General features: G+C 39.0%; 106 protein-coding genes and 4 pseudogenes (2 of these 110 cut by a window edge). 93 read left to right on the forward strand and 17 right to left on the reverse strand.

Annotated elements, in window-relative coordinates; translation table 11 throughout:
* Both trxA and JNUCC41_RS19085 read left to right on the forward strand, forming a co-directional pair.
* Positions 1-26: the 3' end of a thioredoxin gene (gene trxA, locus JNUCC41_RS19080; RefSeq protein WP_098372925.1), read on the forward strand. The gene continues 289 nt to the left of window position 1, outside the view; 26 of the gene's 315 nt are visible here — the last part of the coding sequence; the start codon falls outside the window, past its left edge; its stop codon occupies positions 24-26.
* Positions 27-117: 91 nt separating this feature from the next.
* The gene (locus tag JNUCC41_RS19085) at positions 118-1,239 is read left to right on the forward strand and encodes an NADH-dependent flavin oxidoreductase (RefSeq protein ID WP_192204351.1); all 1,122 of its coding nucleotides are present in this window, start codon (positions 118-120) and stop codon (positions 1,237-1,239) included.
* Between the two features lie 869 nt (positions 1,240-2,108).
* Here JNUCC41_RS19085 and JNUCC41_RS19090 read toward each other — a convergent pair.
* From JNUCC41_RS19090 to JNUCC41_RS19100, 3 genes are all read right to left on the reverse strand, one after another.
* Positions 2,109-2,507 (reverse strand): DoxX family protein, encoded by a 399-nt coding sequence (locus JNUCC41_RS19090; RefSeq protein WP_192204352.1) that lies wholly within the window; start codon positions 2,505-2,507, stop codon positions 2,109-2,111.
* Positions 2,508-2,661: 154 nt separating this feature from the next.
* Complete coding sequence (locus tag JNUCC41_RS19095; RefSeq protein ID WP_192208229.1) at positions 2,662-3,402, reverse strand: polysaccharide deacetylase family protein; 741 nt, start codon at positions 3,400-3,402, stop codon at positions 2,662-2,664.
* 705 nt (positions 3,403-4,107) lie between these two features.
* A complete protein-coding gene (locus tag JNUCC41_RS19100; RefSeq protein ID WP_192204353.1) occupies positions 4,108-4,281 on the reverse strand; it encodes an aspartyl-phosphate phosphatase Spo0E family protein in 174 nt (57 codons plus the stop codon).
* A 245-nt stretch (positions 4,282-4,526) separates the two neighbouring features.
* Here JNUCC41_RS19100 and JNUCC41_RS19105 point away from each other — a divergent pair, with 245 nt between their 5' ends.
* From JNUCC41_RS19105 to JNUCC41_RS19140, 9 genes are all read left to right on the forward strand, one after another.
* The gene (locus JNUCC41_RS19105) at positions 4,527-5,234 is read left to right on the forward strand and encodes a cytochrome c biogenesis CcdA family protein (RefSeq protein WP_192204354.1); all 708 of its coding nucleotides are present in this window, start codon (positions 4,527-4,529) and stop codon (positions 5,232-5,234) included.
* A gap of 110 nt (positions 5,235-5,344) precedes the next feature.
* Positions 5,345-5,479, forward strand: coding sequence for a response regulator (locus JNUCC41_RS27135; protein WP_286182153.1), 135 nt, complete (start codon positions 5,345-5,347; stop codon positions 5,477-5,479).
* A 254-nt stretch (positions 5,480-5,733) separates the two neighbouring features.
* Positions 5,734-6,210: a CcdC family protein gene (locus JNUCC41_RS19110; protein ID WP_192204355.1), complete on the forward strand. Its 477-nt coding sequence runs from the start codon at positions 5,734-5,736 to the stop codon at positions 6,208-6,210.
* Between the two features lie 181 nt (positions 6,211-6,391).
* Positions 6,392-7,447 (forward strand): YeeE/YedE family protein, encoded by a 1,056-nt coding sequence (locus tag JNUCC41_RS19115; protein WP_192204356.1) that lies wholly within the window; start codon positions 6,392-6,394, stop codon positions 7,445-7,447.
* Between the two features lie 41 nt (positions 7,448-7,488).
* A complete protein-coding gene (locus JNUCC41_RS19120; RefSeq protein ID WP_192204357.1) occupies positions 7,489-7,716 on the forward strand; it encodes a sulfurtransferase TusA family protein in 228 nt (75 codons plus the stop codon).
* Between the two features lie 130 nt (positions 7,717-7,846).
* Positions 7,847-8,152, forward strand: coding sequence for a DUF3219 family protein (locus JNUCC41_RS19125; protein WP_192204358.1), 306 nt, complete (start codon positions 7,847-7,849; stop codon positions 8,150-8,152).
* An 80-nt stretch (positions 8,153-8,232) separates the two neighbouring features.
* Positions 8,233-8,661 (forward strand): DUF2621 domain-containing protein, encoded by a 429-nt coding sequence (locus tag JNUCC41_RS19130; RefSeq protein ID WP_137018029.1) that lies wholly within the window; start codon positions 8,233-8,235, stop codon positions 8,659-8,661.
* Between the two features lie 162 nt (positions 8,662-8,823).
* Positions 8,824-9,969, forward strand: a complete 1,146-nt coding sequence (locus tag JNUCC41_RS19135; protein ID WP_192204359.1) for an exonuclease SbcCD subunit D — start codon at positions 8,824-8,826, stop codon at positions 9,967-9,969.
* Positions 9,966-13,097, forward strand: a complete 3,132-nt coding sequence (locus tag JNUCC41_RS19140) for an SbcC/MukB-like Walker B domain-containing protein (protein WP_192204360.1) — start codon at positions 9,966-9,968, stop codon at positions 13,095-13,097. The genes JNUCC41_RS19135 and JNUCC41_RS19140 overlap by 4 nt, the downstream gene beginning before the upstream one ends.
* A 67-nt stretch (positions 13,098-13,164) precedes the next feature.
* Here JNUCC41_RS19140 and JNUCC41_RS19145 read toward each other — a convergent pair whose 3' ends face one another.
* Positions 13,165-13,572 (reverse strand): Hsp20/alpha crystallin family protein, encoded by a 408-nt coding sequence (locus JNUCC41_RS19145; protein ID WP_192204361.1) that lies wholly within the window; start codon positions 13,570-13,572, stop codon positions 13,165-13,167.
* 645 nt (positions 13,573-14,217) lie between these two features.
* On the opposite strand from JNUCC41_RS19145, the gene JNUCC41_RS19150 reads away from it, so the two are divergent.
* The 19 genes and pseudogenes from JNUCC41_RS19150 to JNUCC41_RS19230 all read left to right on the forward strand — a co-directional run bounded on the left by JNUCC41_RS19150 (position 14,218) and on the right by JNUCC41_RS19230 (position 33,687).
* Positions 14,218-15,021 carry an enoyl-CoA hydratase/isomerase family protein gene (locus JNUCC41_RS19150; RefSeq protein WP_192204362.1) on the forward strand — a complete coding sequence of 268 codons (804 nt, stop codon included), beginning with the start codon at positions 14,218-14,220 and terminating at the stop codon, positions 15,019-15,021.
* Between the two features lie 95 nt (positions 15,022-15,116).
* A complete protein-coding gene (locus JNUCC41_RS19155) occupies positions 15,117-15,545 on the forward strand; it encodes an acyl-CoA thioesterase (RefSeq protein WP_192204363.1) in 429 nt (142 codons plus the stop codon).
* Between the two features lie 104 nt (positions 15,546-15,649).
* Positions 15,650-16,531: a PaaX family transcriptional regulator gene (locus tag JNUCC41_RS19160; protein ID WP_192204364.1), complete on the forward strand. Its 882-nt coding sequence runs from the start codon at positions 15,650-15,652 to the stop codon at positions 16,529-16,531.
* 215 nt (positions 16,532-16,746) lie between these two features.
* Positions 16,747-17,733, forward strand: a complete 987-nt coding sequence (locus JNUCC41_RS19165; protein WP_192204365.1) for an MBL fold metallo-hydrolase — start codon at positions 16,747-16,749, stop codon at positions 17,731-17,733.
* A gap of 149 nt (positions 17,734-17,882) precedes the next feature.
* Positions 17,883-18,821, forward strand: coding sequence for a Phenylacetic acid catabolic protein (locus tag JNUCC41_RS19170; RefSeq protein WP_192204366.1), 939 nt, complete (start codon positions 17,883-17,885; stop codon positions 18,819-18,821).
* Complete coding sequence (locus tag JNUCC41_RS19175) at positions 18,822-19,148, forward strand: metal-sulfur cluster assembly factor (RefSeq protein ID WP_192204367.1); 327 nt, start codon at positions 18,822-18,824, stop codon at positions 19,146-19,148.
* Complete coding sequence (locus JNUCC41_RS19180) at positions 19,145-19,375, forward strand: hypothetical protein (RefSeq protein WP_076368864.1); 231 nt, start codon at positions 19,145-19,147, stop codon at positions 19,373-19,375. Before JNUCC41_RS19175 ends, JNUCC41_RS19180 begins: the two co-directional genes overlap by 4 nt.
* A 1-nt stretch (position 19,376) precedes the next feature.
* The gene (locus tag JNUCC41_RS19185; RefSeq protein ID WP_192204368.1) at positions 19,377-20,027 is read left to right on the forward strand and encodes a Phenylacetic acid catabolic protein; all 651 of its coding nucleotides are present in this window, start codon (positions 19,377-19,379) and stop codon (positions 20,025-20,027) included.
* Positions 20,017-20,211 (forward strand): PaaD-like zinc ribbon domain-containing protein, encoded by a 195-nt coding sequence (locus tag JNUCC41_RS27470; protein ID WP_427562410.1) that lies wholly within the window; start codon positions 20,017-20,019, stop codon positions 20,209-20,211. Before JNUCC41_RS19185 ends, JNUCC41_RS27470 begins: the two co-directional genes overlap by 11 nt.
* A 356-nt stretch (positions 20,212-20,567) precedes the next feature.
* Positions 20,568-21,641 carry an AMP-binding protein gene (locus JNUCC41_RS27385; protein ID WP_353618273.1) on the forward strand — a complete coding sequence of 358 codons (1,074 nt, stop codon included), beginning with the start codon at positions 20,568-20,570 and terminating at the stop codon, positions 21,639-21,641.
* Positions 21,642-21,651: 10 nt separating this feature from the next.
* Positions 21,652-22,167: an AMP-binding enzyme gene (locus JNUCC41_RS27390; RefSeq protein WP_353618274.1), complete on the forward strand. Its 516-nt coding sequence runs from the start codon at positions 21,652-21,654 to the stop codon at positions 22,165-22,167.
* Positions 22,168-22,280: 113 nt separating this feature from the next.
* A pseudogene (locus JNUCC41_RS19195) lies at positions 22,281-24,068 on the forward strand (adenine deaminase C-terminal domain-containing protein).
* 687 nt (positions 24,069-24,755) lie between these two features.
* Entirely contained in the window at positions 24,756-26,354 is a 1,599-nt protein-coding gene (locus tag JNUCC41_RS19200) for a long-chain-fatty-acid--CoA ligase (RefSeq protein WP_228467373.1), read from the forward strand.
* Positions 26,355-26,440: 86 nt separating this feature from the next.
* Complete coding sequence (locus tag JNUCC41_RS19205; RefSeq protein WP_192204369.1) at positions 26,441-27,718, forward strand: MFS transporter; 1,278 nt, start codon at positions 26,441-26,443, stop codon at positions 27,716-27,718.
* A 93-nt stretch (positions 27,719-27,811) separates the two neighbouring features.
* The gene (locus JNUCC41_RS19210) at positions 27,812-28,984 is read left to right on the forward strand and encodes a thiolase family protein (protein WP_192208231.1); all 1,173 of its coding nucleotides are present in this window, start codon (positions 27,812-27,814) and stop codon (positions 28,982-28,984) included.
* A gap of 137 nt (positions 28,985-29,121) precedes the next feature.
* Positions 29,122-30,270 carry an acyl-CoA dehydrogenase family protein gene (locus JNUCC41_RS19215; protein WP_192204370.1) on the forward strand — a complete coding sequence of 383 codons (1,149 nt, stop codon included), beginning with the start codon at positions 29,122-29,124 and terminating at the stop codon, positions 30,268-30,270.
* Positions 30,271-30,339: 69 nt separating this feature from the next.
* A complete protein-coding gene (locus JNUCC41_RS19220; RefSeq protein WP_192204371.1) occupies positions 30,340-31,524 on the forward strand; it encodes a thiolase family protein in 1,185 nt (394 codons plus the stop codon).
* Positions 31,525-31,610: 86 nt separating this feature from the next.
* Positions 31,611-32,015, forward strand: coding sequence for a PaaI family thioesterase (locus JNUCC41_RS19225; protein ID WP_192204372.1), 405 nt, complete (start codon positions 31,611-31,613; stop codon positions 32,013-32,015).
* Between the two features lie 73 nt (positions 32,016-32,088).
* Positions 32,089-33,687: a long-chain-fatty-acid--CoA ligase gene (locus JNUCC41_RS19230; protein ID WP_192204373.1), complete on the forward strand. Its 1,599-nt coding sequence runs from the start codon at positions 32,089-32,091 to the stop codon at positions 33,685-33,687.
* 107 nt (positions 33,688-33,794) lie between these two features.
* On the opposite strand, the gene JNUCC41_RS19235 is transcribed toward JNUCC41_RS19230, so the two are convergent.
* Complete coding sequence (locus JNUCC41_RS19235) at positions 33,795-34,547, reverse strand: hypothetical protein (protein ID WP_192204374.1); 753 nt, start codon at positions 34,545-34,547, stop codon at positions 33,795-33,797.
* A 503-nt stretch (positions 34,548-35,050) separates the two neighbouring features.
* Between JNUCC41_RS19235 and JNUCC41_RS19240 the strand changes: the two genes are divergently transcribed.
* The 13 genes from JNUCC41_RS19240 (at position 35,051) to JNUCC41_RS19295 (ending at position 45,539) form a co-directional block, all read left to right on the forward strand.
* Positions 35,051-36,163, forward strand: a complete 1,113-nt coding sequence (locus JNUCC41_RS19240; protein ID WP_192204375.1) for an ABC transporter substrate-binding protein — start codon at positions 35,051-35,053, stop codon at positions 36,161-36,163.
* Positions 36,153-36,986 carry an alkaline phosphatase family protein gene (locus JNUCC41_RS19245; protein ID WP_192204376.1) on the forward strand — a complete coding sequence of 278 codons (834 nt, stop codon included), beginning with the start codon at positions 36,153-36,155 and terminating at the stop codon, positions 36,984-36,986. Before JNUCC41_RS19240 ends, JNUCC41_RS19245 begins: the two co-directional genes overlap by 11 nt.
* A gap of 115 nt (positions 36,987-37,101) precedes the next feature.
* The gene (locus JNUCC41_RS19250; protein ID WP_192204377.1) at positions 37,102-37,956 is read left to right on the forward strand and encodes an ABC transporter permease; all 855 of its coding nucleotides are present in this window, start codon (positions 37,102-37,104) and stop codon (positions 37,954-37,956) included.
* Positions 37,953-38,825 (forward strand): ABC transporter permease, encoded by an 873-nt coding sequence (locus JNUCC41_RS19255; RefSeq protein ID WP_192204378.1) that lies wholly within the window; start codon positions 37,953-37,955, stop codon positions 38,823-38,825. The genes JNUCC41_RS19250 and JNUCC41_RS19255 overlap by 4 nt, the downstream gene beginning before the upstream one ends.
* Complete coding sequence (locus JNUCC41_RS19260; RefSeq protein ID WP_192204379.1) at positions 38,825-39,838, forward strand: ABC transporter ATP-binding protein; 1,014 nt, start codon at positions 38,825-38,827, stop codon at positions 39,836-39,838. Before JNUCC41_RS19255 ends, JNUCC41_RS19260 begins: the two co-directional genes overlap by 1 nt.
* Positions 39,839-39,865: 27 nt before the next feature.
* Entirely contained in the window at positions 39,866-40,648 is a 783-nt protein-coding gene (locus tag JNUCC41_RS19265; RefSeq protein WP_192204380.1) for a DeoR/GlpR family DNA-binding transcription regulator, read from the forward strand.
* A gap of 125 nt (positions 40,649-40,773) precedes the next feature.
* A complete protein-coding gene (locus JNUCC41_RS19270; RefSeq protein WP_192204381.1) occupies positions 40,774-41,646 on the forward strand; it encodes a Cof-type HAD-IIB family hydrolase in 873 nt (290 codons plus the stop codon).
* Between the two features lie 29 nt (positions 41,647-41,675).
* The gene (locus tag JNUCC41_RS27140) at positions 41,676-41,798 is read left to right on the forward strand and encodes an SMR family transporter (protein ID WP_286182154.1); all 123 of its coding nucleotides are present in this window, start codon (positions 41,676-41,678) and stop codon (positions 41,796-41,798) included.
* A gap of 31 nt (positions 41,799-41,829) precedes the next feature.
* The gene (locus JNUCC41_RS27145) at positions 41,830-42,003 is read left to right on the forward strand and encodes a DMT family transporter (protein WP_286182423.1); all 174 of its coding nucleotides are present in this window, start codon (positions 41,830-41,832) and stop codon (positions 42,001-42,003) included.
* A gap of 40 nt (positions 42,004-42,043) precedes the next feature.
* Positions 42,044-42,364, forward strand: a complete 321-nt coding sequence (locus JNUCC41_RS19280; protein WP_192204382.1) for a DMT family transporter — start codon at positions 42,044-42,046, stop codon at positions 42,362-42,364.
* 586 nt (positions 42,365-42,950) lie between these two features.
* The gene (locus JNUCC41_RS19285) at positions 42,951-44,171 is read left to right on the forward strand and encodes a M20 metallopeptidase family protein (protein ID WP_228467374.1); all 1,221 of its coding nucleotides are present in this window, start codon (positions 42,951-42,953) and stop codon (positions 44,169-44,171) included.
* A 78-nt stretch (positions 44,172-44,249) separates the two neighbouring features.
* Positions 44,250-45,074: a DUF3100 domain-containing protein gene (locus JNUCC41_RS19290; RefSeq protein ID WP_192204383.1), complete on the forward strand. Its 825-nt coding sequence runs from the start codon at positions 44,250-44,252 to the stop codon at positions 45,072-45,074.
* A 21-nt stretch (positions 45,075-45,095) separates the two neighbouring features.
* The gene (locus tag JNUCC41_RS19295; protein WP_192204384.1) at positions 45,096-45,539 is read left to right on the forward strand and encodes a hypothetical protein; all 444 of its coding nucleotides are present in this window, start codon (positions 45,096-45,098) and stop codon (positions 45,537-45,539) included.
* 738 nt (positions 45,540-46,277) lie between these two features.
* Here JNUCC41_RS19295 and JNUCC41_RS26845 read toward each other — a convergent pair.
* The 4 genes and pseudogenes from JNUCC41_RS26845 to JNUCC41_RS19310 all read right to left on the reverse strand — a co-directional run.
* Positions 46,278-46,518: pseudogene (locus JNUCC41_RS26845) on the reverse strand (LysE family translocator); the annotation flags it as partial.
* Positions 46,509-47,384: a DMT family transporter gene (locus JNUCC41_RS19300; RefSeq protein WP_192204385.1), complete on the reverse strand. Its 876-nt coding sequence runs from the start codon at positions 47,382-47,384 to the stop codon at positions 46,509-46,511. The pseudogene JNUCC41_RS26845 and the gene JNUCC41_RS19300, both read right to left, overlap by 10 nt.
* 260 nt (positions 47,385-47,644) lie before the next feature.
* Entirely contained in the window at positions 47,645-48,853 is a 1,209-nt protein-coding gene (locus JNUCC41_RS19305) for an aminotransferase-like domain-containing protein (protein ID WP_192204386.1), read from the reverse strand.
* Positions 48,854-49,012: 159 nt separating this feature from the next.
* Entirely contained in the window at positions 49,013-50,386 is a 1,374-nt protein-coding gene (locus JNUCC41_RS19310; protein WP_228467375.1) for an aminotransferase-like domain-containing protein, read from the reverse strand.
* Between the two features lie 457 nt (positions 50,387-50,843).
* Between JNUCC41_RS19310 and JNUCC41_RS19315 the strand changes: the two genes are divergently transcribed.
* From JNUCC41_RS19315 to JNUCC41_RS19335, 5 genes are all read left to right on the forward strand, one after another.
* Positions 50,844-52,163, forward strand: a complete 1,320-nt coding sequence (locus JNUCC41_RS19315) for a helix-turn-helix domain-containing protein (protein WP_192204388.1) — start codon at positions 50,844-50,846, stop codon at positions 52,161-52,163.
* 37 nt (positions 52,164-52,200) lie between these two features.
* Complete coding sequence (locus JNUCC41_RS19320) at positions 52,201-53,679, forward strand: M81 family metallopeptidase (protein ID WP_192204389.1); 1,479 nt, start codon at positions 52,201-52,203, stop codon at positions 53,677-53,679.
* Positions 53,680-53,703: 24 nt separating this feature from the next.
* Entirely contained in the window at positions 53,704-55,326 is a 1,623-nt protein-coding gene (locus tag JNUCC41_RS19325; RefSeq protein WP_192204390.1) for an N-acyl-D-amino-acid deacylase family protein, read from the forward strand.
* A gap of 65 nt (positions 55,327-55,391) precedes the next feature.
* Complete coding sequence (locus tag JNUCC41_RS19330; RefSeq protein ID WP_192204391.1) at positions 55,392-56,612, forward strand: MFS transporter; 1,221 nt, start codon at positions 55,392-55,394, stop codon at positions 56,610-56,612.
* Between the two features lie 339 nt (positions 56,613-56,951).
* Positions 56,952-57,524, forward strand: coding sequence for a hypothetical protein (locus JNUCC41_RS19335; protein ID WP_192204392.1), 573 nt, complete (start codon positions 56,952-56,954; stop codon positions 57,522-57,524).
* A gap of 145 nt (positions 57,525-57,669) precedes the next feature.
* Here the strand turns inward: JNUCC41_RS19335 and JNUCC41_RS19340 are convergent, their stop codons facing one another.
* Positions 57,670-58,086 carry a PaaI family thioesterase gene (locus JNUCC41_RS19340; protein WP_192204393.1) on the reverse strand — a complete coding sequence of 139 codons (417 nt, stop codon included), beginning with the start codon at positions 58,084-58,086 and terminating at the stop codon, positions 57,670-57,672.
* A 599-nt stretch (positions 58,087-58,685) separates the two neighbouring features.
* On the opposite strand from JNUCC41_RS19340, the gene JNUCC41_RS19345 reads away from it, so the two are divergent.
* The 19 genes and pseudogenes from JNUCC41_RS19345 (at position 58,686) to JNUCC41_RS19435 (ending at position 81,378) form a co-directional block, all read left to right on the forward strand.
* A complete protein-coding gene (locus JNUCC41_RS19345) occupies positions 58,686-59,540 on the forward strand; it encodes a MurR/RpiR family transcriptional regulator (RefSeq protein WP_192204394.1) in 855 nt (284 codons plus the stop codon).
* A 46-nt stretch (positions 59,541-59,586) separates the two neighbouring features.
* Positions 59,587-60,717, forward strand: coding sequence for an amidohydrolase (locus JNUCC41_RS19350; RefSeq protein WP_192204395.1), 1,131 nt, complete (start codon positions 59,587-59,589; stop codon positions 60,715-60,717).
* A 36-nt stretch (positions 60,718-60,753) separates the two neighbouring features.
* Positions 60,754-62,238, forward strand: a complete 1,485-nt coding sequence (locus JNUCC41_RS19355) for an amino acid permease (RefSeq protein ID WP_228467376.1) — start codon at positions 60,754-60,756, stop codon at positions 62,236-62,238.
* A 149-nt stretch (positions 62,239-62,387) separates the two neighbouring features.
* Positions 62,388-63,218, forward strand: coding sequence for a GNAT family N-acetyltransferase (locus JNUCC41_RS19360; RefSeq protein ID WP_192204397.1), 831 nt, complete (start codon positions 62,388-62,390; stop codon positions 63,216-63,218).
* A gap of 107 nt (positions 63,219-63,325) precedes the next feature.
* Positions 63,326-64,441 carry an o-succinylbenzoate synthase gene (gene menC, locus JNUCC41_RS19365; protein ID WP_192204398.1) on the forward strand — a complete coding sequence of 372 codons (1,116 nt, stop codon included), beginning with the start codon at positions 63,326-63,328 and terminating at the stop codon, positions 64,439-64,441.
* Positions 64,442-65,144: 703 nt separating this feature from the next.
* Positions 65,145-65,267, forward strand: a complete 123-nt coding sequence (locus JNUCC41_RS27150) for a hypothetical protein (protein WP_286182157.1) — start codon at positions 65,145-65,147, stop codon at positions 65,265-65,267.
* Between the two features lie 91 nt (positions 65,268-65,358).
* Complete coding sequence (locus tag JNUCC41_RS19375) at positions 65,359-65,757, forward strand: DoxX family protein (protein WP_192204399.1); 399 nt, start codon at positions 65,359-65,361, stop codon at positions 65,755-65,757.
* 262 nt (positions 65,758-66,019) lie between these two features.
* Positions 66,020-66,982, forward strand: a pseudogene (locus JNUCC41_RS19380) (ring-cleaving dioxygenase); the annotation flags it as partial.
* Between the two features lie 18 nt (positions 66,983-67,000).
* Positions 67,001-67,978, forward strand: a complete 978-nt coding sequence (locus tag JNUCC41_RS19385; RefSeq protein ID WP_192204400.1) for a ring-cleaving dioxygenase — start codon at positions 67,001-67,003, stop codon at positions 67,976-67,978.
* 477 nt (positions 67,979-68,455) lie between these two features.
* Positions 68,456-69,067, forward strand: coding sequence for an NAD(P)H:quinone oxidoreductase (wrbA, locus tag JNUCC41_RS19390; RefSeq protein WP_192208234.1), 612 nt, complete (start codon positions 68,456-68,458; stop codon positions 69,065-69,067).
* 676 nt (positions 69,068-69,743) lie between these two features.
* Positions 69,744-71,717, forward strand: a complete 1,974-nt coding sequence (locus JNUCC41_RS19395; RefSeq protein ID WP_192204401.1) for a transporter substrate-binding domain-containing protein — start codon at positions 69,744-69,746, stop codon at positions 71,715-71,717.
* Between the two features lie 19 nt (positions 71,718-71,736).
* Entirely contained in the window at positions 71,737-73,092 is a 1,356-nt protein-coding gene (locus JNUCC41_RS19400; RefSeq protein WP_192204402.1) for a sigma-54-dependent transcriptional regulator, read from the forward strand.
* Between the two features lie 300 nt (positions 73,093-73,392).
* Positions 73,393-74,337: a formimidoylglutamase gene (gene hutG, locus JNUCC41_RS19405; RefSeq protein WP_192204403.1), complete on the forward strand. Its 945-nt coding sequence runs from the start codon at positions 73,393-73,395 to the stop codon at positions 74,335-74,337.
* 5 nt (positions 74,338-74,342) lie between these two features.
* Entirely contained in the window at positions 74,343-75,536 is a 1,194-nt protein-coding gene (gene gltS / locus JNUCC41_RS19410) for a sodium/glutamate symporter (protein WP_192204404.1), read from the forward strand.
* A 393-nt stretch (positions 75,537-75,929) separates the two neighbouring features.
* Positions 75,930-76,538 (forward strand): HutD/Ves family protein, encoded by a 609-nt coding sequence (locus tag JNUCC41_RS19415; RefSeq protein WP_192204405.1) that lies wholly within the window; start codon positions 75,930-75,932, stop codon positions 76,536-76,538.
* Between the two features lie 382 nt (positions 76,539-76,920).
* Complete coding sequence (locus tag JNUCC41_RS19420) at positions 76,921-78,108, forward strand: hypothetical protein (protein ID WP_192204406.1); 1,188 nt, start codon at positions 76,921-76,923, stop codon at positions 78,106-78,108.
* Between the two features lie 17 nt (positions 78,109-78,125).
* Positions 78,126-79,352 (forward strand): Zn-dependent hydrolase, encoded by a 1,227-nt coding sequence (locus JNUCC41_RS19425; protein ID WP_228467377.1) that lies wholly within the window; start codon positions 78,126-78,128, stop codon positions 79,350-79,352.
* A gap of 2 nt (positions 79,353-79,354) precedes the next feature.
* Positions 79,355-80,530 (forward strand): M20 family metallopeptidase, encoded by a 1,176-nt coding sequence (locus JNUCC41_RS19430; RefSeq protein WP_192204407.1) that lies wholly within the window; start codon positions 79,355-79,357, stop codon positions 80,528-80,530.
* A 443-nt stretch (positions 80,531-80,973) separates the two neighbouring features.
* Complete coding sequence (locus JNUCC41_RS19435) at positions 80,974-81,378, forward strand: YybH family protein (RefSeq protein ID WP_192204408.1); 405 nt, start codon at positions 80,974-80,976, stop codon at positions 81,376-81,378.
* 169 nt (positions 81,379-81,547) lie between these two features.
* On the opposite strand, the gene JNUCC41_RS19440 is transcribed toward JNUCC41_RS19435, so the two are convergent.
* Both JNUCC41_RS19440 and JNUCC41_RS19445 read right to left on the reverse strand, forming a co-directional pair.
* On the reverse strand, positions 81,548-82,981 hold the full coding sequence (locus JNUCC41_RS19440; RefSeq protein ID WP_192204409.1) for an aldehyde dehydrogenase family protein: 1,434 nt from the start codon (positions 82,979-82,981) through the stop codon (positions 81,548-81,550).
* 27 nt (positions 82,982-83,008) lie between these two features.
* Complete coding sequence (locus tag JNUCC41_RS19445) at positions 83,009-84,643, reverse strand: acetolactate synthase large subunit (RefSeq protein ID WP_228467378.1); 1,635 nt, start codon at positions 84,641-84,643, stop codon at positions 83,009-83,011.
* Positions 84,644-84,978: 335 nt separating this feature from the next.
* On the opposite strand from JNUCC41_RS19445, the gene JNUCC41_RS19450 reads away from it, so the two are divergent.
* The 15 genes from JNUCC41_RS19450 (at position 84,979) to JNUCC41_RS19520 (ending at position 97,198) form a co-directional block, all read left to right on the forward strand.
* Positions 84,979-85,464: a peptidoglycan-binding domain-containing protein gene (locus JNUCC41_RS19450; RefSeq protein WP_192204411.1), complete on the forward strand. Its 486-nt coding sequence runs from the start codon at positions 84,979-84,981 to the stop codon at positions 85,462-85,464.
* Positions 85,465-86,319: 855 nt separating this feature from the next.
* Positions 86,320-86,580: a metal-sensitive transcriptional regulator gene (locus tag JNUCC41_RS19455; RefSeq protein ID WP_098373111.1), complete on the forward strand. Its 261-nt coding sequence runs from the start codon at positions 86,320-86,322 to the stop codon at positions 86,578-86,580.
* Positions 86,581-86,619: 39 nt separating this feature from the next.
* A complete protein-coding gene (locus tag JNUCC41_RS19460; RefSeq protein WP_192204412.1) occupies positions 86,620-86,925 on the forward strand; it encodes a monooxygenase in 306 nt (101 codons plus the stop codon).
* A 119-nt stretch (positions 86,926-87,044) separates the two neighbouring features.
* Positions 87,045-87,524 carry a DsrE/DsrF/DrsH-like family protein gene (locus JNUCC41_RS19465; RefSeq protein WP_192204413.1) on the forward strand — a complete coding sequence of 160 codons (480 nt, stop codon included), beginning with the start codon at positions 87,045-87,047 and terminating at the stop codon, positions 87,522-87,524.
* Positions 87,525-87,577: 53 nt separating this feature from the next.
* A complete protein-coding gene (locus JNUCC41_RS19470; RefSeq protein WP_192204414.1) occupies positions 87,578-87,943 on the forward strand; it encodes a rhodanese-like domain-containing protein in 366 nt (121 codons plus the stop codon).
* A 20-nt stretch (positions 87,944-87,963) separates the two neighbouring features.
* Positions 87,964-88,260: a rhodanese-like domain-containing protein gene (locus tag JNUCC41_RS19475; RefSeq protein ID WP_192204415.1), complete on the forward strand. Its 297-nt coding sequence runs from the start codon at positions 87,964-87,966 to the stop codon at positions 88,258-88,260.
* Positions 88,261-88,312: 52 nt separating this feature from the next.
* The gene (locus tag JNUCC41_RS19480; RefSeq protein ID WP_192204416.1) at positions 88,313-88,885 is read left to right on the forward strand and encodes a sulfurtransferase TusA family protein; all 573 of its coding nucleotides are present in this window, start codon (positions 88,313-88,315) and stop codon (positions 88,883-88,885) included.
* Positions 88,886-88,913: 28 nt separating this feature from the next.
* Positions 88,914-89,309, forward strand: coding sequence for a DsrE/DsrF/DrsH-like family protein (locus tag JNUCC41_RS19485; protein ID WP_192204417.1), 396 nt, complete (start codon positions 88,914-88,916; stop codon positions 89,307-89,309).
* Between the two features lie 48 nt (positions 89,310-89,357).
* Positions 89,358-90,485 (forward strand): MBL fold metallo-hydrolase, encoded by a 1,128-nt coding sequence (locus tag JNUCC41_RS19490; RefSeq protein WP_192204418.1) that lies wholly within the window; start codon positions 89,358-89,360, stop codon positions 90,483-90,485.
* Positions 90,486-90,529: 44 nt separating this feature from the next.
* Positions 90,530-90,757 (forward strand): sulfurtransferase TusA family protein, encoded by a 228-nt coding sequence (locus tag JNUCC41_RS19495; protein WP_192204419.1) that lies wholly within the window; start codon positions 90,530-90,532, stop codon positions 90,755-90,757.
* Between the two features lie 51 nt (positions 90,758-90,808).
* Positions 90,809-91,588 (forward strand): sulfite exporter TauE/SafE family protein, encoded by a 780-nt coding sequence (locus tag JNUCC41_RS19500; protein ID WP_192204420.1) that lies wholly within the window; start codon positions 90,809-90,811, stop codon positions 91,586-91,588.
* A gap of 1,106 nt (positions 91,589-92,694) precedes the next feature.
* Positions 92,695-93,594, forward strand: coding sequence for an ABC transporter ATP-binding protein (locus JNUCC41_RS19505; RefSeq protein WP_192204421.1), 900 nt, complete (start codon positions 92,695-92,697; stop codon positions 93,592-93,594).
* The gene (locus JNUCC41_RS19510; RefSeq protein WP_192204422.1) at positions 93,587-94,837 is read left to right on the forward strand and encodes an ABC transporter permease; all 1,251 of its coding nucleotides are present in this window, start codon (positions 93,587-93,589) and stop codon (positions 94,835-94,837) included. Before JNUCC41_RS19505 ends, JNUCC41_RS19510 begins: the two co-directional genes overlap by 8 nt.
* Positions 94,838-94,990: 153 nt before the next feature.
* The gene (locus JNUCC41_RS19515) at positions 94,991-95,293 is read left to right on the forward strand and encodes a hypothetical protein (RefSeq protein WP_192204423.1); all 303 of its coding nucleotides are present in this window, start codon (positions 94,991-94,993) and stop codon (positions 95,291-95,293) included.
* A 939-nt stretch (positions 95,294-96,232) separates the two neighbouring features.
* Complete coding sequence (locus JNUCC41_RS19520) at positions 96,233-97,198, forward strand: S8 family peptidase (RefSeq protein WP_228467379.1); 966 nt, start codon at positions 96,233-96,235, stop codon at positions 97,196-97,198.
* Positions 97,199-97,765: 567 nt separating this feature from the next.
* On the opposite strand, the gene JNUCC41_RS19525 is transcribed toward JNUCC41_RS19520, so the two are convergent.
* On the reverse strand, positions 97,766-97,960 hold the full coding sequence (locus JNUCC41_RS19525; protein ID WP_192204424.1) for a hypothetical protein: 195 nt from the start codon (positions 97,958-97,960) through the stop codon (positions 97,766-97,768).
* Between JNUCC41_RS19525 and JNUCC41_RS19530 the strand changes: the two are divergent.
* From JNUCC41_RS19530 to JNUCC41_RS19545, 4 genes and pseudogenes are all read left to right on the forward strand, one after another.
* A pseudogene (locus JNUCC41_RS19530) lies at positions 97,896-98,098 on the forward strand (nucleoside transporter C-terminal domain-containing protein); the annotation flags it as partial. The gene JNUCC41_RS19525 and the pseudogene JNUCC41_RS19530 sit on opposite strands and share 65 nt — an antisense overlap.
* Positions 98,099-98,374: 276 nt before the next feature.
* The gene (locus JNUCC41_RS19535; protein ID WP_192208237.1) at positions 98,375-98,716 is read left to right on the forward strand and encodes a metal-sensitive transcriptional regulator; all 342 of its coding nucleotides are present in this window, start codon (positions 98,375-98,377) and stop codon (positions 98,714-98,716) included.
* 16 nt (positions 98,717-98,732) lie between these two features.
* Positions 98,733-98,939: a copper chaperone CopZ gene (copZ, locus tag JNUCC41_RS19540; protein ID WP_192204425.1), complete on the forward strand. Its 207-nt coding sequence runs from the start codon at positions 98,733-98,735 to the stop codon at positions 98,937-98,939.
* Between the two features lie 74 nt (positions 98,940-99,013).
* On the forward strand, positions 99,014-101,428 hold the full coding sequence (locus tag JNUCC41_RS19545; protein WP_192204426.1) for a heavy metal translocating P-type ATPase: 2,415 nt from the start codon (positions 99,014-99,016) through the stop codon (positions 101,426-101,428).
* Positions 101,429-101,617: 189 nt separating this feature from the next.
* On the opposite strand, the gene JNUCC41_RS19550 is transcribed toward JNUCC41_RS19545, so the two are convergent.
* Positions 101,618-102,115, reverse strand: coding sequence for a DinB family protein (locus JNUCC41_RS19550; protein ID WP_228467676.1), 498 nt, complete (start codon positions 102,113-102,115; stop codon positions 101,618-101,620).
* A gap of 744 nt (positions 102,116-102,859) precedes the next feature.
* Between JNUCC41_RS19550 and JNUCC41_RS19555 the strand changes: the two genes are divergently transcribed.
* From JNUCC41_RS19555 to JNUCC41_RS19565, 3 genes are all read left to right on the forward strand, one after another.
* Positions 102,860-103,780, forward strand: a complete 921-nt coding sequence (locus JNUCC41_RS19555) for a patatin-like phospholipase family protein (protein ID WP_192204428.1) — start codon at positions 102,860-102,862, stop codon at positions 103,778-103,780.
* Positions 103,781-104,676: 896 nt separating this feature from the next.
* On the forward strand, positions 104,677-105,975 hold the full coding sequence (locus JNUCC41_RS19560; RefSeq protein ID WP_192204429.1) for an MFS transporter: 1,299 nt from the start codon (positions 104,677-104,679) through the stop codon (positions 105,973-105,975).
* A gap of 21 nt (positions 105,976-105,996) precedes the next feature.
* On the forward strand, positions 105,997-107,013 hold the full coding sequence (locus JNUCC41_RS19565) for a 2-hydroxyacid dehydrogenase (RefSeq protein ID WP_192204430.1): 1,017 nt from the start codon (positions 105,997-105,999) through the stop codon (positions 107,011-107,013).
* 479 nt (positions 107,014-107,492) lie between these two features.
* Here the strand turns inward: JNUCC41_RS19565 and JNUCC41_RS19570 are convergent, their stop codons facing one another.
* Positions 107,493-107,630 (reverse strand): aspartyl-phosphate phosphatase Spo0E family protein, encoded by a 138-nt coding sequence (locus JNUCC41_RS19570; RefSeq protein WP_192204431.1) that lies wholly within the window; start codon positions 107,628-107,630, stop codon positions 107,493-107,495.
* Positions 107,631-108,111: 481 nt separating this feature from the next.
* On the opposite strand from JNUCC41_RS19570, the gene JNUCC41_RS19575 reads away from it, so the two are divergent.
* From JNUCC41_RS19575 to tatC, 3 genes are all read left to right on the forward strand, one after another.
* On the forward strand, positions 108,112-109,854 hold the full coding sequence (locus JNUCC41_RS19575) for an alkaline phosphatase D family protein (protein ID WP_192204432.1): 1,743 nt from the start codon (positions 108,112-108,114) through the stop codon (positions 109,852-109,854).
* 70 nt (positions 109,855-109,924) lie between these two features.
* Entirely contained in the window at positions 109,925-110,137 is a 213-nt protein-coding gene (locus tag JNUCC41_RS19580) for a twin-arginine translocase TatA/TatE family subunit (RefSeq protein ID WP_063233420.1), read from the forward strand.
* A 146-nt stretch (positions 110,138-110,283) separates the two neighbouring features.
* Positions 110,284-110,985: a twin-arginine translocase subunit TatC gene (gene tatC, locus JNUCC41_RS19585; protein ID WP_370662584.1), complete on the forward strand. Its 702-nt coding sequence runs from the start codon at positions 110,284-110,286 to the stop codon at positions 110,983-110,985.
* 122 nt (positions 110,986-111,107) lie between these two features.
* On the opposite strand, the gene JNUCC41_RS19590 is transcribed toward tatC, so the two are convergent.
* Entirely contained in the window at positions 111,108-112,436 is a 1,329-nt protein-coding gene (locus JNUCC41_RS19590; RefSeq protein WP_192204434.1) for an MFS transporter, read from the reverse strand.
* 293 nt (positions 112,437-112,729) lie between these two features.
* Entirely contained in the window at positions 112,730-113,935 is a 1,206-nt protein-coding gene (locus JNUCC41_RS19595) for an iron-containing alcohol dehydrogenase (RefSeq protein ID WP_192204435.1), read from the reverse strand.
* A 177-nt stretch (positions 113,936-114,112) separates the two neighbouring features.
* Between JNUCC41_RS19595 and JNUCC41_RS19600 the strand changes: the two genes are divergently transcribed.
* On the forward strand, positions 114,113-115,343 hold the 5' portion of the coding sequence (locus tag JNUCC41_RS19600; protein WP_192204436.1) for a sigma-54 interaction domain-containing protein. It continues 182 nt past the right edge of the window; only the first 1,231 of its 1,413 coding nucleotides appear in the window; the start codon lies at positions 114,113-114,115; its stop codon lies beyond the right edge, outside the window.

The following is a 115,343-nucleotide window of genomic DNA, read 5'->3' on the forward strand; positions in this document are numbered from 1 at the left end:
CGGCATTAATCACCAAACATGCATGATCCTAATAATTATCATAATATGCGGATGTGTATTGTGAATTAAGGACTTATACCAGCCAATATGGTGGGTAACTAAATGGAGGATGACTAAATGAATTCTAAATATACACCATTATTTGAATCGTACAATTTAGGAAAGAAAATAGAAGTGAAAAATCGTTTGGTGATGGCGCCTATGACAAATTTCTCTTCTAATCCTGACGGGACTGTAACCGACGCCGAAGTAAACTATTATGAACGTAGGTCAAGCGGGGTCGGCATGGTTATAACGGCATGTACCTACGTAACTGCTAATGGCAAAGGCTTTCATGGGGAATTTGGCGGAGATCAGGATGAATTGATACCTAGTCTAAGTCGTTTGGCATCAGCGATTAAAGCGAAAGGTGCAAAGGCAATTCTTCAGATTTTTCATGGCGGACGCGAGGTGCCACCGGAATTAGTAAATGGCGATGTTGTCAGTGCAAGCAATATCCCATCGGAAGGCGAAGGGAAAGCAGTTCCGCGTCCACTATCTGCAAAGGAAATAGAATCGATCATTCTCGATTTTGGTGAAACTACCCGACGTGCCATAAAAGCGGGATTTGATGGTGTCGAGATTCACGGTGCAAATGGTTACTTGCTACAGCAATTTTTTTCGCCTCATTCAAACCGTCGTGAAGACAAGTGGGGTGGTTCCCTTGATAAACGTCTGACTTTTCCATTAGCGGTAGTGGATGAAGTGATAAAGGCTGTTGCTGAACATGCCAAGGATCCGTTCATCGTAGGATATCGTTTTTCACCGGAGGAGCCGGAAACACCAGGAATCACCATGGATGATACTCTTGCATTAATTGATGGACTTGTAACAAAAGATCTTGATTATCTTCATGTTTCATTAATGGATTTCTGGTCGAAAGCAAGACGGGGAGCCGAGATTGACAGACCTCGGATAGAAATTATAAAAGAACGTATAGGAGATCAAGTACCGATCATTGGTGTTGGTTCCATCTATACAGCGGATGATGCCATCAAAGCACTGCAATCGGGGGTTCCGTTAATCGCATTAGGCCGTGAAATTATTATCGATCCTGAATGGGTACAAAAAGTGGAACAAGGCAGGGAAGCAGAGATCGTGACAAAAATAAACAAGGATAATCAGCAGCAACTTGATATTCCAGACCCATTATGGCAAGCGATCATCAACTCTCCAGGATGGTTTCCAGGGATTGAATAAATAGACGCACATATATTACTGAAATGAAAAATGCATAATGGATTTCCAAAACCATTTTGGAATGAATATACTTGGAAAAATAAACCCTGGCAACGGACACACATATAAAAGTGTTCCTTAGTCCGGGGTTTTTATGTTTATGGAGGATCATTTATAGAAGTTTTTCATATTCAATCCTTTAAAGGCCAAGTTTTTTCGGAAAATCAAATAGGGGAAAGACTTACGGATTTTCATTGAACAGCCATTAGGTCTCAACGGCACATACATTCAGAAATTTTGGCGGGGAAAGGGGCTTTCTTTACGGAACGCTAGGAAAAGGAAGGAGGACACCACCCTTCCTGAATCAAAGCTTTAATAGAGTGAAGATTGAATACAAAATGGGAACCATAGTAGAAGTATATTAAAAAAATAATGTATACTGCCATTCAGAAAACACTACATGGAATCTAATAAAAAAATATACTAATCTAAATGATTAATTTTAATAACTTAATACAATGAAAAGTTTATCCTTCCATTTTTAGGTTTATAATCGATTGCGATAGCCTTTTCAGTTTAATGAAGGATCTGGTATAGCCATCAGGCCCATTTTCAAGAGGGGTTCCACTATGTTGGGAATGTTGTAAAATATTCGGTAGATCTTCATTTTTCCAATTCGGATAAATTTCAATAATATATAGAGGACAAAAAAACTGTAAGAGACGAAAATCACTTGTTGGAAGTCTGACCCTTATACATTCGTACGTACCAAAGATTAGGATCTGGAGAAAATATGTCCTGGATGTTCTAAAGAAAAAGAAAAAACACGGAGTGGTTTTATCCAACACTGTGTTTTTCATAATGTAAAGAGTATAAAACCGAAGCCTTCCTTAAAACAGGAAGGAGTCAAGTGAGTATGGGCCAGCTCCGGTTAACGCAATGCCAATCGCCACTGCAAGAACGGCAAGATTATATTCATAACCATTTTGAGTTGCCCAGTAGCCATTTGCTCCATGGACTTTAACGATTGCAACGAGCATTGTAAGTGCAATTAATATACCTGCAAAGGGTGTAAGGAGACCTAAAGCAAATAAGGCCCCGCCAATAAGCTCTGATAGACCTGCAAATAGGGCCATGGTAATTCCTGGCCTCATGCCAATCGAATCAAACCAGTCTCCAGTGCCTTTCAGGCCATGTCCGCCAAACCATCCAAATAATTTTTGAGCTCCATGTCCAACAAACGATAATCCGATTACCACACGTATAACTAATAAACCTATACCAATCATTTATGATTTCTCCTGGAATTTATTTTTTATTTAGATATCTTTAATTCGAGATTTTTATTTAAAAAAATAAAGGGATTACCTCGAATTAATTTATCTTTAATTAAAGATAATGCTTTTTGAGCGATTTGTCAAACATAAATTTAAGTTTTAAGGCTCATTCAACAGGGAAGGTTCTGAAAAAATCGGGTGAGCTCCCATTGGAACGAAACAATAAATCAGACACCGTAACGCATTCATAGCCGTTTTTATATAAATAATCCAATGTCGATTCTAACGCCTTTACCGTTTGGGGACGGTCGCTCCAATCGTGCAGGAGAATGATATCGCCAGCGCGTAACGACTTAATGATATGAGTGGAAATTTTATTTGGAGCAGGTCTTTTCCAGTCTTGGGGATCTTGATGCCAGGACCACAGTACAACCTTATAACCTTTTTTTACAGCTGTATTGATGATTATATCGTTATAAAGTCCACCTACAGGACGATATAGCGTAGGTTTGTATTTGGCAATATCCCAAATCACTTTATCTGTTTTATCTAATTCAGCAGATAATAACTCAGCGGTCATATTTTTATCATAATAATGATGATAGGTGTGATTAGCAATTTCATGACCTTCCTTTATTTCTCTTATTAAAATGCCAGGGTTTCTTTTCACTTTATTACCAGAGACAAAAAAGGTAGCTTTGGCATTATATTTAGCCAATATATCGAGGATTTGAGGTGTATACGAAGGATGTGGTCCGTCGTCGAAAGTTATGGCTACGATTTTTTCTTTTGTATTGCCCTCCCAAACAACATAACCTGTTTTTTCATATACCTCTCGACTTGAAGTAAAGGCATGAATAACTGGAGTGTCAAATGATAAAAAAAGGATGAAAACGGCTAAAGTCATAATTAAATTCTTCAAGCGAATGCCCTCCTGTACAAGTATATAGGACATAGTATATGGAGTTCGTTAATATTTATTAAAGTTCGACCAAGAATAACAGACTGTTTAATTGTTGACTATAGGCGGAATTTGAAAAGGTTTAAAACTGCTTATTACGTAAAGATATTTAAATAATGAACATTTGCAATTTGATTGTGCCCTTTTTTGGTGGATATTTAATTTAAGCTCTCCAAAATAAATTTCATATAGGATACCTTGGGATCCAGTGTTACCTGATTATCTATTTGCCATGATTCTTTTTGCAATCCACGTGCGAACCTGTATTAATTAATGAAAATAGTTCATATGAGGTGTTTATGGTATGCAGCCAAATGGAGGTTATATCCACATACACACCAGGTGCCTTTGGGGTAGGGAGTCTTGTGATTACTGTACCGGACGCTTCTTCTTTTCTTAGCTGGATCTCCTATTGTTCTTGTTGTGACAAACTATGCACCGGCATCCGATGTTGATATTGAACATGATTCATATGCATAATTTTAAATGATAAAACAGGAAAACAGGCAGCACACAAAGCGCTTGCCTGTTTTTTATATAGCAATGGTCATGCCTAAGTATTCAAATTGAGAATGAATGTAAAAAAGGGGAGATTGACAGCAAAATAATTCATATAATAATATTTGTGGTTATCACTGGAGATGAACTGAGTTAAAAATCTGTACCTGTTTTATAAAAAAGTTCATTATATTTATTTAATAATTGATCAAGTTGCTGGCTATATTCAACGGCAACATGCGAGTTTAAACCATCTTTAGCGACAATCTTGATAAGTTCATTTCTCTTTAATTCAATTTGTTCGAGAAATTCATTCTTTTTAGCCATTATCTTTCCTTTCTGGCCCCAACATTTTTTCAAGGTACCCTTAATTTATGTGTTCGTTGTAAAATATGTATGAATATAACAATTATATCGGCTTGGATTAATGAATTCAAATAAGTTAACTTATCCCGAGCCCCATCCAGTTATAAGGATTTGGTTGTCATGAAATATTCACAGTTCCATAAATGTATTTTTTTATCTTATTTGTTACAATGTTTATAGGTTGCCATACATAGGAGTGAGCTTATTTGGATGATATTAATATTTTTTTAGCTTTCGGGGCGGGATTTCTGAGTTTTATTTCGCCATGCTGCTTACCGCTATATCCGGCCTTTTTATCTTATATCACTGGTATGAGTGTTGGTGAAATCAAATCCGAGAACGCCATGCTCCAAAGAAGAAGCATGCTGCATACTTTATTCTTCCTCCTGGGGTTCTCCCTGGTTTTTATTGCAATAGGGTTTAGCACATCATACCTAGGTTCCTTTTTCTCGAATTATAAAGAATTAATTCGTCAGATTGGGGCCATCCTGATTATCATTTTTGGTTTATTCATTGTAGGAATCTTTCAACCGAAATCTTTGATGAAAGACAATCGTTTTGAATTTAAGAACCGACCTAGCGGATATATAGGTTCCATTCTTATCGGACTTGCCTTTGCGGCTGGATGGACCCCTTGTGCAGGTCCGCTATTAGGTGCTGTCATTTCACTGGGTGCAACTAATCCTAGTGCGGCCATGAGCTATATGACTGCCTATATTTTAGGATTTGCCATCCCGTTTTTCATATTATCCTTCTTTGTCGGAAAATTGACATGGATCAAAAAGTACAGCCAATACATCATGAAGATTGGCGGATATTTAATGATTGTAATGGGTGTGGTTTTGTTTTTTGATTGGATGACCAAAATAATCGCAGTCCTGTCTAGACTATTCGGTGGCTTTACTGGATTTTAGTCCATAATAAGTTATTTTTTCAATAAAATTCAAAAATGGATTGTCTTTAATTAGGTTTTATGAATTGATTTTTTAATTTTTTTCTGTCTAAACAATCAGGAAGAACGGCTATGGCCCGAATATTATTCGTTGAAGATGCAAAGTTTATGAGAATGATACTTTCAAACATTTTACCTAAAGCAGGACATGCAGTGGTCAGTGAGGCGGGAATGGACGAGAAGCCATTGAATTATATCGAACCCTGACCTTATAATGATGGATATTCCCATGCCAATCTTGAGCGGGGCTTGGGTGCCGTTAAAGAAATTAAGAAGGAATTTCAGGCTAATGTGCTCTGCCATAGTATTGGATGACATTAAAACGGTGCTTGATTAATAACAATTAATAACACTCTCCTTGTTTATCTCAAATAGGTAATATATACTTTGTTTATAAATTGAAGTCATATATAATTTTAAATGGCACTTACCTATTTTTAGTTTAAAGGGATGGTTAAGAGATGATATATATATCAACAGGTATAGCGATTGTGATGGCAATAGGTGTTTTCATGTTACGGATGAAGGAAACGAAAAAACCAGTTAATGAAAAGAAAATCATTTTACCGCCGCTTTTTATGAGTACGGGTGCGTTGATGTTTATTTTCCCGATGTTCCGGGTGACTCGATACGAATTGTTGGAGGCTCTTGTTGCAGGGATGTTATTTTCCATCTTATTGATAAAAACATCTAAATTTGAAGTTAGAGATGAAAAAATTTATATTCTGCGATCTAAAGCTTTCATATTCATATTGATTGGTCTCATGGTGGTTCGACTGGTGGCAAAACTGATGTTGGGAAGCACGATTGAAATCGGTGTATTGAGTGGAATGTTTTTCTTACTTGCTTTTGCGATGATCGTTCCGTGGAGAATTGCCATGCTTTACCAATATAAGAAGGTTAAAGCAGCTAGTTTCGGCAGAAGTAGCATGGTGTAATACATGTACTGTAGGATTCAATCAAAGGAACATTCAAAAAACCTGAGTCGATAATGACTCAGGTTTTTCATTTACCTGGAAACTTTTTATGAAGGTAAAAAAATCACCTGAAAACCTAGTAATTTTATCCGAATTATATTATATTAGTATTATAATATTTTACTTAAGGAGGAAACGGTTCATGTTACAAATGATTATCTTCGGGATTATTTGTGGTTTACTGCTGGGATTTGTGCTTCAAAGAGGCCGTTTCTGTGTTGTTGGTGCATATCGTGATTTGATTTTAGCTAAAGATGGACGGATGTTCTTAGCTACATTTATTGTAATAGCAATACAAAGTATTGGTGTTTATGCATTGAATGATACAGGGGTCATTCAGTTTGGAAATGATGGTTTTCCATGGTTGGGAACAATCGTGGGTGGCTTTATTTTTGGCATTGGTATGGTTCTGGCAGGAGGTTGCGCCACTGGAACATGGTATCGTGCCGGAGAGGGTATGATCGGAAGTTGGGTTGCTCTTTTTGGATACATGCTAGGGGCAGCAATGACGAAATATGGTGTATGGAAATTGGCTGGAGATAATCTTTTATCTTATCGTACAAGTGATACGTATATTCATGAAACATTAAATGTTTCGCCATGGGTGCTTGTTATTATTGTGACACTTTTGGTTGGCCTATTGGTGATTCGTGAAATGAGAAAGCCGAAACTTCCTATCTTTAAAATGAAACCGAAAAAAACGGGATTGGCCCACATCTTATTCGAGAAACGGTGGCATCCCTTTGTTACGGCATTATTGGTCGGTCTTATTGCAATCATGGCATGGCCGCTAAGTGCAATGACAGGCAGGATGTTCGGACTAGGAATTACAGCGCCTTCCGCGAACATTCTAACATTCCTTATAACAGGAGACGATGCGTTAATCGATTGGGGTACGTTTTTAGTATTGGGTATTTTCCTTGGTGCTTTCATTGCTGCCAAAGGAAGCGGGGAATTCCGTTGGCGTTTGCCTGATATGAAAACGTTACGTAACAATGCAATTGGCGGTGTGATCATGGGGTTCGGTGCAAGTGTTGCCGGGGGATGCACAATCGGTAATGGTCTGGTGAACTCGGCGCTATTTGCTTGGCAGGGGTGGATCGCGATTGTCTTTTTCCTGCTGGGTACATGGGTAGCAACTTATTTCACGATTATCCGAAAGCAAAAGCAGACAGCTGCTGCATCCAAAGCGGCATAAGGTACGAATCAAAAAAATTTAAGTTGAGGAGTGGAATATAAATGGCAAAAGTATTGGAAACGAATGGAATGGTATGTCCATTCCCTTTAGTGGAAGCAAAAGAAGCGATAGTGGACATGGCAATAGGAGAGGAATTAATCATTAATTTCGATTGCACACAAGCAACGGAGAGCATTCCGCGTTGGGCTGCTACCGAAGGTCATGAAATCACGGAGTTTGAGCAAATCGATGACGCTAAATGGCGTATAATCGTGAAAAAGGGGAAATAAACTGGTTTGAAGAAAACGTGTTCGGGTTTCCTGTGCACGTTTTTTTTATTTTTTCGAGGTTAAATAATTGGAAGCAGAAAGTTTCAAGTGATAACATGTCTTTAACCAATTTATTAAGGAGATGTTGATAATGGTAGACAAGGTCATTTTAAACGATGTTCCACTGCATGTCACTGACTTTCTTTCTGAAACTGTAAAGGATTCTGAAGGAAAGGAAATCAGAAAAGTCAGTTTCAATTTCAAGGTTACACATAGTGAATATCATGATATTACAACACTGCTTTATCAAATGCTATTTGATTTAAAGATTCCACAGTCAAACGAGGAGTTTCGAGCAGAAATCTTTAACTATGCAACTACGGTCACGAATCTATATGAAGAAAATGCGGTGGGGGAATTTTCACTTGTCTTGCTGGAAGTGAACGGTCAGGAATGATTGCATTGCCAGTCTTGTAAAGATATGGGTTACTGTCTATAATAATAGTGACGATCATTCTATACATATGAGGTGGTACTTTGCTTAGTGGATGGTTTTTATGGTTTATTCTATTTTGGGTAGCCCTATTAATTATATTGATGAGCATAGGTGGCTTTTTCATGTTTCGGAAGTTCCTGAAAAGATTTCCGAAAGAAGATGGAAAATCCGATATGGATTGGGAAGAATATTATTTGGAACAAACAAAGCACTTATGGTCAAAGCAGCAAAAGGAATTGCTGGAAGATTTAGTGAGTCCTGTGCCAGAACTTTTTCGTGATGTTGCACGTCATAAAATCGCGGGGAAAATCGGAGAGTTGGCGTTAAAGGAAAAAGCGGGCGATATTACGGAAGATTTGGTGATACGCGGCTATATCATTGCCACACCAAAACGTGACCATAAATTTTTACAAAAAAAATTGGCTGAAAGAAAGGTGAATATGGGTCCATATGAACACTTATTCAGCTAATGATGAAAAAAGCAGACTCTTTTGGAGTTTGCTTTTTTTATTCTGAATCTTTCAAAAAAATGTGGCTGTGTGGTAAAAATTAGAACGTTTGTACCCAAACCATGCTATTCGTTAAATTTTTGATATAATAATAGTAAGTAAAAATTAGGACGGAGTGAAACTATGAAATTTATCCATACGGCAGATTGGCATTTAGGAAAAATCGTTCACGGTGTACATATGACTGATGATCAAAGGCATGCACTCTTGCAATTCATAGAAATTGTCGAAGAGGAAAAACCGGATGCCGTTGTGATTGCCGGTGATCTATATGATCGTTCCGTTCCGCCGACTGAAGCGGTGGAGCTTCTTGATGAAATCCTTTATACGATTAATGTGAAAATGAATACACCGATCGTTGCGATATCGGGAAACCATGATTCTGCGGAAAGGCTCTCATTCGGTTCATCATGGTATCGTCATAGCCAGTTATACATTCATGGGAAATTGACAAAAAAATGTGAGCCGGTTCGCATCAAGGGCGTGAACTTTTATTGTGTTCCATATGCAGAACCTGGGACGGTTCGCCATCTTTTTGAAGATGATAGCATCCATTCCCATCAAGAAGCGATGAAGCGGATAACCGGAACGATTGCCGAGAATTTCAATAAAGATGAGCCGAATGTCTTCGTAGGACATGCTTTTGTATTAGGCGGAAAAACGAGCGATTCGGAAAGGGTCTTGTCTGTAGGTGGCTCCGGCTGTGTTTCATCCGACTTATTCGATGCATTCGATTATACGGCACTTGGGCATCTACATAGCCCAGACGCAATCCGTCATCCTAAGGTGTTTTACTCTGGATCACTATTAAAATATTCTTTTTCCGAGGCCAAGCAAAATAAGTCGCTTTCCATCGTCGATATGCAAGAAGATGGAAGCTTTGATATACGCTATCGATCTTTGGCACCCAAGTTCGATATGAGGGAAATATCCGGAGTTATGGAAGAGTTACTCGATCCCGTTTTCTATCAATCGCAAAAAAGGGATGACTATTTGAAAATAACACTAAATGATGAGGGGGCACTCATCGATCCTATTAACCGCTTGCGCCAGATTTATCCGAACGTACTACATTTAGAGCGTAAATGGGATTTGACCGATCTTAGAAGAAAAAAATCTTTCTCCTCTGTAAAAGATGAACGGAAATCAGAATTGGACCTGTTTGAAACGTTTTACCAAGAAATGACCGATCGGGATTTTGATTCTCAAAAGCAGGATTTGATGGTTTCGGTAATTGAGGCAGTTAAGAAAGAGGAGGCTTTGAAATGAGACCCGATATTTTAACGATGCAGGCATTTGGGCCATATGCAGGAAGGGAAACTATTGACTTTAATTCCCTTGGAGAACGAACGATGTTTGTCATTTCTGGAAAGACAGGCGCAGGGAAAACAACGATATTTGATGGTATTAGTTTTGCGATATATGGAAAAGCCAGTGGTGAAGATCGAAGCGGGCAAGATTTACGAAGTCAGTTTGCCGAAGATGATATATTGACGGAAGTCTCGTTACAATTTACCCTGCGTGGAAAAACGTATTTGGTTACCCGGTCCCCGCAGCAGGAACGCAAGAAAAAATCAGGTGAAGGAACAACAACGGTTGGAGCAAAGGCTGAATTATATGAGATATTGGCAGAAGGAAAAAAATTGCTGGGAGCAAATGTACGGGAAGTTGAAGAAAAAATCAAAGTACTCATTGGACTTGACGCTAATCAATTCCGGCAAATCCTGATGATTCCTCAGAATGAATTTCGAAAACTGTTAACATCCGACAGCAAGGATAAAGAACAGATTCTCCAGAAATTATTTCATACTGAACTTTATAAACGAATAGAAGAAAAATTAAAAGAAGAGGCTTCCATCCTAAAAAAGGAAAGTGAAAAAAGTGCACAGCGGCGAATTGAATTAATGAAAGGCATCCAGCCTGGCAATAATGTGGAATTACAGGCACAAATACAATGGGAAGAGCCTAATGAACAACAGGTCTTACCGCTGTTACAGGAAGTCATTTTGCAAGCGGCAGAAAAAAGTGAGAATATAAATAAACAAATACAGGAAAAGCAGAAAGCTCGTGATCAAGTTAATCAAGAACTTTCAAAAGCTGTCGATTTATTAAACCGATTTTCGGAAAAAGAAAAACTGCGAAATGAAAAGGAAGCCCTTGAAGCAAAGCTGCCAGAAATGGAATCTGTGAAAGTCCAAATAAAAATGGCACACAAAGCGGCTTCGCTTGAAAAGCAGGAACAATACTATTTGCGAATTGGCAAACAAGTACAAGAGGCGAATGCCGAACTTCATAAATTAAATGAGCAGTCCGAGAAGTTACGGATTGAGCGCATTGAGAAGCAGGATTCCTATGATAAGGAAAAGTTGAAGGATGATCAAAGAGAGCAGGCAGTACGGACTGTTCATCAGCTTGAGCAGGTAAAAGAGGCAGTCATGACTTTTGCAAGCTTAAAAGCACAGGTTACTTTAGATGAAAAAGAGTGGCAAATTAGTAAACGGCTACGTGAAAAAACTGTTTCGGAGCATCTGGCCGTTGAAGCGGAAGCAGAGAAAGTCGTTCAAGAAAAAACAGAAGCGGAAAAAGCGGCTGTTCTTTATCGTGACCAGGAAATTGAAGCAGAAAGAAATAATCAATCGTTATCGAAGATTAAAAAGCTTCAAGCAGTTCTTAATGAAATCCAGAATACGAAACGAGTTCTGGATGATAAGGATAATCGGTTCCAAGAGTTACAAAGAATACAAATTCAGGAGAAGGAAAAACTGGAAACCCTGAACCGAAACTGGAGATCTGGTCAAGCGGGTATGCTTGCTTCCGTGCTGCACTCTGGAGAAAATTGTCCTGTGTGCGGTTCGCTAAGTCATCCAAAACCAGCGAAATTGCATGAGCATATGCCGACGGATTTGGAACTGAAAGAGCAAGAAAACAAACTGAAAACTGCAGAGCAACAAAAAAGCAAAGCGGAAAGTGAATATTATCAAGCGAAATACAAATATGATGCACTGGTGGAGTCTTCACAAGAGAAGCTTAGTGACTTACAAAATGATATGCCAGAGTTTAAGTGTGAAAATATTGATGCTCATTTGCTGCAGTTTGGACAAAAAGGAAAAGTGCTGCAAGAGCAGCTAAAAGAATTGATGCGGAAAAAGTCTCTATTCAATGATCTGGAAAAAAGGTTGCAGGATTTAAAAGAGAAAGCATCCCAGCTTAAGGATAATATGATCTCTTTAGAGAGAAAAGAGGACCAAGGGAAAACGAGGTATATTGAAAACTCCACAAAACTAACAGGATTAACCGATTCCCTGCCAGACGGAATACGGACTGAGGAAGGATATAATGAAGCATATCAAATGGCTGTAAATACACAGAAACGCTTACAATCGGCCTTGGAAGATGCACAAAAAAACCTCCAACTGGTGAAGGAAAGAGAATCGGCCATCATTGCAAAAAAAGAATCCCTAAGTGGAAATATAGAGGCCTTAAATACAGAATTGAAAGAGGAGCGGGAAAAGTTAATTACGGATATGACCAATCAAGGCTTTTCCAATTATAAAGAATATACGGCAGCAAAAAAATCGGAAGCGGCTCTTGGAAATTTGGAGGAGCAAGTACAGCAGTATAATCAAAATTGGCAAAGTGTTTTAAGTCTGTTTCATGATTTGGAAATGAAATTAAAAGATGTGGCCAAACCAGATCTTGAAGGATTGAAAAAGACTTTCGAATTCATAGATGGAGAATTGGAGTCGTTGCGCCAAAAACAGAATGAAATGCAGGCTGAAATTCGGACTAACGAAGAAATCAAAAAGAAATTGTCGCAAATCAGGGAAGATCAGAAAAGTTTAGATGAAAGGTACAGTATCGTCGGTCATCTGTCCGAGATTTCCAAAGGTCAAAACTCCTTCAAAATAACTTTTGAACGATATGTACTGGCAGCCTTTTTAGATGATATCTTAAAAGAAGCCAATTCAAGGCTGCTGAAAATGACAAGCGGCAGATATCAGCTGTTGCGAAAGCTTGATCCTACACGCAGGAACATCCAAAGCGGTCTGGAGTTATCTGTGTATGACCAATATACAGGGCATGAGAGACATGTCAAAACCCTTTCGGGAGGCGAGAGCTTCAAGGCATCCCTTGCACTTGCTTTGGGTCTTGCGGATGTTGTCCAGCAGAATGCAGGCGGTATTTCACTTGAAACGATGTTCATCGATGAAGGTTTCGGTACGCTCGACCCTGAATCTCTTGATCATGCGATTGAAGCATTAATGGATATACAAAGCACCGGTAGACTGGTAGGGATAATTTCCCATGTGCCAGAATTGAAAGAAAGAATCGATGCACAGCTGCAAGTCATATCCACGCAAAATGGAAGTCGAACGTCCTTTTATTTTGCTGGATAATCAAAAAAAAGAATGGCTAAGGGAGAAGTGGTTCCCTAGGCCATTCTTTTATTTTTTTGTGAATGAACTACTCAATGTTAATATCTTCAGCCGTTTTTCCGGGGGAAAACTTATGGATGCGAATCACCAAGATCGGATTCGAGAATTCAGCGGTAATTCTTCGAGAGCAAATCGAAAAGGGGAAAGGGATCTTTCTCTGTGTGGGCAGTGTATCTTCTTTTTTTTCAAGAATTGGCTTATCAGTATCGTCAACGATGATCGATAGCTCATTATCACATAGGCAAACTTTTATATCTTTCACATCATGATTTTCCAAAACCGCCTCCACCATATACTCATCGTCACTTTCGTATATATCAATTGAAAAAAGTTGATGATCCAACGCACAAGTTTCCGGATCCAGAAAAAAACTTTTTACCCATTCGTCAAACTTTTCAACCTCATTCATTTGCGATCCATGTTGATTGTCTTGCATGTTGATACCCCCGGTTTTCCTTTGAGGTATTATATGTTGGACCATGAAGAATGGTGATTGAAAAAGTGGTTCAAAAAATGTAATAGCAACCAAGGACTTTAGAAAAGTAATCCAAGCAAAGAAACGATGTGTGTGGGTATTAAAGGGAATTAAAAATTAGCAGGAAGTTAATGAAAGTGATGACCAATTCTATATGAGTTGGTCATTTCTTTAGGCTGTTTTCGTATACTTTGTTGCTATTCACCAAGTAGTGCGGTGTGGTTGATTTCCCCTCCAGATGCTCGCTTTCCGCGGGGCTAGCGGTGAGCCTCCTCGTCGTGAACACCTGTTGGGTCTCACCTGTCCCGCTGCTCCCGGCACTTCCGCTCCAATCAACCTTAAATAGTTTCGTTTTAAAAACGACAATCCTTACGAAAAGAGCTTTTCTTTATGATCGATCATGTCCTCTATTAAACTCATACCCTTTCTACTGCTGTCAAAATGAACAATCCATATCATTGTTCAATCAGTTATAAATAACATATCAAATGTAAATTTTAAATAATTTACCAAAAATAATTGCAATTCTGAAAATTTAGTAGTATATTATGTTATATAAACGGAGGTAAATAAAACATAATACAAAATTCGGAGGAGTGTTGAAGAATGAGTACAGCAGTCGAAACAAAGCAGACGCTTACAATTCAAAAAAACAAAGAAACTGGGGTAGCGGAGGTACATCTTCATATTAATAAGACTAATGCCTATACACTTGATTTTTACAAAGAATTAAATGCTGCGATTGATGATATTCGTTTTGATCCAGATATGAAAGTGGCTGTATTAATGAGTGATATGCCTAAGTTTTTCTCGGTCGGAGCGGACATTAACTTCCTTAAAGCTGCTGATCCGGTTTTTAAAACACAATTCTGCTTATTCTGTAATGAAACTCTTGATAAAATTGCTCGTTCACCGCAAATCTGGATAGCATGCCTCGAAGGTCACACGGTAGGCGGGGGACTGGAAATGGCGATGGGTTGTGATCTTCGCTTTATGGGTGATCATGCAGGGAAAATCGGTTTACCGGAAGTTAACCTTGGGGTCCTTGCAGGTACTGGGGGGACACAACGTATGGCTAGATTAGTTGGTCACTCCAAGGCAATCGACCTGAATATCACAGGGGAGTCCATCTCACCTCAGGAAGCTAAGGAAATACGATTAGTAGATCGGGTTTTCCCACAAGATGAAATACGTGAAAAAACATTGGAATATGCCAAAAATGTCGCAAATAAGGCTAGTTACGCAGTAACTAATATAAAACTATCGATAATGAACGGTAAAGAAATGCCTTTAAACGCGGCGATTCGTTATGAAGGGGAAATACAGAATCTTTTATTCCGCTCTGAAGATGCTAAAGAAGGTTTAGCTTCCTTCCTTGAAAAGCGTGAACCACAGTGGAAAGGTAAATGAGTGATTTGTCCTTTTAAAAATAAAAAAAGCAATATCGGTTCCTGCCGATATTGCTTTTTTACTACGAATGCTATTGGGAGGATGGTGTATCTATAATGGAAGAAACTCATTTGAAAAGGCGCGTGAACGAAACGAAATTTCAAATTCAATGGGGTGATACAGACCGAGCAGGAATTGTCTATTATCCGAATTATTATAAATGGTTTGATTTAGCGGGTCATAATTTTTTTCGTTCCATAGATATGAGCCCTAAATATTTAGAAGAAGAGAAGAGGATCATCATTCCATTACTCGAAGCTAAGTGTACTTTTGAAAAACCGCTGTACTATGACGATGAAGTGACAGTATACACTCATGTGAATGAGGTGAAAACAAAGACCATTCGTTTTCATCATGAGGTTTATTGTGGTGATAATAGGACTGGGTATGGTTATGAAATTCGCGCTTGGACTTCCATCGGTGATGATGGGTTCAAGGCTGTACCAATTCCAGAAAGTATAAAAAGAATATTAAAAGTCCTTTAGTGAGATTGAGATTTGAAGGGATGTATAACTCCAACAAGTTTGAAAATTGAGCCAATTTAGATTACATTAAGAAGAAAAGGCTTTATGAGAACAGGAGAATCAACATGAAACCAAGGTCATTATTGTATACTCTTTTTGGTGATTTCGTCCAATTCTACGGCGGGGAAGTATGGATTGGGACACTTATTAAAATGATGGGGCATTTTGGTGTTTCTGAATCCTCTGTGCGTGGGGCTATTCTCCGTCTTGTCCAACAGGATTTAATTACTGGGCGAAAAATAGGCAATAAAAGCTATTATTCATTAACTCAAAAAGGGAAACGCAATATGGATGATGGTGTCAAACGTGTTTATACGATCCGGAATAATCATTGGGATGGTTTGTGGAGAGTTGTTACTTACTCCATCCCTGAAGAAAAGCGAGTGCTGAGGAATCAAGTGCGTAAGGAATTGAGCTGGACAGGTTTCGGGCTATTGTCCAATAGTATATGGGTCAGTCCCAATCCTTTGGAAAAACAAGTTCTGACCTTGATGGATACATATGATTTAAAGGACTACCTGATTATTTTCAGTTCTAGTCAAGTCATCACCCACTCAAATGAAGAGATTTTACGTGCTTGTTGGAATTTAAATGAAATAAACAAGAACTATTTAACTTTCATACAGCAATATGAAACGAAGCTTCAGGACATGCAGCAGGCTGTATGGGAAGATAGCATTTCAAATGAAGAATGTTTTTATGAACGAACCCGTCTTGTTCATGAATATAGGAAGTTCCTTTTCATGGACCCTGGTTTCCCACTAGATTTATTACCAGAAGACTGGCATGGAATCAAGGCTAGGGAGCTATTTTGGAATATTCATCAGCTCACCTCGGTCAAAGCAGTGAAATATTTTGAATCAATCATGGAATATCCTCCCGATAAAGCAGGATTTGTAAATCGTGAGAAAGCCATTAACCCTTTTTCAGAAATCTATCATGATTAAGAAGGGGGTTATGCAGTAGAAAATCCATGTTATAGAAAAAGGTTTGGAAGGGCTGGATGGCCTTGATTATGGGAATATATAATAAGGGGAATGCTGCTGATTTACAACAGGCATTGCTATTGGATCAAAAGCGTATGAGTGAACAGTCGTAACAGGAGATAGAAAGGAAGCGTTGCTTGCCTTTCAACACAATTGGAAACCAGTTTTAGGGAGTGATGATCATTACTGAGCCATCTGGGAACTATCAACAAATAACGGATTATTTGATTCGCATAGGCATACCTGTTCCATTCCCCATGAAGCATGTTTATTGTTATTTATTTCGAATGAAAGAAGAAATCGTACTGGTGGATGTTGGGTTTCCAACAGAAATCGCCAAGAAGTATTGGGAAGAAGTCCTTGAAGAGTTGTGCATGAAACCAACAGATATATCAAAGATTATCCTGACCCATTTTCACCCTGATCATACTGGTTTAATCAGCTGGATGCAGCAAAGAACCGGTGCTCGCGTTTATATGAGTGATGCGGAAGCCCAGATGATTAAAACTGTCTTTGGAGGGAATACAAAACAGGCTGAAGCAATATACGAATTATTTGGTAAACATTCCGTACCTGAGCCTTTGTTGACTAAAGTGAGAGAAAACGTATTGTTTTTCTCGAATAAAGTGAGTCCACTTCCTGAGATTGAAAGTTTTCAAGAAACCTATATAGATAGTCCTGGAGGAAGATGGAGCGCCAAAACATATGGCGGTCATGCGGAGGGACATCTATGTTTTTATCAAGAGACCCAAAAAATCATGTTAATAGGCGATGTAGTATTGAATAAGATCACTCCGAATATTAGTCTTTGGCCAAATTCCGATCAAAACCCTCTAAAAAGTTACTTTTCTACTTTGCATCAACTTGTTGATCAGGATGTGAGCATTGCATATCCTGCACATGGAACACCAATAGTGAACCTTGCCCAGCGGGCTAAGGAAATCATTGAACATCATCATGAACGTATAGCGACCATTTTAACCATTCTGGAATCAAAAAAAGACGCGTATAAGATTACGGAAAAGCTTTTTCAACATAAGAAGCTCACTGATCATCAATGGCGATTCGCCATTGCGGAAACGTTAGCACATCTGGAATATTTAGTTGCAGAAAACAGAATACAAAAAATTTCAAATGGCGGAATGTTTCGCTACGAATTATAACAAATAAAGCGAGTTGCACTTTTGTGCATCTCGTTTTATTTGTTTTCTGAAAAATCTGATAAAGTGTTGACTAACCAGATAAAGTAAATTATTATATTACTTATATAAGACGGTGGTTTAAAAAACATAATATGATAGGAGAGAGACAGATGACAGGGTTTACAAATGATTTGATGGGCAAGATCCAAGCTGGGTTTGTGGTCGAGAGACTGGAAGATATGGATGAAAACTATAAAAAGGCATTGAAACAAACTTTGATGATAGTTGCGGATACAGAATTATTAAGTGTTCCGCCACTTCTGACTGTTTATAAAGATGCCCCCAATTTAAACTACAAAATCACGGCACTAGCTGTGATGCAGGATGAAATCGGCCATGCGCATATTGCGTACAGATTATTAAAGGATTTGGGAGAAAACGTACAATTCATGTTATATGAGCGATCACCAAATAGATGGAAGAATCCATATGCTTTTGATTTTAAATTAGATAACTGGGTTGAACTGGGAGTATTCAACGGATTATTTGATCGAGCCGGCTACACCTTATTGGGAGATGCGCACCAACATACTTCATACGGACCTTGGAAACGGGCATTGGTCAAGGTTGATAAGGAGGAACTATTCCATTTAAGAAACGGGGAAATCATAATGAAGGCAGCCATGAAAGATCCTGAAACGGCTAAGCAGGTTCAAGACGCGATTGATTGGATGTTCATCATGTCCCTTGAATTCTTCGGGGTAGCAGATAACTTGAAAAGCAGGTCAGCCCAGCTGGATTATAAATTGAAAGGAAAGACTAATGATGAATTGAGGCAGAAATGGATGTCCACGGCCGTTCCTTTCTGTGAATCCCTCGGACTTAATCTACCTGCTCATTATAATGAAGGGACTGGAAGGTATGAATTGAAAGTTCCTTTTCCATGTAAATTCGATGTGGAAAACAAGCGGTGGAAATATGATGAACCCGATACGTGGGATAATGTCATCAACCGTTTTAAGCAGCGTGGTCCACAAAATCAGGAGTTCGTTAACCGGATTCAAAAAGGATATCAGTTACTTGAGGCATATCGAAAAGAGGCGATTTAGATGGGTGGAACGTTATATAAGGATCCGGTATTAATCCATGCGTTACAAGAAGTTTCTGATCCTGAATTTCCTATAAGCATTGTGGATATGGGCTTGATTTATGGGGTAGAAAAGCAAGAGAATACAGCGTATGTAACGATGACATATACTTCAACGGGATGCGGGTGCATGCAGTGGATCGAAAGTGATATTAAAAAAAGGCTTCTTCAAGAAGAAAGTGTTCATGCAGTGGAAATAAAGGTGGTTTGGAGTCCAGCTTGGACGGTCGACCAAATGAGTGAAGCAGGCAGGCAGATATTAAAGTCCTGGGGGGTCAGTTCAAAATGAGTGATAATAAGGTCCAAAACTTTGAATATGATGTTTTTTCAAGAATCAATCGTGGTGATGACTTAATGCATATTGGAACAGTTGAAGCAGATAATGATGAGTTGGCACGTGTTTATGCCCGTTATGTTTACGATGAAGAAAAATGGGTGGAAATGTTTATAGTCAAACGGGAAAACATGATTTGCATAAGAGAAGCAGAACCATTTTTTAAGAAAAGGGTGATTTAATATGGTGAATTCAACAAATGGCAACACTGAATTGATTACCTTGATAGAGACGATTGCTGATAATAAATTCATTTTAGGAGATCGTCTTGTTGAGGTCGGTGTCAGTGGTCCAGACTTAGAAGGGACCCTTGCCGCTATTGCAATGGCTCAATCGGAGCTAGGTCATGCCCGCCTTCTCTATAATTGGGGAACGAATTTGCAGAGCGGAAAAGGCAGCAAAAAGGAAGTGAAGGAACAAACGGGTAAAGCGTTTGACAGCATCGTTCAAATCGGGGAGTGGATACAACTGATTGCAGGCCTCTATTCTATGAATACGGCATTCAATACATTGATAACCGCTTTGACCAGTCACCAAAAAGAAAGTGAAATCGAACTGCAATTCAATAAATTGGCAAGAGAACAGGTAGAGCATATTCTGTACTCGAAAAACTGGGCACTCAAGTTACTGAATGATGGAGGCTCAATTCCTGCCCGTTTCGGGAGAGCATTTAAACTTTGTGAACAAGAAGTAATTACTTGGTTGAAACAAGTGGAAAACAATAGTGTGCTAATTGAAAACGAGATCCTTCCTGTAAATAGTAATTTAGTAAACTCCTATAAGGAAGCTTTAATTCCGCGTTTAAGGGAAGAGGAGATAATAAATGCCCGTTGAAAAGGAAAATCCGGCATGTCCATTTTGTGATGGCAAAAATGTTGAATTATATTCATCCTTCGGTACTGCACAGCTCGTTAGGCAATACTATTGCCTAAACTGTAAAACGGTTTTTGAAAGTATACGATGGAAAGGTTCTATCTCCACTGATCGACCTCATGAGCCAACTGATCTGAATGGGTAGTCACTACTTGTTAAAAGCCTTACCAGTGCAATATGAATCTGTGAATGTTTAAAATATTGGGGGAGATATCAGAAGAAAAGTTTCATAGCCTGATGAAATTGCTTTACCCTTGATTGGAGGTTTGACTGATTTGAAAGCGGTTACTGAATGAAAAAGAGCATTGTCGGGAAGGGGATTTGCTCAAATTAGTTCGTATAGCGTTTCCGAATGAATAGCCTTTTTCCACAAAGGGGATTTTGAAAATGGAAGGATAGGGAGTTTATCCGGCTTGTATGGCAGCCGTCCTTCTTTATGGAATAAAGGAGACGGTGGAGTGACGTGTCTAAAACCAGTAGCTTTTTGAGGAGGGTAAATGTGTGATAAAAACCGAATGTAAAATTAGAGGATTGGGTGCGATGTACAATGCTTCCTATAATTTCTTCCAAAAAAACATTGAGGCAGGCAGAGGGGATAAAACCGCTATTTATTATGAAAATCAATCTTATACCTATCAAGAAATCAATACGCTTGGTAATCAATTTGGTGCGGCATTAAAAGAACTGGGCATGGAGATGGAGCAGCGCGTCCTGCTTTTATTACATGATTCTCCGGAATTCATTATCAGTTTCTTCGGTGCAATAAAGGTTGGGGCAATCCCGATTCCAACCAATACGCTTTTGCCCATAAAGGATTATGAGTATCTTTTGAATAATAGCCGTTCCAAAGTGTTGGTTACTACTTGTGAACAATGGGAGAAATTAAAGCTTGTTAAAAATAGATTGCTTTTCTTGAGGCATGTCATCTTGGTTGATGGGGTTGATCTGAACCTGAAGGAAGAAAACGAACATTCTTTCCAGACTCTTACTCGCAGACAAAATAAAGAACTGCCGCCATGTTTTAGCAACATTAATGACCAAGCGTTCTGGCTCTATACATCAGGAAGCACAGGTGAGCCAAAAGGGGTTATACACCTTCAAACCGATATGGAAGAAGCTTTTAAAAATTACGCCAGGAACATTTTGCAAATCACCGAAAATGACATTACTTTTTCGGCTTCGAAGCTTTTTTTTGCTTATGGTTTGGGAAACGCGATGTATTTTCCTTTTGGAGCCGGGGCCGCCACTGTTTTAATGCCGGACCGACCGACTGCAGAAAAGGTGTTCGAGACGATAGAGAAGTATCGTCCAACGATTTTTTTTGGTGTCCCGACTCTGTATGGATCGATGCTCAATTACCTTGAGAAGACGAAGGAAACCTATGATCTTTCTTCAGTTAGACTTTGCGTATCAGCAGGAGAGGCACTGCCGGCTTCTTATATCGAACAATGGAAGAAAGTTTTCGGATTGGATATTATAGACGGAATTGGTTCGACCGAATCACTTCATATATACCTTTCCAATCAAGTAGATGATATGGCAAGGAAGCACAGGAAAAATCGTCCCCGGTTATGAAGCTAAAATAGTGGATGAACAAGGTCATGAAGCTCAGGTGAATGAAGTGGGAGACCTTTTAATTAAGGGAGAAAGCATTGCAGCCTCTTATTGGAATCTTAATGAAGAAAACAAAAAGAAGTTTATTGGTAATTGGCTGGTGACAGGAGATAAATACTTCAAGGATGAAGATGGCTTTTATTGGTACGCGGGCCGCAATGATGACATGATGAAGGTAAATGGAATTTGGGTATCGCCAATAGAAATAGAAAACGCACTCTTATCACATCCTGATATACTGGAAACGGCTGTTGTTGCAGTAAAGGATGAAAATGGTTTAGTAAAGCCAAAAGCCTTTATCGTATTAAAATCTAATGCGGAATCAGGTGAAGGAGTAAAAGCGGAATTAAAAGGGTTTGTCAAAAAAGTGTTAGCACCGTATAAATATCCCCGTGACATTGAATTCGTGAACGAGTTACCAAAGACTTCGACAGGAAAGATACAAAGATTTAAATTAAGAGAGTCAGAGATCAAATCACAATCGTAAACAAGAAGGAGGATTCAATTCCTTGAATGCGTACTCAAAATGATTGTCTACAATAAGGGGACTCATCCAGCATCAAGGTTCAATTGTCATTTGAATGATGGGAGGCGAGAAAAGTGAATCCAAGAGCATACCGGCATGAATTGATCGAAGTGGCACAAGGAAAACGACCCGCTGATATTTTCATTAAAGGCGGAACGGTTATTAATGTATATTCTGGTGAATTTCTTCAGCATAATATTGCGTTGTATAAAGATTGCATCGCATATGTAGGGGAAAATGAAGTGAAGATAGATGAAAACACCAATGTAATAAACGCAAATGGTATGTATGTATCTCCAGGATTCATCGAAACTCATGCACATCCGTGGGTTATATACAACCCTATAAGTATCACCGCAAAAGTATTGCCACTGGGGACTACGACTACAGTGAATGATAATCTATTTTTTTATTTGCACTTAGGTCACTTGGGCTTTAAAAAGCTTCTAGGCGAGTTGAGGAAACTGCCAGGAAACTTTTTTTGGTTAATAAGATTAGTTTCACAGGCTGGATATCCAGGTGAAAGGGACTGGTTCAACAAAGAGGATATAATGGACCTTCTTTCGATTGAAGAAGTACTTGGAACGGCAGAAGTGACTCGTTGGCCTTTACTATACAAAGGGGATCCGGTTTTACTCGATATTATAGATGCGGCTAAAAAAATGGGGAAAGTGGCAGATGGGCATAATGCGGGGTGCTCTTTTGAAAAATTAAATTCGATTGCAGCTTCGGGTATAAGTGCCTGTCATGAAGCGATAACGGCGGAAGAGGCCCTGGATCGTTTACGGTTGGGTTTATGGACAGTCCTAAGAAACAGTTCGCTTCGTCCGGACTTGTCAAAAATAATAAAGCTGATTACAGATGGACAGGTAAGTACGGGCAGGATTTTGATGACTACGGATGGTCCGCATCCATCATTTATTGAAAAAGAAGGATTCGTAGATGGACTTGTAAGGCAGGCTGTGGAACATGGAGTCCCGGTTATGGAAGCTATTCAGATGGTCACCATCAATGCGGCTACATACCTTAAACAGGATGATTATATTGGCGGATTGGCTCCTGGTAAAAAAGCGGATATATTATTGTTGCCAGATTTGGAGCAGTTTCGTCCCGACTTAGTGATCTCAAACGGGAGAATTGTTGCAGAAAATGGAGAATTGACGATCTAGATGCCAGATTTGGATTGGGATAAGCATTTAAGTGAAAATACATTTTCCTTTTCAAGAGAAATTCTGGGAAATCTTGATTTGTATCTATATCCACACACCTCTTCTAATGATTCAGTCCCTGTTATTCATTTTGTCAGTAATGTAATAACCGAACGGAAAAATTTGTTTCTCCCAGCCAAGAATGGGTATGTCGATCTTTCGGCCCAAGAGGGTCTAATGTATGCAGCTCTAATCGATAGAAAGGGGGAGTGGGTGACAAAAGGTATTTTAGAAAGGTTTGCGTTGAATTTAGACGGGATGGCCTCGACCTTTAATACAACGACAGACTTGCTCACCATCGGAAGAAATCCAGAGGCGATGGCAAAAGCAGCTTCCAGAGTTCATGAACTGGGAGGAGGAATCGTAATTGTCGATGGCAATGAAATAATACTTGAAATTCCATTACAGCTTACCGGAATGATGACTTCTGATCCTTCATTTGATAAGGCAGTTGAATTTAATGACAAATTATTAAAGGTGCTCCAAGCGAGAGGCTTTCCTTTTCACGACATTTTGTATACTTTATTATTCTTAACTTGCGACTTTCTTCCTGGGCTGCGTTTAAATCCCTTTGGGCTATTTGATGTGAAATCCGATAGAATCTTATTTCCTTCCACATCCATGGCGGGCTTTTTAAACAAAATGAACGCCTAGTTTTGGCTCGAGGGCTGCCGTATCACCACAGGATCTGGGGAAACGGTGGCCTGATTTTTGTTAATGGGGCTAATCAAAAAATCCCTGGGAACTGCAAAACTGCAAATCGGTCCTGAATTTTTCGAGTGTTTTTATACTTTATTAATGAGACTAAAAAGTGACTGATTGTATATATGATCTTTACTGGATGGTCTGAACGATTGAACCAGTTATGGATGATTATTGGATACAGAGGTGGCCCAATCAGTCCATGAATGCGCAAAAGCTAAAATCCAGGAATGGAACTTGATCAAAAGATTTTCTATATCATTCACTAGTAAGCCACTTTTCAATACATGTTGCAATAGCCCATCCGTTGCTGGATGGGCTATTCAAATTTATAAAACCAATGGATAAAATCAAAATGACGATTTGTGAGTAGGTATAATCTATAATATGGTGAAAAACTAGTTTCATAATCGCTAGAAAACCAATTAGAGTTTTTAAAAAAATTCAAAAATGAATTATTGGCATTTCGATGAATCCTCTCTAGAAAGGCATTATAACTGAATAAAATTCATTTATGAATTGACGGGTCTTACTACTAAGCGATATTACACAAAAATGGGACTTGGCATGCAAGTTGCATAATAAGTATAAATCTAACATGCACGATATGAAATTCGTTTATGTGCGGAGGGATAACTGGTGCGAAAAACAATAAATAAACCATGGGAGCAATGGTATGTTGAAAGAATGAAATCTATGGAGCTGCCGGAAATATCGGTCTATTCACTGCTTGATATAACAGCAAGGAAGTTTCCGCATCATACAGCCATCATTTATGAAGACCATTCAATAAATTATAAGGATCTAAAAATGCAAGTAGACAAACTTGCGGGGAAATGGAGAGAAATGGGCTTTGTCAAAGGGAAACGCATTGGTCTGATGATGGCCAACCACCCAAATTTCATAATCAGTTATTACGCTGCACAGGCACTGGGTCTGATAGTTGTACAGATTAATCCCCTGTATAAACCGCGGGAACTTTTGCAAATTTTAATAGACTCGGATACCAAGAATATTGTATTTGACCAAACGGCCGCAAATACAATCCAAGAAACGAAAGAGATATATGAATTTGATGTTTGCATCGATACGGAAAATGATCAAAATAGCTCCTGTTCCCTTCAAACGATGATTCAAACCGGAGATGCCATTAAGAAGCCCGAAATGATAAGCCCGTATGAAGATACAGCAGTCATCCAATATACTGGCGGCACGACTGGGAAGATGAAGGGTGTCATGCTTACCCACCATAATTTAACCTCCAATGTCGTGCAGAGTTTTGAAATGTATGGGGATTCCCTGAAACGCGGTGAAGAAATCGTTTTGGCAGCTACGCCTCTTTACCATGTTTATGCCATGACAAGTGCGATGAATCTAGGTATCTATATTGGGGCTGCCATCCTTTTATTTCCTAAATTCGAACTTCAAGATGTACTTGCAAAAATAAAAAAGTACCGTCCGACATTCTTTCCAGGAGTTCCAAAGATGTATAATGCCTTCGTCAATCATCCTGGAATTGAAAACTATGGACTGAATTGTTTAAAAAGTTGTTCTTGTGGATCGGCACCACTGCCGGTTGAAGTAATCAAGCGATTTGAGGAGCTGACCGGTGCCAAAATCGGAGAGGGTTTCGGTTTGTCGGAAGCTTCTCCTTCCACTCATCGCAATCCGCCATTCGGAAAAAGGAAAATAGGAAGCATTGGCATCCCTTTTCCAGGGACGGACTGTATGATCATTGACGATGAAAACAATGAAGTGCCTAACTCATGCGTCGGGGAGTTGCTTATTAAAGGCCCGCAAATCATGAAGGGTTATTGGAATAACGAAGCCGAAACCAAAAAGGCCTTACAGAATGACTGGCTATATACTGGCGATCTTGCGGTCATGGATGATGAAGGATATTTCTATATAGTCGGCAGGAAAAAAGAAATGATCATCGTCGGCGGATTCAATATTTATCCGCAGGAGGTAGAAGGTGTTCTATATGAACATCCGGCAATAAAAGAGGCAGCTGTGGTGGGCATCCCCCATAAAGAAAAAGGAGAAATTGTGAAAGCATTCATCGTACCTAAAGAAAGCGCTTCCGTGGATCTTGAAGAAATAGAAGGATATTGTTATTCCCAATTGACTCCTTATAAAGTACCAAAAGTATTTGAATTGAGAAAAGAACTTCCGCGGAATACAGTGGGTAAACTATTAAAAAGATTGTTAGTTAAAGAAGAATTAGAAAAGGATTGAAAGAGGGGGATGTGGTTTCATTTATGAGGCTTAAGTTGGATGGTAGATCAGTATGTGAACAAAAATGAAGCAGAGGAGGGAATTATATGCGTTGGGTTGTTCTCATTCTATTATTTTTTGGGGCCGTCATCAATTTTGCAGATAAATCGATCGTGGGTCTCGCAGCTGTGCCCATCATGAAGGAATTCAATCTTACCTATGCGGAGTGGGGCCTTGTTGGAAGCAGTTATTATTGGCTCTACCCAGTAACAGGGATTTTTGGGGCAGCATGGGCTGATCGGCTGGGGGCTAAAAAAGTGCTTGGGTTCATCATGCTGACATGGACTGTTTTGCAATTCGGCGTTTTAGCCATCACCGCTCTTCCATTATTGATTCTATACAGGATTTTACTGGGCGCATTCGAAGGGCCTTATAGCCCAATCGCTTACTCTCATGCCGATAAGTGGTTTCCGCCGAAATTGAAAGGCTTTGCCAATTCGGTAGTGGTTGGCGGAGGAACCGTTGGTGCAATGATCGTGGCACCGATCCTCGTTTCTTTAATTACGATATTCGGCTGGAAAGCTGCCTTTGCCGCCCTTGGTGGAGCAAGCCTTGTTTGGTTCTTCCTCTTTCAATTTTTAACAAAGGAAAATCCAGTTGAAGTATATGAAAACGTACAAAAGAAAAAGAAAGTGAAACTAGAAAAAATTAAATTGAAAGACTTTTTGTTGCTACTCGCATCACCTACTGCTTTGTTTACTACACTTGCATATTTTTCCACGTATATTTTAGTTGTTTGGTTTTCTGTTTGGCTCCCGATTTATTTAGTGGAAGCCGTAAAAATGACTCCAGGTCAAATGGGAACCAGCGTTGCGATAATCGGAGTCGTTTCCGTATGTATTTATATGGGGGTTTCGATGATGTCTGATCATTTATTCAAGAAGAATCAGAATTGGCGGTCATCGAGGGTATTTATCGTCGCGGGCGCCATGATTCTTGGTGCATTGTTCTTTTCCTCAATCATGGTATTTCAAAATCCAATCTGGGTAATAGTCGCCATGTGTTTAGCAAAGGGCCTTACATATGCAATTTTACCGATTGGACCAACGATCATGATAAATGAAATGCAAGAGCGTGGGGGATTGATGACAAGCATCTTAACATCATCAGGAAATATAGCAGGCATTATTGCACCTCTATTAACTGGCTATATTATAAGTTTAGCAGGAGGCAATGAATTATTGGGATATAACTTATCGATATTGTTCATGGCCATCCTTGTCCTGGCTTTTGGCATCCTGTTTGCGATATTCGTTAAACCAGCCAAATTAAAAGGGAAGCATAAAAATAAAAGTTCGGAAAACTTTGACCTTAAGTCCTCATAGGCAAGGTCGAACCTGCTTACATTCAATGAAACTAGTGAAATGAAGGAATGCCTTCAAATGGGTGTGAAAAAAGGAAAAGGAGCGGATGGGAAAATGAATAGAGATGCCGTCATAGTTTCTGCAGTTCGAACAGCCATTGGTAAACAGGGAGGTGCCCTTGCATCGGTGCCCGCCCACGCATTTGGAGCAGAAGTGATGAAAGAAGCCATAAAACGAGCGAATGTTGAACCTCGAATGATAGATGATGTAATCATGGGGAATGTGTTAAGCGGGGGTGGAAACATTGCCAGGTTAACGGCGCTGGAAACAGGCCTCTCGCTTCATCTTCCGGGACTGACTGTCGACCGTCAATGCGGCTCGGGAATAAATGCTGTCAACTTGGCTGCACAAGCGATCCGTGCAGGCGAAGGTGATGTCTATATCGCCGGTGGGGTCGAGAGCATGAGCAGGGCGCCATACTTGATGGATCGTCCGGAAAAAGCATACAGTGCAAAGCCACCGCAGTTCAGAAAATCCCGGTTGTCCCCAAAAGTGATTGGCGATCCCCCGATGGGAATCACGGCTGAAAACTTAGCTGAAAAATATGAGGTCAGCAGGGAAGAACAAGATGAATTCGCACTACAAAGCCAAAAAAGGATGGCCAAAGCCGTGGAAGAGGGCCGTTTCAATGAGCAAATTGCGCCTATTCACATTCCCGTCAGAAAAGGCGATGATATTGAATTTAAATTGGATGAACATCCACGTCCGCAAATAACGAAAGAAGGGCTAGCCCAATTATCACCTGCTTTTTTAGAAGGAGGTTCCGTGACTGCAGGCAATAGTTCGGGATTGAATGATGCAGCATCGGCCCTAGTCATAATGTCGAGGGAAAAAGCGGTGGAATTGGGGATTAAGCCTTTAGCGACGATAAGGGCACAGGCCGTTGCAGGGGTAGATCCAAATTATATGGGGATAGGACCTGTTCCCGCTATAAGAAAGGTAATGAAGAAATCAGGTCTTTCTTTAAATGAAATGGACATCATTGAAATTAATGAAGCCTTCGCCGCTCAAGTCATTGCTTGTAATAGGGAGCTTGATATGAATCCCGCAAGAGTGAATGTGAACGGGGGAGCCATTGCACATGGACATCCACTAGGTGCTACGGGTGCCATCCTCATTACGAAAGCGGTTTATGAATTGAAGCGTTCTGCTGGAAGGTTTGCTCTTATTACAGCTTGCATTGGAGGCGGGCAGGGAATTGCCACGATAATTGAACGTGAAGCCTGATTTTGTAAGAATGAGGACTTCAATTTACCAGAATACAATGAATTCCATTGAATGATTAGATGATAACAACCCTATATGCCCTATGAAGAAAACTTAAAAATGGCTACTCATGAACAGAACTAAGGAGGAATAAACTGATGACAATCACTTTAACCAAGGAAATGCAGCAAATGAAGGAAATGATCCGTAATTTTGTTGAAAGGGAAGTCGAGCCCTACGCCATACAAATTGAAGAAGAAGATGCCATCCCGGAGCATTTGGTGGAAAAAGCAAAAGACCTTGGCTTATTCGGGATAAGCATTCCAGAACAATATGGTGGAATTGGCTTGAATGCTGTTGGAAAGGCTACCGTATTAGAGCAGTTAGGAAGGACCCATAATGGATTCGTTTCATTAATAAGCGCCCATACCGGGATAGGCAGTACAGGTCTGGTTAAGCTTGCATCCGAACATTTGAAAAATAAATATTTGCCTGAAATGGCAGCAGGCACGAAAATTGGCGCCTTTGCTTTATCTGAACCAGGAGCGGGATCTGATGCAACCAATTTGGCAACAACTGCAGAAAAGAAGGGTGATTACTGGGTGATGAATGGGACGAAACATTTCATCACGAATGGGCCGATAGCTGATGTTTATACCGTATTTGCTTTAACGGATAAAGATAAAGGAGCAAAGGGAGGGATTACAGCATTTTTAGTAGAAAGAGATTTTCCCGGTTTAATTGTCGGCAAAAAGGACAAAAAAATGGGGTTAAGGGGATCATATACCTCACAGGTCATTTTCGAGGATTGTATCATACCTGAAGAAAATGTTATTGGCGAAGTTGGAATGGGATATATCTCTGCCCTGAAAATTTTAGGTGAAGGGCGTGTAGGTTTGGCTGCAAGATCAGTGGGATCAAGTGGTAAATTGATTGAATTATCAGCCAAATATGCAAAAGAGCGCATTCAATTCGGCAAACCAATTGCGGACAACCAAGCGATTCAATGGATGCTTGCTGATATGGCAACCGAAACGGAAGCCGCAAGAGCATTGACGATGATGGCGGCACAAAAGATTGATGAAGGAAAAAAAGTGATCAAGGAAGCATCAATGGCTAAGCTGTTCGCTTCAGACGTTTTTAATCGGGTCGCGGATAAAGCGGTTCAAATTCATGGCGGAATGGGATATATGGCTGAATATCCAGTTGAACGCTTTTATCGGGATGCCCGCATAACGAAGATCTATGAAGGAACGAATGAAATCCAACGTTTAATCATAGCAAGGAATGTCTTGGAAGAGTGTTAATTTCTTACTGTTTATTCGGGCAGGCAGTCTTTTGCCTATGAATCTTGAATTTCAAGGGGGAGGAACGGAATGGGAGAAGATATCGTAATCGTTAGTGCTGTTCGAACACCGATTGGAAGGTACGGTGGAGCATTTAAAGAGATTAGTTCCGGTCATTTGGCGAGCATAGCCATTAAAGAAGCGATTAAGCGTGCGAATATTGTAGCAGAACAAGTGGATGAAGTCATTTTCGGGGAGGTTAGGCAAACGACCGAATCCTCGAATGTCGCGAGAGTGGCAGCGCTGCGCTCAGGGATTCCCGATTCTGCACCGGCTTTTTCGGTAAACCGGTTATGTGCATCGGGAATGCAGGCCATCACCTCAGCAGCACAGCAGATAAGCTCAGGTCAAGCAAATATAGTCGTTGCCGGCGGTACGGAAAGCATGAGCCGCGCACCGCTTTATTTAAGAAGTGCCCGTTTTGGCGGAGACAGGACCAAGTTAGTGGATTCCAATACTGAAGCTGGACAGCAGCCGCAAGAAATTTATGGAAAAAATTTAGGGATGGGAATCACCGCTGAAAATGTCGCAGAACGATACAGCATTTCCAGGGAAGAACAAGATGCCTTTTCAGTGGAAAGTCAACGAAGAGCGGCGCAAGCGATAGAAGAAGGAAAGTTTAAAGATGAGATTGTTCCTGTTCAGGTCTCTGACAGGAAGAGTGCGGTTACCATTGATACGGATGAATATCCACGTCCGGAAACCACAATGGAAAAACTTGCAAGTTTAAAACCGGCCTTCAGGGAAAACGGAACCGTCACTGCAGGGAATGCATGTGGCCGTAATGACGGGGCTGCTGCATTGGTATTAATGAAAGCGAGTGAAGCGAAACGGTTACAAATACAACCACTCGCAAAGATTGTCGATTGGGCGACCGCGGGAGTTTCGCCTGAAATCATGGGAATTGGTCCAGTACCAGCCGTCGGAAAACTTATGGAGCGCACCGGGAAAAAGGTAGAGGAAATCGGGCTTTTCGAATTAAATGAAGCGTTCGCTTCACAGGCATTGGCAGTAATCAGGGATTTATCGCTAGATGAAAACAAAGTTAATGTAAATGGCGGAGCGATAGCTCTTGGACACCCAGTCGGATCGACGGGCGCCCGGATCGTGACAACGCTAATATATGAACTGATTCGCAGGAAAGAAAGATATGGTGTTGCTACACTTTGTGTTGGCGGCGGACAGGGAATGGCTATTATGATTGAAACGGTATAGGCCAACGATTAAGGAGTGGAAACCCCATACGTTTCTGCTCCTTTCCGTATATAAGTTGAATCGCGCCAAAGTGAGGGGGAGGAAGATTGCCTGTCGAAGTGGAAGATATTCGGAATCAATTCGAAAGTAGTGCATTCTTTGCACATATAGGTTTTGAAATCATTCGGTTTGAAGAGGGGAATGTTACGATAAAGTTGAACATAGAAGAACATTTGCTTAATGTTAATGGAACACTGCACGGGGGCATTCATGCCACCATGCTGGATACCATTCTAGGAATGGTGACTCGTTCCGTTACCAAATCCAAAGTCGTTACGACAAGCTTAACTGTACATTATTTAGCCAGCATATCGAGCGGAGAACTATTTGCGGAAGCAAAAGTCCTTCAAAAAGGATACAAAATTGCCTTTACTGAAGGAGAAATAAAAGATACTGAGGGCAACACAATTGCTAAGGGCACAGGGATTTTTAAAATCATTCGTGATAAATGAGGCAAGGATGATCAAGTTGGCTGACAAATGACTATGCTCCATTTTAATTGTAAAGAATGAGGTGTGAAAAAAATTGACTAGAAATTGGCATGGATTTTATCCGAAAGAAACTCCTGCTGAAATTGACATTCCTGTATTGTCATTATATGGACTACTTGAACGTTCAGCCCGACTTTATCCAACTTGCAAAGCCATAATAGATGGGGATCGGGAAATGACATTTATGGAATTAAAGGATGCCTCAGATCGTTTTGCTGTTAATTTATACAACCGTGGATTTCAAAAAGATGATCGTATAGCAATCATGCTGCCAAATTGTCTAGAATATATCATTGCCTATTATGCCATTCATCGTTTGGGAGGTGTGGTCGTTCAAGTGAACCCACTGTATCAGGGGAGTGAATTGGATTATATACTACGCGATTCCGAAGCCAATTGGTTCATTGGGCGTGAGGAACAACGGGAAAAACTATTGCTAACAAGTTTTTCTGATAGGTTAACGTTCATATTTGCCGAACAATTAATGGAAACTGGAACGGCCTTATCAAGGAAAGAAAAGGAACTTCCTCCTCTGGCCATCGATCCCAAGGAAGCTGTGGCTGTACTTCAATATACAGGGGGGACTACAGGGAAATCAAAAGGAGTCATGCTCACGCATTTTAATTTGATCTCGAATGTTTATCAAGACTTTGCCTTTACGGCAAATGCCCTTCAACTCCAAAGGCCTGGGGAACGGATGCTTGGATTGACCCCATTATTCCATGTGTTTGGTAATGGACGATTGAATAGTGCCATATATGCCGGTTCGACTTTTATCACATTAGAGAAATTTGAAATAAACAAGGTTGTGGATTTGATTCGTACACATCGGCCAACCATTTTTCCAGGTGTACCGACCATGTATATTGCTTTACTGAATCACCCGGATTTAACGGCGGACGATTTAAGCTGTTTTAAGTACTGCAGCTGTGGTTCAGCCCCGCTCCCGATAGAAATCATTCATCAGTTCGAAAAAAAATTACGGGTCACGATATTGGAAGGGTTTGGCATGTCGGAAACATCCCCCACTACCCATCGAAATCCAGTCATAGGGCAGAAAAAGCCAGGAAGTATCGGCATTCCATACCCAAATACCGACGCTAAAATCGTCGACCTGAAAACAGGCAATGATGAATTGCCAGCAGGTGAAAGAGGCGAACTGATCATTAAAGGTCCGCAAGTAATGAAGGGATATTGGAAGAATTCAGAGGAAACGGCAACGGCTTTGCGGGATGGATGGCTTTACACGGGGGATATCGCGACGATGGATGAAGAAGGATATTTTTATATCGTAGGCAGGAAGAAAGATATGATCATTGCAAGCGGTTATAATGTCTATCCAATCGAAGTTGAAGATATTATTTATCAGCATCCAGCCGTAAAAGAGACATGTGTATATGGGGTACCGGATTCATACCGTGGGGAAACGGTAAAAGCGGCCATTGTCTTAAAAAAAGGAAAGTCAGTCCCGGAGCAGGAAATCAGGGAGTTTTGCGTGCAACGATTGGCCAGATACAAAGTGCCGCGAAGTTTTGAGTTCAGGGAACAACTGCCAAAATCAGCTATAGGGAAAATATTGCGCAGAATATTAATGGAGGAAGTAACACAGAGCCCTACTGTCGGGGATAGATGAGCATTTCTTATCGTTAGGGAACTCATATGAAACCCTAAATAAGTGAAACCTTTTTTCGAGGTTCCCCTTATTTAGGGTTTTCCATCTTATCTTTATAAACTATAAAACTACCTTCCTTTTAGGGGAATATCAAATGAAGTCCCCTCCACCAATATTTCATGAGACTCACCATCGGCTATATCATCGGTACTGAATGTAAATGAATCGAGCCTTTCGAAGTTTTCCTCGGGATCAACCAAAAGACCAATTGTGCCATTTCTTATTTCTCCTGGTTGGTAATCTGATCGGCTTACTTTTTTTGTCCCCATAAAAGTATCCCCGGAATGGATGAAATTTTTAGTAGGCACATCATATGTAAGATCATCATTGAAAGTAACATTTTCCATGCTGAAGAACTGAAGTTCCTTCGAATCTTTATTTTCCACGGAATAAGTTATCTCTAGATAGGAAACCTCTTCATCAATATCCGTTTTAGACAACGCAGCCCGTTGATCGATTTCCTCCATGGATAAATCCTCTTTATAATATATCGAATAAGCCTCTTCAAAACTCAATCCCGTATAGGACTTGAGCTCCTCCTTTGCTTCATCTGAGAGTGAAGACAATTGAATCCTTCGTATATCCTTGATTGTGATGACCATTGATGCCAATTCAAATGACTCATTAATGGACTTCGTTTCAAGCAATGTGAAGGTTCCCCAATTTTTTTGGCGGACCTTATCGCCGACTTGTTCTAGGTGGATCCCGCCATAATCCTGCACCTCAGGAATTTTGGACTCCTTGGCTTCCGCATTTTTTCCTTTTTCCGTTTTATCGCTCCCGAAATAATTGAAGGCAATTACACTTAATAAAATAAGCAATAATCCAGCAATTGCTGAAATGATCCACCGTTTACGGATACTACATCACTCCTTGTCTTAAACCATAGATGTCATAGACTATAATATACCATTTTTTCGCAAATGGCGGGATTGGGTAAACTGAAGAAAGTAAAAGGCATGAGCCCGGTAGATTTCCGGGTACCCTCAAGGCTGTTTATTTAAATAAAGCGTTTAACTTTTACAATAGGCAATCAATTTGTTTAAACGGTTAGGTCTCATACCTCATTGAGTAAAAGACAAGCAAAAAAGCTTGCCATCGATACGATGCAAAATGTCAACCTATCAAATCCCGCGAATCTATTAAAAAGCTACCCTTTTCAATTGTATGAACATAAAAGCTGATGATGAATTGGACAACTAAAGAACCGATTTACAAATTCTTAACATTGGATTAATGTGGGATTTATATTAAATGATTATGATTGAACCGTAACAAACAGTAATAAACATTAATAATTCCACACTAATTGGAGGCACTTTTTATGAATTACACATTCAAGAAGAATTGTTACAAGTCTATTCAAGTTGTGATGTTAGGAGTGAGTGTACTAGGATTAGCTGCTTGTGGATCTACTAAAGAGGAGGCTGCTCCAGTAGTTAAGGATCCAAGTTCGTTAACCCTGAAGGAAATTGAAACAAAGGCCAAAGAAGAGGGGACAATTAATAGTGTGGGAATGCCTGATTCATGGGCTAACTGGGGAGAAACGTGGAATGAAGTGATGAAAAAATATACATTGGAACACAATGATACAGATTTATCCAGTGCCGAAGAGATTGCCAAAATGGAATCGGAAGGAGAGAATGCAACAGCTGATATCGGCGATGTAGGGGTATCTTTTGGGCCCATCGCGGAACAAAAAGATTTGACGATGCCATATAAAACTTCCTATTGGGACGAGGTACCTGACTGGGCAAAAGATGACAATGGAGATTGGGTTGTTGGATACCAAGGAACGATTGCATTCTTAACTAATAAAGAACTAGTAGATAACCCGCCAAAATCATGGGATGACATATTAAAAGGAGATTATAAAGTAACAGTTGGAGATGTTCAGCGTGGTACGCAGAACCAAATGGCCGTTCTTGCTGCCGCTAAGGCTTACGGTGGTGATGAAACAAATCTCCAACCAGGAATTGACTATTTTGCTAAGCTTGCCAAGCAAGGCCGCCTTAGCTTAACTGATGCCAAGCCGGCTAACATCGAAAAAGGGGAAGTGGAAGTTGCCCTTGTTTGGGATTTCAATGCTCTTGGTTACGCTGACCAAATTAACCGCGATCAATTTGATGTCGCCATTCCAAGTGAAGGTTCAGTCGTAAGCGGCTACGCAACTATTATTAACAAAAATGCAAAGCATCCGCATGCGGCGATGGCAACTAGAGAATATATCTTAAGCGATGAAGGGCAAATTAACTTAGCTAAAGGATTTGCCCGTCCAATTCGCGATGTAAAACTACCGAAAGAAGTAGCTGAAAAAATGGTTCCAGAAGAACAATACAAAAATGCAAAACCAATTGAAGATTACAAAGCTTGGGAAGAAACGGCTAAAAAATTACCGCAGCTTTGGCAAGAAGAGGTGTTAGTCCATGTCAAATAAAGTAATAGAAATTATTGTTGATGGTATGAGATATGATAAAGCATGTGAGGCTCTTGGATTTATTCAACATCTAGTTGAAACAAATCAGGCAGCACTTTACAAAGTAAAGTCGGAACTCCCAAGTCTTTCCCGTCCATTATATGAAGTGTTACTAACGGGTACACCGGCATCAGTGAACGGAATTACGTCTAATCAAGCCGTTCGCTTATCTTCTGAGAAAAGTCTCTTTCATCTTACGAAAGAAAACGGCTTAAGAAACGGAACGGTATCTTATTACTGGGTAAGCGAACTTTATAATCGCGCGCCATTCCATTTTATTGAAGATCGTGAGCAAGAGGATGAGTCAAAGCCGATTCAATATGGAAAATTTTATTGGGATGATGACTATCCAGACAGTCATGTGTTAATGGATGCAGAAGCTTTGCGCAGAAAGTATGACCCACACTTTTTATATATTCATCCGCTCGGTGTAGATGTAAAAGGAGAAATTTTCGGTTCCGAATCGAAAGAATATCGTGAACAAATCTTAAAAATGGGAAGCTTGTTGGCACAACTTTTGCCAATTTGGATCAAAGAAGGTTACCACATTTTAATTACATCTGATCATGGTATGAGTGAATATGGCAACCATGGCGGCATAACTGATGGTGAGCGTGATGTACCGCTCTTTATCATGAGTCCAAAAGTGGAGCCTGGCGTTTACAGTGAAGTAGTTCCGCAATTAGCTATTGCACCGCTCGTTTGTGAACTTTTAAATATTGAGCCGTCCAATAAAATGATTTCATATCAATTTCCAGGTCTGAAAGGAAAAAATACCCTTTAAAAAGATACACTATTCAACATTAAAATGATGAATGAAGGTTGACGGGAATTGGTTTAACGAACGTACTGTTAAACCAATTCCCAAATTGTTAGAGAACAAAAAGGAGCGAGAAGTCTTGCGAAAAATAAAAAAACAAAAAATTTACTTATTAGCTCTTTTACTGCCATTTATTATATTTGTGATCGGATTTGAAATAGGACCATTAGTGGCAATGATTAAAAATAGTTTTTATGCAGACAATGGAATTCAAGTTACGATTGATCAATATATCACCATATTTAAAAGTAAATTTTACTTACAAGCCATTCAAAATAGCCTTGTCATTTCTTTATTTTCTGCTGTAACTTCTGTGATTATAGCAGTCATTGCAGCCTATTCGTTTACAAAGTTCTCACAAAAAATACAAAATCGTTTACTAATGATTGCCAATATGACGTCGAACTTTGAGGGGATTCCCCTTTCATTTTCATTTATTATTTTACTTGGAAACAATGGGTTGTTTACGTTGCTTTTTTCAAAAATTGGTGGGGATGTGTTTGCGGATTTTAATTTATATTCATGGACAGGCCTCATTCTTGTTTATATATATTTTCAAATTCCGCTTGCTATTATGCTCATCTACCCGTCTTATCAAGGAATTAAGAAACAATGGAAAGAAGCTTCTTCATTATTAGGAGGATCAACATTATCATTTTGGCTTCACATTGGGATTCCAGTTCTTTTACCTAGTATTGTAGGTACATTCAGTATATTGTTTGCTAATTCGATGGGAGCTTACGCTACAGCCTATGCATTAGTAGGCAGCAACTATAACTTATTGTCATTGCAAATTGCCTCACTAGTTGCAAGTGACGTTGCATTAAAGCCGCAGCTAGGTAGTGCGATGGGAGTACTTCTAGCAGCGACAATGATAGGGGCGATGTGGTTCAATGAACGAATGATGCGCCGCATTAGGAGGGATTTACGATGAAACCTTCATTGACTTTTCATAAGGTGATTGTTGGGTTACTAGTCATCTATTTATTAATTCCGCTTATAGGAACATTTTTATTCTCGATTGCCGGTAAATGGGATCATACCATTTTACCTGAGAGTTATACAATGAAATGGTATATTGAATTATTTCAAGATGAACGATTTTATGCTGCTTTTCGACGAACGCTGTTTTTAATTATCATGTCTGTAGGTTTTAGTGTTGTTATTATGCTGCCGACTATTTTTATCATCACGGTATATTTCAGTAAATGGGAAGGATTACTTCAAGCAGCAGCCATGCTTCCTTATGGAATTCCTCCCATTGTTGGAGCTGTAGGATTAATAAAGGTGTATTCAGATGGACCGATTCACATTGCCGGAACACCTTGGATTTTAATCGGTGCTTATTTCATAACGATTCTGCCATTTATGTATCAAGGTATACGTAGCAGTCTTCGTACGATTAATGCCGTGCAGCTTGTCGATGCAGCTGAATTACTCGGTGCCACAAAATTCCAGGCGTTTCGCACAGTGGTGTTTCCAAATATTATATCTGGTATTTTAGTGTCTACCTTATTATCAGTCGCTCTTTTATTTAGTGAGTTTGCTTTTGCCAATTTGCTTGTTGGGGGCCGATTTGAAACCATTCAAATTTATCTTGCCGACAAACTAAATAGCAGTGGTCACTTAACAAGTGCAATCGTCATTACTTATTATTCACTGATTTTACTTTTAACGGGGACTGTATTAAAACTTACGTTTAGAAACGAAAAAAATCGTGTCGTGTCAAATAAGAAGCGTATTCTTTCATTTATTAAAAAACAATACAGTAATAAAAATGCTGCTATAGAAGGTGAAAAATAATGGGCTATGTAACCATCGAACAAGTGACTAAGGGGTATGAAAATCAAGTCGTTCTAAATGACATTTCTTTAACATTAAAAAAAGGAGAATTTGCTACACTTCTTGGGCAAAGCGGATGCGGAAAAAGTACATTATTACGTTCCATTGCGGGGCTTGAAGGTGTTGATATAGGTAGAATCTTAATTGATGGAAAAGATATAACTAATTTATCACCGCGTCAGCGTGAAGTCGGTATGGTATTTCAGTCTTATGCGCTTTTCCCGAATATGAACGTTTTTGACAATATAGCGTACGGCCTTAAAATGAAAAAGGTAAAGAATGTTAAAGCAAGAGTGAAAAAGATGATTGTTATGGTTGATTTAATAGGAAAAGAAGATTCATATCCCCATCAGTTATCTGGCGGGCAACAGCAGAGGGTTGCTCTTGCCCGTGCGCTTGTCATGGAGCCAAAAGTACTGCTTTTGGATGAGCCGTTAAGCGCATTGGATGCTAAAATTAGAAAAAGTTTGCAAAAGGAATTAAAGAGAATACAGAAAGAATTAGATATTACAACAATTTTTGTTACTCATGATCAGGAAGAAGCAATGACCATGTCTGATCGGATTTTTGTCATGAATAAAGGAAAAGTTGTACAATCCGGTTCTCCATCAGAAATTTATACTTCTCCAGTCAATACATTTGTTGCAAAATTTATCGGAAATTATAATGTTTGTAATATGGAAGTTTTCCATAAACTTGTTCGCAGCACAGAATTAAAAGGAAATGAAGTCGCCATTCGTCCTGAAGTTTTACAATTAGTTTCTGTTGGTGAGGATAGCTTGGATTTACAAGAGAACTGGGGAATTAAAGGGTTTATTAAAGATGTTTCTATGACAGGGAATGTTTTAAGATATGAAGTAGAAACAGATGAGTCCGCGTTCCTTGTAGATTATCTTCACCACCGAGGGAAAATGTTTGAGCAAGGAGCACGCGTTCAAATTCTTGTATCGAAGAAAGAATGCATTATTTTATAAATTATTGATGAACACGGGGGTAGAAATATGTCTGTTTTGCCAGAAGAAAGAAAGAATGAAATTTTAAAAGAACTGAACAAAATGGGAAAAGTAAAAGTTATGGAATTAGTTGATCAATTTAATGTTTCAGAGGAAACGATTCGACGCGATTTGATGATGTTAGAGGAAAAAGGACTTTTAAAGAGGGTTTACGGTGGAGCGATTAAAACAGTTTTTGAATTTGAGGAGCCACCATTTACACAGCGTACAACGGTGAATCAAGAAGCGAAAATCAAGGTTGGGAAAAAAGCAGTAGAACTCGTTTCTAATGGAGATGTGATTGCCATTGATGTAGGGACAACCATGCTTGAATTTGCGCAGTCCATTGAAAATAAGAATGACATTACGATTTTAACCAATTCTCTTCCTGTATCGTCCGTGTTAACCGAATTGCTCAATCAAAATAAGTTTACTGGACAAATTCTATTACTGGGTGGACAAATTGATCCAAAGCATCAATCTATATGCGGCGGTCTCACTGAACAAATGTTAAATCAATTTAATATAGATAAAGCGTTCATTTCAGCTGGCGGTGTTTCCATTCAAAGTGGGGTTAGTAATTATCATTTACGTGAAACATTAGTTTCTCGCAAGATGGTCGAGGTATCAAAACAAGTTATATTGTTAACGGATTACTCTAAAATTGGTGTCGACACATTTTGTAAAGTTTGTCCTCTAGAAAAAGTCGATGTGATTGTCTGCGAGCAACCATTTCCAGAGGAATGGAGAAATCATTCAAAATTAGAGGAAGTCAATTGGATTCAAGCATAGCCCATAATAGGACATATCGAGATGGAAGAGGGAGTACTCACTTTTTTGATTGGATTTTTATTGATAGCTGGTATAAAGCTAGAAAGAGAATTTAATAGATAGAATGAGAAAAGGGGCTGTATAGCATGAGTTTCATTGCGATAGATTTAGACGGAACATTATTAAACGACCAGAATGAAATTAGTGAAGAAAATATAAAGGCGATTCAATATGCCCAAGATAGAGGCTTCGAAGTAGTTATTTCAACAGGACGGGCTTATTTTGACGTTCAAACAATTTGTGAAAAAGCCGGGATATCCCTATTTGTAATCGGGACAAATGGCGCAACCATTCATTCAAAAAGCGGAAAGTGCATTTCTTCTATTACAATAACTAAAGATCGTGTCGAATCTATTCTCCAATGGTTAGATGAACGGAATTATTATTACGAAGTGTTTACTGATAAAGCCATTTATACTCTTAAAAAGGAAAGAGAAGATTTCCATAATGAGATTAAAAGTTTGAAAAACGCAGATTTGAATACAGATATGAAAGAATTAGTTGAAGTAGCGGAGAGGCAATTTGACCAGTTTGGATATGTTTTAGTTGAAAACTATCATGATATCTTAAAACAGGAGGAAGAATTCTATAACATATTGGCATGTTCTTTTGATGAAAAAAAATTAGGGGAAGCATGGAACAAATTCAAACAGTTTGATGAGCTGATGGTTGTTTCATCTGCTGATCACAACATTGAAATTACTAGTAAAAGAGCTTCAAAAGGAATGGCTCTTGAAAAATTGGCTATATTGATGAATGGCTCCTTAGATCAAGCAATGGCAATCGGGGACAGCAACAATGATGTATCCATGTTCGAGAAAGTTGAATACAGCGTAGCGATGGGAAATGCGAAAGATGTCATAAAAGCTGTATGTACAACGACAACCCTTAAAAATGATGAGAATGGGGTAGCTTTTGCGATTTATCGATATATGGAGAACTTCGTGGTTCCAAAATAAGTGTCAACGCCGAAGGAGAGAGCGATAAAATGGCATGGATATATATCATAATGGCAGGACTTTTGGAAATCGTCTGGGTGATCGGTCTTAAATATTCACACGGATTCACCAAAATTATACCTAGTATGGTAACGGCAGATTATAATCTTTAGTTTCTTTTTACTTTCAAAAGCTTTACATTCCATACCCTTAGGAACTGGTTACTCCATGTTTACTGGATTGGGAACGGTGGGAACGGTAGTAACTGGAATGATTTTTTTGGGAGAGACCATTAATCCACTGAAAGTATTTTTTATGGCTTTAATGATATTAGGAATAATCGGAATAAAAATCAATCCAGCACAACCTAAACATTAAAGGAAGTGAAATGATTTATTCAAGGTTAGGGGATGATTCAATGGCTTGGTTTTTTCTTCTTATTGCCGGATTTGCCGAGATTGGCAGTGTTATAAGCCTGAAACGTGCAAAAGGGTTTAAAAAATTGCTTCCCACTGTAGCTTGTCTTTTTTTTGGGAGTTTAAGCTTTTATTTTCTTTCTTTGTCATTAAATTCCATTCCAATAGGGACTGCCTATGCGATATGGACCAGTATCGGCTCTGTTGGAAGTGTTTTAGCAGGAATGATCTTCTTTAATGAACCTAGAAGTTTAAGATTAATCCTATTTATTATGTGTATTATTGCAGGGGCTGTAGGTATTAAAATGACTTCAGGACATTAAGTTCAGGATTTTAAATGGAAATAAGTGGAGAAAGGTATTACCTATGGAGGAGAGGCGAGATGAAAACTATTCAAGATTTAAGGATGCTGCATTCTGATTTGACCGTGTACAACTGCCATAATATCTGCTTCAATTTTTGAGTTTTTAAATTATTCAATGTAATGGTGCGATACTTCAATAACGAAGTGTCGCTTTTTTATGACCTTCCGCTAAAGTCGTACCCGTCCTAAAAATAGCTAACCATTTCCTTCGTCGATAAGTCGCTTTCATAGCTTACCTTATCTTGTGCAAATCTGGTCCTCGCGTATGATACTTTCCGGATCCTCGAGACAATCGTTCCTCTAACAACTTGGCTCTTTTGTTCTCCTTTTTGAACATTCGCTTAAAGAGAATAATGAATTTTTTGTATTTTCAATATTTACAGTCAATATTTGAAATGGTAGTATAACAATATCTATTAGGAATTATCAAATAATAAGGTTTTTTCAAAAAAATCATTTTTTTATTATAATGAAAGTTTTTAAAACTAAAATATTGATATTATAGCTAGAATATTTTGTATTTATTTTTCTTTAGGGGATGAATGATGATGATCAAAAAAATGTCAAATGCAATAAAGTCAACTGAAATAGTAGAGCAAACATCTGGAATATATGAAGAAGCTGTGAGATTAAGAAGGATGATTCATGAAAATCCTGAACTTGGATTTGAAGAGCATAAAACGGCTGAAATTATTGCAAATTATTTAAAAGATCTTGGAATTGAAGTGACATCCGGAGTGGCTAAGACAGGGGTTGTGGGTATTCTTCGTGGAGATGAAGAGGGACCTGTGCTTGCTTTGCGAGCTGATATTGATGCTTTACCTATACAGGAGAAAACGGATGTAAGCTACAAATCTAAAAATCCTGGGGTTATGCATGCTTGCGGACATGATATGCATACCGCAATGTTACTATCTGCCGCTAATATTTTATCTCAAAATAAGCATCATATCGCGGGTACAATAAAATTCATTTTTCAACCTGCTGAAGAGATGAAGGGCGGGGGAATAATGATGGTTGAAGAAGGTGTATTAAGCAACCCTCCCGTCGACCATGCTTTTGCTTTTCATGTTTGGCCTGAATTAGCTACTGGAACTTATGGTTTTAGAAATGGTGCGATAATGGCAAGTATGGATTCTTTTGATGTTGTATTAAAAGGTAAACAAGGTCACGGGGCAGCACCGCATCAAGGAGTAGATGCTATTGTGGGTGCTGCTCATGTTGTAACAGCTCTACAAACAATTGTTAGCAGAGAAACAGATCCAGTAGATTCCGTTGTTATTACAATCGGAACAATTGAAGCAGGAGATGGCTATAATATTATTCCTGAAAAAGCTAGTTTTAAAGGAACTGTACGAACACTTAATGCGAACACTCGTAAGGAAGTGGCTGCAAGCATTCAACGGATTATCGAAGGAGTGGCTTCCGCACTTAAATTAGAAGTTGAAATAAACTATAACTTTACAGTGGGGTATCCTGTTACAATGAATGATCCAAAATTTAATGAACATGTTGCTGCCATTGCTACTGATTTATTTGGAGAAAACTCAGTGCAGTGGTTGTCAAAACCAAGTATGGCAAGTGAAGATTTTGCTTTCTATTTAGAAAAAGTCCCGGGTACATTTGTCTTCTTGGGAGTAGGAGAAAACCCTGAGGATCCGATGAAGCTGCATAGTGACGTATTTTTGCCAGATGAAAAAGCGATGATCCAAGGGATTTCCCTTATCGTCGGACTGGCTATGAATACAACTGAAAAAATTCAATAAGTTAAAAAATGATAAGCAAAAACAGTGTTGGTTTTCCTTTTAGAATCAGCATAATTTGTAGAAAAGGAGTGTAATAAAGTGCAAGAAAATTCTCTGCGTAATTGGAAAATTCATTTATTTGTTTTGATATTAGTCTGTGTTACAGAATTTATTGGCGTCAAAACGTTTAACATTGGGATTGGAGCCATTGCATTATTTCCAATGTTGTATGCATTAATTATCGGAGCCATTATTAGTTTACCTTCTTTCAAAATTTTAAAAATGAAGGAAATGAATGTAGCGGCCAATATTTTAGGGATTTCATTCATGCTTTTTGTAGCCAAATTGGGAATGTTAATGGGGCCTTCATTGCCGAAGATATTTGATGCTGGGATTTCTTTAGGATTACAAGAAGTGGGACATTTCGCAGGTACTATCCTATTAGGGTTACCGATTGCTTTATTACTTGGAATGAAAAGAGAAGCAGTCGGTGCTACTTTTTCAATCGATAGAGAACCTAACTTAGCCATTATCGCTGAGAAATATGGCTCGGATTCACCAGAAGGACGGGGAGCGCTGGGCGTATATGTTTGTGGTACTTTGTTTGGGGCTTTATATCTGTCAGTGTTAGCAAGCTTTTTGGCTCAAACTGGTTGGTTTCATCCAATTTCACTAGCCATGGGCGCGGGTGTAGGCTCAGGTAGTATGATGGCTGCCATGTCAGGGGCATTAGCTGTTATATTCCCGGAATCCGCAAAGGATATCGCAGTTTTTGCTGGTGCTGCTAACTTAATTACAACAATTTTAGGAACGTATATATGTGTATTCTTTTCTCTTCCTTTTACAAACTATTTATACAAAAAATTTGAGCCTATTTTAGGGCGAAAGTCAAAAAAAGATCAAATCAAAAATATTGAAGCATAGGGCATAAAGGGGAGATTTTATATGAAAGATAAAATATTGACTTTTTTAATTATCGGCATAATAGCTATTATGGGAAATTGGATTGGATACAATGTTTCACCAATTGACGCATTACCAGGTATGATGATCATTGTTGCTGTAACGATATTAGGGTTCTTTTTCGCAAAAATCTCCCCTATTAAACTACCAATTGTTGTTTGGGTTTCTATGTTAGCCTTATTGGTTACAACTCCGATTTTTCCAGGAAACGCATCAATCATTAAAATAACAGAACAAGTTAATTTTATGGCATTGGCAACACCTATTTTGGCTTATGCTGGCCTTTCTTTCGGGAAAGATTTGAAAGAATTCAAGAAATTGGGATGGCGTATAGTTGTTATATCTCTAGTTGTTTATACAGGAACATTTTTACTATCCACTCTAGTTGCAGAAATTGGTTTTAGATTAACTGGTAAATTCCATTAAGTTTTTGTGATCGTGCTATTAGTATTTCACTTAAAACCTAGGAAACGAAAAAGATGTCTACGCTGTATGAGATGTCAAAAAAGCAGCACAGTTTCACTTTAACTTTAATGGCTTTATAAAATGTCCGATTCCAAGATTATGGAATCGGGCATTTTTTTATGCAAGGAAAGCATCAATTTCTCCAGTAAGAACTGAAGTATTAGGTTCCTAGATTGGTATCTGATTTCCAATGGATATAGATATGATTAGCAAAATATCCTACGCAATATATAGCCATTTATACTCTTTAACATTGAAGCTGCCAGAGGATTGCAGTTATTTCAATGTCTGTTTCATATAATGAAGCAATCTATAAACAGTTAGAAGGAAAAGAAAAGCAACAAATATCCCTTGAATTAGATAATTGGAAGCCTCTTTCCTAAGTAGTCTAATGTAATTTAAGGAATATATTGATTTGACTATGGAAGGATTGTTAAGGATCGAGAAGCCTATATTATGGAGAGTTAGATGAACCAGAAAAAAGCTGATTATATATATAAATAAATGTATCTACACATCTTAGACGTTTAAAAGGGTATCGAATTCAGACATTTGATGATAGTAGGTCAAGATAAGAAGAGATTCATAATGAAATCCTCTCCTTATTAGAGAGTTTAGAAGGCTGATACCCTAAATGCAAAAGAGAAATAATCAACCATATATTAGATTGATTATTTCTCAAATTAATAATCATCAAAGTTATTCTTCTAAGGATAACCTTACACCGAATACTAATAATACTGTACCCGAAATACCATGGCACTATTAACACTCTCTCTTTTTAAGACCATTCTGCTGTCGTATTAGTACGATAGAGTAAGTTCCAAATACCTGTAAGTGCTGTAAAAGTGAGTCCCAATAAAAGAAACTGGAAAAAATGACCTTGACTATCTAAAAAAAATTGAGGTAAGAAGCTTAAAACTGTCGTTTTCAGGTTGACTTTGAAAGTTTTATTGATTTATTTTCGCTAACAAATGTTGAACCTAAAAGCAATATACCACCAAGCATTTGAACAAATGTCATTTGCTCTTGCAAGATAAGAGCAGAAATCAGTATCGCTACAAATGGATCTACATAGCTTAGCATAGCAATACTTTGTCCTTTTAACTTTTGCATACCCGAAAAAAATAACCAAAATCCAATACCAGTGTTAACAATCCCTAATAGAATTATAAAGGGAATGGATGATCTGGATACTTCGAAGATACTAAATCCTTCAGTAATAAGCACATAAGGTAATAGCAGCAAAGCAGTTGTTCCAAGTTGGATCATGGTAATCTCTAACTTGGCCATGTTTTGAATGAATTTATTTAATAACATTAATGCAGCGTAAAATGCAGCTGCAGCTAATCCAAAAAAGATCCCAAGCAGATCACCTTTTCCAGATGCACTTATGCCATTTCCAACAATCAATAACATACCTAATATCGCAACACCAATACAAACAATCTTTTTGATAGGTAATTGTTCTTTAAGGATAATTGGTGAGAGAATCATGACAAACACAGGTGCAAAGTAATACCCTAATGTTGCGTTAGTGATTGTTGTATAATCGTAAGATTGATAGAGAAAAATCCAATTCCCTCCTAATGCAATACCAGAAAGAAATAGGGTGGAAGCATTAATTTTCACTGATTTCCACGAAATGGATTTTTTCAACATAAAAAATACGAACATTAAAAATAGACATCCAATTGAACTACTTAGTAAAGCTGTCTCACTCGAAGATAAATCAATGTATCTTTGCACTAAACCAATCGTACCAAAGATTATCATTGATAATATAAACTGAATGTTAGATTTCATCGTCTACTCCTTCGAATCTGCGAAACAGCTTATATTTCACAGATTCTTAATCTGTTTTTAATATAAGCTTATTCAGTACTGTTTTAACAAATGGAGTAAACGGTGGTGGCGGTGATGTTGAAAATGGCTTCCAAGTGTTTAATTTTGTATTTGATAATGGCATCATAATTCCCCCTATTTTTTCTATTAATAGATTTTGAAAGTGACAAGATAAGCATTCCTTCATATAGAGCTGCAATGACAGAAGCTAGGTTGCCTTGTCATTGCTTAAGAAGATGTTGTTCTTGCTTTAATTCATGATGTAAGACCTCACCAATACGTTTTATACCTTCCCTAATTTGTTCTTTCGTTGTATTCGAGTAATTTAACCGTAATGTGTTCTTTTGTGTACCATTTGGAAAAAATGGAATGCCAGGAACAATGGCCACATTATTTTTCAAGCACTCCACAAAGATTTTACTTGAATCAACTGAAGCAGGAAGCTCTACCCAAATAAATAATCCGCCTTCCGGCTTGCTGTAGGAGATGTTTTCAGGGAAAAATTGATCGATGCAGGAAATCATCGTTATGCACCTTTCTTTGTATACGGCTTTAATTTTCTCAATATGAGCCTCTATATCATAAAGTTCCATATATTTAGCCGTGATCCGCTGTGCAAAGCTGTCAGAGTGTAAGTCTGCTGTCTGTTTAAATGCCACGTATTTCTCAATAAATACTTCATCCGCACAAATCCAGCCAAGCCGAAGTCCCGGTGTGAAGATTTTCGAAAAGGTGCTCAGATAAATAACCCGGCCTTCTGTATCAAAATATTTTACTGGCGGAAGGGCAGTTCCAGAAAACCGGATAGCTCCGTACGGATTATCTTCCAAAATCAAAACATCATACTGGCTGGCGAGCTCGATCATTCTTTTTCTTCTTTCAAGCTTGAGCGTTCGGCCTGTCGGGTTTTGAAAATCGGGAATGGTATAAATGAATTTTGTCTGGGGATTCTCCTGAAGCCGTTTCTCCAGTTCTTCCATCATCATGCCGTCTTCATCCATCTCTACTTCTACAAAGTTGGCATTGTATACTTTAAAAGCATTGACCGCAGCCAGGTATGTAGGGCTTTCGCAAATGATGGTATCCCCTTCGTCAAGAAAGAGCTTTCCTGTCAGGTCAATAGCTTGCTGGGACCCTGATGTAATCACGATTTGCTGTAAATGGGCTTGAATACCGATCGCATCCATCCGCTTAATGATCGCGTTTCTAAGCGGGATATAACCTTCTGTTGTACTGTATTGAAGGGAAGCAGGGCCATCTTCTTTAAGAACGGCTTCACATGCCACATTCAGTTCAACCATGGGAAACAGTTCCGGAGCCGGGAGACCTCCTGCAAAAGAAATCACTTCTGGCCGTTCTGTGACCTTTAAGATTTCACGCGTTTCAGAAGATTTAACCAAACTAGCTCTCTTTGCAAATTTGTTGTGCATTTCTAAATGCTCCTTTTAATCATATTGTTTAAAAATCATTAGCTGTTTCGTTTTCTTTACTGTATCGAGGCATGATATCCTCCCGCTAAATTTGAATTATCATAACACGTACATAAAAAACCATACAATATTATAATTGTATGGCAAACAATATTCCTTTCACGTTTCAATTATTTTTTTTAGTATATTAAGCGCTTTTTCAAGTTCCTCTTTCGTTTCTGGCGCACAAATCCCCAAACGCACTGCATTTGCCGGGGCGACATTACCTACCGCAAATCGCCCTCCACTATAAACTTGTACACCTTGTGCTGCAGCTATTTGTTCAAATTGGTCCCCTGAATAACGGTTCGGCAGATGTAACCAGCGAAAAATCCCTGTTTCTCCGCCTAAACAATTTTCCTTATCTAAATAATGATTGACCAATTGATTGCGAGCTTTAGTTTCCTCTTTATGAAGTGCAACAATGTTTTCAAGTTGACTCGATACGATTGCTCTCGCTGTTAACTCCGCAAGTAGCGGCGATACGGAAATATTTAAGTTATAAAGAGCTTTTCGAGTAGGATCCAGGAATTTAAAAGGAACTGCCACATAAGCAAGACGGAGTCCAGGTGCCATCGATTTCGATAAACTCGCTATATAAATCGAATGCTCAGGTGCATATGTCGCTACGGCCGGCAATACTTTGTCTTGGGTTAAATGATACATTCCATCTTCAATGATAAATAAATTATACTTTATGGCAATCTCTGCAATAGCCTTTCGAGTACCGATACTCATTTTATACGTCATCGGATTCTGGTAATCCGGAATAATATATAAGCCTTTAATGTTTTCGTTTTTGCATGCATAAAGAAGTGCTTCCGGACTCATTTCATCAGTTTCTGACCGAATCGGGACAAGCTGGATGCCCAGCATCGCGGCAGCTGTCTTTAACCCTGGATATGTATGGTGATCGACACCTATCCGGTCTCCATGCTGACAAAGACCTGCAAGTGTTGCGGTGATGGCATTTTGTCCGCCATTAGCCAGTAAGATATGCTCTCTAGTCGTTTCAACACCGGCATGTTTTAATAATTTGACGCCTGCATCTTTTTGCCAGATCGAATCACCTGGCCGGCTGTACCCAAACCATCTTGCACAATCGGATTCTTGTAACATGGATTGCAGTAGGTCATGTAAAGGTCCGTATGATACACGATCTGGTAGCATTGCGCCCATTTCAATTAAATGTTTTGGCTTTTCTTCTGAAAGCAAGTATGCGTTCGAAATCGCATCATATGAAACATACGTTCCACTGCCAATGGTTGCACTAATCAATCCTTTTAACTCAGCTACTTTAAATGATTTTGAGATTGTACTTAGATTCACATCCAAATAGTCTGCTAACTCTCTTTGCGGTGGAAGTTTTGTGCCTGGAACTAAGCGTCCCTCTTTAATGTCAGATTCTAATTGCTTAGCTAATGCCTGATAAATCGGTCTATTTTCTCGATTTAATGTCGGCTTCCATGTCACTTCAAACGAATTAATAGGCACAATCCTCATCCTTTTTTCATACAATTATAAAATTGTATGGCAACAAATTCAAATTCATAAATTACTTTAGACATTTTTCACAATCGAGTGCGATTTTTAAAGAATAAAGGACATAACCTATTTGATATAACAAATAGGTTATGTCCTTTAATTTATCTATATTTTTTTAATGTAGGTCTTGATAAACAATGATATTCGGCAAATAGACATTTTTTCTCCAATTCCGCCCATTAACGTATGATCTGGATAATAGATCAATAATGGACCAGGCACGACGATATAGTATTCTCCATTGCAAAAGGAGTGGAGAAAGATCAAATAAATAACTAACCGCTTAAAAAAACGTATTTCGGTCCATTAACAGACATTTACTTTTATTATTTAGATAGTTAAAGTTATAAACAATAATAAAAACTTACTATTCAGTATTATTTGAAAAATGAAAGTGGAGGATCAAATGAATACAAAAGTATTAGTAATAGGTCCTATAGATTTAGTAGAACTAGTGCTTACCATCGGCCAATCGTACTCTGACATTACCATGTTACCTGCACCTTATAAACATGAACAGGAAACAATAGATGTGATTAGAAGAAGAGTCGACGAGGCGGATGTTTTATTCTTTTTAGGCACCATTCCTTATCAAATGGTAAAGAATCAAAATATTACAAAGCCAATGGTTTTTATCCCCTCAACAGGAACATCTTTGTATCGAACACTTTTTAAGATCATTACTGAAACTTCTTTCAATCCAATCAAGGAACCGTTAAGGATTAGTATTGACACATTGCCAAATAGAGAAGTAAAAGAGTGTTTTGAGGATTTAGAAATATATCCAGAAAAGATGTTTCTGAAAGCTGATCACAAAGCGGATGAATTGGTTCATTTTCATTATGAATTATGGAAAAATAATCAAACTCAGGTGGCCGTTACATGTGTTAAATCTGTATACGAATCGTTAAAAGGGCTAGGGGTGCTAGTATTCAGGGTCCTCCCTACAATGTCCGCCATTCGATCTAGTTTGAATAATGTTCTCTTGGAGGGGAAGGCCTTACTTCAAAGCGATACACAAATTGCCATTGGAATCCTGCATTTTAATAACTTGCTTTCTTCTTTAAAAAAGCCCGTATCAGAATATGGAGAACAGCGAAAAAAAGCAGCACTTCAAAATATTCTTATCGATTTTTGTGAAGAGGCCCAGGCTATTTTTGACTGGTCAGAACGAGATGAAGTCCGATTTATAACTACTCGGGGCGCCATTGAAAGGACTACCCACAAATATAAAAAAGCTCCGCTATTAGATGAGATAGCCATGAAAATCGATGTAGAGACCACCATCGGAATAGGATTTGGATATACAGCAAACGAAGCGGAAGTGAGTGCCCGTAAAGCACTTATGAAAGCGAGGCTTAATAAACCGAGTTGCTTTGTGGTTGACATGGATGGAACGGTTTTTGGGCCTGTCGGAAAAGATGGGAGATTGAAATATTCCTTGCGGAGTGATGACCCACATCTAATGAATTTAGCAAAAACGGCTGGGCTCAGTATTGCAACCATTAACAAATTACTTTCCTTTTGTGAGTGCTTTGGCAATAGATGCATCACAGCTAATGATCTTGCTAACGGACTGGGTTTGACCATTAGGAGCGCAAGGAGAATCCTGAATACCCTTGAAAATACGAATCTAGCCGTCATCGTGGGTGAGGAACAGCCCATAAACCGAGGAAGACCCCGACAGCTATATGAATTCCAATTTTCCAGGGAGTCAGTCAGATAAGGTTTTATTTATTAATAGTGAAGAAAGGGGAACTTTTATGAGAATAGCAATCGGTCAGTTGGCCCATGAAACGAATACGTTTTCTCGAGTAAGAACGACAGTCGACTTATTTAAAGTATGGGAATGGACCCAAGGAAAGGAACTTCTCGATAGGCATACTGGTGTATTGGATTATTTGGGTGGGATGATCGAACGGGGAGAAGAGCTGGGGATTGAAATTGTGCCAACCTTTGCAGCCATGGCCAATCCTTCAGGAACGATAACACAGGAAACGTTTCAAAAAGCAAAAAATCTATTAATATCAAGTATTATGAATGCTGGAAAATTGGATGGGATTTGTCTATTTCTTCATGGAGCAGGAGTAGCAGAAGGAGTTGACGATATTGAAGGAGAGATCCTATCGGAATTAAGAAGCGTTTTGGGTTCAAAAATACCAATAGTAGCTGCTTTGGACCTCCATGGTAATATTACGGAAACCATGGTTGAAAAAGCAGATGTACTGCTCGGCAATATAGATTACCCTCATACGGATTCCTATGAAAGGGGGATAGAAGCGATTGATATAACCGCTCGCATGATTCAAGGGAAAGTTAACCCGGAAATGGCTCTATCTAAATTACCATTACTAATTCCTACTACAACCTCCTACTTTTCTCCAATTAAAGAAATCAATGAATGGTGCGAGGAATGGGAAAAGCATCCCGAGGTCCTTGATTGTACCTTATTCCATGGCTTTCCATATTCAGATATCCCTCACGCAGGAGTTTCGGTAATTACCATTACGAATAATGAACCCTCTTTAGCACAAAAAATATCAAATGATATAGCTGCTAGAATTTTTGAAAAGAAAGATGAATTTTATCCAATATTGCCGACACCAAAGGAAGCCATTTCATATGCTTTCTCCCGAAATGAAATGCCCATCATCATTAATGAAGCTTCTGATAACCCTGGTGCTGGTACACCAGGTGATGGCACCTTTTTATTGAAGGAAATGATAGAAGCAAACATTCCAAATAGCTGCTTTGGGTTTATTTTTGATCCAGAAGTAGCAAAAGTGGCCCATAAAGAAGGTGTGGGGTCCCTAATTCATGTCGAATTAGGCGGAAAAACAGATCGTTTACATGGTAACCCTCTAAAAATATCAGCTTATGTAAAAAGCCTATCTGATGGCAAGTTTATTCAGTCCTCACCGATGTGGAATGGAAGCAAGGTGAACCTGGGGAGAAGCGCAAGATTATTGGTTGGTAATGTGGATATCATTGTATGCTCTGTTAATTCCCAGACCTTTGATGAACAAATTTTCCTTCTTCATGGAATAGATGTTGAGAAATCAAGTATTGTTGGTTTGAAATCATCTCACCATTTTCGCGCAGCCTTCATGCCTATTGCTAAAGAAATCATAACGGTTGACTCGCCTGGGTTAAGCAGTGCGAAGTTATCAACCTTTGATTACAAGAATATAAGCAGACCGATTTACCCTTTTGATTCTATTTTAAATCATCAATTAGTCTAACTAATATATAGAGGATGTGGTCAAATGCTAGACGTGATTATAAAAAATGGAAGGGTTTATGATGGGACAGGGAACCCTTGGACGAAAACTGACATTGGAATCGAGGATGGAAGAATTACTTTAATGGGGAATTTAAGCAGCGAACAGGCTGGGCAAACCATAGATGCCAATGGGTTGGCAGTTTCACCAGGATTTATTGATCCTCATGTTCATTCCGATTTACTTTGCACTGTTCCAGAAGTTCATAAAATAAAAGCACTTCAGGGTGTGACCACAGAATTATTTGGCCAGGATGGTATTTCTGTTGCTCCTGTATCAGAAAAAACAAAGCCGTTATGGAAAAAACAATTAAGTGGACTGAATGGTGATATTGGGGAATGGCCATGGAATAGCATTGATGAATATTTTTCATTTCTAGAAAAGTCAAAAATGATAGGAAACGCAGCTTACCTGGTACCTCATGGCGCGGTTCGTTCCTTGGTCATGGGATTTGAAGATAGGGTGGCAACTAAACAAGAATTGGAAAAAATGCGTTTGCTGGTCGAGGAAGGAATGCGTATGGGAGCAGTAGGCTTGTCCTCAGGATTGGTATATCCCCCAAATGTTTTCTCCAATAAGGAAGAATTGATTGAAATATGCAAGGGTACCGCGAAATATGATGGCTGTTTCGTTGTCCATATCCGGAATGAAAGCATTCACTCTTTATCAGCTTTGGATGAAGTCATAGATGTTTCCAGACAATCCGGTGTAAGATTACATATTTCTCATTTTAAGATAATCGGCCAAGGAAACAGGGATAAATTTAAGAAAGCACTGGATAAGATGAGTGCCGCTAGACAGGAAGGTATTGAAATTACCTTTGATCAATATCCATATTCAGCAGCTTCAACCGTTTTTCATGCCATACTTCCACCTTGGATGCATGCAGGCGGAACGGAAGAAACGCTGAAACGATTGAGTATTCCAGAATTCAGAAAAAGAATCTCTGATGAATTTAAAACAAACACAGACTATGAAAATTGGGTTTTGAATTGTGGCTGGAAAAATATCATGATTACCTCCGTTCAAACGGGTTCTAATAAACGCTTAGAAGGTAAGGATATGATTGAAATTTCAGAAATCAGGCAGCAATCCCCTGAAGATGCCGCATTTGATATTCTTATTGAGGAAAAAGGGAATGTAGCAATGGTCATTCATTGGGGCTTTGAGGAGGATGTTTTGCAGAGTATGTGTCATCCGCTGCAAATGGTGGGATCTGATGGGATTTTTGGTGGTAAGCCGCATCCACGATTACACGGGACATTTCCGAGAGTATTAGGCAAATATGTTAGGGAAGAAGGAGCTTTGACGCTTGAACAAGCGATTCGTCGAATGACAGGTGCTCCTGCGCAGCTAATGAGATTAAAGGATAGGGGGCTAATTAAAGAGGGATATCAGGCAGATATTGTTATATTTGATCCCGGAAAAATTAAAGATCGAGCTACATTTGATGAGCCGCTATTAGAACCTGAAGGCATACATGTGGTTTATATAAATGGAAAATTAACCGTTTATCATGGGGAATACACAGGAGCACGATATGGGAAGGTAATTAGAAGGTTCCGAAGTTCAAAAATAAATAAAGTGGCAACATTTCAGGATCGATAGATAATACGCATTAATTTGCATATGGAAAGAAAAACGAAGGATTAGTAGAAAAAGGGAGGAATAAGATGAAGCGTTACATTGGAGGGTCCCAAAATAAGCACTTTATATTATTTTTGCTGTTTGTTGGTTATCTGGTTGATTATTTGGATCGGATGGTCATGAGTGTGGCTGTTGTATCTATAAAGGAAGAATTTAATTTGGATGCTGCTGCTGTCGGGGCAATCTTGAGTAGCTTCTTCCTATCCTATGCCATCATGCAAATACCAGGAGGATGGCTAACAGATAAACTGGGTTCGAGAAAAGTCTTAATATGGTCCATCATTGTATGGTCTGTTTTTACCGTATTTACCGGTTTTGCCTGGTCCCTTATTTCGTTACTCGTCATACGTTTTCTTTTCGGGCTCGGTCAGGGAGGATATCCTTCCGCTTCCCAAAAAGGGATTGCGGATTATTTTCCCCGGGATGAAAGGCCGAAGGCTTCTGCTTATTTGATGTCATCCAATTACTTTGGGATGGCACTTGCCCCGCTGGTGGCTGCGCCGATGATTTTATTTATGGGCTGGAGAAATATGTTTTATGTAATCGGATTGCTAGGAATATTGTTAACGATCGCTTTCTGGGTATATTTTAAACCAAAAGAAAGCACTGCTCCATTAAAAGACAATAGTGTTCCAATGAAGGAATTGCTGATGAATTCCGGATTGTGGAAAATAACTGTCATGTGGTTTGCTGCCGGAATAGTAAATTGGGGGCTTTCCTCCTGGATTCCATCTTATTTGATGGAAGCTAGAGGAATGGACCTATTGTCCATGGGTTTTTATGCAGCGTTACCGGGTATCTCAACAGGAGTTGCCATGTTGTTCAGTGGATGGCTTCTTGACAGGTTTTTTAATAATTTGGAAAAATATTATGCGGCATTTGGCATGCTTATGTCTGGGATATTCCTATATTTGATGTTTACATCGACCTCCTTAGTAGCTGCAATGGTTTATTTGAATCTTTGTATGGTCTTTAAAAGCTTTGCCTTTACAGTTGCTTTTGCTTTGCCGCATAAAATCATGTCTAAAAAGGTTATCGGTTCCGCAATGGGAGTAATTAATATGGGGGCACAGGCCGCAGGTTTCATATCACCTCTTGTCATGGGCTTTATCATCACCCTTACAGGATCCTACAATGGGGCATTTTGGTTCTTGATCGCTTGTTCCGCCATTTCAATAATTGCTGCGCTATCCATTAAAAAGAATCATCATATGGAGCAACCAAAAGATGTTGACTTATTAGCATAGTAGATGAATAGGCGATGTATACCTGTCAAAAATGAAAACAATATGGAAAGGAAAAACCCTGGGATTTGGCCTTGAAAACCAATCCCGGGGGTTTTGGCTTTATTTATGAAGACTCAAAAATAAGCAGGTCCATCTCTTTCCGCCCCTTCATTGAAAAATTTGTAATTTTTTCTAGTATCCTCAGCTACAGTACAAGCCGTTTTATAGTAAAGGCATATCGTATAAACGAGGGGGAAACCTTGAAAAAATGAGAACAAGCATTTATTCTCCTATTGTTTTTTCATCCAAGTAAACCCATCTCTCTAGTAATAAATTTTTAAAAAAGGAGACGTTTAGGGAATGTGGCCAATTAAAAATGGTAAGGAAAGGATACATCAGCCGAATAAAAGTACAATACTGTCCAAGCAAGAGATGAATGCCATTGAGTCCTGGATATCTCAAATAGGGATATTCCAAATTTATAAAACAGCTGGACAAATAGTAGCTACAGCCAGAAAAACGCTTAAGTTCAAGTATAAAATGATCGGGCATGGTTTTAACCGGGTCGTCTATGATTTAAATAATGGCTATATTTTAAAAATTGCATTGTCAGAAGTAGGATTAATAAGCAATGCAAATGAAGCTTATATATATAATAACTGTAATGAGGAAGTCAAAAAGTATTTATGTCCGGTTAAGGAGCATGGGACGGGCTGGATTATCATGAAAAAGGTGGACACGAAAGTGCCGCTTGCAATCAAGGAATATACGAAACTGATCAAGTTGGAATTAAAATTACTGAGGCACGGTATTATACCAATAGATTTGCGTTTAGAGAATGTCGGATATAACGAGAATGATGAAATGGTCGTCATTGATTACGGTCTATTCACGATGGATCTCAAAAGCCCTGTGCTGCGATGGTTTGTTTGATGATGGGGCATCCTAAAATGGTAATTACAATGAGGTGATTTGGAGAAGCGGTGAATCTTGTGGACGTTCTTGATTTTATCGAATTGTCTAAATGAAAAAAGCATGTTACGAAGGACTTTTTGTGCAACATGCTTTTTTATCTAGTTTAAAGGATCATAACTGATGACACAACGCTTGCCACTTTTTTATCATTTTGAAATAAATCTGCGAGTACATAAGCAGTTTTTTTTCCGATTCGGTCTACTTTTGCTTCAACCTGTACGTCTCCTAATCTCACTGGTCGATGAAAGGTAGTATGTAAATCAATGGATGCGAAGGATTGTCCGATACTTAATTTAGAGGATATCGCATAAGCCATCATAATATCTGCTGCAGAAGTGACAAATCCACCCATTGCTACACCAATTCCGTTAATAAACTTTTCATCTACTTTCCATACACCTCTCGCAATTCCATCCTGGGCATAATTTGCTTCAATCTGTAATGTTAGATCACAATTCGGAGGTTGTTTCCCCTCTGTTAAAACTTGTAAAAGTTCATGCCCTTTAAGTGATTTCCCCATTAAATTGCCTCCCCTTGAATAAGTTGAAACTACAGAATATTCTAACATAAATCTTGATGTTACATGTCAATGAAGTTATTAAGTTTACAAATAAAGTAAAAAACATGAAGAAGAGAGCGGATATCTAAATTAACTGGAAAATTTTTTAGAAAAAAATGGCTTTTCCTCGAATTTGCCTACCTACTAATAGTTTTTTGCTTAAGCTCTTTTCGTAAAGATTGTTGTTTTTAAAAACTAAACGATTTAAGGTTGATTGGAGCGCAAGTGCGAGACTCCTGCGGGAGCAGCGGGACAGGTGAGACCCCACAGGCGTTTACGCCGAGGCGGCTAACAGGCCCGCCCCACGGAAAGCGAGCATCTGAAGGGAAATCAACCACGCCGCTTTACTTGGTAAATAGCAACAAAGTATGAGAAAACAGCCTTTGCTTATTATCTCAACGGCCTATTATCTGATTGAAATTTAGAGTGATTAATTATCGGAAAAATCAAAAATATTCTTCTTTTTCTAATTAAATTGTGATAGTGTATAAATCTAAGAAGGATTGCCTTCGTTATTTTAATAATGAGAAGTATTTAATTCGTCAGAGAGGAGTAATATTTTGGAACATCTTCCTTTTAAATTATTAGTAAAGGAAAAATTTGACCAATTATCGGCAGGTCAAAAAAAAGTTGCCGCTTACCTGATTGAAAATTTGGATGAAGCCGCCTTTAAAACGGCATTTCAAATTGGTCGGGAAGCGGAAGTTAGTGAAACGACGGTCATTCGGTTTTCCTATTCATTAGGATTTGAAGGGTTTAGTAAAATGCAGGCCAGAATTCAAAAACAGCTGCTGCACCAAAATCATATAGACATATCCAACAAGGATTCCATTCTCCGCTTTGATGACAAGCAAGACCCATTTACCAAAGTCATAGAAAACGAAGTTCATATTTTAAGACATCTATTAGATCATACGAACGTTCAGGATATATGGAAAGCAGTCGATGTCTTGATCCAGGCTGACCAAATATTAATTGCAGGGCATCGCATTTCCCATGCCGCCGCCTATTGGTTCTCCTATACGCTAAGTTCATTAAGGGAAAATGTAAGTTTATGTTCACCAACAGGTGACTTCTATGAAAAGTTTTGTAACCTCACTGACAAGTCTGTGATAGTCGTTTTTTCCTTTCCGAGGTATGCAAATGAAACATTAAAAGTTGCTGAGTGTGCCAAAGAACAAGGAGTTTGTTTAATTTCAGTTACAGACCGCCTTCTGTCACCTGTTGGCCGCATCGCTGATATTGCATTGACTACTGAAGAAAACGCAGAAACCGGAACCAATTCAATCGCTTCGGTCATTAGCTTATTGGACTTGGTTATTGCAGGCATACATCAAAAAGACGAAAAACGGATCCATACCCATCAGCAAAAATTAGAAAGGCTATATTCAAGTTATGAAGTGTTTAATGAATGAGTCTTTTATAAAGTTAAAATTCATGTAAAGGAGGGGGTGCATCATTATGAACCCGATTCAATATATTGATCAGCATCAAGAATCATTGATAAAGTCCTACCATGACCTGCATTCTTTGGCTGAGCCAAGCTGGCAGGAGGAAAGAACGTCTTGCTATATATTAAATTCTCTTAGGAAAGCGGGAATGACCACAAAAACATTTCAGAGCCATCATGGAATCATTGCCGAGATTCCAGGCATCTCAAAAAAGGTTGTGGCATTAAGGGCTGATATGGATGCGCTTGTTCAGGAAGTAGATGGAGTTGTAAAGGCCAATCATTCATGTGGACATGACGCACATAGCACAATGGTTTTATATACAGCATTGGCCATTGCTTCCAGTGGAATCCGGCCTAAACACACTCTCCGATTCATATTTCAGCCTGCGGAAGAAAAAGGAGAAGGCGCTCTTCAAATGATCAATGATGGAGCATTGGAGGATGTTACATATTTATTCGGGGTACATGTAAGACCCAGTACGGAGGTTCCTTATATGAAAGCTTCCCCCGTCATTGTCCATGGCTCTGCCGAAACGATAAGGGGAACCATCAAAGGTTTACAAGCCCATGCATCCCGACCGCAAGATGGAATAAATGTCATCGAGGCAGCAGCTTTGCTTATCCAAAAATTACAGCAGATTAATCTAGTTACCGAAACTCCTTATTCCATCAAAATGACTCAATTTCAAACAAACAACAATGCATCAAACGTTATCCCGGAAACAGCTGTCTTTGCAATTGATGCCAGAGCTCAATCAAATGATGTAATGAATGAACTAAACCGCTTATCAGAGGAAGCTTTTGACCAGACAATGCAACAAACTGAAACATCCATCTCCTGGTCTGCGGAAGAATTCGTCCCAGCTGCGAGTTTGCATGAAAAAGCCATAAAGCTGGCTGAGGCCGCCATTGGAGATATCCTTGGGAGGGAAAATGTCGCTCCAGTCTGCATTTCTCAAGGAGGAGAGGATTTTCATTTTTATACAGCCAAAAATCCTGATATAACAGCAACCATGATAGGGTTAGGCTGCGATTTAACGCCTGGTCTGCACCATCCGGATATGAAGTTTAATTTGCAAGCACTAATTTATGGAACGAAAATTTTAATTAACACAGTAATGTTGGCGGCAGGAGAATAAAATTTTTTACTAAAAAAATTAATGAAGGGGTGTTTTATGGAAAATACCGCACAAACATCACAAACCGGGGACCAAACAGCTACTGATGGAAAACAACTGGAGCGCAAACTCAAACCAAGGCATCTTTCCATGATTGCAATTGGCGGAACCATTGGAACGGGGCTATTTTTAGCAAGCGGTTCCATTATACATACTGCGGGTCCCGGAGGAGCTGTAGCTGCCTATCTAATTGCCGGAATCATGGTTTATTTCCTGATGACAAGCCTAGCCGAAATGGCTGCCCTGATTCCTATTACAGGCTCTTTTAGTACCTATACATCAAGGTTTGTCGATCCAGCTTTAGGATTTGCGATCGGATGGAACTATTGGTATAACAACGCAATCGTAGTCGCGTTGGAATTGGCGGCTTCCTCCCTGATCATGAAATATTGGCTGCCTTCTGTTCCAGGCATCATTTGGAGCGCATTATTTCTTGCCCTCATATTTGGCCTGAATATTTTATCGGTAAAAGGATATGGTGAATCCGAATTCTGGTTTGCCATTATAAAGGTTTTGACGATTATCATTTTTATAGTAGTGGGGTTATTAATGATTGTAGGAATCATGGGAGGGGATGCCGTAGGTTTTGAAAATATCACCAAAGGAGAGGCACCGTTTAAAGGAGGTTTTTTATCCGTTATAAGTGTCTTTATGGTGGTTGGATTTGCCTTCCAAGGCACCGAGCTAGTAGGAATTGCGGCCGGCGAGAGTGAAAATCCGAGAAAAAATATACCCAAGGCCATTAAGCAAATCTTCTGGAGACTGCTCTTGTTCTATGTATTGGCGATCATCGTGATTGGATTTTTAATCAGCTATAATGATCCGCGCTTGTTAAGCTCGGATATAGAAGATATTGCGGTAAGTCCCTTCACTTTAGTTTTTCAAAACGCAGGACTTGCGATCGCTGCATCGGTCATGAATGTGGTCATTCTTACTTCTGTTCTTTCTGCAGGCAATTCCGCCATGTATGGGGCTTCTCGCGTCCTTTGGGTGCTGGCGAAAGAAGGCAAAGCCCCTTCGTTTCTAAAAAAAGTGAATTCAGGCGGCATTCCAGTTAACGCTGTGTACTTTTCTACCATCGTTGGGATGGCAGCTTTCCTGACCTCTTTTTTCGGAGAAGGCACGATTTATACTTGGTTATTGAATGCTGCAGGATTATCCGGCTTTTTATCCTGGTTAGGAATTTCGATTACACATTATCGATTCCGAAAGGCATACATTGCACAAGGAAGAGATTTGAAAGATTTGCCTTATGTATCAAAATGGTACCCATTCGGTCCAATATTAGCGACAATTTTATGTGTTACGGCTATCCTGGGACAAAATTACTCTGCTTTTTTCGGCCCTGAGATCGACTGGTATGGAATTTTAATTTCTTATATCGGGCTTCCTTTATTTTTCCTGGCTTTTCTAGGTTATAAAATCGTAAAGCGAACAAAAATGATTCCAATGCAAGAGGCTGATTTCAGCAAAGTGGAATAATTTCTTTTGTAAAAAAAGTAGAAATATATTTTTAGAACATAAATGATTGCTCCAGTGCCTAGTAACGACAAGCCGTCGGCTGTGGAAATTATTTGTTCATCTTATGTTGCGGTGATCAATGCGCTTGAGCTTTTCCTAGGAGGTTGGACATGACGAAAACACAGGAAATTGCAATTCGCTCTCTTCATCGAATTGAAGAGCTAGAGGACGTAAGAAAGCTAGAATCCGACATTTGGGGAGAAAACGACTCAATTCCCACACACCAAACCATCACAGCTGTAAAAAACGGTGGTTTGGTTCTAGGAGCATATTGCGAGGAGAAGCTTATTGGATTTCAGTATAGCTTTCCGGGATTCAATGGGCAAACAGCCTATCTTTGTTCACATATTCTAGGAATAGATGAGCAATTTCGCAACAAAGGAATAGGGGAGAAGTTAAAGTTAGCCCAACGTGAAGAAGCATTAAAGCTCGGCTTTTCCCTTATTACCTGGACTTACGATCCTTTGGAAAGTATTAATGGGTATTTGAATATAGCCAAGCTTGGTGGGGTCTGTTCCACATATATCGCAAACTGCTATGGTGAAATGGAAGATCTTTTAAACAGCGGAATTCCATCTGACCGCCTTCTTGTCGAATGGCATATTGGTAAAAAGGAGACAACGGATTCTAGTGGACGTGGAATTCCGCTGGACTTTGCGATAGAAAACTCGCTTATTCAATGGGAGACCAATGAAAAGGGATTGCCTGTTCCATCCTTCACTCTTCCGCTGCCTGAACAAAATTGGGATACAGCTTTTGTGGCCATTCCAAAGGACTTCAGGACAATAAGGGTCACAAATAGTCAAGCAGCCACTGAATGGCGGATGAGAACCAGGGACACATTTACCGATTTATTTCAGCAAGGATGGGAGGTAACAGATTTTATAAAGGGTTCCATGACGGAAATTCCCGTTCAGTTTTATGTGCTGACAAGGAAATAAGCAGGTGGATTTTAATAGCGTAACTTCAGGCTGCTGTCAGCCTATTTAATAAAAAATTGGTAAGACTGTGTCTTTTAATAGTTTTATCACAAAAGGAGAATTTCCAAGTGAAAATTAAACAAGTTATTCTAAGGCATCTTAAACTGGACTTGCTTGAACCTTTTACAACTAGCTTTGGGACAGAATACAATAGGGATTTCATCCTTGTAGAAGCAAAAAGCGATGATGGCATTTCCGGTTGGGCTGAATCTGTTGCGATGCTTGACCCCCTGTATAATGAAGAGACCTTAAAAACAAACTGGCATATACTCGAGGATTATCTAATTCCAATTATCCTTAAAAATGAAATCAAGCATCCGGATGAACTCTCTGAAAAATATTTCTCCCATATACGCGGTAATTATATGGCAAAAGCCGCTTTAGAGGGTGCTGTTTGGGATCTGTATGCGAAAAAGCAAGGTGCTTCCCTCTCAAGTGTGATAGGTGGAACAAAAAAGAATATTGAAGTGGGGGTAAGCATCGGAATAAAGGACTCGATCGATTCGACCCTGGATATGATTGAAGCACGTCTCGGTGAAGGCTATAAACGCTTTAAACTAAAAATCAAACCGGGCTGGGATGTTGAATTAATAGACAAGGTCCGAAAAGTATATCCGGAAATCCCGCTCATGGCAGATGCAAATTCAGCTTATACCTTACAAGATATAGACCGGCTATCCGCCTTGGATGACTATAAATTAATGATGATTGAACAGCCGCTTGCCCATAACGATATCATTGACCATGCAGATTTACAGTCAAGGTTAAAAACACCTATTTGCCTGGACGAAAGCATTCACTCCTTAGAGGATGCAAGGAAAGCTATTAAATTGGGCAGCTGTAAAATCATTAATATTAAGATTGGCCGTGTCGGAGGTTTGACTGAATCCAAGAAAATCCATGATTTATGTCTTGAACATGAAATTCCGCTATGGTGTGGGGGTATGCTGGAATCAGGCATTGGAAGAGCGCATAATATTGCCATCACTTCACTGCCAAACTTTACTCTTCCGGGAGATACCGCTGCTTCCTCCCTCTACTGGGCAGAAGATATCATTGACCCTGAAGTTGCAGTGGAAAAAGGAATGATCAAAGTTCCGGAATTGCCAGGAATCGGCTATGAACCAAGCATTGAAAAAATCAATAAGTATACTATACACAGTCAAACATATCATTTAAGTTAGAAAAATATGCTGACAGGCAAGAATCCAGCACATGCAGAATGGGTGATGACCACCGCAACTTCAGCGACAAATCATCAAGGTCAAAAACATGGTGTTCAAGTTTTGTATGCAGCGGATAATATCTTACACTGCTTTGGCCATTAAACTGGTAGATCATATTGTCTGCCAGTTTAATTGAAGATTGAACGAATAAATGTTGACGTATTCATAAATATCGTCGCACGAAACTCTCTTATAGATAAAGAACAAGGAAGGGTTTGCACCTTCCTTTTATACTTTTTTGGGAAAAAATCATCAAATGGGTCCATTGGAATTGGCCGATATGGTTGGCAGGGATTGTTGTCGCTTTAAACAGTTTTCTGAAGGAATTACCTTGAGAAGACCGGAACCAGGAAGGTTAATTCAATAAAGTAAAAAGGTTATTGACAAAAAAAATATAAGCATTATTATTATCTCATATTCAAGATAATTTAATTCGAGATTTTATAGGGGGAAGTAAATGGAGAGGAAATGCAACAATTTGTCTGATATTAATGCAAACATCTAAAGCAATTCATGATCGAATAAAGCAAGAAATGAAAAAAAACAATTCAGCAAATTGGAAACTGCATACTGATTTCAAGTGGTTCGATGACCTATGTTATAGATAAGCTAGAACAAATAGGTGTTTTTAAGCAGAAATGCCTGTCCAGGTGACCGCCGTATGATACATGTTAGATTCACTGATGATGGAAATGAACTGATGAATGAAATCATGCCGAAATATAATGAGTTAGTTGATGATATGTTTGATTCATTAAATTCTGGTGAGGCAGAGACATTGTGAACCTTTTGAAGAAAGTAAGGAATGAAGTTTAAAGTGTTTTTTTGTAATGATATCTCGAATTCGAGATAAAAATATTAAGGGGGATTTTACTATGATAAATATAGGTTTATTAATAATTCGTTTGGTAATTGGTTTATTGTTCATTGGGCACGGTGCTCAAAAGTTGTTTGGTTGGTTCGGTGGCCATGGATTGAAAGGAACAGGTGGATGGTTTGAATCCATTGGCATGAAGCCAGGAGTAACCATGGCTCTTTTCGCAGGGGTAGCAGAACTTATTGGGGGACTTTTGTTTGCTTTAGGTCTATTAACGCCACTTGCAGGAATTATGATTGCGGGAACAATGATAATGGCTATCGTAAAAGTGCATGCTCCAAATGGATTATGGGCAACAGCTAATGGATATGAATACAACTTAACGTTGCTTGCAGTTGCTATCGGTATAGCTTTGGTCGGTCCGGGTCAATATGCTTTAGATCCATTTTTATTCTAAAATACCTCAAATTAAAGATTATTTAAATTTAAAATAAAATATTCGACATGTGTTTGCCATTTTAAATGGGCAAAATAAGGTAACTGGAACAAATAATCCATTAATATCACCATTGAAATCAGTCGAACGCAACGTTATTGGAAAATTACAGGGTGGATTTTGAGATTCATTGGGAAAATAGGGAACATCAATTGACCATTGAAGGATTGAAACCGCAGCTGAGTGGTATACAAATATTGTGACAGGAGTGAAATGAGAAGGACTCTTAGGACTACATCATGTATCGATATTAACAGGAAAAGCGGAAAAAAATTATGAATTTTATACAAAAATTTTAGGAATGAGATTGGTAAAGAAAACGGTTAACCAAGATAATACAGAATCCTATCACCTATTCTATGCTGACGCGGAAGGAACCCCAGGAACTGAAGTTACGTTCTTTGACATTCCTCATCTTGGGCAAACATACAGGGGAACTTCAGATATTTCTACCGTATCACTAAGGGCTAGGAAGTCAGATTCATTGTTATTTTGGAAAGAACGTTTTAAACAATTTGGGGTTGAACATGATGATATTCAAAAAAGAGCAAATCGTGAAACATTGGCTTTCAGAGATTTCGAGGGGACTCGCTTAATACTGGTAGCCGATAACGGTGAAAAAGGTGTGAGAGCGGGTATTCCTTGGAAAAAGGATGACATTCCACTGGAACACGCCATTATTGGTTTAGGACCTGTTACCCTTACAGTCGCAATTGCAGAACCAACGATTGGTGTTTTAACAGAAGTTATGGGTTTTCGATTTACCGGTTCTTATCCTTCACTTGAAGGGGAGTATCCAGATATATTGATTTATGCAACGGGTGAAGGCGGCAGCGGTACGGAAGTTCATATTGAAACAAGACCCGATTTGCCAAGAGTCCGCTTAGGTCGTGGAGGTGTTCACCATGTTGCCTTCCGTGTTCCGAATGAGGAAGAATATGATCAATGGGCAGAGCGTTTGAAAGAATACAGCTTATCGAATTCAGGGAAAGTGGAACAGTATTACTTCAAGGCATTATATTTCAGGGAACCCAATGGTATATTATTTGAATTATCAACGGATACACCAGGATTTGCGACAGATGAACCAATGGAAACAATGGGGGAAAAACTATCACTTCCACCATTTTTGGAGCCAAATCGCAAAGAGATCGAAGAAAAATTGCGACCTTTAATCTTAAATTAAATCTTGGAGGAATATATAATGAACGGTCTAAAAGGAATACACCATGTAACAGCTATTACAAGTAGTGCAGAAAAGAATTATGAATTTTTCACTTTTGTTTTAGGTATGCGTTTAGTTAAAAAAACGGTAAATCAAGATGATATTCAAACCTATCATTTATTCTTTGCAGATGATAAAGGCAGCGCAGGCACAGACATGACTTTCTTTGATTTCCCCGGCATTCCTAAAGGCGTACATGGTACAAACGAGATTTCAAAGACATCTTTCCGTGTACCGAGTGATGAATCATTAAACTATTGGGTAAAACGTTTTGATCGTTTAGAAGTCAAACATACTGGCATCAAAGAGCAATTTGGCAAGAAAACCCTCTCTTTCATTGATTTTGATGATCAGCAATATCAATTGATTTCAGATGAATTCAACAAAGGGGTGGAATCTGGAACACCATGGCAAAAAGGTCCAATTCCACTGGAATATGCAATTACTGGTTTAGGACCGATTTTTGTCCGTATTTCGAACTTTGATTACTTTAAAGAAATGATGGAAAAAGTTCTATTATTTAAAGAGACTGATAAAGAAGGATCATTTCATTTATTTGAAGTGGGGGAAGGCGGGAATGGTGCCTCGGTCATTGTAGAATATAATGCCATTCTTCCTGAAGCCCGGCAAGGTTTTGGTACGGTTCACCATGCGGCATTACGTGTAGAAGATCGCTCTGTATTAGAAGAATGGATTGAACGGATGAATAGTTTTGGGTTCCATACATCCGGTTATGTAAACCGTCACTTTTTTGAGTCATTATACGCAAGAGTTGCACCGCAAATTTTATTTGAGTTTGCTACAGATGGTCCCGGTTTCATGGGAGATGAACCTTATGAAACCCTTGGTGAAAAATTATCTTTACCTCCATTCTTAGAGCCTAAACGTACAGAAATAGAAAAATTAGTTCGCCCAATTGAAACAGTGAGAAGTACAAAGGAATTCATCAAAGAATAAATGGGAAAATATTAAACGAAACAGATATTTACGAAGAAAAGTGGAAAACTTTCGCTAAGCAACTTGATTGTGATGCAATGTACTTAAATTAAAGCAGGTCAGTTTAAGGGTATATTTGAATGATCTATCTTTTGTTTAAAAAAACATAATTTTCCATATGCGCATATTCATGAAGATTTCAACAAGGCTAATCAAAAACCGTTGTAACACTTAAATTTATCTTGAGAATTGCTAAATAACAAACAAAATCAAATATAGCTTTAAATAAAGTGTATACAAAATTACCGGATAAACTCAGATTTATGGTAAGAATCCATTTTGAAAAATGATTAATCAAAATGGATTTTATCTAGCAAATAATATTTATGCCTATGCTGAGGGATACTATCAGAAATAAAGAAGATATCTGCATTAAAGAAGGTGTAATTTATGGGATTTTTAAACAAATTATTCGGTAAATCAAAGGAGATGGAAAATATGTCAAACGTTAAATTAGCAGTGGTATTTTACAGTATGGGTGGAACAAATTTTCAATTAGCAAAATGGGCTGAAGAAGGAGCAAAAGAAGTGGGTGCTGAAGTGAAAGTATTAAAAGTACAAGAATTAGCTCCTGAATCTGTTATTGAAGGAAATGAAGTATGGAAAGCAACTGTCGAAGCAACAAAAGACGTTCCAGTCGCAACATCAGCTGACCTAGAATGGGCAGATGCTATTATCTTCAGTGTCCCAACACGTTTTGGGAATATGCCATCACAAATGAAACAATTCCTCGATATCCAAGGTGGGCTTTGGGCAAGCGGTAAGACAGTGAATAAAGTAGTAAGTGCAATGACTTCTGCACAAAACCCACATGGTGGTCAAGAAGCTACATTGTTATCCTTATACACTTCTATGATGCACTGGGGTGCTATCATTGCTACTCCTGGTTATTCGGATCCGGTACTATTTGGTGCAGGCGGAAATCCATATGGAACAAGTGTAACAGTCGGACAAGATGGTAAGATGATTGAGGATGTTAAAGATGCTGTAAAACATCAAGCTAAACGTACAGTTACAGTTGCGGAATGGGTTAAAAAAGGTAATCAATAAATATATTCCAAATATATAAAGAGTCAATTGGTTATTGATTGGCTCTTTAATTTGGATAAAAGATCATGTTAAATATAATAAAATTCAAATAGGATTAGCATCAAGGGTTACACTTTAAAAATATCCTTTTTTAGGGGCTCGTGGTTTTTTCCCGAAGCCATGTTTGCTAAAAGGGTGATATTACTCGTCCCAGGAGAGCTTCAAGAAAGTAAGAATATTCATAATGCCCTTTACACCCCAATGGATATTTTGGGGATTTCCCTTTAAATCGAAGGGCATAGGGGAAATACTCGCACCGTTCGTAAAAGTACGCTTAAACGAACGGTGCGATTTCTTTGTAAAAAAGTCAGATTCAACGTTTGTTTTAGCTAGAAAATAGTTTGCGAACGGCGAAAACACAATTGCTTTTACGCAAGTTTTGAACGGAATAAAATTCTTAAATCAAAAAGAGTTAATAGGATTCCCTTTATTCCCCGAATAAATGAACATTATCTACAATCCATTTGCTATTCAAAAAAATATATTGTAATTCGACTTTCTGCCATGTATGGTGTTATGAAATGCACTTTAGCTTTTCTTATATACATTAAAAAGTTATCATGATAGAGTCTTTATACATTGTAAATATACACATTAATGATACAAAACTGTATATATGGAAAAAAGGGGTGAGGCGATGAGAAAGTTACATATTATCTGTGCCGTTATAACCGTCTTCCTTTTCTTCTTTGGCTGTTTCTTTCCTTTTGCAGTGCATTCGGAAGCCCAAAAAGTGATACGGGTTGCAGGGGATAATAACTTTCCACCTTTCGAATACTTGAGCGATTCGGGCGTTTATACCGGTTTTAATGTAGATATAATGAACGCCATTTCCATCGAGACTGGAATTAGGTTCGAATACTATCCTATGCCGTGGAACGAGGCGGTACAAGCTATGCGCTCTGGTAGAGTGGATGCGATTCAAGGCATGAAGTACAATCAGGAACGTGAAGAGATTTATGATTTTTCAGCTCCGTATTTCACAAGTTCACAAGGGATTTTTGTGTTGAAAGATAACATGTATATCCGAAAAATAGAAGATCTCAAAGGCCGGAAGGTAGCTGTACAAAAAGGTGATGTTGCAAGCGATCTATTAAGTAAAGTAGATCGATTGCAATTGGTGGAAACTAATAATCAACAAGAAGCCGTTCAGTCGTTGATCGACGGAAAAGTGGATGCTTTCATTGGAAATCGGATTACGGGTCAATATTTTCTACAGAAAAATGAGCAGCAATCACTCATTAAGATTGTCGGTGAATCACTTGACACTACAAATTATGCTGTAGCCGTGATGCCAAAAAATAAAGAGTTGCTGACACTATTCAATCAGGCAATTTCCCAAATCAAGAAAGATGGGACGTATGAAAAGATAGAGAAAAAGTGGTTCGGGGAATATATCCTGCCGAATACTCAACGACTACGCAAAACGATGTTGTATTTGGAAATTGGTCTTTTCATTACCTTCATTGTAATTTCTCTCATCTTATGGTGGAATCTCAGCCTTAAACGAGAAGTAGCTAAGCGAACCGAGCAAATTGAGCACGTAAATAAAGACTTGGAAGAGAAGATGCTGTTACTTGAGGAAAACATCCATTTTCAGCAGCAAGTATTAAACAGTGACTACAGTTCGCTTATTACATTGAATCAGCAAGGTCTTGTGTCAATGATCAATGTCAGGGCAATGGATTATTTGGAGTTGGACGGCAATGTTGTTAGAAAACCTTTTCAGGATCTGCCCATAACCAGTTTCATCCCGGAAAAGGAGATTAAGGCTGCGTTAGAGAGAAAGAGAGTTTTCTTACAAAAGGAAACGCTGTGGTCTCAGAATGCGAGCGAAAAAAGGTATATTACTTACAGCGTGTACCCAATTCAGACTATTGGTGGAGAAAATGTAGGTGCGGTGCTGAATTTTTTCGATATTACGGAACAAAAACAGCTGGAGAGAAAAGTGGCTCAGGATGATCGCTTACGTTCATTGGGACAACTTGTGGCGGGTATCGCACATGAGATAAGAAACCCGTTAACATCGATCCTTACCTATACACAATTACTGCCGAAAAAATTTGCAAGCGCAGATTTCCGTACATTCTTTTCCGAACAGGTCACTAGTGAAATTACAAGACTTAATACATTAATTAACGATTTGCTCGATTATTCCCGCCCTAAAAAATCAGAACCTGTCACGTTTTCGCTGAATGAGACCATGGAAGGGATTGAGCTATTGCTTAAGCCGAAAGTCAAAGAAAAAAACCTGCGTATTGTTCGTGAGTTCGCTAGGGACATACAGGCAACTGCAGATACACAGCAGATCAAACAAGTGCTGGTGAACGTCATTCTCAATGCCATTCAGGCGTCCAATTTAGGGGGAACCCTTATTTTTCGGGCATATTATCGGGATATGTTCACTGTCGTTGAAATCGAGGATGAAGGCATCGGCATTTCGGAAAAAGACATTGATAAGATCTTTGAACCGTTTTACACCAGGAAACCGAACGGGGTCGGGCTTGGTCTTTCTATTTCATATCAGCTTGTCAAAGAAAACGATGGTACTATTGAGACAAGAAGTGAAGTGGGAAAGGGTACAGTAGTTACCATTTGTTTACGGCATTAATACAGAAAGGGTGAAGACGATGTACGATATCATGATTATTGATGATGAGCCAACCATTTGTCAGTCACTAACGTTTGCATTGGAAGACCAGTATCATGTTTATTCGTTTACAGACCCACGTGAAGCGCTTCCACTTCTTGAAAGAGCGGAAATCGCCATCGTTTTGCTGGATTTGAAAATCGGGGAATACAATGGGATGGAAGTGTTAGAAGAAATCAAGCGCCTCTCCCCCTCGACAGTCGTCATCATGATGACGGCCTATGGCACCATTCCATCTTCCGTGGAAGCAATGCGTAAGGGGGCGTTTTCATATGCAACAAAGCCTCTTCATATTGATGAATTGGAAGTGCTGATGCAAAAAGCGGAAGAAGTGTATACGCTTCAGTCCAAAGTGAAATGGCTGAGTGAAGAATTGGATAAGGTGGCAGGAGTGAACGGCCTTATCGGTGAAAGTTTGTCAATGCGTAAAATATTCTCCCTAATCGAAAAAGTGAAGGATATCGATTCTAACATTCTCATAGAAGGGGAAAGTGGAACCGGCAAAGAAGTCGTCGCCAGAACGATCCATAATCAAAGCAAGCGCAGAAACGAAAAGTTTCAGGCTATTAATTGTGCCGCCATCCCGACTCACCTGTTGGAATCAGAATTATTTGGATACGAAAAGGGAGCATTTACAGGGGCGACACAGCGGAAATATGGACTTTTTGTGTTGGCGGAAGGAGGAACAATCTTTCTTGACGAAATTGGTGAGATGGATTTGGCGCTGCAAGGGAAAATTTTGCGCGTTCTACAGGAGAGAAAGGTAATGCCCGTTGGAGGGATGGAAGAAGTCAGCATCGATGTCCGTATCATTGCTGCGACAAACAGAGACTTGGTCAAAGAAGTAAAAGAAAATCGATTTCGTGAAGATTTATATTACAGATTAAATGTGATTCCGATTCACCTTCCTGCTTTACGTGAACGAAAAGAAGACATACCGTTGTTGTTGGAATTTTTCATTGCCAAAATCGGTGATAGAATGGGAAAACCTGTAGAAGGAATTTCCCATGAAGCGCTGCAGCTTTTACAGCAATATGACTTCCCAGGAAATATTCGGGAACTCCAGAACCTGATTGAAAGGGCCATTGCGCTTACGAATGAATCTTATATACAGAAAGCTGATTTACCTTCCGATATCCAAAAAAGCTCGCGCGCATTTTTCGGCAACACTTTAATCCCTGTCTATGTCGGCGAACCGCTTGAAGAAATCGAAAAAAGAGTGATTCTTCATAACCTTGCCGCTTTTAACGGTCATCAAAGGAGGACGGCGCAAACAATTGGCATCGGGGAGAGGACATTGCGAGATAAGTTGAAGAAATATCGGGAAGAAAAGTAGGCGGAAATTGCCGAGCGGCAATTTTCGCCTACTTTTTATTTTGAATATATCTTAATTACCCACTGTTTTTAAGGCGATGAACCTGGCATGAAACTTGCTTAATTAATATTGCAGTACAACCATTAAGCAGAATGGAGGGAATATAGATATTACACCATAATGGTTTACAGTACTGGACTGGGAATTACAGTGCAGCGGAAGCGGGGATGTGCAAAATGCTTCAGGTCTTTTATGATTGTACAACCCGAATGATTGGCGATTGCCATATGAAGTATTTTTATTAATGGGGAGGAAAAATAAATGTATGCGTTACCAAATATGGATTTATGGAAAGGCAGAACAGATAGTCTAGTAGATAAAGATGAATTTAGAATTCATCAAATAGTTAAAGATAATCAATTCCCTTCAATAAATCATGCATGTGGAATAATAGGGTTTTCTTGTGATGAGGGCGTACGCAGGAATAAAGGAAGACTTGGAAGCAAAGAAGCTCCAAATGAAATACGTAAATCCTTATCTTCTTTGTCTTGGCACGGCCAAGCAGAGGATAGTCTAGTTGATTTCGGAAATATCATTTGTGAAAATCAACAGTTAGAAGCAGCACAAGCTGAATTAGGAAGTCACGTAGAGAAAATAGTAACTAAAAATATGTTTCCTGTTATATTGGGGGGCGGACATGAAACCTTTTATGGTCATTATCTAGGGATCAGGTCGAGTGTAGGACCCAAAGCTAAGATAGGCATCCTTAACATTGATGCTCATTTTGACTTACGCTCATATGAAGAAATAACTTCTTCAGGAACGATGTTTAAACAAATATTAGATCATGATCATCAAGCAAGTTATTTGCCCATTGGTATTCAACGTTATGGAAATACAAAAAAATTATTTGACACTGCAACTTCTCTTGGGTGTTCCTGGATATTGGAAGAAGAATTGGCAGATGGGATTTCCAAGAAAAATGAAAGTGAAATTCTGAATTTTATGAATCAACATGATCATATTATTTTAACGCTTTGTATGGATGTTATTAACGCTTCTGAAGCACCAGGTGTAAGTGCACCTTCCTCATTTGGTCTTTCTGGAAAAATGGTTAGGCAGTTAATTCGTAAAATTACTTCACATCCGAAAACCATTTCATTTGATATCTGTGAAGTAAATCCATCATTGGATAATGATAATCGCACTGTAAAACTAGCTGCAAACCTAATAAATGAAGTATTTTTGTGTGTGGAGAGGAGATAGGCAATATGAGCATCGAGATCAATCAAACGATCACTATATTTTTAGCGGTACTGCTTTTAGCACTAGGCGGGATTATCGTTAAGAATGTCAAAATATTTAAACACTTTTGTATCCCTGCACCTGTTGTAGGGGGATTACTGTTTGCAATAGTCGCGACAAGTCTTAAAACCTTTCTAAACGTAACCATTTCATTAGATACGACACTCCAGGGATTATTCATGTTAACGTTTTTTACGACTGTTGGATTGGGTGCCAGTTTTCAATTAGTAAAAGTCGGCGGAAAAATTTTATTAATATATTGGTTGTTATGTGGTTTTCTGGCATTTGCTCAAAATTTAATTGGAATTTCTTTAGCACCGGTTTTTGGGATTGATCCATTGATTGGTATGATGGCAGGAGCGATATCCATGGAAGGGGGCATAGGTGCAGCTACAGCATTTGGTGGTACCATTGAATCGCTGGGAATTCAATCTGCCCAAGCAATTGGAATAGCGGCAGCTACATTAGGTTTAGTATTTGGTGGATTAGTTGGAGGTCCAACTGTAAAATATCTAATTAATAAACACAAATTAACACCAAGTAAAAAGGATATTGAAATTCAGGAAAAGAAAGAAATGGAAGACAAAATAGAATTGAATGCAGCTTCATTTATGAAACAAGTATTAATACTGACATTTTGTATGGCCTTAGGTTCATACTTAGGAGAGTTATTTTCGGCGAAGACAGGTTATGTTTTACCGAATTATGTTGGAGCAATGATAGTGGCTGTAATAGTCCGGAATATTTTGGATAAAATAAATGGAAAAATCATCGAAATGCCTAGTATAAATTTTATTGGAGATATTACTTTAGGTATTTTCTTATCAATGGCATTAATGAGTATAAAACTATGGGAAGTTGCTGACCTTGCATTACCTATCATTTTGATTGTGGTGATACAAGTAATCTTCATTATACTTTTAAGTATATTCATCATGTTTCGCTTTCTTGGCAAAAACTACGATGCGGCAGTTATGGTTGGAGGGTTTATCGGACATGGTATAGGGGCTACACCAAATGCTATGGCCAATATGTCGACGATCACTGCTAAATATGGACCTTCAAGTAAAGCGTATTTAATCGTTCCGATAGTGGGTGCATTTCTTATTGACGTTTTTGCCATGCCAATTATCATTGTAAGTATTAATCTATTAAAATGATAATGCTGGAATGAATTTCAAAATTAATAGTTTTTATGCAAAGCATGATATGGTCAAAGTATAGTTAGATATAGTGTTGATACCGAATGTTTTGAGTTGTATCAAAAACATTCGGTATTGTCTTTTTTTCTAAATTACCCATGTTGTAGTTAATACACATTGGTTTTTCACCGAAACCTCATCAATTTCAAGTAGGTATGAACGACCTTGTGTGTATAGCACGATCAAGTAAGAATGAAATTATGCTACGGTGATCAGAGTCCAGTACACCTAAGCCAGTTATGTCTCTCTTTTTACCGTATCCGCCCTAATGGAAATGAACAATTTTTTTGATCTGCACTCTGGTCGAAATTGTTTTCAACTTAAAGTAATAATAAAAAGGGGAGAAAATAGTTGTCATATTCACAAAAGATAATAAGAAAAAGTGAACAAATAACCAGTCTTTGGTCAGGTGGTAAAACAACTCAACTTGCCATTTATCCTGAAGATGGAGATTATACGAAGCGTGATTTCAAATGGCGGATTAGCACCGCAGATGTCGAGGTGGACGAATCCTTATTTACTCACCTTCCAGGCATTCAGAGAATCATCATGATCCTTGATGGTGAAACGCTGCTGGAACATAAGGGAAAGCACCGTGTGCATTTACAGCCATTTGAACAGGATCGGTTTGATGGAGGCTGGACAACCCGAAGTATTGGGAGGGTTACGGACTTTAATTTGATGTTAGCAGATGGATGCGAAGGAGACCTTAGCACAATTCATTTGACTGATGGAATCCATTCTGAAGTGTTGGATAATGGGGAATCTACGAAAAGAACGGACGCCTATTATTGTTTCAAAGGAAAAAGTAGAATGAGTATCGATGAAAAAGAGTCTATTATTTTAGGGCAAGGTGACTTGGTAATCTTGAACATGGATCATTTCTGCAATAATATAAAGTTATCCAATTACGAAGATCACGTATGTTCAACAATTATTAAGGTAAGTATTTTTTATTGATGGAAGTTTTGGTTCAAGTGCAAAAAACATTCAATTATGAAAGTAGAAAGAGTTTACTTTATTCAGATTATATACAGTAAAAAGTAAACAGGATATTGAATAATCATTAATCAGAGCTGTCCTTAGACGGCTTTTTCTTTTTAAAATAAATGGAGATCATTCAGAGACTTAAGGAGATAAAAACTCTATAAAATGATTAAAATTATTTTGATATATCCAAATTTCAGATAATTTGGTATGTGGAATCAGAATTAAAACACTTACATTTCCTATTATCTGTGTATAATTACCTGAAAATATTGAATTGTCTTTAAATTAAAATGATTTAGTGTTATTATTTTAGAATATTCAAACTATTAAATTGGAAGGTGAGGGAACTCATATGTCACAGATGTTGGCTTTAGTTATTGTTATTCTGATTTTATTTGTAGGAGACATTGTGGCGGTTCGGACAAAAGCCTGGGTACCTTCCGTTTTCGTTTCCGCAATCCTATTTCTATGTGGTTATTGGACATTCTTCCCGCAAGACATCGTTTCAATAGCAGGTGTTCCACCGGTAGTGGCAACCATGATGATGTACCTATTGATCACGAATATGGGAACATTGCTTTCAATAAGAGAATTGGTGAATCAATGGAAAACGATTGTCATCTCCTTATCTGGTATTCTTGGTATTGTTGCACTTATATTCGGAATTGGCATATTCATATTTGATCTGCAAACTGTCCTTGTGGCGATTCCACCTTTAGTGGGCGGTATGGTATCTTCAATAATCATGTCAGAAGGAGCGGCGGACGCAGGACTAACGAGTTTGTCCGTTTTTGCCATTGTTATTTATGTAATGCAAGGCTTTGCTGGATATCCTTTAACTTCAATTGTGTTGAAGAAAGAAGGGAAGAAGCTATTGGGGCAATATCGCAATGGGCAATTAACGGTAAAAAAGAGTGATACTGCAGCAGCTTCAGAAGGTATGACGGAACTTAAGCTGTTTAAAAAATTTCCTGAAAAATATAATACGGAATATTTTAAATTTTTCAGACTTGCGGTTGTTGCTTTTCTCGCTTACCTTGTTTCGACTGGATTAGAGCCGATTATATCAATAAATGCATTTGTTCTCTGCTTACTATTCGGGGTTGTCGGAAAAAGTATAGGTTTCTTGGAAAAGCAGACTCTGCAAAAAGCAAATGGATTTGGATTTGCCATCATGGCCCTTATGCTTTTCGTCTTTGACGGATTAAAAAATGCAACACCAAGTATGATGGTGGAGATCCTTTACCCACTTATTGTTTGCATTTTCTTAGCTGTTATTGGCATGTATATATTCTCATTCATTGCAGGGAAATTGTTAAATGTCAGCAAAGAAATGGCCTTTGCTGTATCTTTAACAGCATTATACGGATTTCCAGCCGATTACATTATCACCAATGAAGTCGTCAATTCATTAACAAAAGATGAAAATGAAAAAGAAGCACTGCTAAGCCATATGCTGCCGCCGATGCTTGTTGGTGGATTTATATCGGTTACAATCGTGTCGGTTATTTTGGCAGGAATATTTGTACAATTCTTGTAAAAAAGGAGGAATTCCAAGTGAGTCTTATCGAACGTATAAAAAAGCAAATAAATGATTTGAGCGAATTTACATCAACACCCGGAAAAGGGACAACCCGGCTTACGTATAGCAAGGAAGACTTACTTACACGCAATTATATTAAAAATAAAATGATGGAAACCGGTCTAACAGTAAAGGAAGATGGACTTGGAAATATTTTTGGAAAGCTTGAAGGTACTTTAAAAGATGCACCAAGCGTTTTGATTGGTTCACATTTTGATTCCGTACCAAACGGTGGTGCGTATGACGGACCAGCCGGTGTAATTGTCGCTCTTGAAGTGGCTGCCCTATTTGCAGAAAATCAATTAACACCTAAATATCCATTGGAAATCGTTGCCCTGATTGAAGAAGAGGGTGCTCGTTTTGGCGGGGGACTAATGGGGTCGAGAGGAATAGTGGGAACACTTAGTGAGGAAAGTTTTAAAAACTTAAGGGATAAAGAAGGTATCACGACAATTGAAGCGATGTCAAAAATTGGTCTGGATTCATCACTTCCGAAAAGGAGAAATCCTAAAAGCATTAAAGCATTTCTCGAATTGCATATAGAACAAGGGCCAATCCTTGAAGAGAAGAATATCCCCATTGGTATTGTAGAAGCGATTGTTGGTTTAACTCAATTTGAAGTGACCATTGAAGGAAAGGCAGGACATGCAGGCACAACCCCGATGGATCGCCGTACGGATGCATTGGTTGCAGCCGCTCAGATTATTTCTCAATTACCGAGCCTAGCAATTGAGGAAGGTGAAGGAACGGTTATCACGACAGGGCGACTACATGTTTTACCAAATGGAGCTAACGTCATCCCAAATAAAGTCGAATTTTCGATAGATATCCGATCTAGCAAGGAAGAACATATTAACAATGTTATCAAGCGGATGAAAGAATTAATCGAATCCTATCATGAACAGGGAATCCATACAACTGCGGAACAGGTGTTATATATGCCGCCAAAGGTATTGAGTGATGAAATAAAAGCTTTATTAAAAGATAAAAGTTCTGCTTTGGAAATTCCATACTGTTCCATTAATAGTGGAGCAGGTCATGATGCGATGGTTTTTTCCGATGTGACTGATGTTGGCATGCTCTTTGTTCCAAGTAAATCAGGACTAAGTCATTGTCCAGAAGAATGGTCTGATGCACGTCATATAGCAAATGGAGTGCAAATATTTTACGAAGTGGCTAAATGTTTAACGGAGGTAGAATGAGGATGATTAATCAAACGATAAAAGAAGCGATTCAAAATAATAGTGATGAATTAATAGAAATACGTAGAAAACTTCATAGCGAACCTGAGTTATCATGGGAAGAAGAAAATACAACGGCCTTTATTTGTGAATACCTTGAAGAATTAGGAATACCTTATCGCAAAGCAGAACCAACAGGTGTCATTGCACAAATTAAAGGCGGTAAGGCAGGAAAGACGGTAGCATTAAGAGCGGATATGGACGCCCTTTCTGTTGAAGAATTAAATAAAGACTTGCCGTATGCTTCAAAAGAAGAAGGAAAAATGCATGCATGTGGTCATGATGCACATACATCCATGTTATTAATTGCAGCGAAGGCACTAAACGAAATAAAAGAAGAATTACCTGGGAATGTGCGATTAATCTTTCAACCAGCTGAAGAAGTAGCAACAGGTGCAAAGGAAATGGTTAAACAAGGGGCTGTCAAAGGTGTTGATAATGTTTTTGGCATACATATTTGGTCGCAAATGCCAACAAACAAGGTTGCTTGTTCTCAAGGTCCTTCATTCGCTTCAGCAGATATCTTTACAGTAACGTTTAAAGGAAGAGGGGGACATGGTGCCATGCCACAGGATTGTATCGATGCTACTATTGTGGCCTCTTCATTCGTCATGAATGTACAATCTGTCGTATCAAGAACGGTCGACCCACAAAATCCCGCAGTTTTGACAGTTGGAAAAATGGTCGTGGGCACACGATTTAATGTCATTGCAGAAAATGCCGTTATTGAAGGGACTGTCCGTTGTTTTGATCCTAAAACACGTGACCATATTGAAAGACAGCTCCAGATTTATGCTGAAAATGTTGCTAATATTTACGGTGCGACCGCACAGGTTGAGTATTACCGTGGAACGCAAGCTGTCATTAATGATGAATACAGTGCAAAATTAGTGCAAAAAGTTGCTTCAAATGCGTTTGGCGAAGACTCAGTATATAATGAAAAGCCAACAATGGGTGGAGAAGATTTTAGTTTCTATTTAGATGAAGTACCTGGAAGCTTCGCTTTAGTTGGATCTGGAAACCCTGAAAAGGATACGGAATGGGCCCATCATCACGGGAAATTCAACATCGACGAAGAGGCGCTTGCTACCGGTGCAGAACTTTACGCTCAATATGCCTGGGCATATTTGCACGAATAACGGACTGATAAAAGAGGGAATACGGAAATTGTTAAAAAGTAGAAGGCCGCCGATTGGCGGCCTTTTGGCGTTAAGGGTTAAATTTCACTAAAAGGGCTTTGCACACAGTCAAAAAGGGAATGGATTTTACCATTCCCTTTTTATAATGTCGTTCTTATTTAACTTTTGTAAAGGTGAGAAGCTGTGTACTCCACATTGCTGATAAATGCAAATAAACCTTTTGTCGGCATTTACGTTCTGCATTCATTTCACTTTGCATCAAGTTGAAAGTTGCATGAAACATTTTGTAATGATAATGAACCGTAGTAATTCATTATCTAGAACCCTTATGTGCATTCACCTTAATTTAATTAAGCATTCTCTTTTTTATTATTGAGCAGGAATCCCCATCACGGCAGTCGAACACCAATTAGTATGAAGAGAAGTGGAATAGGAGGGTGATTATGCAGAATCATGAGCTGGAACAAGTCATAAAAATTGCGGACAGGGCGATAAACAATGAGGATTTTGATCATTTAATGGAGTTCTATTCAGAGGAAGCGACTTTAGTTGTCAAACCTGGAACATTCGCAAAAGGGAAAGAGGAAATTCGTCGGGCATTCATTGCTATAGCTGAATATTTTAATCACAGCTTAATCGTCAATCAAGAAAAGATGGCAATAATCGAAACGGGCGATACGGCATTGGTTGTGGCAAAAGCCCAGCTTAGTGCCAATCAAAAGGATGATTCCGAATTCTCTATGGAAAGAACTGCGACATATGTATTTAAAAAAGATTCCACAGGTACATGGCGCTGTATAATCGACAACTCTTATGGTGCTGAAATAATTGAAGAATTGAAGAATTGAAGTAATTAGTGAAAGCTGCCGTATCGTATATGGTGGCTTTTTATATTTTTTTCAGCAAATAAATATCTTCTAAGGCTGCAACAAAAAACATTAATTTACGACAAAATATGACGGCGATATCTTTAAGATTTCGCCGTCTCTTTTACTATGGTTTATAATTTCCCTATGTTCAGTCGTCGCTTATTTTAAAGCTGATAAACTTCTGCTCCATCATTTCTTGCATCGCATATTTGATGCCTTCCCGGCCAACACCGCTGTCCTTCCAGCCGCCATAAGGCATATTATCAATTCGGTAAGTTGGAATATCATTGATTACGACCCCGCCTGTTTCCAAGCGTTCCGCCGCATAAAAAGCTCGTTCTATACTCGGTGTCATCACTCCTGAGTTCAATCCGTAACGCGAATCATTAGCATCATTGATCGCATCATCAAGCGTGTCGAATGGGAAAATGCAGACAATTGGACCAAATACTTCGAAACGAAATACCTTTGAGTCACGATTTACATTGGTTAAGACGGTAGGCAATAGGACATTGCCTTCCACTGTACCGCCGCACTCAATTTTTGCTCCTTCTTGTACTGCTTCGTCAATCCAACTTTGTAACCGTTCCATTGATTTTTTTGAAATAACCGCTGTAATATTTGTATTTTCCTCCAGGGGGGAACCGATGACAAGCTGTTTTGTTGCACTGACGAATCGATCTAAAAATTGTTGGTATAGTGATTTGTGGACATAAATTCGTTGAATCGAGATGCACACCTGCCCATTATTCGTAAATGAACCCATCACACTTCGTTGAATAATTTTATCGATGTCGACACCTTCATCAATGATGAAAGGCGAATTAGATCCGAGTTCAAGTGTAAGCTTACGGAAGCCTGCCTGCTGCTGGATAAGGTGTCCGACCTCTACACTGCCTGTGAAAGTCACTTTTTTTACATGTGGATGGGTCGTCAACGCTTCGCTTAAAACATCCCCTTTGCCCGGTATGATGTTCAATACTCCATCAGGCAACCCTGCTTCTTTAAAAATATCGGCCAGAACCAGTGCACTCAACGGGGTTTGTTCGGCAGGTTTTAACACAATCGAATTTCCAGCCGCAATAGCTGGACCAACTTTATGGGCGACCAAGTTAAATGGAAAGTTAAATGGCGTAATCGCGGTAACGACGCCAATCGGGGTGCGAACCGTGAATCCAAAACGGTTTACCCCACCCACTGCAGCATCCATCGGGATTTGTTCTCCATAATTATTCTTTGACGCTTCTGCAGCAAAACGATAGGTCTGAACCGTACGATTCATTTCTTCACGAGCATTTCGAATCGTTTTCGCAGCCTCTAGGGAAATGATTTTTGCAAGTTCTTCACTGCGTTCTTCCATGATTGCGGCAGCTTTAAATAAAATTTCTGCTCGTGCATGAGCCGGGTAGGTTCGGTATTTCTGAAAAGCTGCATTTGCCTCGACAATCGCTTCAACGGCATCCGCTGGTTCAGCCTGTCCGATTTGTGCAATTTCTTCGTTTGAATGGGGGTTATATAATGGCTCATATGATTTAGCCTCCCGCCATTTACCACCAATCCACAATTGCCACTTTTTCTTCATCTGAAATCCCTCCAATAATATCTGCCTTTATAATTTACAAATATAATCACCTAGTGTTTTCGATAGCTTTACATTTTCCGAATAATCGACATCCACATCAATCAAGACAATTTCCTGACTCGAAATCGCTTCTTCCAATGCATGAAGCAATTCATCGGAGTGGGTTACTTTCACTCCTTTGACCCCAAAACTTTTTGCGAAGCCTAAAAAGTCTGGGTCTGTAAATTCAATCGCATTCGTACGATCAAATTTATTCAATTGCTTCCACTCAATTAGGCCGTATTTTGAATCATGGAAAATGACTATCACGAAGGCAAGCCCTAAACGTTTTGCAGTTGCCAATTCAACCCCATTCATCAGAAATCCGCCATCCCCTGTAACCGCAATGACAGGTTTATCAGGTTTAGCCAGTTTGGCTGCAATTGCGCCGGGAATAGCAATTCCCATCGATGCAAAGCCATTAGAAATGATAGTGTGATTTGGCATTTCCGGCTGATACATCCGGGCCATCCATAATTTATGGGCTCCCACATCCGAAATGACAATGGCATTGCCCTTTTCCGCCCTTTTCAAATCGGCGATAATTCGCTGAGGGATGATAGGGCTTCCTGATACATCATCCGAAGAATGAAATTTTTCTATGATTTGAGACCTTAGCTTTTTCACTTCAGGCCAAAGCTCTTTTTCTACTACACCAGTGGACAAGGCTTCAAGTCCCTCCGTAACGTTCCCGACCAATTCGGCTTGTACGGGGTAATAAGCATCAATCTCAGCCGGTCGAGCATCAATATGAATAATCGGATTCATTGCCTCATCGTTCCAATACTTTGGTAAATACTCGACGAAGTCATAGCCTACGGTGATAATAAGATCGGCCAAATCAAACCCGCAAAGAACATAATCCCTTGCTTGCATCCCTACTGTAAAAAGGGTCAATGGATGGTTGGAAGGTAAAACTCCTTTGGCCATGAACGAATTCACAACAGGAATTTGCTTCTCTTCTGCAAATTTCCGTAATGACTCAGCAGCTCCATCGCGGACTACGCCATTACCAGCTAGAATAATAGGCTTTTTTGCGCGATTTATTAATTCGACGGCTTTTTTGATTTCTTCCTCTGCAGGGCGGGATCTAGGCATTGGTGTAACCGGAAGAGGTTCACCCTCAGTATCCATCATCGCCACATCTTCGGGGAGTTCGATATGAACAGCTCCCGGCTTTTCTATGACTGCAGTTTTAAATGCTTTACGGATAATTTCCGGAATCGTATGCGGCACTTTGATTTGTTGATTCCATTTCGTTACTTCCTTAAAAACCCCAATTATGTCCACATATTGATGCGACTCCTTATGAATTCGATCAAGGCCTGCCTGACCTGTAATTGCGATAACAGGGGAATAATCCAGATAAGCGCTTCCTATCCCTGTCAATAAATTGGTTGCACCAGGTCCCAATGTACCTAAGCAGACGCCAGGCTTTCCAGTTAGCCGGCCATAGATGTCTGCCATGAAAGCTGCAGCTTGTTCGTGATGAACCAAGATGAATTTAATATTAGAGCTAATTAGAGAATCGATAAGATCCGTATTTTCCTCTCCAGGTATCCCAAAAATATACTGAACCCCTTCATTCTCCAAACATCTTATAAACAAATCAGATGCCTTCAATTTATTCCCTCCTAAGACCATTTCGATTTCTTCATTTCTTTCCCTATATGTTGGCTTTGTCTATTAAAAATTATGTACTTGCGTATTGTTAAAAACCATTTGGAGCATATAAAGAAATTCAGGTTTTAGTAAATTAACCTCAAAAGTCATAACTGGGAGAAGTAAAATGGAAATCGCAAGTCGTTTATTTTTGTTGCACTTGTTTTAATGGCACTTATCCTTTTTATATTCTATTTATAATATTCAAAACAGGAAATTGGTCGGAAGGGAAATTTAAAATCGGAAGGGAAATGGTAAGGTAGTTCGGATGCACAAAAAAAGAGGGAGATGGAGCTATGAATAAATTACTTACTGGTTTGGTAGTATTAGCAATGGCCCTTGGGATATCTTTTTCCACTGCTTCAGCGTCAGCTGGAGGATTTCACCATCCCGAAAGCTGGGATAAAAACTCTATTTTGCGGAAGGACTCTCATGGGGTGGAGATCAGGAATATGCAGTATATCCTGAATGTCATGGGTTTTTATACGGATTCAGCAGTGGTTGACGTAGATGGAATTTTTGGACCAAAAACCGAAGCGGGTGTAAAGAAATATCAAAAAGAAAACAACTTGAAAGTGGATGGTGTGGTTGGCCCCCGGACGTGGGATAGCTTCTCACAATATATTAAGAAGTATGGCAATGAAACCTATGGAGCAGGCGGAAACATGGGACTAAGAATTAAATGGAAGTACGACAATTCTTCCTATACATCCGGCTCTAAAGCCTATATTTACGGTAATGGGGATACATTAAGCGACCAATATCGCTTGTATGCGAATTAAGATACAGGAAGGACCAATGAATTTTCCCTTCATATGAAAAACGTGCCATATATAGGCACGTTTTTATTTTTGGCTTTCACGAGTTGATTTATATGTTCTACCTTTGCGGAAACTTTAGCTCAAGCGGGGTATTCAATTGCCTCTACTATATACCTATCGATATTTCCACAATTCCAATCCCATTGCTTTATGAAAAGGTATAGATGTCTCGCTTGTAAATGACAGCATAACGGATGATTGGGACACATTTGGCACAGGGACGTGCTTTACAAAGCTAGTCTGATGGCTGAACGTTTCGCTTGGATTGATTGTGGAGTGGTCTTTAAGACGGGCCCTTGGTTTTATTAATGGAGGTAAATACCTCTTAATTCAGAGGGGGAACGAGTTTGGCCGACCATTTGGGATATAGCGGATGCTGTTTTTGCGGAAGCTAGCTGTTCAGCGGAAGCAGTCGCAAGACGTTCAAGGCGCTTTGCGGTTATGCATAAAGGGAAAATTGTTTCAGGATCTTTCAATCGAATTTTGGCAAAAAATTAAAATAAAAACGCAAAAGCTGCCGGATATGGTGGCTTTTATTTTTTAATAATAGTTTGAATGAAACGGCTTGACAATATACCCCTATAGGTATAATATGAACTCACAAGTTAAGAATGCATGATGCTCGAACTTACGAGTAAAATACGCAAATTCACGAGTAAAGCACGCAGGCTCATTAGGGTGAGAATATTGATTAATAGGTTTTGCATATTCAGTATGTCTAATTGAACTTAGGCCTTTGCTTCATAATCGGAAAAGGAAATAAGATAATCAGTTGAGGTTTGTAATTGCATTTGTAAATAGATGGGTGGGCAGAGTATGGAGTATGATAAAAGTGTCATTAATCGCTTAAAGCGGATTGAAGGACAAATCAAGGGTGTACTTGGAATGATGGAGCAAGGAAAGGATTGCAGGGAAATCGTCACTCAGTTGTCGGCTGCACGTAATGCTATCGATAGGACAATGGGTGTTATTGTAAGTGAAAATCTCGAACAATGCGTTCGGGAAAACGTTGTGAAAGGCGAAGGCACAGATCATCTAGTCAAGGAAGCGGTTAATTTACTGATAAAAAGCAGGTAATGGAATTTGACCTGACCTTTAGAAAAAGGAGTGTTATTCATGACTTATATTTTACAAGTGGATTTTAAAATGGAGGGACCATTTGGCCACGAAATGGTAAAAGAATTTACTGATTTAGCAAAAAGCATTAATGATGAAGAAGGATTGATCTGGAAGATTTGGACCGAAGACAATGAGGCAAAGCAAGCTGGTGGCATTTATCTGTTTGAATCGAAGTCATCCGCAAGTAAGTACTTGACTATGCATACAGCTCGGTTAAAAGGGTTTGGTATCGAGAAGGTTAATGGAAAAATATTCGAAGTAAATGAAGGTTTGACTTCCATCAATCATGGACCAATTAAATAAAGAAAAACCTATTCCATTCATTTTTTTTAGTGAAGTAGGTTGACGAACTATATTTTTTAGCATAATATATACCCCGTAGGGTATAAAGGAATGGAAATATCGATCAGGGGGAAAACATAATGACTGAAAAGAAAAGAACGACGATTGTTTTATTTAGTGGTGATTATGATAAGGCAATGGCTGCTTATATCATTGCAAATGGGGCGGCGGCTTACGATCATGAAGTGACCATCTTCCATACATTCTGGGGATTGAATGCCTTAAGGAAGGATGAGCCGGTTTCATTAAAAAAAGGATTCCTGGAGAAAATGTTTGCAAAAATGATGCCCCGTGGTTCAGATAAAATGGGACTGTCAAACATGAACTTTGCTGGAATGGGTCCGAAAATGATCAAGCACGTGATGAAAAAGCATAACGCCATGTCACTCCCGAATTTAATTGAGTTGGCCCAAGAACAAGATGTGAAACTGATTGCCTGTACGATGACGATGGATTTATTGGGTTTGCAGAAAGAGGAATTAATGGATGGAATAGAATATGCAGGTGTAGCGGCATATTTAGCCGAAGCAGAAGATGGTAATGTAAACTTATTTATTTAAGCAATAAAAGTGAAATAGGGTAAATTTTATGATATGGAGGGGAGGATACTAAAATGGGAACAGCATTTAATGTCATAATAATTGGAGCTATCGCTTGGTTTTTATATCAGAAATTTGTCCCTGCAAAGGGAATAAAGAATATAAATACGACAGAGTTAAAAGCTGTGTTAAGTCAAAAAGGAAGCAAGCAATTCATTGATGTCCGTACTCCAAATGAGTATAGGGGCAATCACATAAAGGAGTTTAAGAATATTCCATTATTCGAACTTAATAAAAGAGCACAAGAACTTTCAAAAGATAAAGAAGTAGTTGTCATCTGCCAAAGTGGAATGAGGAGCACTAAAGCAAGTAAGACATTACAAAAACTAGGATTTAAAGAAGTTACCAACGTAAAAGGCGGTATGAGCGCTTGGAAATAATATGAGGAGGAATTACTATCATGAAAGAAATCTTACCAAATGAAGTGGCTGCATTATTAAAAGAAAACTCGAAAATTAATATTATTGATGTGAGAGAAGTAGATGAAGTAAAGACAGGGAAAATACCAAATGCGATGCATATTCCATTGGGGCTAGTGGAATTTCGAATGCAAGATTTGGAAAAAACACAAGAATATATCATGGTCTGCCGTTCAGGAGGCAGAAGTGCAAGGGCAGCAAAGTTACTTGAAGATCATGGATATAAAGTGATGAACATGATGGGCGGTATGAATGAATGGGAAGGTCCAATAGAATAATTTTTAATTTATTAGATACCCCCACCCCTATCAAAATCGAGGAGGAAAAAAAATGATTAAAACAAATTCCGTATTAGATGCAAAAGGGTTAGCATGTCCAATGCCGATTGTAAGAACGAAAAAAGCCATGAATGGCCTAGAAGCAGGGGAAGTACTGGAAGTTCAAGCGACTGATAAAGGGTCAACTGCCGATATGAAAGCCTGGGCGGAAAGTACAGGTCATCAATATTTAGGTACAGTTGAAGAAGGAACCACACTAAAACATTATCTTCGGAAAGCAAGCGGAGAAGAAACAGAAGCGAAGAAGCATGAAAAAATCATTTCAAATGAAGAACTTCTTCAAATGATGGAAGAAAATCGAAATATGATTCTTCTGGATGTACGAGAATCAGCAGAGTATGCTTTTCATCACATTCCGGCAGCGAAATCCCTTCCAATGGGTGAATTGGAACACCGTATGGGTGAACTTGATAAAGAGTCAGAGATTTTCGTGATTTGCCGTTCTGGCAGCCGAAGTGATCTTGCTGCACAAAAGCTGACGGCGGCTGGATTTGAACAGGTATTCAATGTTGTACCAGGCATGAGCCAATGGAACGGACCTACACAAAAATCCGTTGATGAATAAAGGTGACCCTAGAATGGAGGAAAATATCATGACTAACAAAGTAGCAATAATCGCAAGTAATGGTGGAGTATTTGACGCGTATAAAGTGTTTAACATCGCAACGGCAGCTGCTGCAACAGATCAAGAAGTGGCCATTTTCTTTACTTTTGAAGGCTTGAATTTAATTCATAAAGAAGCGAATGGACAACTACCATTGCCTGAAGGTAAGGAGCATTTTGCCGAAGGCTTTAAAAAGGCTAATGTTCCTTCAATTCCGGAATTAGTTACAATGGCACAGGAAATGGATGTCAGGTTTATTGGGTGTCAAATGACCATGGACGTTTTAGGCATGGAAAAGGAAGCTTTCGTTGACGGTATCGAAGTAGGTGGGGCGGTCACATTTTTAGAGTTCGCTAAAGATGCTGATGTTACATTAACCTTTTAATGAAGGTAAAAATTTTTGAGAACTTTAATACTATGGGGGGTATACAGAATGGCGTTTAAGCAAATGACAGCCGCTGAGGTTTCAAAGAAAGTAATTAATAAAGCGGACTTATTTATTTTGGATGTTCGAAATGAAAGTGACTTTAATGATTGGAAAATTGAAGGGCAGAACTTTAAATTCCTTAATATCCCTTACTTTGATCTACTGGATGGCGTGGAAGAAATCCTCGATCAAATCCCGGCCAATAAAGAAATCCTGGTAGTATGTGCAAAGGAAGGCTCATCTGTCATGGTAGCTGAAATGCTATCTGAAGCTGGATTGGATGTTTCTTATTTGAAGGGCGGAATGAAAGCATGGAGTGAACACTTAGAACCAGTGAAAATTGGGGATTTGAATAATGGCGGAGAAATCTATCAATTTGTACGTCTTGGTAAAGGTTGTTTATCTTACATGGTCGTTTCTAATGGTGAAGCAGCAGTTATTGATTCCACAAGAATGACAGATATCTACCTTGATTTTGCCGATAGTATTGGGGCGAAGATCACTCACGTATTGGATACACACTTACATGCAGATCATATTTCAGGTGGAAGACAAATAGCAGAAAGTTCAAATGCAACTTACTGGCTGCCACCAAAAGATGCAACAGAAGTGACCTTTGAATATCAGCCATTAGAAGGCGGAAATGTGGTTACGATTGGTCATACAGCTATCGATATTCATGCTCTATACTCACCGGGCCACACGATTGGTTCCACCTCATTTGTAGTCGATGAAAAATACTTGCTTTCAGGAGATATTCTATTCATCGATTCCATTGGTAGACCAGACTTAGCAGGATTGGCTGAGGATTGGGTAGGAGACTTGAGAGAAACACTTTATACTCGCTATAGAGAATTGTCAAACGAGTTAATTGTGCTGCCATCTCACTTTATGATCATTGAAGAATTAAATGAAGACGGAAGTGTTGCGAAGGAATTAGGAACGTTATTTGCAGAAAATCATGGTTTGAACATTGCTGACGAAACAGAATTCAGAGAGTTGGTTACAGGAAACTTACCTCCTCAGCCAAACGCGTATCAAGAAATCCGCAAAACGAATATGGGGAAAATCACCCCTGATGAGGAACAACAGCGCGAAATGGAAATTGGACCAAACCGCTGTGCGGTTCGTTGAACATAAAAAAAGATTATATACTAAGAAAACAGGAGAGATGTATGATGAATTCAGATAAAATGTTAGATGCAAAGGGACTTGCTTGTCCAATGCCGATTGTTAGAACAAAGAAGGCTATGAATGATTTACAATCCGGTCAAGTATTAGAAATACATGTGACAGATAAAGGCGCCAAAGCAGATTTAGCTGCATGGTCAAAATCTGGTGGTCATGAGCTAGTGAAAACTGCAGAAGAAAATGAAGTTCTAAAATTTTGGATTAAAAAAGGCTGATAATGATAAGGGAACCTTATAGGTTCCCTTCTTTTCGAGGAGGCAATAAAAATGGAAATTACGTTTATCATTACTATCTTTTTGATAGGATTTATTGGTTCATATATTTCAGGAATGCTAGGTATAGGCGGATCCATCATTAAATACCCAATGCTTTTGTATATACCACCACTTTTCGGTTTAGCGGCTTTTAGTGCTCATGAAGTCTCAGGAATAAGTGCCGTCCAAGTATTATTTGCATCCATAGGCGGTGTCTGGGCTTATCGTAAAGGTGGCTATCTAAATAAGACGCTCATCATCTATATGGGTGTCAGTGTACTCATAGGTAGTGTAATTGGGAGTTTTGGATCGCAATCCATGTCTGAAGACGGGATAAATATTGTGTATGGCCTACTTGCTCTTATAGCAGCTGTCATGATGTTTATACCTAAAAAAGGAATAGATGATGTTCCAATGGATCAAGTAACCTTCAACAAATGGCTCGCAGCAACTCTAGCCTTGATTGTCGGTTTGGGTTCAGGGATTGTAGGTGCTGCCGGTGGATTCTTATTAGTTCCAATTATGTTGGTTGTCTTAAAAGTCCCAACTAGGGTAACGATCGCCTCTTCCTTAGCGATTACATTCATTTCATCGATTGGCGCAACGGTAGGGAAAGTTTCAACAGGGCAAGTTGACTTCTACCCTGCCTTAATCATGGTTATAGCAAGCTTAATAGCGTCTCCTCTAGGAGCGATGGCTGGTAAAAAAATGAATACTAAAATACTTCAAGTCATCTTAGCTCTATTAATTCTAGCAACGGCTGTGAAAATTTGGATGGGTATTTTATCTTAAGATTTTTGGGGATATTGGACCCTTCCGACCTTGACAGGGAAGGGGTCGTGGATTCCAATCCCTCACAGGTCATCAACTATCAAAGGCTCAAATCCTTGATATCACAAGGGTTTGGGTCTTTTTTGTTTATAAACAGTCCACCTATCATCTATGCCTGGTTAGACCTTTAGGAATCGGGGGGCGTTCTCTTCTTACAAACAATCCAAACAAAGATGGTTGTTTTCAATGCCTATTTACAGACCCGGAGGATAGCAGTATCTTAGTCTCCAACAGGGCATCTTTTGCCGCCCTGACCAGTTCTTTGGGAAGAACCTGACAGGTTGTTAATCAGTTTTCACGCCATATGGTTCGCTTGATGCGCTACAAACGGCTATTCTAACAAGCAGATTAGCCATCAAAACATTACAAGGAGAAGAACCTGGCAATCCCTTGCTTTCATGGAAGGGAGAAGATGATGAGATGGTTTCTCAAGGAAAAGGGTCAGTAATAGATAAGAATTAAGCAGCGAGCAGATTTTGCAAACGAAATATTTGATAAGGTTCACAACTGTCCAGTTTGTGGGAATGGGTGAGACAGATGAATTTTAACATTGATACGAAGAGAGTCATTAAAATAAGCGATAAAGTAAATGCCTTATTTCGTGAATACCGGCAAATCGGAAATAAGGATATGGAAGCTGGGGCGTGTTGTTAGGTAGGTTTATTCAGTCTTCATTAGATGTTGTGGTCGACCGGGGAATAGCCCCGATGAAAAGGGATATTCGAAAGCGATATTTTTTTAAAAAACACCGGGATGACCACCAAGAAATCGTCTAAAGAAACCGATCATATAGCTGTCCTTTTTTATATTATTTATTAGCGGTAGCCTCAATACCCGTAACTGCCCTCGTATCCACTCTATACAACTACTTCAACAACGATTAAGAGAAGACCCATAGTGTTAAAAGTGTTTGGAATTCTTTTCCGGTGGCTAGGTAATGGAAATTTGTTTCTAGAACTTTGCATATAATGATGGGGGAGAAGAGTTCTTTAGATCTTTTCGGTAGTTGAAATTGGAAAACCTTTCCGGTAACATATATTAAGAATCATATAATAGGAGGTTGTCCATTGGCTTTACAAATTAAAGAAGTTACGAAAAAATTCGGGGAATTCACAGCTGTCAACCAGCTTGATTTAACTATTCCCGAGAAAGAAATGTTCGGTTTTTTAGGTGGGAACGGAGCGGGGAAAACGACAACGTTCCGAATGATACTCGGCCTGCTTGACCCGACTGAAGGGGAAGTGACCTGGGATGGTAACAAAATCGATTATAAGACCAGTTCATTGATTGGCTATCTTCCTGAGGAACGCGGACTATATCCAAAACTGAAGGTCCGTGATCAAATTGTGTATTTGGCTAGATTAAGAGGAATGAACAAAAGGGATGCTATGAAAGAATTGGAGTATTGGCTAGACCGCTTTATGGTTCCCGAGTATATTGATAAGCGAGTTGAAGAGCTTTCAAAGGGAAATCAGCAAAAAATCCAGCTAATCGCATCCATGATTCATAAACCTGAATTACTTATCCTTGACGAACCCTTCAGTGGACTGGATCCCGTGAATGTGGAAATTCTGAAGAAAGCCGTCATCGACTTAAGGGACAGCGGTACGACAATCGTTTTTTCGAGCCATCGCATGGAGCATGTTGAGGAGATGTGTGAGCATCTTTGCATCATGCATAAAGGTTCCCCTGTTGTGGCTGGAAAATTAAAAGAAATCAAGCGTTCTTTTGGTAAAAAGAATGTGTCAATTAAAGCTGATTTTGATTTATCCTTTTTGGATAATTATTCAGGTGTAACAAAAGTAAAGAACACGATGGAAGGAAAAATTCTTCAAGTCACTGGAGAAGATGTGGCCGAGAACATGATTCGTGATCTTGTTCCAAGAGGCTTCGTGCGTAAATTCGAATTGGAAGAACCATCGCTAACGGATATTTTCATTGAAAAAGTGGGTGCCGTCTATGAATAACTTTTGGATTGTCCTTTCCCATACATATCTATCAAAATTAAAAACGAAATCCTTTATCATTTCTACAATCATTATGATGGCCCTGATTCTTGTCCTTACGAATATTTCGAATCTTATTGATAAATTCGACAGTGATGATCAGGAAAAGGTTGCCGTCATCGATAATACTGAAGGTAGCTTATTTGATTCTTACAAAAAAGCGGTAGCAGGTGTGAACGATGACTTATCGATAATATCCGCCAAGGATGAAAAGGAAGCGGAGGAAATGGTCAGCGCGGATGACATCGTTGGCTATTTGTTAATCGAAAAGGATGAAACCGTAGGCTTCAAGGGAACGTATAAAGCGAATCAAATTTCAGATTCTGCGGTAAGTAATGATTTGCTTTTAGCGCTTACCCAATTGAAGGGTCAAATAACTGCGAAGGAATTGAATTTGACAGAGCAGCAAATCGCTCAATTGAATACGCCGCCAGAATTTGATACTATTGCGCTTGCGAAAAATGCAAAAACGGAAGAGGATCTCAATCAAGCACGCGGTCTCGTGTATGTGCTCCTATTCGTCATTTACTTCGGTGTATTGATGTATGCAACGATGATTGCAATGGAAGTGGCTACTGAGAAAACATCACGGGTCATGGAAATCCTGATTTCAAGTGTCCCCCCAGTCACACAGATGTTTGCCAAAATAATGGGGGTAGCCCTGCTTAGTCTTACGCAAATGATTTTATTTTTTGGAGTGGGCTATTTCTCGATTAAACAAAACTTGACTGGTATGGATGAAGGATTCTTTTCATTTTTCGGTTTCGGAAGCACCGATATCTCAACAATCATTTATGCGATTGTTTTCGCTTTGCTTGGTTATTTTCTGTACGCGACTCTTGCGGCATGTCTTGGGTCCGTTGTCAGCAAAATTGAAGATGTCCAGCAAATGATTTCACCGATGACCATGTTGGTAGTCATTGCCTTCATGATTGCGATGTTTGGATTGGGGAATCCGTCAGCGAGTTATATTACGATTACATCATTCATTCCATTTTTCACGCCAATGATCATGTTCTTGCGCGTAGGGATGCTTGAAGTTCCATTCTGGGAAATCGCCATCAGCATTGCTGTGTTGATCTTAACCATTGTTTTACTTGGAATTATCGGAGCAAAAATCTATCGTGGTGGAGTCTTGATGTACGGAAGCTCAAAATCATTGAAAAGCATCAAGAATGCCTTGCAATTATCAAAGAAAAATTAACATGAAACCTGGATCCTTCATTTCTCTTGGAGGAATTCAGGTTTTTTACTAAGATAATAATATCAATTTATCAAAAAGGAACGAAAAGCGACATAGATATAAGGGAACATAAATATATTCCATTTAGGCAACCATGATTAGGAGTGATATATTATGAGCAATCTGGTAACGTTGACGATAGCTTCAGAAGCGTTTCTCTTGCTATCTTTCATCATTATTATTTTATCAAGCAGAAGTCTGAAAATGAATGTTCTCTGGGTCATCCTGCTCATAATTGGAGGGGCACCGCTTCTATATTTAGCTATTGATCATGTGAAAAACGATTATATGGATGCAAATATCGGATTGGGCCTCGCCTTTATGTTTACCTGGATATATAGTGCAGTAGCCTTTATCATTGCCATCATTCTTTTAGTGAAGAAGAAAAGGAATAATAATATTTCAAAAGAACAGTAATATTCTCATTATCCAATCAAGTTCCGGTTTTTAATTAGTTTTTTTAGCTTTGAGGATATATGGGTTCCACATTCACGTTCTTAAGAGTGGAGTCCAACTTCTCGATCATGGTAACGACTTAAAGATATGGCGGTACCACTTAAAGAAGTATCACCAAGACAATACGAAAAGGGGTTGCCCCTAAAAGTTATTTTACTGACTTTTGGGAAGGCCCCTTTTTTGTTTTTAAATCCTCTTAAACCCGCTATTGTTCGTAACAGATTTATACTATGAAGCAAAAGGAAGAAATTATTATGAGGAGGATTTGTACCTTACTTCGAAGCTTAGAGAAGATTTCCATTTTCATTTGAGCCTTGGAAGACAAACAAAAAGAGAAATAAGTGAATAAGTACGAACCTATCAAGAAAATAGGAGCAAAATCAGATATACAAACTTGTTCCATTAGATGCTAAGTTTACTATTCTGTTTGAGGTCTCAATATCTATGATATGAATGCGGCATTGTTAAAAATCATAGTTCTTTTAAAAGGAGTTCGTTCAGTCATCAATTATTCATCCTTTACCTATATTTGAATTAATGCATGATATAGGTAATCATGATGGTTTTTATAATGGAAGTGTAAAAGCTGCCGATGAGGGAGCTTTTTTTTTCGATAAGGTCGTTCATGTAATTAATATTTATACTAAGGTTCTGACTGAATGTTAATTTTCTCACCTTTATATAATACAATTTTTTGCCTAAGTAAACTAAAATATCAAATTAGACTAAGGTTTATAGCAAAAACTTGTCTCCGTTCATAGGATAAAGAAAGGCTGAAATCAATGTTATTGGATTCAGCTTTCCCAAACGGGTTTTAAGTGTGGTTTCCCTTATTTGTCATGATAAAAAAAGGCGATGCTTACGCCCGTTTTAGGGGTAATATGAAGGGAGAGGCTAAAATTGCCAAATGTTCAATTAGTACCCTTCCAAGTAGAAGGAATAACAGAAACCACTTCGGAAGTTCCAAGAGGTATTAAAATGATTCGTGCACGCTCTATTTGGAGAGAAGGGTTTAAGGGTGAGAACATTGTAGTAGCCGTAATCGATTCAGGATGCCAATCAGATCACCCTGATTTAGTTGGTCAAATTATTGGAGGATATAATTTCACGGAAGATTATTATGGTGATCCCTTCAATTTTGCCGATAATAACGGACATGGGACTCATGTCAGCGGAACCATTGCAGCAGCAGAAAATGGTTTTGGAGTTGTAGGTGCAGCACCTAAAGCGAAGTTGCTGGTACTTAAGGTTTTAAATGGATCAGGAGAAGGAACAACAGAAAGCATTACTTCCGCTATTAATTACGCTGTCAATTGGACAGGCCCTAAAGGTGAAAAAGTACGGGTTATCTCTATGTCATTAGGGGGACCGGATGATGACCCGGTCTTACATTCGTCGATTATAAACGCCGTTCAATCTAATATAATGGTCGTGTGTGCCGCGGGTAATGAAGGTGATGGAAATGCAGGAACAAACGAGTACAGTTATCCAGCTGCATACGAGGAAGTTGTGGCAGTAGGCTCAGTTAACCTGCGTGAACGTATATCAAGATTTAGTAATTCTAATGGTGAAGTGGATTTAGTGGCACCAGGGGAGAAAATTGTATCAACCTTTCCTGGTAACCAATTTGCCGTCTTATCAGGTACATCCATGGCAGTACCACATGTGTCAGGGGCTGTTGCGCTTTTGATAAATAAATTTGAAACAAAACTTGGCCGTAAGTTAACAGAGGTAGAAGAATTTAATGAACTCTTAAATAATACAGTTTCACTGGGCAAACCAAAGACTCAAGAAGGGCATGGAATGCTGAAACTAAATCACCAGAAATTAGAAAATATTAAAAAGGTTTTAAGGGAGTTTACTTAACCTTACAGATAGAGAAAAGGTAAGTATATGATCCTAATTTTATGTATATGGGGTTAGAAACTCAAATAAAAAGAGATACAAACCAACCCTCTGAGAGTAACTAAGGGTTTTTTTTTATGTAAATTTTTTGCTTATTGAACTACAATGAAAATAAAACTCTAGATGTTACAAGTAGCTTCTACTTTATAACTTTCTATATTTCTCTGGCACTCTGGAATCGAATAAAGGAACTTCTTTTCTTATTTGCCGTACTTGCTCTAAATATAAAGTTGCCTTTAATTCACCAACTTCTTGATCAAATTCTGAACAACGTCTCCCCAGGGATCTACAATTTGTGAGGAACCTGCGAATTCCACTCCTATCTAACTGTGGGTCCGAACAATTTCACCCATTCCATTACAATAACGCACGATTAAAGATATCTTTACCGTCTAATACGGCAATCGAGCCACCTATCAAGTTTACATTAAACCTCTTACCCAGTGATTGTAAAAATTCATTTGATTGATTACCATCCACTTTGCAGATTTCTTTTAATTCTTCTAACGCATAACCCGTAGATCACATTTAAGGAAGTACTGCAACATCCAAATCATCACAGTAGTTAGCTTCTAACCGGCGTTCAATGATTTTCCTATTCTCTTCTGGATTCCCAACTTCTAAATCCATTTGAAATACTAAATATTTCATATTAGTCCTGGCTCCGCATACAGTAGCAGTTACGTATCTCACCTCATTTGCCAATTTCAGTACAGTTGGCATGATTTGATTTATGGTACCTTCAATTCTATCTCCGATGATGAAAAATCGCACATTACCGGAAGGAATGTTTGGAAGCTGTTGCTTAGCGGCATGGCTGTCTCCTTGTTAAGTGCTATGATTGTTGGATTATTTGTTTGATAACCAATAAAAAATATATTACTTTCATGTGTATTCAACTAAAAGGTGTGGAGTAAGAACATCCTTTATTTGCATCCCTAGTAGACTCATGTAGCTCATCCTTTTTTGGTTAGCTTCGCATGGGGTATTTTGTGTGTAGTTTTGTTAAACAGACTAAGGAATAGATTTGCTTAAAAAGCAAAGAATAAACAAATATTGACACAATAGCTTTTCTCTTTGCATAGGGTAGTAGGGTATGGTATATTTATTTTCAAGGAGGGATGGGAAATGGATGAAATGTTGAATGGTAGTAAAGATTCTGTAAATGAAGAAGAATGCTGTACGACTTCTTCCCACGGCCGAAAGAGTCATCACTCAGAAGCAGTAAAAAAGAATTTAACGACCCGGTTAAATCGAATTGAAGGTCAAATTCGAGGTATAAAGGGTCTTATTGAAAAAGATACGTATTGTGATGATGTGATTACCCAAATAGCAGCTACACAAAGTGCGATGAATAGTGTAGCCAAGATATTATTGGAAGGCCATCTAAGGAATTGTGTGGTCGAACGCCTGAATGAAGGGGATACAGAGGTTATAGATGAAGTGCTAGTAACGATACAAAAATTAATGAAAAAATAAAGGAGTAGATGTTGAAATGGAAAATGTAACATTGAGTGTAAGTGGAATGTCTTGTGGTCATTGTGTAAATGCAGTTGAAGGGAATGTAGGAAAACTTGCAGGTGTTGAAAGCGTAAAAGTGCATTTGGAAGCAGGAAAAGTAGATGTAGCGTTTGATAAGGAAAAAGTATCACTTGAGAAAATAAAAGAAACAATTGATGATCAAGGCTACGATGTCGAATAAGTCATGGGAGTGCTGTTAAGCACTTTTTTTTACAAAAAATATACCCCATAGCGGTATAGGGAGGCGGGGATGATATGAGCGGCCAAATAAAAGAAACAACCATGCAGATTACAGGTATGACTTGCGCTGCCTGTGCTAACCGGATTGAAAAAGGGTTAAACCGAATGGAAGGCGTTGAGGAAGCCACCGTTAATTTGGCACTTGAGAAATCGGTCATTAAATATGATACGGAAAAATTAAGTAACAAGGATTTTGAAAAGAAAATTCAAGATCTTGGCTATGATGTAGTTAAAGAGAAAAAAGAATTTACGATTACAGGCATGACTTGCGCTGCTTGCGCTAACAGAATTGAAAAAGGGTTAAATAAGCTGGATGGAGTAAGCATGGCCAATGTGAACCTTGCGCTTGATAATGCGACAGTCGAATATGATCCTTCCGAAGCCTCCCCAGTGGATATCATTAAACGGGTGGAGAAATTAGGGTATGGGGCAATCATCAAGGAAGATAACCCGGAATCAGTGGATTTCCGTCAAAAAGAAATTCAAAAACAAAAGAATACATTCATTTTTTCTGTCATATTATCATTTCCATTGTTATGGGCGATGGTAAGCCATTTTAGTTTTACTTCGTTTATTTATATGCCTGATTTCCTCATGAACCCTTGGGTGCAAATGGCATTCGCCACCCCCGTGCAATTTCTGATTGGAAAGCAGTTTTATGTTGGGGCTTATAAAGCCTTGAAAAATAAAAGTGCCAATATGGATGTATTAGTCGCAATGGGAACATCCGCTGCTTATTTTTACAGTGTTTATCAGGCGATCATCTCGATGGGATCCCATCACAATACGGCACAGCTTTATTTCGAAACTAGTTCGATTCTTATCACCCTCATTCTTTTAGGGAAGCTTTTTGAAGCAAAAGCAAAAGGGCGTTCTTCCGAAGCCATCAAAAAATTGATGGGGCTTCAGGCCAAAACGGCACTGGTGTTAAGGAACGGGGAAGAACGTGAAATACCACTTGAGGAAGTCATCGTGGGAGATACGATTTTGGTGAAGCCGGGTGAAAAGATTCCTGTCGATGGTGAAGTAGTCGAAGGGAACTCTGCCGTTGATGAATCCATGTTAACGGGTGAGAGCATTCCGGTGGATAAAACAAACGGGGATACTGTGATCGGTTCAACATTGAATAAGAATGGTTTTCTCAAAATGAAAGCGACAAAGATCGGCAGGGATACAGCTCTATCTCAAATCATAAAAGTGGTCGAAGATGCTCAAGGGTCCAAAGCTCCGATCCAACGTCTTGCTGACCAAATTTCCGGTGTCTTCGTTCCAATTGTTGTCGGAATCGCCCTTTTAACTTTTCTGGTTTGGATGATATGGGTTAACCCTGGAGAATTCACACCAGCTTTTGAGGCGATGATTGCAGTGCTAGTCATAGCTTGTCCATGTGCTTTAGGTCTGGCCACTCCCACATCCATCATGGCAGGATCAGGTCGGGCCGCTGAATTCGGTATTTTATTTAAAGGCGGAGAACACTTGGAGTCCACACACCATATAGATACAGTCATTTTGGATAAAACGGGAACAGTGACAAATGGTGCCCCTGTGCTGACCGATGTCCTCATCGAGAACGGTATGGAAGAAGAACAGTTTTTATCTCTAATCGGCGCAGCTGAAAAACAATCTGAACACCCTCTTGCGCAATCGATCGTTCAAGGAATTCAAGCAAGACAGATATCACTTGCTGCTATTGAGGAATTTGAAGCGATTCCAGGATACGGTGTGAGAGCTGTAGTGGATCAAAAAGTGTTGTACGTCGGAACGCGTAAATTGATGAAGCAAAATAACGTGGATATTACTAAGGCCCTAACAGCGATGGAAGCATTTGAAGAGCAAGGGAAGACAGCAATGCTCGCTAGCATTGAAGGTGAATATGCAGGACTCATTGCCGTTGCCGATACTATAAAAGATACCTCGCAAACGGCGATTGAAAGGTTGAAAGCAATGGATATCCAGGTCATCATGATAACCGGGGATAATCAAAGGACAGCAAATGCCATCGGCCATCAAGTGGGCATTGACCAAGTGATTGCAGAAGTCCTTCCTGAAGGGAAAGCGGAAGAAGTGAAGAAACTGCAGGCCGCCGGTAAAAAAGTGGCAATGGTGGGGGATGGGATAAATGATGCTCCCGCGCTGGCACTAGCCGATATAGGAATGGCTATAGGAACCGGGACGGACGTAGCCATGGAAGCTGCCGATATCACTTTGATCCGGGGTGATTTGAACAGTATTGCAGATGCAATCCTCATGAGCCGGAAAACGATGCGGAATATCAAACAAAACCTATTCTGGGCTTTTGCCTATAACGTGATCGGGATACCAATTGCGGCAATCGGACTGCTTGCCCCCTGGTTAGCTGGTGCTGCCATGGCTTTCAGTTCTGTATCAGTCGTATTGAATGCCCTTCGCCTTCAACGGGTAAAGCTCTAAAGATATAATGAGGGTATTTGTACTGCCTGAATATAACCATGCCACGAGCGTTTGGATTTTCATTCCAGATAAAAGCCGATGATTCCTTGGCAAGTGAATCATCGGCTTTCAATTGGAATAGCCGTGCTTTTTTTATGTTTATAGCGACTCCTAAATGATGTTCCTTCATACTTTCGGTTGCCAAACCGCTTATTTTAAACAATAAAATACATAATCGGTTGGTGCGCCACGCTCGCCTTGTTGATGGAGCATCGCTGATACATTACCGCGATGGTAGGTCCCATGATTCACTACATGATGGATGAGGTCGGCAAGTATAAACTCACATGCCCCCAATTTGGGATGTTCGGTTACAATGGTCCGTTCAAGGTCAGGCTGGGAAGCAAGAAAATCATAATAATCCTTTGCAAGTTCATCAAAGTGGGATTCTAGTTCATGTATTGAGACTCCGTCCACTTCTTTTCTCCGTTGTTCAACTTTCATAAAAGTATCTTGAACGGTGCTTCCTTTCATTATCTCCAGCCAGGTAATATCTGTTGCGTAAAGGTGAACAAGGACTTCCTTGATGGACGGAAAGACACTTTTTATCGTGTCGCTAAAGACTGTGTCAGGTAATTGTTTTAGGTTTTGGAATACTTGCTGATTAGCCCACACGTGGTAATCATACATTTTCCTTGCACGGTTCATTTCCACTTTTTCACTCCTTCAATTGTTACATATCCTTTTCGACATAATTAAAAAAATACCTCTATAAAAAATAACGGTCATTCTTTAAAGAAAAGTACTTTTTTGATAAGTGAATAAATTGGTTTTTCACCAAAAAGTACTTGTTTAAAGAAGTTTTTCATATAGGCAGACTTTTTACTGACTTCCTTCTTTAATGAATCAGTCTATTAAATATAGGCAAGCAATAAAACAAAATTTAGTACTAAAAAAGAAGTAATGGGGTAGACACTTTACTATTTTGTTACCCATTTTGAGATTAGATGAAGGGTATCAGATAATTTGTCCATGCCAATGCCTCGTTTTAAACATACCATGATAGAAGATGCCATCCTATTCCTTTTATTAAGTTGATTACCATCCATGTTGCGTTCACCACTGTTAGAACGTCTATCCACTCTTTATATAGTAGTAGAGCCAGAGAAAATGATTAAGGGTTTCCCAAGTAAGGAATCCACAGACATGAAGTAATGATAAAGGTGTTAAAAAAACAAAAATGAATGGATATGCAACCAATGGTCAATCAGGGATGGAACATAACTAGCGAATTTGTTAGAAAAATAGAACCGTCTTTCAACCATCGATGTCAAGCGGTTTTATACTCCACCTGAGGGGGCTGATTTTTGGAATCTAAGAATGTGAAAGTTCGCTTTATATGAAAATATTGATAATAATTATAATAACTCTTATCGAGAGAGGTGGATAAAAATGAAAGCAGATGCCGTTTTTGAAGGTGGGGGTGTCAGGGGAATTGCTTTTATTGGAGCGATACAAGCAATGGAAGAGGAAAAAGTAGAATGGGAGAGACTTGCTGGGACATCAGCAGGAGCATTAATCGCAGCTCTTTTGGCTAGTGGCTATAAAAGCCATGAAATTAGAGAGCGGTATAGTGAAATCAACTATTCGAAGATGCGAGGCAGGACATTACTGAATCGTATTCCCATTTTGGGCGTATTTTTGGAACTTAATGTTCATCTTGGGATTTTTAAAAATGACTATTTGGAAACATGGGTGGATTCTCTTCTTTCAGAAAAAGGGATTAAGACATTCGCGGATCTTCCAGATGGAAAGTTGAAGATAATTGCGTCTGATGTTTCGAATGGTCAGATGCTTATTTTGCCAGATGATTTGGAACGCTATGGGATGTCTCCTGCTGATTTAAAAGTTTCAACTGCCGTAATGATGAGTGCCTCCCTACCATTTTTCTTCCGTCCGGTTATTTGGAAATCAAAAGACCGGAAAAAATCCTACATTTTAGATGGTGGTTTACTTAGTAACTTCCCAATATGGATTTTCGATACAGACAATCCTCGCTTTCCAACATTCGGATTCCATTTTGTGAAAGATGAAGTTAACATAGATCCGGTTATACCAACGCCAATCCACCTTTTCAAAAATATATTTAAAACGATGCTTCAAGCCCATGATTTACGACATATGAACGAAGAAACGATTGAACGAACGATTCAAATTCCTACTGGCGGCATCAACGCAACGGACTTTGAACTGAGTGAGGAAGAAATCGACTTTCTCTATCAGTCAGGCTATACTTCTGCAAAAGAATTTTTGTCTGAGTGGGATTTTGAACAATATAAGCACAAACGGATGCAAAGAGTAAAAAATAAGTAGGAGAAACAATACGCTATCTTTCCAAATGGGTGTAAGAGGGGGACAAGGAGCTGTTACAACAGCTCTTTTTTTATTGAACTAACGATCACTAGTTTAATAGGAGGCATAGTTGCCCTGTGCTTAAATGCAATAATTTGAAATGCGAAATCATAAAAAATCAACCTGAGATATTATTTTAGAATTTTTTAAATGAATAAACGGAAATAAAGGAATAAAAATAGAAAACAACGTTGGAGATTAAGATATACCATATATGAACTTACTTACCAGATTCATGAGGTGAATAATCGAACAAATCCTTTACATTATAAATTATGAAATTCAATGAAAAGATCCTAAAAGGAGTGGAGATAGGAGTAACTCAATGTCACTGTGAGGAACGGATGATAAGCCAGACTTTCATTCCTCTGTTAAAAATGCTGTTAAAAAATATAGTTGGAGAAAATGTGCGAAGGGATGGAATCTTCACTATAATGAAAACAGTATTCCGGGGGCTTATCAGGAAGTCTTGAAACTCCATTTAACCATCCCAGCTTCCATTAAGATTTAATGATCCCAATAGAAAAGTGGCTTCAGCAGCGCTTGCTTATTCTATAGAAAAATAATAAAAAGTGTCACTAAACCTTTCTTCCCCACATGACATGAAGCGTATACTAGGAATATTGTCCCGAAAATAAGAATAAAGATTGACAATCACACATCCTCATAATACGATACTTTACAGAATAAAAAGAATTTTCTTTTTTTCTTTTTTGTCGCGAAACAAAAACCGAGTTTTATATTATAGAACAACAACCTCCTTGTTTATACATATTCTCCAAGCGTGAACTCTGATTTTTTGTAATTTTGGAAGCGCTGCCAATTACGGCGTTTTATATAACAAGGGGGGAAAAGGTATGGAAGCAAAAATGGAAACAAAGCAAGAAAAGCCATTGAATATTGGCCGGAAATTTCGATGGACCGTCGTCATCTGGTTATTGATTGGGGGAATAATCAACTATCTAGATCGGGCTAACCTCTCCATCGCAGCTCCCGAAATGATGAAGGATCTCGGACTAAGCGTTACCGAAATCGGGTTATTGGGAACCTTTTTTTCTTGGAGTTATGCATTAATGCAGCTTCCTTCCGGCTGGCTGATTGATCGGTTCGGGACCAAAAAGGTGTATACAATTGCTCTGATTTGGTGGAGCGGTGCGACCATTTTAACCGGAGCCGTTCATAAAATGAGTTCATTTATTGCTGCACGGATTTTACTTGGAGTGGGAGAAGCACCGTGTTTTCCGACGATGGCTAAGATCACTTCGTATTGGTTTCCAAAAAAAGAACGAGGTTTGGCAACTGGAATTTGGGATTCTTCGTCCAAATGGGGACCAGCCATTGCACCGCCAATTCTCGTTTTCATCATGGTGACTTTTGGGTGGAGAGCGCTGTTTTATATAACGGGTGTGATCGGCATCATCTTTGCGATCGGTTTTGTTATTTTTTATAAAAATCCTGAAAAAAGCCAAAAACTTTCCAAGGAGGAATTTGATTACATTAAGTCGGAAGGCGGTGGAGTGGAGCAAGGCATTCAATCATCAAAAATAAAATGGGGTTCGTTATTTAAATATCGAAGCGTGTGGGGGATGATTCTGGGCTTCTTCTGTACCATTTGGATCTGGAATATTTTCCTTGTCTTCCTTCCCCTTTATTTGTTTGATGTTCATCATGTTTCACTTAAAGAAATGGGTATATATGCTGGTATTCCTTGGCTTGGCGGAATCTTTGGCAATATTTTCGGAGGATATCTTACTAAAAAATGGGTGGACAAGGGAATTACTACACCTATTAAAGCAAAGCGTGCCTTAATCAGTGTATGTGCCATCTCGGCCGCTATCGTTGTATGTGCAGTTCCACTTGTCAAAGGGCTCGCCATCACCTTAACATTACTGACCCTTGCTCTTTGTTTTATTTCTGCCATTACAGGCAGTGCGTGGGCACTTGCCGGTGACATTGCTCCTCCTTCCATGGTTGCTTCCGTAGGTGCAATTCAGAATTTTGGCGGTTATTTTGGCGGAGCCTTTTCCCCTGTTGTGGCAGGCATGATAGTGGATGCAACTGGTTCGTACTCTCTCGCCTTTATATCTGGCGGGTTAATCGCCGGATGCGCCGCAATCTGTTATTGGTTCATTGTAAAACATCCTATTCAAGAATAGGGTAACCGAGGAGGACATAAATTGATGCCAAAAGTGTATATAGCAAGACCGGTACCGCCCGAGGTAGAGGCATTTATTTCGAAGTATTGCCAGTATGAAAAATGGAACGGCCCTGAACCAATCACCAGAAGCCAGCTGTTAAAGGAAATTTCCGATGTGGAGGGACTGCTCATCACCGGAGAAAAAATAGATGATGAATTACTGGACCATGCACCATGTCTAAAGACTGTCAGCAATATCTCGGTAGGCTACAACAACTTTGATCTAGAGGCAATGAAAAAGAGAAGCATAATCGGTACAAATACACCTGATGTTCTCAATGAAACCGTGGCTGATTTAGCTTTAGCTTTAATGCTCTCCACCGCCCGGCGTATTCCGGAACTGGACAAGCTTGTAAAGGATGGCAAGTGGGGGAAAAAAGGCGATGAACCCCTCTTTGGCGTTGATGTTCATGGAAAAACATTGGGCATCATCGGTATGGGGAGAATTGGTGAATCTATTGCAAGACGATGCAAATTCGGTTTTAACATGGAAGTTTTGTATTATAATCGGCGAAGAAAATCCGAAGTGGAGGAAACGCTCAGTACAACCTACTCCTCTTTAGAGCACCTTTTACGGGAATCCGATTTCGTCCTTTTAATGGTCCCTTATACTCCGGAGACAAGGCATCTTTTGGGACGGGAGCAATTCGCACTGATGAAAAAATCCGCGATCTTCATCAATACATCCCGCGGTCAGACGGTGGACGAAAAGGCCCTCATTGAAGCACTGCAAAATAAGGAAATCCTTGCAGCCGGTTTGGATGTATTTGAACAGGAACCCGTATCGCCTGACAATCCGCTTTTAGCCATGCCGAACGTGGTTACCCTGCCGCATATAGGTTCAGCTACTTATCAAACACGATTTGACATGGCCATGCTTGCGGCGAAGAACCTCGTTGCAGCGGTTTCCGGAAGGGAGGTAAGCAATGTTGTCCCTGAATTGAAAGGGCTTCAGTCACTAAATAGTGAAAAATCATTAACACATAGAAAATATTAGGTTGTCCAAGACAATTTACAGGAATCGTTGATATTTTAACACTCATACCATTCATAAACTTAGATGAGGTAGATAGTTTTTTATTAAATGAAGGACATAAAAGAAAATTCGATAAAATTTGGCATCCATTCATTTTGGATGCTTTTTAAATGGGGAGAATAAATGTGTTCAAATTGACCCTGAATATTTTGTTCTACGGCACAATTCCTACCAACAAAATAAGACGTAGAAGCCTTGACCACGATAGCGTTTCAAAAGGAGGGATGATTATGTTTACAATTATCTAATAATTTATTGGGATATTACAAAGATAGTTCACGGGTCCAAGAAAAGAATACGAGGTGATTAAGTAAGAGAAATAGGCTGCATGAACTACATAGTGACTATTAAAAATAATTCTGAAATAACTCCCAGTGTAGTTGTAATGATTTCAAGATTATTAGTAGAACTAGACATAATCTAAATAATTTGGTTCTTTTTCACTTCTTAAGTAAATTCAACAGTTTATCTAGTTCCTGGCTTTTATATAATGTTGTTGGGGCTGTAAAACCATAAATCATTCCTGTAGATATTAACTCTTTCCTCAATATCTCAATTTTTTCATTTAATTCTTCCATACTCTCCAATGCAGAATCCCTCAAGTACTTTCATTTTTTATTATGAAACCATTATTACATAAATTAGGATGCTTTTAAATAAAAAGTGAGTGATTACTCATAAAATATTGGAGCATTCGTTAGTTTGATTCCGGACCTTGCTTTTATTCTACTAATTCGCAGACTTCATTAGACTTACTTAAACAGATTATAAGTTTATTAAAGATTTTTCATTGTAAAAATAACCCATGGCAGTTATTTGTAACGATTAAATAAATGATTCATGAAGAAAAAATAGGCCGAAAGACTGTCTTTATATGGAAAAGTTTGTAGGACTATGTAAATGTATGAGTGAATCAGATCTTTTTTAATGTTTAAAGAGATCCATAAGTCCTGCATGAAAATCCCTAATTGGAAATTTGTTGATTTACATTTATTCATATACCTTTAAAAGGGCCATACTATACTTGAACCAGATTCAAATAATAGGAGGGAAAGATCAATGAATAATGAAAGAGCAATGGATGATTTAATTAAGAATTGGAGCGAATTAGGTAAGAACATGGACCGCCGAAACTTTATCCAGGGAGCAAGTAAGCTTGCCGGACTTTCATTAGGTCTTGCCCTTGCCCAATCAATGGGTGGCATTGAAGTGAATGCTGCCCCGAAATTCAGTGATTATCCATTTACTCTCGGTGTAGCTTCAGGTGATCCGCTTTCTGACAGTGTAGTTTTATGGACAAGGTTGGCACCTGATCCGTTGAATGGCGGAGGAATGCCAAAAGAAGCCATTTCCGTTAAATGGGAAGTGGCAAAGGATGAGAATTTCAGAAAGATTGTCCAGCAAGGCAAGGAAATAGCCAGGCCGGAACTTGGCCACTCCGTTCATGTGGAAGTAAGCGGGTTAAAACCTGATAAGGTCTATTTTTACCGTTTTAAAAGCGGAGGGGAAGTAAGTCAGACTGGGAAAACGAAAACACTTCCGCCAATAGGTTCAAGTGTATCGAGCTTGTCATTCGCGTTTGTTTCATGCCAGCAATTTGAGCATGGTTATTATACGGCCTATAAACATTTGGCAAAAGAAGATTTGGATATTGTCTTTCACCTTGGCGATTATATATATGAATATGGACCAAATGAATATGTTTCTTCTTCAGGTAATGTACGTGTACATAGTGGTCCAGAAATCATCACGCTTGAGGATTATCGTAATAGGTACGCACAATACCGCTCTGATACCCATTTAAAAGCGGCACACGCAGCTTTCCCATGGGTCGTGACTTGGGATGATCATGAAGTTGAAAACAATTATGCAAATGTCATCCCGGAAAAAGGACAATCCGTAGAAGCATTCATCAAGAGAAGGGCCGCCGCCTATCAAGCTTACTATGAGCATATGCCCCTTCGTAAATCATCTTTGCCCAAGGGAGCGGATATGCGGTTATACAGAAATTTCACATATGGCGATCTGGCCTCTTTCTTTGTATTGGACTCCCGTCAATACCGGGATGATCAGGCAAACGGCGATGGAAGTTCCCCGCAAACGCCTGAGTCACTTGATCCGAAACGGACATTGCTAGGTCCAGAGCAGGAACAGTGGTTAACTGACAATCTATCAAGATCAAATACGAAGTGGAACGTTTTGCCTCAGCAGATTTTCTTTGCACAAAGGAATTATGGAACACCAACCGCTCCCAAATTCAGCATGGATTCCTGGGATGGATACCCGGCTGCTCGCGATCGTTTAATTGATGTAATCAAAAGAAACAATCTGGAAAATCTGGTCGTGTTGACGGGTGATGTACATGCAAGCTGGGCAGCCAACCTAAAGGCGGATTTCGATGATCCAAATTCAAAGATATTCGGTGTGGAGTTTGTCGGAACCTCCATCACATCTGGTGGAAATGGAGCGGATAAGCGTGCAGATACGGATAAAATACTAAGTCAGAATCCACATATAAAGTTCTTTAATGATTACCGGGGATATGTCCGTTGCAAAGTAACCCCAGAACAATGGAAGGCGGATTACCGAGTAGTCCCATTCGTGACAGAACCAGGTGCGGACATTTCGACAAGAGCATCCTTTGTTTTTGATAAGGATCAAACAGGGCTGCGAAAGGTTGCATCAGCAGCAGTTATGGAAGGTGTACAAAAAACGAACGAAGTCGAGGAAGATCGGACACGTGCCCATAATCGCGCACATGAAAAACAAAGAATGAAAAAGCAAGGGAAAATGATTAATTGATAGCGAACGATAATGATGCTTGATAAGAATATAGCGAAGAAAAATGAGAAAATCAGAGGAGTGAATAAGGATGCTTTCAAATATAGGAATACCAGGTTTGGTGATTGTCCTCGTAATTGCACTGATTATTTTTGGACCGTCTAAGCTGCCGGAAATCGGCCGTGCCTTTGGCCGGACATTGTCCGAATTCAAAAGTGCAACAAAAGGATTGGTGAATGATTCAGAAAAAGAGGATGAAAACGAGAATAAAGCCGCATTAAGAGCTGTAAAAAAAGAAGGGTGAAGTAAATGAAATATAGCGGGCGGAAAGACTCGCCTGCTTCTTTTCATGAAAAGAGTTCGAGGGGAAGTGCTATTTGCAATCGTGCAAGAAATATCTAAAAAGGAGGAGTGAAGGTGGAAAGTAAGGATTTACAAGTTATTGAACATATGGAAGAGCTCCGAAGCAGAATCATTAAAACGCTGATAGGTTTTCTGGCTTTTTTCATAGTGAGTTTCATATTCGTACAGGATATTTATGAACTGCTCATTAAGGATTTGGATGGAAAGCTTGCTGTGCTCGGACCAAGTGAGATCCTATGGGTATACATGATTATCGCTGCGGTTTGTGCAATAGCTGCAACGATTCCGCTAGCAGCCTATCAGTTATGGCGTTTTGTGGCTCCAGCGCTGAAACCGGAAGAGAGAAGAGTTACATTTCGGTTCATACCCGGACTCTTCATTCTATTCATCACAGGTATCTCATTTGGATATTTTGTGTTGTTTCCAATCGTGCTGGGTTTCCTCACTTCCCTATCGGCCGGGCAGTTCGAGATGATGTTCACAGCGGAAAAGTATTTTCGGTTCATGATTAATTTGATCTTACCTTTCGGGGTTTTATTCGAGATGCCGCTTGTGGTCATGTTCCTGACCAGATTAGGCATCATCAATCCAACAGTGTTGAAAAAGTCTCGTAAGATTTCTTATTTCGTCCTGGTTGTCATCTCGGTCCTGATTACGCCTCCAGATATAATTTCGGACATTTTGGTCATCGTCCCTTTGCTTGTGCTTTATGAAGTGAGTGTACAGCTGTCCAATATGGTTTACCGAAAGAGGCTAATGAAAGATGAGGCAGCCTTACCTGTTACATGAAATGGTATCCACAACCTAAGAAACATTTCTTGGGAAATAGTCATTGAACACTAAAAAGTTGAGGGGCATATCCCTCAACTTTTTTATTGCGCAATAATAATTGATGGAAATAATTTGATCATTTATCCTTTTTTTATCATAGCTTCAGACTTTATATTTGGAGTGGATTTAAGTTTTTTGTTATTACCAATCCACCAAACCGATATTGCGCTTACTAAACCAGCAAAAGCGACATACAAGCTTAGTAAAATGGGAGATCCATTATTATAACCTAATAATGCAGTGGCAATGATAGGAGTCAAACCACTTGCGAAAATCCCTGAAAATTGATATACGAAAGACATCCCAGTGTATCTGACAGGAGCATCGAATAGCTCTGCAAATAAAGCAGCCTCAGGCCCATAAACAGATGAATAAAAGATTCCCAGAGGGATGATGAGAGCCAACCAGATTACAAGGGTGCTGCCATTACTGTTCGACATTATCCAAAAAGCAGGTAGTGCAGAAAGTCCTGTTACAAGACTACCAATTAAATAGGTTCGAGTTCTTCCAAGCCGGTCAGATACATGACCGAAGATAGGAATGAAAAAGCACATGACAAATGCTGCTGCGGACACACCGAGTAATGCCTCGGTACGTGATAGATCAAGGGAGTTGGTTAAATAGGTAATTGAAAATACACCCATAACATTAAAGAACACGCCGTCTATATATCTTGCACCCATGCCAGCCAGTACATTACCAGTATTATTTTTCCACATGTCCTTTATAGGCATGTTAGATTCTATGTTATTTTCCTTCACTTTCTTAAACTCAGGCGATTCAGAAACATTAAGTCGAATCCATAAACCAAGGAATATCAATATGGAACTAAGCGCAAAAGCTGTTCGCCATCCCCATGACATGAACTGACTGTCAGATAAAGTAGAAGAAAGTACTCCCACAACCCCAGATGCCAAAAGCAAGCCTATTGATAGTCCAATTTGAGGCAAACTTGCATATAGCCCCCTTTTTTTTATGGGTGCATGTTCAAAAGTCATTAGTACAGCACCGCCCCATTCACCGCCAAGGCCAATCCCTTGCAATATTCTTAAGATAAGCAAGCAGATAGGAGCCCAGATGCCAATTTGGTTGTAAGTGGGTATAAGGGCAATTAATACAGTACTCCCGCCCATAATGCCTAAACTGGTTATCAACATGCTTTTCCGACCGATTTTGTCTCCGAAATGACCAAAAATTAATCCTCCCACCGGTCGGGCTATGAACCCCACAGCAAAGGTGGCATAGGCTAACAAAGTGGATACGATCGGATCATCAGTAGGAAAGTATAGCTTATTGAATACAATTCCAGCGACTACACCGTAAAGGAAAAAGTCATACCACTCAATCGTTGAACCAATGAGACTAGCCCCCACCACACGTGAGAGTGTTTTACCCTTTTTTATTTCCATCTCTTTTCCTCCCTAATATTGATAAATTCATAAAAATGGTAGAAATATGAAGAGGGGAACAATAAAGTATTCAATTATATTTCCATAAATATTAATTTGAGTGGGGGACAATATGATCGATATATTTACTAGTTCCTGATAACCCTAATAGTGGATTTGGAATTGTTTTCAATATGCTTTCTTAAGCAGTAAGTTTTATTTGTGAATGTATTTATTTAGATCAACTTTTGGGCACTTCAATTAAAGTTAAAACTTTCAGGTTAGCCGGATAGTATGCGCTTTCATTTTTTGTATTACTTAATTTTTATTTTTGATACAGTTTGTGAATTTCGGCTAGATAGTTTCTCAGCTAATAAGTGAAAAACATTCTGTATGTCCTGCTCAGTCGGAACTTTTCTATTGGTCGCTATTCCATTACCTGAAAGGGCATCAGAAACTAATGCTGGAATTTCGGCAATTAACTTTTGGGTGTCTATATATTTAAGTCCGTCATTCCAAACTCCGAACTTTTCATTATATTCTTCTAGTGCAGAAATAGGAAATGATGTAAGTTTTTCTTCATTAAGAGAAGGGGAGGCGCCAAGTGCCAGTGCAATTTCCGCCAATTGTTCTTGGCAGGAATCTAGGCTGAATTCAATAACGAAGGGCATCAGCAATGCTACGCTTAGTCCATGTGGAATGTGGAACCTCGCTCCTAACGCTCTTCCTGTTGCATGGGCCAAATTTGTGGAGGCATTTGAAAAAGCGATGCCTGCATAACAGCTAGCCAACATCATTTCTCTTCTAGAATCGATATTTGAACCATCCTCAAAAACATTTGGTAGTGATTTTTCGATTAGTTTAATAGCTTCAAGAGAGAATAATTTGGTCATGACGGTTGCCCTATTCGAAAGAAGGGCTTCAATAGCATGTGAAAGAGCATCGAGTCCTGTATAGACCGTAAAATTGGGGGGGAGGCTTAAAGTTAATTCCGGATCTAAAATTGCCACATCTGGAACTAGGTCCGGGTGACTTGGATTCATTTTTATATTCGTAACAAAATCCGTGATAACCATAATTTTAGTAACTTCAGATCCGGTTCCAGAAGTTGTAGGAACTGCAAAAAGAGGGAGCCGATCTAGTTTTTTGTAATTAGGTATGCCATTCCATTCAGTATCCATTGATTTACCGAAAACAGATAATGCCTTTGCTAAGTCGATGGCACTGCCTCCGCCTATGCCAAGTACACAGTCTCCCTGAAAATCATTGAAATGCGTTAATGCGTCTTCCACATGTTTGGTAGACGGTTCTCCAGAAAAATTTGTGAAAAGTTTAAATTCTATGCCGCTTTTCATTAAGATAAGGCTTATCTTTTCATGGAGATTCAAAGGAGGTCTAGCCAAGAAAGAGTCCATGAGAATGAAAACTTTTCTCCCTCCTTTTGAACTAATTAGTTTCCCTAAATAATGAATGGCACCATTTTCAACCAATATATTCCGAGGTAAATCAAGTATAGCCATTTTATCACCCTTTTCTAAGATTTGTTAAAGAATGTCACTAATAAAATACTAATGCAAGAAACATGCCGAACTTGGAATATTGGGTTAATTGTACAAAAATGGTGTTCCATAAAAAATAATGGTGTTGAATTGTCACCATCCTGGTAATAAAATGACTACAAAAGGAGGCGAATAATAATGAGGATTAATGAACTTCTAGAAAAGGTACAACAATTAGAGGCAACCAATAAACTAATGCGTACAATCATTGACTTTTCCTCTGACGGACTTTATGTGGTGGATGAAGATGGAATCACTATAGAAGTTAATAAGGCATATGAAGAAATGACAGGAATAAATCGTAATGAAGTTATAGGGAAAGATATTAGAGATTTAGTAATATTGGAGTATTTTGATGAATCAGCTGCGTATATGGCATTACAGTCTAAGAACACTACCACTATCATGCAAAAAATCAATAAATGTAAATATTTTGTAGCAACGGCTACGCCTGTCTTCGATAATTCAAAGAAAAAGGTAAAAATGATAGTTACGAGTGTAAGAGATATAACTTATTTGAATCATTTACAAAGTCAAACAAGAAAAATGGAACTTGATAAAGAAATTGACGCAAAACAAAGCATGAACCATCCGCTAATTATTTTTCAAAGTCAGCAAATGCAGACATTAATAGAAAAGGCAAAAAAAATTGCTGCATTTCCAACATCTGTACTCATTACAGGTGACTCTGGGACAGGTAAAGAAGTGTTGGCTAATTACATTCATCAGTTCAGCAGACAAAAAGATTCTCCTTTCATTAAGGTGAATTGTGCATCCATCCCATCTGAATTATTTGAATCGGAATTATTCGGATACGCTGATGGAGCATTTACGGGAGCTAAAAAAGGTGGAAAGGCTGGCTTTTTTGAAAAAGCGAATTTTGGTACCATTCTATTAGATGAAATTGGAGAACTTCCATTGTTGATGCAAGCCAAATTACTTCGAGTTCTTCAAGATCAAGCTATTACCCGTATAGGTGATACAAGGTCAATTCCTCTAAACTTTCGTTTAATTTGTTCGACCAATAAAGACCTAAGGGAACTTATTAATAAAAAGCAATTCAGAGAAGATTTATGGTATCGGATTAATGTAGTCCATCTAGATATACCACCGTTATTAAAGCGGAAAACTGATATTTTACCTTTAATTGACTATTACCTCAAGAAGCTTTGTGAGCAGTTCGGGTTAATAAAAAAAATAATGCCTGAAACAATAAAGCTTATGGAAAGTTACCAATGGCCAGGAAATGTTCGTGAGCTGAAAAATATATTAGAGTATTTGGTGGTATCAACATCAGTACCTTCCATATTGCCTAGGGACCTGCCCGAACATATTAGGGATAATTGGAAATTAGAAAGCGATACTGAAT

It is taken from the genome of Brevibacillus sp. JNUCC-41 (genome assembly GCF_014844095.1).
In the GTDB taxonomy this organism is placed as follows: domain Bacteria; phylum Bacillota; class Bacilli; order Bacillales; family DSM-1321; genus Peribacillus; species Peribacillus aracenensis.

What these genes read in the sequence shown, in the direction of transcription:
- JNUCC41_RS19385 (WP_192204400.1), top strand. Translation starts at nt 67,001, where the DNA reads ATGAACGGTCTAAAAGGAATACACCATGTAACAGCTATTACAAGTAGT.
- JNUCC41_RS19375 (WP_192204399.1), top strand. Translation starts at nt 65,359, where the DNA reads ATGATAAATATAGGTTTATTAATAATTCGTTTGGTAATTGGTTTATTG.
- JNUCC41_RS19110 (WP_192204355.1), top strand. Translation starts at nt 5,734, where the DNA reads ATGATATATATATCAACAGGTATAGCGATTGTGATGGCAATAGGTGTT.
- JNUCC41_RS19525 (WP_192204424.1), bottom strand. Translation starts at nt 97,960, where the DNA reads ATGCCAACTGTACTGAAATTGGCAAATGAGGTGAGATACGTAACTGCT.
- JNUCC41_RS19550 (WP_228467676.1), bottom strand. Translation starts at nt 102,115, where the DNA reads ATGAACCGTGCAAGGAAAATGTATGATTACCACGTGTGGGCTAATCAG.
- JNUCC41_RS19215 (WP_192204370.1), top strand. Translation starts at nt 29,122, where the DNA reads ATGACAATCACTTTAACCAAGGAAATGCAGCAAATGAAGGAAATGATC.
- JNUCC41_RS19545 (WP_192204426.1), top strand. Translation starts at nt 99,014, where the DNA reads ATGAGCGGCCAAATAAAAGAAACAACCATGCAGATTACAGGTATGACT.
- JNUCC41_RS19465 (WP_192204413.1), top strand. Translation starts at nt 87,045, where the DNA reads ATGACTGAAAAGAAAAGAACGACGATTGTTTTATTTAGTGGTGATTAT.
- JNUCC41_RS19580 (WP_063233420.1), top strand. Translation starts at nt 109,925, where the DNA reads ATGCTTTCAAATATAGGAATACCAGGTTTGGTGATTGTCCTCGTAATT.
- JNUCC41_RS19315 (WP_192204388.1), top strand. Translation starts at nt 50,844, where the DNA reads ATGAATACAAAAGTATTAGTAATAGGTCCTATAGATTTAGTAGAACTA.
- copZ (WP_192204425.1), top strand. Translation starts at nt 98,733, where the DNA reads ATGGAAAATGTAACATTGAGTGTAAGTGGAATGTCTTGTGGTCATTGT.
- JNUCC41_RS19245 (WP_192204376.1), top strand. Translation starts at nt 36,153, where the DNA reads ATGTCAAATAAAGTAATAGAAATTATTGTTGATGGTATGAGATATGAT.
- JNUCC41_RS19485 (WP_192204417.1), top strand. Translation starts at nt 88,914, where the DNA reads ATGACTAACAAAGTAGCAATAATCGCAAGTAATGGTGGAGTATTTGAC.
- JNUCC41_RS19240 (WP_192204375.1), top strand. Translation starts at nt 35,051, where the DNA reads ATGAATTACACATTCAAGAAGAATTGTTACAAGTCTATTCAAGTTGTG.
- JNUCC41_RS19205 (WP_192204369.1), top strand. Translation starts at nt 26,441, where the DNA reads ATGCGTTGGGTTGTTCTCATTCTATTATTTTTTGGGGCCGTCATCAAT.
- JNUCC41_RS19100 (WP_192204353.1), bottom strand. Translation starts at nt 4,281, where the DNA reads ATGGCTAAAAAGAATGAATTTCTCGAACAAATTGAATTAAAGAGAAAT.
- JNUCC41_RS19140 (WP_192204360.1), top strand. Translation starts at nt 9,966, where the DNA reads ATGAGACCCGATATTTTAACGATGCAGGCATTTGGGCCATATGCAGGA.
- JNUCC41_RS19255 (WP_192204378.1), top strand. Translation starts at nt 37,953, where the DNA reads ATGAAACCTTCATTGACTTTTCATAAGGTGATTGTTGGGTTACTAGTC.
- JNUCC41_RS19490 (WP_192204418.1), top strand. Translation starts at nt 89,358, where the DNA reads ATGGCGTTTAAGCAAATGACAGCCGCTGAGGTTTCAAAGAAAGTAATT.
- JNUCC41_RS19475 (WP_192204415.1), top strand. Translation starts at nt 87,964, where the DNA reads ATGAAAGAAATCTTACCAAATGAAGTGGCTGCATTATTAAAAGAAAAC.
- JNUCC41_RS19575 (WP_192204432.1), top strand. Translation starts at nt 108,112, where the DNA reads ATGAATAATGAAAGAGCAATGGATGATTTAATTAAGAATTGGAGCGAA.
- JNUCC41_RS19570 (WP_192204431.1), bottom strand. Translation starts at nt 107,630, where the DNA reads ATGGAAGAATTAAATGAAAAAATTGAGATATTGAGGAAAGAGTTAATA.
- JNUCC41_RS19340 (WP_192204393.1), bottom strand. Translation starts at nt 58,086, where the DNA reads ATGGGGAAATCACTTAAAGGGCATGAACTTTTACAAGTTTTAACAGAG.
- JNUCC41_RS27150 (WP_286182157.1), top strand. Translation starts at nt 65,145, where the DNA reads ATGATACATGTTAGATTCACTGATGATGGAAATGAACTGATGAATGAA.
- JNUCC41_RS19170 (WP_192204366.1), top strand. Translation starts at nt 17,883, where the DNA reads ATGACAGGGTTTACAAATGATTTGATGGGCAAGATCCAAGCTGGGTTT.
- JNUCC41_RS19330 (WP_192204391.1), top strand. Translation starts at nt 55,392, where the DNA reads ATGAAGCGTTACATTGGAGGGTCCCAAAATAAGCACTTTATATTATTT.
- JNUCC41_RS19120 (WP_192204357.1), top strand. Translation starts at nt 7,489, where the DNA reads ATGGCAAAAGTATTGGAAACGAATGGAATGGTATGTCCATTCCCTTTA.
- hutG (WP_192204403.1), top strand. Translation starts at nt 73,393, where the DNA reads ATGTATGCGTTACCAAATATGGATTTATGGAAAGGCAGAACAGATAGT.
- JNUCC41_RS19135 (WP_192204359.1), top strand. Translation starts at nt 8,824, where the DNA reads ATGAAATTTATCCATACGGCAGATTGGCATTTAGGAAAAATCGTTCAC.
- JNUCC41_RS19535 (WP_192208237.1), top strand. Translation starts at nt 98,375, where the DNA reads ATGTTGAATGGTAGTAAAGATTCTGTAAATGAAGAAGAATGCTGTACG.
- JNUCC41_RS19325 (WP_192204390.1), top strand. Translation starts at nt 53,704, where the DNA reads ATGCTAGACGTGATTATAAAAAATGGAAGGGTTTATGATGGGACAGGG.
- JNUCC41_RS19420 (WP_192204406.1), top strand. Translation starts at nt 76,921, where the DNA reads ATGTCACAGATGTTGGCTTTAGTTATTGTTATTCTGATTTTATTTGTA.
- JNUCC41_RS19480 (WP_192204416.1), top strand. Translation starts at nt 88,313, where the DNA reads ATGATTAAAACAAATTCCGTATTAGATGCAAAAGGGTTAGCATGTCCA.
- JNUCC41_RS19260 (WP_192204379.1), top strand. Translation starts at nt 38,825, where the DNA reads ATGGGCTATGTAACCATCGAACAAGTGACTAAGGGGTATGAAAATCAA.
- JNUCC41_RS19450 (WP_192204411.1), top strand. Translation starts at nt 84,979, where the DNA reads ATGAATAAATTACTTACTGGTTTGGTAGTATTAGCAATGGCCCTTGGG.
- JNUCC41_RS19430 (WP_192204407.1), top strand. Translation starts at nt 79,355, where the DNA reads ATGATTAATCAAACGATAAAAGAAGCGATTCAAAATAATAGTGATGAA.
- JNUCC41_RS19180 (WP_076368864.1), top strand. Translation starts at nt 19,145, where the DNA reads ATGAGTGATAATAAGGTCCAAAACTTTGAATATGATGTTTTTTCAAGA.
- JNUCC41_RS19265 (WP_192204380.1), top strand. Translation starts at nt 39,866, where the DNA reads ATGTCTGTTTTGCCAGAAGAAAGAAAGAATGAAATTTTAAAAGAACTG.
- JNUCC41_RS19150 (WP_192204362.1), top strand. Translation starts at nt 14,218, where the DNA reads ATGAGTACAGCAGTCGAAACAAAGCAGACGCTTACAATTCAAAAAAAC.
- JNUCC41_RS19085 (WP_192204351.1), top strand. Translation starts at nt 118, where the DNA reads ATGAATTCTAAATATACACCATTATTTGAATCGTACAATTTAGGAAAG.
- wrbA (WP_192208234.1), top strand. Translation starts at nt 68,456, where the DNA reads ATGTCAAACGTTAAATTAGCAGTGGTATTTTACAGTATGGGTGGAACA.
- JNUCC41_RS19510 (WP_192204422.1), top strand. Translation starts at nt 93,587, where the DNA reads ATGAATAACTTTTGGATTGTCCTTTCCCATACATATCTATCAAAATTA.
- JNUCC41_RS19280 (WP_192204382.1), top strand. Translation starts at nt 42,044, where the DNA reads ATGGCTTGGTTTTTTCTTCTTATTGCCGGATTTGCCGAGATTGGCAGT.
- JNUCC41_RS19220 (WP_192204371.1), top strand. Translation starts at nt 30,340, where the DNA reads ATGGGAGAAGATATCGTAATCGTTAGTGCTGTTCGAACACCGATTGGA.
- gltS (WP_192204404.1), top strand. Translation starts at nt 74,343, where the DNA reads ATGAGCATCGAGATCAATCAAACGATCACTATATTTTTAGCGGTACTG.
- JNUCC41_RS19185 (WP_192204368.1), top strand. Translation starts at nt 19,377, where the DNA reads ATGGTGAATTCAACAAATGGCAACACTGAATTGATTACCTTGATAGAG.
- JNUCC41_RS19515 (WP_192204423.1), top strand. Translation starts at nt 94,991, where the DNA reads ATGAGCAATCTGGTAACGTTGACGATAGCTTCAGAAGCGTTTCTCTTG.
- JNUCC41_RS19335 (WP_192204392.1), top strand. Translation starts at nt 56,952, where the DNA reads ATGTGGCCAATTAAAAATGGTAAGGAAAGGATACATCAGCCGAATAAA.
- JNUCC41_RS19395 (WP_192204401.1), top strand. Translation starts at nt 69,744, where the DNA reads ATGAGAAAGTTACATATTATCTGTGCCGTTATAACCGTCTTCCTTTTC.
- JNUCC41_RS19500 (WP_192204420.1), top strand. Translation starts at nt 90,809, where the DNA reads ATGGAAATTACGTTTATCATTACTATCTTTTTGATAGGATTTATTGGT.
- JNUCC41_RS27135 (WP_286182153.1), top strand. Translation starts at nt 5,345, where the DNA reads ATGGCCCGAATATTATTCGTTGAAGATGCAAAGTTTATGAGAATGATA.
- JNUCC41_RS19155 (WP_192204363.1), top strand. Translation starts at nt 15,117, where the DNA reads ATGGAAGAAACTCATTTGAAAAGGCGCGTGAACGAAACGAAATTTCAA.
- JNUCC41_RS19175 (WP_192204367.1), top strand. Translation starts at nt 18,822, where the DNA reads ATGGGTGGAACGTTATATAAGGATCCGGTATTAATCCATGCGTTACAA.
- JNUCC41_RS19360 (WP_192204397.1), top strand. Translation starts at nt 62,388, where the DNA reads ATGACGAAAACACAGGAAATTGCAATTCGCTCTCTTCATCGAATTGAA.
- JNUCC41_RS19090 (WP_192204352.1), bottom strand. Translation starts at nt 2,507, where the DNA reads ATGATTGGTATAGGTTTATTAGTTATACGTGTGGTAATCGGATTATCG.
- JNUCC41_RS19095 (WP_192208229.1), bottom strand. Translation starts at nt 3,402, where the DNA reads ATGACTTTAGCCGTTTTCATCCTTTTTTTATCATTTGACACTCCAGTT.
- JNUCC41_RS19560 (WP_192204429.1), top strand. Translation starts at nt 104,677, where the DNA reads ATGGAAGCAAAAATGGAAACAAAGCAAGAAAAGCCATTGAATATTGGC.
- JNUCC41_RS19350 (WP_192204395.1), top strand. Translation starts at nt 59,587, where the DNA reads ATGAACCCGATTCAATATATTGATCAGCATCAAGAATCATTGATAAAG.
- JNUCC41_RS19355 (WP_228467376.1), top strand. Translation starts at nt 60,754, where the DNA reads ATGGAAAATACCGCACAAACATCACAAACCGGGGACCAAACAGCTACT.
- JNUCC41_RS19470 (WP_192204414.1), top strand. Translation starts at nt 87,578, where the DNA reads ATGGGAACAGCATTTAATGTCATAATAATTGGAGCTATCGCTTGGTTT.
- JNUCC41_RS19320 (WP_192204389.1), top strand. Translation starts at nt 52,201, where the DNA reads ATGAGAATAGCAATCGGTCAGTTGGCCCATGAAACGAATACGTTTTCT.
- JNUCC41_RS19115 (WP_192204356.1), top strand. Translation starts at nt 6,392, where the DNA reads ATGTTACAAATGATTATCTTCGGGATTATTTGTGGTTTACTGCTGGGA.
- JNUCC41_RS19270 (WP_192204381.1), top strand. Translation starts at nt 40,774, where the DNA reads ATGAGTTTCATTGCGATAGATTTAGACGGAACATTATTAAACGACCAG.
- JNUCC41_RS19165 (WP_192204365.1), top strand. Translation starts at nt 16,747, where the DNA reads ATGATCATTACTGAGCCATCTGGGAACTATCAACAAATAACGGATTAT.
- JNUCC41_RS19145 (WP_192204361.1), bottom strand. Translation starts at nt 13,572, where the DNA reads ATGCAAGACAATCAACATGGATCGCAAATGAATGAGGTTGAAAAGTTT.
- JNUCC41_RS19400 (WP_192204402.1), top strand. Translation starts at nt 71,737, where the DNA reads ATGTACGATATCATGATTATTGATGATGAGCCAACCATTTGTCAGTCA.
- JNUCC41_RS19295 (WP_192204384.1), top strand. Translation starts at nt 45,096, where the DNA reads ATGAAAGATAAAATATTGACTTTTTTAATTATCGGCATAATAGCTATT.
- JNUCC41_RS19590 (WP_192204434.1), bottom strand. Translation starts at nt 112,436, where the DNA reads ATGGAAATAAAAAAGGGTAAAACACTCTCACGTGTGGTGGGGGCTAGT.
- JNUCC41_RS19440 (WP_192204409.1), bottom strand. Translation starts at nt 82,981, where the DNA reads ATGAAGAAAAAGTGGCAATTGTGGATTGGTGGTAAATGGCGGGAGGCT.
- JNUCC41_RS27470 (WP_427562410.1), top strand. Translation starts at nt 20,017, where the DNA reads ATGCCCGTTGAAAAGGAAAATCCGGCATGTCCATTTTGTGATGGCAAA.
- JNUCC41_RS19285 (WP_228467374.1), top strand. Translation starts at nt 42,951, where the DNA reads ATGATGATCAAAAAAATGTCAAATGCAATAAAGTCAACTGAAATAGTA.
- tatC (WP_370662584.1), top strand. Translation starts at nt 110,284, where the DNA reads ATGGAAGAGCTCCGAAGCAGAATCATTAAAACGCTGATAGGTTTTCTG.
- JNUCC41_RS19160 (WP_192204364.1), top strand. Translation starts at nt 15,650, where the DNA reads ATGAAACCAAGGTCATTATTGTATACTCTTTTTGGTGATTTCGTCCAA.
- JNUCC41_RS19495 (WP_192204419.1), top strand. Translation starts at nt 90,530, where the DNA reads ATGAATTCAGATAAAATGTTAGATGCAAAGGGACTTGCTTGTCCAATG.
- JNUCC41_RS19305 (WP_192204386.1), bottom strand. Translation starts at nt 48,853, where the DNA reads ATGCACAACAAATTTGCAAAGAGAGCTAGTTTGGTTAAATCTTCTGAA.
- JNUCC41_RS19300 (WP_192204385.1), bottom strand. Translation starts at nt 47,384, where the DNA reads ATGAAATCTAACATTCAGTTTATATTATCAATGATAATCTTTGGTACG.
- JNUCC41_RS27140 (WP_286182154.1), top strand. Translation starts at nt 41,676, where the DNA reads ATGGCATGGATATATATCATAATGGCAGGACTTTTGGAAATCGTCTGG.
- JNUCC41_RS19555 (WP_192204428.1), top strand. Translation starts at nt 102,860, where the DNA reads ATGAAAGCAGATGCCGTTTTTGAAGGTGGGGGTGTCAGGGGAATTGCT.
- JNUCC41_RS19455 (WP_098373111.1), top strand. Translation starts at nt 86,320, where the DNA reads ATGGAGTATGATAAAAGTGTCATTAATCGCTTAAAGCGGATTGAAGGA.
- JNUCC41_RS19435 (WP_192204408.1), top strand. Translation starts at nt 80,974, where the DNA reads ATGCAGAATCATGAGCTGGAACAAGTCATAAAAATTGCGGACAGGGCG.
- JNUCC41_RS19595 (WP_192204435.1), bottom strand. Translation starts at nt 113,935, where the DNA reads ATGGCTATACTTGATTTACCTCGGAATATATTGGTTGAAAATGGTGCC.
- JNUCC41_RS19460 (WP_192204412.1), top strand. Translation starts at nt 86,620, where the DNA reads ATGACTTATATTTTACAAGTGGATTTTAAAATGGAGGGACCATTTGGC.
- JNUCC41_RS19125 (WP_192204358.1), top strand. Translation starts at nt 7,847, where the DNA reads ATGGTAGACAAGGTCATTTTAAACGATGTTCCACTGCATGTCACTGAC.
- JNUCC41_RS19210 (WP_192208231.1), top strand. Translation starts at nt 27,812, where the DNA reads ATGAATAGAGATGCCGTCATAGTTTCTGCAGTTCGAACAGCCATTGGT.